This is a genomic window from Mycobacterium sp. UM_11 (genome assembly GCF_001414075.1).
Classification (GTDB): domain Bacteria; phylum Actinomycetota; class Actinomycetes; order Mycobacteriales; family Mycobacteriaceae; genus Mycobacterium.
In genome coordinates this window covers 1-92328 of record NZ_LATC01000006.1, presented here as the reverse complement: position 1 = coordinate 92328, position 92328 = coordinate 1, and the positions used below count along the sequence as shown (strand labels likewise).

76 protein-coding genes and 2 pseudogenes are annotated in these 92328 nt (G+C 68.8%); 52 read left to right on the top strand and 26 right to left on the bottom strand.

The features are described 5' to 3' along the window. Window positions 1–49: 49 nt before the first annotated feature. From dop to WU80_RS03175, 11 genes are all read left to right on the top strand, one after another. Entirely contained in the window at window positions 50–1558 is a 1509-nt protein-coding gene (gene dop / locus WU80_RS03225; RefSeq protein ID WP_055399388.1) for a pup deamidase/depupylase, read from the top strand. Between the two features lie 117 nt (window positions 1559–1675). Further along, a complete protein-coding gene (locus WU80_RS03220; RefSeq protein WP_007170369.1) occupies window positions 1676–1870 on the top strand; it encodes a ubiquitin-like protein Pup in 195 nt (64 codons plus the stop codon). Next, window positions 1867–2760 (top strand): proteasome subunit beta, encoded by an 894-nt coding sequence (prcB, locus tag WU80_RS03215; RefSeq protein WP_055399390.1) that lies wholly within the window; start codon window positions 1867–1869, stop codon window positions 2758–2760. The genes WU80_RS03220 and prcB overlap by 4 nt, the downstream gene beginning before the upstream one ends. Next, window positions 2757–3530, top strand: a complete 774-nt coding sequence (gene prcA / locus WU80_RS03210) for a proteasome subunit alpha (RefSeq protein WP_055399392.1) — start codon at window positions 2757–2759, stop codon at window positions 3528–3530. The genes prcB and prcA overlap by 4 nt, the downstream gene beginning before the upstream one ends. A 234-nt stretch (window positions 3531–3764) precedes the next feature. Next, window positions 3765–5123: a Pup--protein ligase gene (gene pafA / locus WU80_RS03205; RefSeq protein WP_156349405.1), complete on the top strand. Its 1359-nt coding sequence runs from the start codon at window positions 3765–3767 to the stop codon at window positions 5121–5123. An 85-nt stretch (window positions 5124–5208) separates the two neighbouring features. After that, on the top strand, window positions 5209–6198 hold the full coding sequence (locus WU80_RS03200) for a YafY family protein (protein ID WP_055399396.1): 990 nt from the start codon (window positions 5209–5211) through the stop codon (window positions 6196–6198). Window positions 6199–6304: 106 nt separating this feature from the next. Then, window positions 6305–7270: a YafY family protein gene (locus WU80_RS03195; protein WP_055399398.1), complete on the top strand. Its 966-nt coding sequence runs from the start codon at window positions 6305–6307 to the stop codon at window positions 7268–7270. Between the two features lie 72 nt (window positions 7271–7342). Beyond that, a complete protein-coding gene (gene tatA / locus WU80_RS03190; RefSeq protein ID WP_055399400.1) occupies window positions 7343–7597 on the top strand; it encodes a Sec-independent protein translocase subunit TatA in 255 nt (84 codons plus the stop codon). Between the two features lie 44 nt (window positions 7598–7641). Next, on the top strand, window positions 7642–8610 hold the full coding sequence (tatC, locus tag WU80_RS03185; protein WP_156349406.1) for a twin-arginine translocase subunit TatC: 969 nt from the start codon (window positions 7642–7644) through the stop codon (window positions 8608–8610). 19 nt (window positions 8611–8629) lie between these two features. Continuing rightward, window positions 8630–11404: an RNA helicase gene (locus tag WU80_RS03180; RefSeq protein WP_055399490.1), complete on the top strand. Its 2775-nt coding sequence runs from the start codon at window positions 8630–8632 to the stop codon at window positions 11402–11404. Window positions 11405–11484: 80 nt separating this feature from the next. Next, complete coding sequence (locus WU80_RS03175; RefSeq protein WP_055399403.1) at window positions 11485–12243, top strand: DUF4333 domain-containing protein; 759 nt, start codon at window positions 11485–11487, stop codon at window positions 12241–12243. 4 nt (window positions 12244–12247) lie between these two features. Here the strand turns inward: WU80_RS03175 and WU80_RS03170 are convergent, their stop codons facing one another. After that, entirely contained in the window at window positions 12248–13204 is a 957-nt protein-coding gene (locus tag WU80_RS03170) for a 5'-3' exonuclease (protein ID WP_055399492.1), read from the bottom strand. A gap of 102 nt (window positions 13205–13306) precedes the next feature. Here WU80_RS03170 and WU80_RS03165 point away from each other — a divergent pair, with 102 nt between their 5' ends. From WU80_RS03165 to WU80_RS25205, 4 genes are all read left to right on the top strand, one after another. Further along, window positions 13307–14434 carry a Xaa-Pro peptidase family protein gene (locus WU80_RS03165; RefSeq protein ID WP_055399405.1) on the top strand — a complete coding sequence of 376 codons (1128 nt, stop codon included), beginning with the start codon at window positions 13307–13309 and terminating at the stop codon, window positions 14432–14434. A gap of 35 nt (window positions 14435–14469) precedes the next feature. After that, entirely contained in the window at window positions 14470–16725 is a 2256-nt protein-coding gene (locus tag WU80_RS03160; RefSeq protein WP_055399407.1) for an alpha/beta hydrolase-fold protein, read from the top strand. 90 nt (window positions 16726–16815) lie between these two features. After that, window positions 16816–19623 (top strand): glycohydrolase toxin TNT-related protein, encoded by a 2808-nt coding sequence (locus WU80_RS25210; protein ID WP_082459701.1) that lies wholly within the window; start codon window positions 16816–16818, stop codon window positions 19621–19623. Further along, complete coding sequence (locus WU80_RS25205; RefSeq protein WP_082459702.1) at window positions 19620–20156, top strand: TNT antitoxin family protein; 537 nt, start codon at window positions 19620–19622, stop codon at window positions 20154–20156. The genes WU80_RS25210 and WU80_RS25205 overlap by 4 nt, the downstream gene beginning before the upstream one ends. Before the next feature lie 22 nt (window positions 20157–20178). On the opposite strand, the gene WU80_RS03140 is transcribed toward WU80_RS25205, so the two are convergent. Then, window positions 20179–20592 carry a F420-dependent biliverdin reductase gene (locus WU80_RS03140; protein WP_055399415.1) on the bottom strand — a complete coding sequence of 138 codons (414 nt, stop codon included), beginning with the start codon at window positions 20590–20592 and terminating at the stop codon, window positions 20179–20181. Window positions 20593–20627: 35 nt separating this feature from the next. On the opposite strand from WU80_RS03140, the gene WU80_RS03135 reads away from it, so the two are divergent. Genes WU80_RS03135 through WU80_RS03120 form a run of 4 tightly spaced genes read left to right on the top strand, consistent with a single transcriptional unit; the run spans window position 20628 to window position 24023 of the window. Next, window positions 20628–21377 (top strand): SDR family NAD(P)-dependent oxidoreductase, encoded by a 750-nt coding sequence (locus tag WU80_RS03135; protein ID WP_055399416.1) that lies wholly within the window; start codon window positions 20628–20630, stop codon window positions 21375–21377. Then, a complete protein-coding gene (locus WU80_RS03130; RefSeq protein ID WP_055399495.1) occupies window positions 21374–22546 on the top strand; it encodes a bifunctional cobalt-precorrin-7 (C(5))-methyltransferase/cobalt-precorrin-6B (C(15))-methyltransferase in 1173 nt (390 codons plus the stop codon). The genes WU80_RS03135 and WU80_RS03130 overlap by 4 nt, the downstream gene beginning before the upstream one ends. Beyond that, window positions 22543–23298, top strand: coding sequence for a precorrin-4 C(11)-methyltransferase (cobM, locus tag WU80_RS03125; protein WP_055399418.1), 756 nt, complete (start codon window positions 22543–22545; stop codon window positions 23296–23298). The genes WU80_RS03130 and cobM overlap by 4 nt, the downstream gene beginning before the upstream one ends. Further along, the gene (locus WU80_RS03120; protein ID WP_197281054.1) at window positions 23295–24023 is read left to right on the top strand and encodes a cobalt-precorrin-6A reductase; all 729 of its coding nucleotides are present in this window, start codon (window positions 23295–23297) and stop codon (window positions 24021–24023) included. The genes cobM and WU80_RS03120 overlap by 4 nt, the downstream gene beginning before the upstream one ends. On the opposite strand, the gene sigC is transcribed toward WU80_RS03120, so the two are convergent. Further along, complete coding sequence (gene sigC / locus WU80_RS26285) at window positions 24020–24577, bottom strand: RNA polymerase sigma factor SigC (protein WP_231633729.1); 558 nt, start codon at window positions 24575–24577, stop codon at window positions 24020–24022. The genes WU80_RS03120 and sigC overlap by 4 nt on opposite strands. Window positions 24578–24757: 180 nt before the next feature. After that, window positions 24758–25375 (bottom strand): annotated as a pseudogene (locus tag WU80_RS26280) (DUF2275 domain-containing protein); the annotation flags it as partial. A 154-nt stretch (window positions 25376–25529) separates the two neighbouring features. On the opposite strand from WU80_RS26280, the gene WU80_RS03110 reads away from it, so the two are divergent. Further along, on the top strand, window positions 25530–27107 hold the full coding sequence (locus tag WU80_RS03110; protein WP_055399422.1) for a PPE family protein: 1578 nt from the start codon (window positions 25530–25532) through the stop codon (window positions 27105–27107). A 3-nt stretch (window positions 27108–27110) separates the two neighbouring features. Here WU80_RS03110 and WU80_RS03105 read toward each other — a convergent pair whose 3' ends face one another. Genes WU80_RS03105 through WU80_RS25760 form a run of 4 tightly spaced genes read right to left on the bottom strand, consistent with a single transcriptional unit; the run spans window position 27111 to window position 31753 of the window. Further along, window positions 27111–28598 (bottom strand): precorrin-2 C(20)-methyltransferase, encoded by a 1488-nt coding sequence (locus tag WU80_RS03105; protein WP_055399424.1) that lies wholly within the window; start codon window positions 28596–28598, stop codon window positions 27111–27113. Then, window positions 28595–29221, bottom strand: a complete 627-nt coding sequence (locus tag WU80_RS03100; RefSeq protein ID WP_055399426.1) for a precorrin-8X methylmutase — start codon at window positions 29219–29221, stop codon at window positions 28595–28597. The genes WU80_RS03105 and WU80_RS03100 overlap by 4 nt, the downstream gene beginning before the upstream one ends. Before the next feature lie 4 nt (window positions 29222–29225). Further along, window positions 29226–30362: a precorrin-3B synthase gene (cobG, locus tag WU80_RS03095; protein ID WP_055399428.1), complete on the bottom strand. Its 1137-nt coding sequence runs from the start codon at window positions 30360–30362 to the stop codon at window positions 29226–29228. A 23-nt stretch (window positions 30363–30385) separates the two neighbouring features. Next, a complete protein-coding gene (locus tag WU80_RS25760) occupies window positions 30386–31753 on the bottom strand; it encodes an EspA/EspE family type VII secretion system effector (RefSeq protein ID WP_156349407.1) in 1368 nt (455 codons plus the stop codon). 131 nt (window positions 31754–31884) lie between these two features. Between WU80_RS25760 and WU80_RS03085 the strand changes: the two genes are divergently transcribed. Together WU80_RS03085 and cobN are read left to right on the top strand one after the other, a co-directional pair. Then, on the top strand, window positions 31885–32553 hold the full coding sequence (locus tag WU80_RS03085; RefSeq protein ID WP_055399432.1) for a S9 family peptidase: 669 nt from the start codon (window positions 31885–31887) through the stop codon (window positions 32551–32553). 3 nt (window positions 32554–32556) lie between these two features. Then, window positions 32557–36129, top strand: coding sequence for a cobaltochelatase subunit CobN (cobN, locus tag WU80_RS03080; RefSeq protein WP_055399435.1), 3573 nt, complete (start codon window positions 32557–32559; stop codon window positions 36127–36129). 75 nt (window positions 36130–36204) lie between these two features. Here the strand turns inward: cobN and WU80_RS03075 are convergent, their stop codons facing one another. Beyond that, the gene (locus WU80_RS03075; RefSeq protein ID WP_231633724.1) at window positions 36205–36711 is read right to left on the bottom strand and encodes a nitroreductase/quinone reductase family protein; all 507 of its coding nucleotides are present in this window, start codon (window positions 36709–36711) and stop codon (window positions 36205–36207) included. A 71-nt stretch (window positions 36712–36782) separates the two neighbouring features. Here WU80_RS03075 and WU80_RS03070 point away from each other — a divergent pair, with 71 nt between their 5' ends. From WU80_RS03070 to WU80_RS03060, 3 genes are read left to right on the top strand one after another with little or no spacing between them, the layout of a single operon-like run. After that, the gene (locus WU80_RS03070) at window positions 36783–37337 is read left to right on the top strand and encodes a TetR/AcrR family transcriptional regulator (protein WP_055399438.1); all 555 of its coding nucleotides are present in this window, start codon (window positions 36783–36785) and stop codon (window positions 37335–37337) included. A 4-nt stretch (window positions 37338–37341) separates the two neighbouring features. Further along, entirely contained in the window at window positions 37342–37728 is a 387-nt protein-coding gene (locus tag WU80_RS03065; protein ID WP_055399440.1) for a PPOX class F420-dependent oxidoreductase, read from the top strand. Between the two features lie 6 nt (window positions 37729–37734). Beyond that, entirely contained in the window at window positions 37735–38589 is an 855-nt protein-coding gene (locus WU80_RS03060) for a type 1 glutamine amidotransferase domain-containing protein (protein WP_055399442.1), read from the top strand. A gap of 5 nt (window positions 38590–38594) precedes the next feature. On the opposite strand, the gene WU80_RS03055 is transcribed toward WU80_RS03060, so the two are convergent. Next, entirely contained in the window at window positions 38595–39299 is a 705-nt protein-coding gene (locus WU80_RS03055; protein ID WP_055399444.1) for a dienelactone hydrolase family protein, read from the bottom strand. Window positions 39300–39372: 73 nt separating this feature from the next. Between WU80_RS03055 and WU80_RS03050 the strand changes: the two genes are divergently transcribed. The 3 genes and pseudogenes from WU80_RS03050 (at window position 39373) to lnt (ending at window position 44345) form a co-directional block, all read left to right on the top strand. Next, on the top strand, window positions 39373–39909 hold the full coding sequence (locus tag WU80_RS03050) for an FxsA family protein (protein ID WP_055399446.1): 537 nt from the start codon (window positions 39373–39375) through the stop codon (window positions 39907–39909). Between the two features lie 98 nt (window positions 39910–40007). Further along, complete coding sequence (locus WU80_RS03045) at window positions 40008–41540, top strand: amidohydrolase (RefSeq protein WP_055399502.1); 1533 nt, start codon at window positions 40008–40010, stop codon at window positions 41538–41540. A gap of 220 nt (window positions 41541–41760) precedes the next feature. Further along, window positions 41761–44345, top strand: a pseudogene (lnt, locus tag WU80_RS03040) (apolipoprotein N-acyltransferase). Window positions 44346–44355: 10 nt separating this feature from the next. Here the strand turns inward: lnt and rbpA are convergent. Further along, window positions 44356–44691 (bottom strand): RNA polymerase-binding protein RbpA, encoded by a 336-nt coding sequence (gene rbpA / locus WU80_RS03030; protein ID WP_055399451.1) that lies wholly within the window; start codon window positions 44689–44691, stop codon window positions 44356–44358. Between the two features lie 158 nt (window positions 44692–44849). Between rbpA and WU80_RS03025 the strand changes: the two genes are divergently transcribed. The 3 genes from WU80_RS03025 to WU80_RS03015 all read left to right on the top strand — a co-directional run bounded on the left by WU80_RS03025 (window position 44850) and on the right by WU80_RS03015 (window position 60658). Beyond that, the gene (locus WU80_RS03025) at window positions 44850–45209 is read left to right on the top strand and encodes a hypothetical protein (RefSeq protein ID WP_082459704.1); all 360 of its coding nucleotides are present in this window, start codon (window positions 44850–44852) and stop codon (window positions 45207–45209) included. A 313-nt stretch (window positions 45210–45522) separates the two neighbouring features. Beyond that, window positions 45523–58041: a type I polyketide synthase gene (locus tag WU80_RS03020; protein ID WP_055399453.1), complete on the top strand. Its 12519-nt coding sequence runs from the start codon at window positions 45523–45525 to the stop codon at window positions 58039–58041. 25 nt (window positions 58042–58066) lie between these two features. Further along, on the top strand, window positions 58067–60658 hold the full coding sequence (locus tag WU80_RS03015; RefSeq protein ID WP_055399456.1) for a sugar epimerase family protein: 2592 nt from the start codon (window positions 58067–58069) through the stop codon (window positions 60656–60658). A 9-nt stretch (window positions 60659–60667) separates the two neighbouring features. Here WU80_RS03015 and WU80_RS03010 read toward each other — a convergent pair whose 3' ends face one another. From WU80_RS03010 to WU80_RS02975, 9 genes are all read right to left on the bottom strand, one after another. Next, window positions 60668–61087, bottom strand: coding sequence for a hypothetical protein (locus WU80_RS03010; protein WP_055399459.1), 420 nt, complete (start codon window positions 61085–61087; stop codon window positions 60668–60670). Next, entirely contained in the window at window positions 61084–62361 is a 1278-nt protein-coding gene (locus WU80_RS03005) for a cytochrome P450 (RefSeq protein ID WP_055399461.1), read from the bottom strand. Before WU80_RS03005 ends, WU80_RS03010 begins: the two co-directional genes overlap by 4 nt. A gap of 15 nt (window positions 62362–62376) precedes the next feature. After that, window positions 62377–63429: a dihydrodipicolinate reductase gene (locus tag WU80_RS03000; protein ID WP_055399463.1), complete on the bottom strand. Its 1053-nt coding sequence runs from the start codon at window positions 63427–63429 to the stop codon at window positions 62377–62379. Continuing rightward, complete coding sequence (locus WU80_RS02995; protein ID WP_055399465.1) at window positions 63426–63848, bottom strand: hypothetical protein; 423 nt, start codon at window positions 63846–63848, stop codon at window positions 63426–63428. The genes WU80_RS03000 and WU80_RS02995 overlap by 4 nt, the downstream gene beginning before the upstream one ends. Before the next feature lie 17 nt (window positions 63849–63865). Continuing rightward, window positions 63866–64471, bottom strand: coding sequence for a hypothetical protein (locus WU80_RS02990; protein WP_231633728.1), 606 nt, complete (start codon window positions 64469–64471; stop codon window positions 63866–63868). 89 nt (window positions 64472–64560) lie between these two features. Continuing rightward, window positions 64561–64689, bottom strand: coding sequence for a hypothetical protein (locus WU80_RS26535; protein ID WP_255353594.1), 129 nt, complete (start codon window positions 64687–64689; stop codon window positions 64561–64563). A gap of 16 nt (window positions 64690–64705) precedes the next feature. Further along, window positions 64706–65512 carry a CbbQ/NirQ/NorQ/GpvN family protein gene (locus WU80_RS02985; protein ID WP_055399468.1) on the bottom strand — a complete coding sequence of 269 codons (807 nt, stop codon included), beginning with the start codon at window positions 65510–65512 and terminating at the stop codon, window positions 64706–64708. Further along, window positions 65509–67029: a nitric oxide reductase activation protein NorD gene (locus tag WU80_RS02980; RefSeq protein WP_055399508.1), complete on the bottom strand. Its 1521-nt coding sequence runs from the start codon at window positions 67027–67029 to the stop codon at window positions 65509–65511. The genes WU80_RS02985 and WU80_RS02980 overlap by 4 nt, the downstream gene beginning before the upstream one ends. 188 nt (window positions 67030–67217) lie before the next feature. Further along, window positions 67218–67946, bottom strand: coding sequence for a hypothetical protein (locus WU80_RS02975; RefSeq protein WP_369808483.1), 729 nt, complete (start codon window positions 67944–67946; stop codon window positions 67218–67220). Between the two features lie 238 nt (window positions 67947–68184). Here WU80_RS02975 and WU80_RS02970 point away from each other — a divergent pair, with 238 nt between their 5' ends. Next, window positions 68185–68475 carry a hypothetical protein gene (locus tag WU80_RS02970; protein ID WP_055399470.1) on the top strand — a complete coding sequence of 97 codons (291 nt, stop codon included), beginning with the start codon at window positions 68185–68187 and terminating at the stop codon, window positions 68473–68475. 19 nt (window positions 68476–68494) lie between these two features. On the opposite strand, the gene WU80_RS02965 is transcribed toward WU80_RS02970, so the two are convergent. Then, window positions 68495–69094, bottom strand: coding sequence for a TetR/AcrR family transcriptional regulator (locus tag WU80_RS02965; protein ID WP_055399472.1), 600 nt, complete (start codon window positions 69092–69094; stop codon window positions 68495–68497). Between the two features lie 211 nt (window positions 69095–69305). On the opposite strand from WU80_RS02965, the gene WU80_RS02960 reads away from it, so the two are divergent. Together WU80_RS02960 and WU80_RS02955 are read left to right on the top strand one after the other, a co-directional pair. After that, a complete protein-coding gene (locus WU80_RS02960; RefSeq protein ID WP_055399474.1) occupies window positions 69306–70094 on the top strand; it encodes an SDR family NAD(P)-dependent oxidoreductase in 789 nt (262 codons plus the stop codon). A gap of 59 nt (window positions 70095–70153) precedes the next feature. Continuing rightward, complete coding sequence (locus WU80_RS02955; protein ID WP_055399476.1) at window positions 70154–71236, top strand: dihydrodipicolinate reductase; 1083 nt, start codon at window positions 70154–70156, stop codon at window positions 71234–71236. Window positions 71237–71306: 70 nt separating this feature from the next. Here the strand turns inward: WU80_RS02955 and WU80_RS02950 are convergent, their stop codons facing one another. Next, the gene (locus tag WU80_RS02950; RefSeq protein ID WP_055399478.1) at window positions 71307–71936 is read right to left on the bottom strand and encodes a TetR/AcrR family transcriptional regulator; all 630 of its coding nucleotides are present in this window, start codon (window positions 71934–71936) and stop codon (window positions 71307–71309) included. A gap of 92 nt (window positions 71937–72028) precedes the next feature. On the opposite strand from WU80_RS02950, the gene WU80_RS26275 reads away from it, so the two are divergent. Beyond that, a complete protein-coding gene (locus WU80_RS26275; RefSeq protein ID WP_055399480.1) occupies window positions 72029–73243 on the top strand; it encodes a cytochrome P450 in 1215 nt (404 codons plus the stop codon). Then, on the top strand, window positions 73240–74199 hold the full coding sequence (locus WU80_RS02940; RefSeq protein WP_055399482.1) for an SDR family NAD(P)-dependent oxidoreductase: 960 nt from the start codon (window positions 73240–73242) through the stop codon (window positions 74197–74199). The genes WU80_RS26275 and WU80_RS02940 overlap by 4 nt, the downstream gene beginning before the upstream one ends. Here WU80_RS02940 and WU80_RS02935 read toward each other — a convergent pair. Further along, window positions 74186–74857 (bottom strand): hypothetical protein, encoded by a 672-nt coding sequence (locus tag WU80_RS02935; RefSeq protein ID WP_055399484.1) that lies wholly within the window; start codon window positions 74855–74857, stop codon window positions 74186–74188. The two genes, WU80_RS02940 and WU80_RS02935, sit on opposite strands and share 14 nt — an antisense overlap. A gap of 80 nt (window positions 74858–74937) precedes the next feature. On the opposite strand from WU80_RS02935, the gene WU80_RS02930 reads away from it, so the two are divergent. Genes WU80_RS02930 through WU80_RS02920 form a run of 3 tightly spaced genes read left to right on the top strand, consistent with a single transcriptional unit; the run spans window position 74938 to window position 78977 of the window. Further along, entirely contained in the window at window positions 74938–76443 is a 1506-nt protein-coding gene (locus WU80_RS02930; protein WP_055399486.1) for a carboxylesterase/lipase family protein, read from the top strand. A gap of 18 nt (window positions 76444–76461) precedes the next feature. Further along, the gene (locus WU80_RS02925) at window positions 76462–78474 is read left to right on the top strand and encodes a phosphotransferase (protein WP_055405725.1); all 2013 of its coding nucleotides are present in this window, start codon (window positions 76462–76464) and stop codon (window positions 78472–78474) included. Next, window positions 78441–78977, top strand: a complete 537-nt coding sequence (locus WU80_RS02920; protein WP_369808482.1) for a gluconokinase — start codon at window positions 78441–78443, stop codon at window positions 78975–78977. Before WU80_RS02925 ends, WU80_RS02920 begins: the two co-directional genes overlap by 34 nt. On the opposite strand, the gene WU80_RS02915 is transcribed toward WU80_RS02920, so the two are convergent. Next, the gene (locus WU80_RS02915) at window positions 78949–79905 is read right to left on the bottom strand and encodes a DoxX family protein (protein WP_055404999.1); all 957 of its coding nucleotides are present in this window, start codon (window positions 79903–79905) and stop codon (window positions 78949–78951) included. The two genes, WU80_RS02920 and WU80_RS02915, sit on opposite strands and share 29 nt — an antisense overlap. A gap of 95 nt (window positions 79906–80000) precedes the next feature. Here WU80_RS02915 and pncA point away from each other — a divergent pair, with 95 nt between their 5' ends. Both pncA and WU80_RS02905 read left to right on the top strand, forming a co-directional pair. Then, window positions 80001–80561, top strand: a complete 561-nt coding sequence (gene pncA / locus WU80_RS02910) for a pyrazinamidase PncA (RefSeq protein ID WP_082459967.1) — start codon at window positions 80001–80003, stop codon at window positions 80559–80561. Continuing rightward, window positions 80555–81355 carry a ketosteroid isomerase family protein gene (locus tag WU80_RS02905; RefSeq protein ID WP_055405014.1) on the top strand — a complete coding sequence of 267 codons (801 nt, stop codon included), beginning with the start codon at window positions 80555–80557 and terminating at the stop codon, window positions 81353–81355. The genes pncA and WU80_RS02905 overlap by 7 nt, the downstream gene beginning before the upstream one ends. Before the next feature lie 6 nt (window positions 81356–81361). Here WU80_RS02905 and WU80_RS02900 read toward each other — a convergent pair whose 3' ends face one another. Further along, window positions 81362–81712 carry a DoxX family protein gene (locus tag WU80_RS02900; RefSeq protein WP_055405001.1) on the bottom strand — a complete coding sequence of 117 codons (351 nt, stop codon included), beginning with the start codon at window positions 81710–81712 and terminating at the stop codon, window positions 81362–81364. 159 nt (window positions 81713–81871) lie between these two features. Between WU80_RS02900 and WU80_RS02895 the strand changes: the two genes are divergently transcribed. From WU80_RS02895 to WU80_RS02870, 6 genes are read left to right on the top strand one after another with little or no spacing between them, the layout of a single operon-like run. Then, the gene (locus WU80_RS02895; RefSeq protein ID WP_055405002.1) at window positions 81872–82867 is read left to right on the top strand and encodes a sigma-70 family RNA polymerase sigma factor; all 996 of its coding nucleotides are present in this window, start codon (window positions 81872–81874) and stop codon (window positions 82865–82867) included. Next, entirely contained in the window at window positions 82857–84179 is a 1323-nt protein-coding gene (locus tag WU80_RS02890; RefSeq protein ID WP_055405003.1) for a sugar ABC transporter substrate-binding protein, read from the top strand. Before WU80_RS02895 ends, WU80_RS02890 begins: the two co-directional genes overlap by 11 nt. Next, complete coding sequence (locus WU80_RS02885; RefSeq protein WP_055405004.1) at window positions 84176–85135, top strand: carbohydrate ABC transporter permease; 960 nt, start codon at window positions 84176–84178, stop codon at window positions 85133–85135. Before WU80_RS02890 ends, WU80_RS02885 begins: the two co-directional genes overlap by 4 nt. Before the next feature lie 22 nt (window positions 85136–85157). Further along, window positions 85158–85964: a carbohydrate ABC transporter permease gene (locus WU80_RS02880; RefSeq protein ID WP_055405005.1), complete on the top strand. Its 807-nt coding sequence runs from the start codon at window positions 85158–85160 to the stop codon at window positions 85962–85964. A 3-nt stretch (window positions 85965–85967) separates the two neighbouring features. Further along, complete coding sequence (locus WU80_RS02875; protein ID WP_055405006.1) at window positions 85968–87038, top strand: ABC transporter ATP-binding protein; 1071 nt, start codon at window positions 85968–85970, stop codon at window positions 87036–87038. 12 nt (window positions 87039–87050) lie between these two features. Continuing rightward, the gene (locus tag WU80_RS02870; protein WP_055405007.1) at window positions 87051–88016 is read left to right on the top strand and encodes a patatin-like phospholipase family protein; all 966 of its coding nucleotides are present in this window, start codon (window positions 87051–87053) and stop codon (window positions 88014–88016) included. A gap of 24 nt (window positions 88017–88040) precedes the next feature. Here the strand turns inward: WU80_RS02870 and WU80_RS02865 are convergent, their stop codons facing one another. Continuing rightward, a complete protein-coding gene (locus WU80_RS02865) occupies window positions 88041–88328 on the bottom strand; it encodes a DUF3349 domain-containing protein (protein ID WP_055405008.1) in 288 nt (95 codons plus the stop codon). A 219-nt stretch (window positions 88329–88547) separates the two neighbouring features. On the opposite strand from WU80_RS02865, the gene WU80_RS02860 reads away from it, so the two are divergent. From WU80_RS02860 to WU80_RS02840, 5 genes are all read left to right on the top strand, one after another. Beyond that, window positions 88548–89378 (top strand): DUF3097 domain-containing protein, encoded by an 831-nt coding sequence (locus WU80_RS02860; RefSeq protein ID WP_055405009.1) that lies wholly within the window; start codon window positions 88548–88550, stop codon window positions 89376–89378. A 365-nt stretch (window positions 89379–89743) separates the two neighbouring features. Continuing rightward, on the top strand, window positions 89744–90268 hold the full coding sequence (locus tag WU80_RS02855; RefSeq protein WP_055405010.1) for an OsmC family protein: 525 nt from the start codon (window positions 89744–89746) through the stop codon (window positions 90266–90268). Between the two features lie 50 nt (window positions 90269–90318). Continuing rightward, a complete protein-coding gene (locus WU80_RS02850) occupies window positions 90319–91386 on the top strand; it encodes an acyl-CoA dehydrogenase family protein (protein WP_055405011.1) in 1068 nt (355 codons plus the stop codon). A gap of 10 nt (window positions 91387–91396) precedes the next feature. Further along, the gene (locus WU80_RS02845; RefSeq protein ID WP_055405012.1) at window positions 91397–92017 is read left to right on the top strand and encodes an RNA polymerase sigma factor; all 621 of its coding nucleotides are present in this window, start codon (window positions 91397–91399) and stop codon (window positions 92015–92017) included. Then, a complete protein-coding gene (locus tag WU80_RS02840; RefSeq protein WP_055405013.1) occupies window positions 92014–92283 on the top strand; it encodes a hypothetical protein in 270 nt (89 codons plus the stop codon). Before WU80_RS02845 ends, WU80_RS02840 begins: the two co-directional genes overlap by 4 nt. Window positions 92284–92328: the final 45 nt, after the last annotated feature.

The window sequence follows — 92328 nt, the reverse complement described above, 5'->3', positions numbered from 1 at the left end:
CCTCGCCCCGCCGCGCGGGCCGCATCGTCGGCGGGCCTACGCTTAGGTCATGCAACGGATTATCGGGACGGAGGTCGAGTACGGCATTTCATCACCGTCGGACCCGACGGCCAACCCGATCCTCACCTCGACTCAGGCGGTCCTGGCCTACGCCGCCGCCGCCGGCATCCAGCGCGCGAAACGCACCCGCTGGGACTACGAGGTGGAGTCCCCGCTGCGGGACGCCCGCGGTTTCGATCTGAGCCGTTCGGCCGGGCCGCCGCCGGTGGTCGACGCGGACGAGGTCGGCGCCGCCAACATGATCTTGACCAACGGGGCCCGGCTCTACGTCGACCACGCCCACCCCGAATATTCGGCGCCCGAGTGCACCGACCCGCTGGACGCGGTGATCTGGGACAAGGCCGGCGAGCGCGTCATGGAGGCCGCCGCCAGGCATGTCGCCAGCGTGCCGGGGGCGGCCAAACTGCAGCTCTACAAGAACAACGTCGACGGCAAGGGCGCCTCCTACGGCGCGCACGAAAACTACCTGATGTCGCGGCAGACGCCGTTTTCGTCGATCATCGCGGGGTTGACCCCCTTTCTGGTGTCCCGGCAGGTGGTGACCGGCTCGGGCCGGGTCGGCATCGGCCCCTCCGGGGACGAGCCCGGCTTCCAGCTGTCCCAGCGCTCCGACTACATCGAGGTCGAGGTCGGGCTGGAGACCACCCTCAAGCGCGGCATCATCAACACCCGCGACGAACCGCACGCCGACGCCGACCGATACCGCCGGCTGCACGTCATCATCGGCGACGCCAACCTCGCCGAGACGTCGACCTACCTGAAACTGGGCACCACCGCGCTGGTGCTGGACCTGATCGAAGTCGGCCCCGAACACGGGATCGACCTGAGCGATCTGGTGCTGGCCCGGCCGGTGCACGCGGTCCACGCGATCAGCCGCGATCCGTCGTTGCGGACCGCCGTGGCCCTGGCCGATGGCCGGGAATTGACGGGCCTTGCGCTGCAACGGATTTACCTGGACCGGGTGGCGAAGCTGGTCGACAGCCGCGACCCCGACCCCCGCGCGGCCGACATCGTTCAGACGTGGGCGCACGTGCTCGACCAACTCGAGCGGGACCCGATGGAATGCGCCGAGGTGCTCGACTGGCCCGCCAAGCTGCGCCTGCTCGAGGGCTTCCGGCAGCGGGAGAACCTGAGCTGGTCGGCCCCCCGGCTGCACCTCGTCGACCTGCAGTATTCCGATGTCCGGCTGGACAAGGGCCTCTACAACCGGCTGGTCGCGCGCGGCTCGATGAAGCGCCTGGTCACCGAACATCAGGTGCTCGACGCGGTGGACAACCCGCCGACCGATACGCGGGCCTACTTCCGCGGTGAGTGCCTGCGCCGGTTCGGCGCCGACATCGCCGCGGCCAGCTGGGACTCCGTGATCTTCGACCTGGGCGGTGATTCGCTGGTCCGGATCCCGACGCTCGAGCCGCTGCGGGGCAGCAAGGCGCACGTCGGGGCCCTGCTGGACTCGGTGGACAGCGCCGCCGAACTGGTGGAACAACTCACCAGCTAGGCCCGTTAGACCGGGGAACGTCGGGGTTGACCGGTAGGGTAGGGAGATAACAGCGAGCAGCGTGGCTTACTAAGCAAGCAGCGGCTGAACAAGTTCAGATGAAGCAGGAGGCCGGCGATGGCTCAGGAGCAGACCAAGCGTGGCGGTGGTGGTGGCGACGACGACGACTTCGCCGACAGCACGGCCGCGGGCCAGGAGCGCCGCGAGAAGCTAGCCGAGGACACCGACGATCTGCTCGACGAGATCGATGACGTCCTCGAAGAGAACGCCGAAGACTTCGTCCGGGCATACGTCCAAAAGGGCGGACAGTGACCTGGCCCTTCTCCGATCGCCTGTCCACTAACTCAGCACTTCCGGGCTCGGCCCTTTCCCGAAATCCCACCGTCGACCTGTCGTCGTTTGCCGACTTCCTGCGCCGCCAGGCGCCGGAGCTGCTGCCGGTGAGCCTGGGCGGCGGCGCGCAATCCGCCGGGGCCGGCTCTCAACTGCCGCACGGCACCACGATCGTTGCCCTGAAATATCCCGGCGGCGTCGTCATCGCGGGGGACCGGCGCTCGACCCAGGGCAACATGATCGCCGGGCGCGACGTGAAGAAGGTGTACGTCACCGATGACTACACCGCCACGGGCATCGCCGGCACCGCCGCGATCGCCGTCGAGTTCGCCCGCCTCTACGCGGTGGAACTGGAGCACTACGAAAAGCTCGAGGGCGTGCCCCTCACCTTCGCCGGAAAGGTCAACCGGCTGGCGATCATGGTGCGCGGAAACCTCGCCGCCGCGATGCAGGGCTTGGTGGCCCTGCCGCTGCTGGCGGGTTACGACATCGACGCACCCGACCCCGAAGGCGCCGGCCGGATCGTCTCGTTCGACGCCGCCGGCGGCTGGAACATCGAAGAAGAGGGCTACCAGTCGGTGGGCTCGGGCTCGATCTTCGCCAAGTCGTCCATGAAGAAGCTCTACTCGCGGGTCGTCGATGCCGATTCCGCGGTGCGGGTGGCCGTCGAGGCGCTCTACGACGCCGCCGATGACGACTCGGCCACCGGCGGACCCGACTTGGTTCGCGGCATCTACCCGACGGCGGTCACCATCGGTGCCGAGGGGGCGGCCGAGGTGCCCGAAAGCCGGATCGCCGAACTGGCCCGCGAAGTCATCGAAAGTCGTTCCCGCGCGGACACATTCGGCCCCGACGGCGGTGAGAAGTGAGCTTTCCTTATTTCATCTCGCCCGAGCAGGCGATGCGCGAGCGCAGCGAGCTCGCCCGCAAGGGCATCGCGCGCGGCAAGAGCGTGGTGGCGCTGGTCTACGCCGGTGGTGTGCTCTTTGTCGCGGAGAACCCGTCGCGCTCCCTGCAGAAGATCAGCGAGCTCTACGATCGCGTGGGTTTCGCGGCCGCGGGCAAGTTCAACGAGTTCGACAACCTGCGCCGCGGCGGGATCCAGTTCGCCGACACCCGCGGTTACGCCTACGACCGCCGCGACGTCACGGGCCGTCAGCTGGCCAACGTCTACGCCCAGACCCTGGGCACCATCTTCACCGAGCAGGCCAAGCCCTACGAGGTGGAGCTGTGCGTCGCCGAGGTCGCGCACTACGGCGAGACGAAACCGCCTGAGCTCTATCGCATTACCTACGACGGCTCGATAGCCGACGAACCCCATTTCGTGGTGATGGGTGGTACCACCGAGCCGATCACCACCGCGCTCAAGGAGTCCTACGCCGAGAACGCCGACCTGCGCGACGCGACGCGGATCGCGGTGAAGGCGCTGCGGGCCGGCAGCGCCGAGGGTTCTGGCGGCGATCAGCCATCCCCTGACGTGGGCAGCCTGGAGGTCGCCATTCTGGACGTCAACCGGCCGCGGCGGGCGTTCCGCCGGATCAACCGGGCGACTCTGGAAAGCCTGTTGCAAGAGGGGGATTCGAAGCAGGCGGAATCCGACGGCGAAACGCCCGGTTCCAACGGCGACTCCGCGGGCTGAATCGGGCCCGCACCGCGCACCGGCCCGCGTTCGCTATCAGCTGAACGCCCAGGGCAGACCGGGTCGGCACGCGGCGATTCTGGGGCCGCTGGTGCCCACGATGCTGGTGAGCCGTTCGGGTGTCGCGCCGGATCCCTGCCCGCGCGGCCCGTCGGGCGGTCGCCCAAAACTCGTGCGGACCCGTAGGCGCGGCTTCCGCACCCTCGCGGTCAGACAACCAGTACCCTCGATTACGTGCAGCGGCGAATCATGGGCATCGAGACCGAGTTCGGTGTCACCTGCACGTTCCACGGCCATCGCCGCCTGTCTCCGGACGAGGTCGCTCGCTACCTGTTCCGTCGGGTGGTGTCGTGGGGCCGCAGCTCCAACGTTTTCCTGCGCAACGGCGCCCGCCTGTATCTCGACGTGGGCAGCCACCCCGAGTACGCGACGGCCGAGTGCGACAGCCTGGTGCAGCTGGTCACCCACGACCGGGCCGGCGAATGGGTACTCGAAGACCTGCTGATCGACGCGGAGCAGCGCCTCGCCGACGAGGGCATCGGCGGCGACATCTACCTGTTCAAGAACAACACCGACTCCGCCGGCAACTCGTACGGCTGCCACGAGAACTACCTGATCGTGCGCGCCGGCGAGTTCTCCCGGATCTCCGACGTGCTGCTGCCGTTCCTGGTCACCCGCCAGCTCATCTGCGGGGCGGGCAAGGTGCTGCAGACCCCCAAGGCGGCGACGTTTTGCCTGTCCCAACGGGCCGAGCACATCTGGGAGGGCGTCTCCTCGGCCACCACCCGGAGCCGGCCCATCATCAACACCCGCGACGAGCCACACGCCGACGCCGAGAAGTACCGGCGGCTGCACGTGATCGTGGGCGACTCCAACATGTGCGAGACCACCACGATGCTCAAGGTGGGCACCGCGGCGCTGGTGCTGGAGATGATCGAGGCGGGCGTTCCCTTCCGCGACTTCTCGCTGGACAACCCCATCCGCGCCATCCGGGAGGTCAGCCACGACATCACCGGCAGGCGGCCGGTGCGGTTGGCGGGCGGGCGTCAGGCCAGCGCCCTGGACATCCAGCGCGAGTACTACAGCCGCGCCGTCGAACACCTGCAGACGCGCGAGCCGAACGCCCAGATCGAGCAGGTCGTCGACCTGTGGGGCCGCCAGCTCGACGCCGTCGAGAGCCAGGACTTCGCCAAGGTGGACACCGAAATCGACTGGGTGATCAAGCGCAAGCTGTTCCAGCGCTACCAGGACCGCTACGACATGGAGCTGTCCGACCCGAAGATCGCCCAGCTGGACCTGGCCTACCACGACATCAAACGCGGGCGCGGCGTCTTCGACCTGCTGCAGCGCAAGGGCCTGGCGGCGCGCGTCACCACCGACGAGGAGATCGCGGAGGCGGTCGACCACCCGCCACAAACCACCCGCGCGCGGCTGCGTGGCGAATTCATCAGCGCCGCCCAGGCCGCGGGCCGCGACTTCACCGTCGACTGGGTGCACCTCAAGCTCAACGACCAGGCCCAGCGGACGGTGCTGTGCAAGGACCCATTCCGGGCGGTCGACGAGCGGGTCAAGCGGCTGATCGCCAGCATGTAGCCGCAACCGCGAACGTGATATCGCGTGCGCTCGACTCGCCGACCGGTGCAGGCGCGCGGCGCGTGGCGGTTATAACCTGGTGCGAATGGCGACCTCCAAAGTCGAGCGGTTGGTCAACCTCGTCATCGCCCTGCTCTCCACCCGCGGTTACATCAGCGCGGAGAAGATCCGGTCCAGCGTGGCGGGTTATTCGGATAGCCCCAGCGCCGAGGCGTTCTCGCGCATGTTCGAGCGTGACAAGAACGAGTTGCGCGATCTCGGCATCCCGCTCGAGGTGGGCAGGGCGTCGGCCATGGACCCCACCGAGGGGTATCGCATCAACCGGGACGCCTACTCGCTGCCCGCGGTCGAGCTCACTGCGGACGAGGCGGCCGCGGTCGCCGTCGCGACGCAACTGTGGGAATCGCCCGAACTGATCACCGCCACCCAGGGCGCGTTGCTCAAGCTGCGCGCCGCCGGGGTGGACGTCGACCCTGACGCGCCGGTGGCCATCGCCTCGCCGGCCGGCGTGCCGGGGCTGCGCGGTTCAGAGGAGGTGCTTGGAATCCTGTTGTCGGCCATCGATTCTCGCCAGGCGGTGCAGTTCCCGCACCGGCCGTCGCGCGCCGAGCCGTACAGCATGCGCACGGTGGAGCCGTGGGGCGTGGTCACCGAGAAGGGCCGCTGGTATCTGGTGGGCCACGACCGCGACCGCGGCGCCACCCGTACGTTCCGGCTGTCGCGGATCGGCGCCGAGGTCACGCCGATCGGCCAGCCCGGGGCCGTCGTCGTGCCCGAGGACGTGGACCTGCGCCAGATTGTGGCCCGGACGGTGGCCGAGACCCCGACCGGCGGACATGCGCGGGTGTGGGTCGCCGACGGGCGGGCCACCGCGCTGCGCCGGGCCGGGACGTCCGCCGGCGCGCGACAGTTGGGCGGCCGCGACGGCGAGGTGATCGACCTCGACATCAAATCGAGCGACGGGCTGGCGCGCGAGATCGCCGGCTACGGGGCTGACGCCGTCGTGCTCGAGCCACAGTCCCTGCGCGACGACGTGCTGACGCGGCTGCGTGCCCAGGCGGGGGTCTCGGCATGACTCGCGCCGGCGACGATGCAGTGGGGGCACCCCCAGCCGCGCAGCGGCGAGGGGGACGGAGCGATGAGGTGGGGGCACCTCCCGCTTGCGGGGGAGAGTGGCGCCCATGACCCCCGTGTCCACCCGCCTCATCCGGCTGCTCAACATGGTGCCGTACTTCCAGGCCAACCCGCGGGTCACCCGGTCCAAGGCGGCCGCCGACCTCGGGGTGTCGGCCAAGCAACTGGAGGAGGACCTCAACCAGCTGTGGATGTGCGGCCTGCCCGGCTACTACCCGGGCGACCTGATCGACTTCCAGTTCGCCGGCGACACCATCGAGGTGACCTTCTCCGCCGGCATCGACAGGCCCCTGAAGCTCACCTCGCCCGAGGCCACCGGGCTGCTGGTGGCGCTGCGGGCGCTGGCCGACATCCCCGGCGTCGTCGATCCCGAAGCGGCGCGCAGTGCGATCGCCAAGATCGAGGCGGCCGCCGGCGCCGTCGGGCAGGACATCGCGGCGACGGCCGTTGATGAGCCGGCGCCCGTCGAGAGCCACGCGGCGGCCGCGGTGCGCACGGCGGTGCAGCACAAACACGCGCTGTCCATCGACTACTACTCCGCTTCCCATGACACCCTGACCAGCCGGATCGTCGACCCCATCCGGGTGCTGCTGATCGGCGGCCACAGCTACCTGGAGGCCTGGTCACGCGACGCCGAAGGGGTGCGGCTGTTCCGCTTCGACCGGATCGTCGACGCCGCCGAGCTGGACGAGCCGGCGGCCCCGCCCGAACTGGCCGTGCACGCGCCGCCGGACACCTCGCTCTTCGACGGCGACCCGGCATTGCCGTCGGCCAAGCTGCGCGTCGCGCCGTCGGCGTCGTGGATGTTCGAGTACTACCCGATGCGCGAGGTCAACGAGTTGCCGGACGGTTCCTGCGAGGCCGTGATGACCTACGCCTCCGAGGACTGGATGACCCGCCTGGTGCTGGGCTTCGGGGCGGACGTGCGGGTGCTTGAACCGGAATCACTGGCAACACGTGTCCGGGATGCTGCGGCCGCGGCGTGCGAGTCCTATCAGGGGCTTACCCGCTGAGGCCACGGCGCGGGCGGCCCGGTGTATCGCCGGGCTGCGGTAGCATCGGGTAGACGTCTGGAGGTAATCAAAGTGGGCAGTCTTAGTCCGTGGCACTGGGCCATCCTCGCCGTGGTGGTGATCCTGCTTTTCGGTGCCAAGAAGCTCCCCGATGCAGCACGTTCGTTGGGCAAGTCGATGCGCATCTTCAAGTCCGAGCTGCGCGAAATGCAGACCGAGAACAAGTCCGAAGCGCCTTCCATCGAGACCCCTCAGCCCGTGCAGTCGCAGCGGGTGGAGCCGCCGACGGCCACCGAGCAGGGGCACACCGAAGCACGCCCGGCGTAGCCGCCGTCATCGTCGCGGTGCCCGAACGCCACTGAACGAGCGTCGTGAAAGTTTTCAAGTTTTCAGCGCGCACTGCCGGCGTCCTGAAGCGCCTAAACCCGCGTAATAGGCGCAGCCGAACCAATCCCGACGCGACGATGTCGCTCGTCGATCACCTGACCGAACTGCGCACCCGGTTGCTGCTCTCGCTGGCCGCCATCCTGGTCACCACGATCTTCGGGTTCTTCTGGTACTCGCATTCCCTCTTCGGCCTGGAGAGCCTGGGCGAGTGGCTGCGCCATCCGTACTGTTCGCTGCCGCAGTCGGCGCGCGCGAGCATCAGCGCCGACGGTCAATGCCGGCTGCTGGCGACGGCGCCGTTCGACCAGTTCATGTTGCGGCTCAAGGTCGGGTTGACCGCCGGGGTGGTGCTGGCCTGTCCGGTGTGGTTCTACGAGCTGTGGGCGTTCATCACGCCGGGGCTGTACCAGAAGGAGCGCCGCTTCGCGGTCGGGTTCGTGGTCCCCGCGGCGGTGCTGTTCGTCGCGGGCGCGGTGCTGGCGTACTTCGTGCTGTCCAAGGCGCTGGGTTTCCTGCTGACCGTGGGCAGCGACGTGCAGGTGACCGCGCTGTCGGGGGACCGGTACTTCGGCTTCTTGATCAACCTGTTGGTGGTGTTCGGAGTCAGCTTCGAATTCCCGCTGCTGATCGTCATGCTCAACATGACCGGCGTGCTCACCTATGAGCGGCTGAAGTCGTGGCGGCGCGGCCTGATCTTCGGGATGTTCGTGTTCGCCGCGGTTTTCACCCCGGGGTCCGACCCGTTTTCGATGACCGCCCTGGGCGTGGCGTTGTCGGTGCTCCTCGAATTCGCCATCCAGATCGCCCGCCTGCACGACCGGCGCAAGGCCAAGCGCGAAGCGCAAACCGCGATTCCCGATGACCAGGCATCGGCCATCGAGCCGCCCGCACCGATACAGGAGTCGGTCCCCGAGCCGTCGTTCACCGCCGGCCAGCACGACGATGTCACCTGAGCCCTCGGTGCCGCAGGACGTGGCGGAGCTCGCCGAGCTGACCCGGTTCACCGCCGAATTGCCCTTCGCGCTCGACGGCTTCCAGCGGCGGGCGTGCGCCGCGCTGGAACGCGGCCACGGCGTGCTGGTCTGCGCGCCGACCGGCGCCGGCAAGACGGTGGTGGGGGAATTCGCCGTGCACCTGGCGCTGGCCGCCGGCGGCAAGTGCTTCTACACCACGCCGCTCAAGGCGCTGAGCAACCAGAAGCACACCGACCTGACCGCGCGCTACGGCCGCGACCGGATCGGCCTGCTGACCGGTGACATGTCGGTGAACGCCGACGCTCCCGTGGTAGTGATGACCACCGAGGTGCTGCGCAACATGCTCTACGCCAATTCGCCTGCGCTGCAAGGACTTTCCTACGTCGTGATGGACGAGGTGCATTTCCTGGCCGACCGGATGCGGGGCCCGGTGTGGGAGGAAGTGATCCTGCACCTGCCCGACGAGGTGCGGGTGGTCAGCCTGTCGGCCACGGTGAGCAACGCCGAGGAGTTCGGCGGCTGGATCCAGACGGTGCGCGGCGATACCACCGTGGTGGTCGACGAGCACCGGCCGGTGCCGTTGTGGCAGCACGTATTGGTGGGCAAGCGGCTGTTCGACCTCTTCGACTACCGCAGCTCGGAGGCCGGCGGGCAGCCGGTCGCCGGCCAGGAGTCACGCGTCAGCCCGGACCTGGTGCGCCACATCGCGCACCGCCGGGAGGCGGACCGGATGTCGGACTGGCAGCCGCGGCGTGGGCGCGGCGGACGCGGTGCGCCAGGCCGGCCGCGGTTCTACCGGCCACCCGGGCGGGCGGACGTGATCGCGACGCTGGACTCCGAGGGGCTGCTGCCGGCGATCACGTTCGTGTTCTCCCGCGCCGGCTGCGACGCCGCCGTCCAGCAGTGCCTGCGCTCGCCGCTGCGGTTGACCACCGAGGAGGAGCGGGCGCAGATCGCCGAGGTGATCGAGCACCGGTGCGGCGATCTCGCCGACGCCGACCTGGCGGTGCTCGGTTACTACGAGTGGCGGGAGGGGCTGCTGCGCGGCCTGGCCGCCCACCACGCCGGGATGTTGCCGGTGTTCCGGCACACCGTCGAGGAGCTTTTCACCGCCGGCCTGGTCAAGGCGGTGTTCGCCACCGAGACCCTGGCGCTCGGCATCAACATGCCCGCCCGCACGGTGGTGCTCGAGCGGCTGGTCAAATTCAACGGCGAGCAGCACATGCCGCTGACGCCGGGGGAGTACACGCAGCTGACCGGCCGCGCCGGGCGGCGCGGCATCGACGTCGAGGGCCACGCGGTGGTGCTGTGGAATCCCGCCGACGAGAACACCGAGCCGGTAGCGGTGGCGGGCCTGGCCTCCACCCGCACTTTCCCGCTGCGCAGCTCGTTCGCCCCGTCGTACAACATGACGATCAACCTGGTGCAGCAGATGGGTCCCGAGCAGGCGCACCGGCTGCTGGAGCAGTCGTTCGCGCAGTACCAGGCCGACCGCTCCGTGGTCGGCCTGGTGCGCGGAATCGAACGCGGCAACGCGATGCTCGCCGAGATCGCCGGCGAGCTCGGCGGCCCGCAGGCGCCGATCCTCGACTACGCCCGGCTGCGGGCGCGCATCTCCGAGATGGAACGCGCGCAGTCCCGCGCCTCGCGGCTGCAGCGGCGCCAGGCGGCCAGCGACGCGCTGGCCGCGCTGCGGCGTGGCGACATCATCAACATCACCCACGGCAGGCGCGGCGGACTGGCGGTGGTGCTGGAATCGGCCCGCGACGGCGAGGACCCGCGCCCGCTGGTCCTTACCGAAAACCGCTGGGCGGGGCGGATTTCGACGGCCGACTATCCGGGAGCGTCGGCCCCGGTCGGTTCCATGCCGCTGCCCAAGCGGGTCGAGCACCGGCAGCCGCGGGTCCGGCGAGACCTGGCGTCGGCGCTGCGGTCGGCGGCAGCCGGGCTGGCCATTCCGGCCAGGCGCCGCGGCGGGCGCGGCGACCAGGACGACGCGTTTCACAACCCCGAACTGGCGTCGCTGCGCGACGAGCTGCGTCGGCACCCGTCGCACAACAGCCCCGGCGTCGAAGCCCAGGTGCGGCAGGCCGAGCGGTACCTGCGGATCGAACGCGACAACGCGCAGTTGGAGAAAAAGGTTGCCGCCGCGACCAATTCGCTGGCGCGGACCTTCGACCGGATTGTCGGGCTGCTCACCGAGCGCGGTTTCATCCAAGGCCCGGACACCGATCCCCGCGTCACCGACGACGGGCGCCTGCTCGCCCGCATCTACAGCGAAAGCGACCTCCTGGTCGCCGAATGCCTGCGCACGGGCGCCTGGGCGGACCTGAAGCCACCCGAGTTGGCGGCCGTGGTCTCGGCGGTGCTCTACGAGAGCAGGGGAGGTGAGGGCCCGCGGGCGGCGTTCGCCGCCGAGGCGCCCACCCAGCGCGTGCGGCAGGCGCTGCAGCAAACCGCTCGGCTGTCGTACGCGCTGCGCGGCGACGAGCAGACGCACCGGATCGCGCCCAGTCGGGAGCCCGACGACGGTTTCGTCAACGTCATCTACCGCTGGGCCAAATCCGGCGACCTGGCCGCGGCCCTGGCGGCCGTGGACCCGGCGGGCACCGGCTCGCCGCTGCTGGCGGGCGATTTCGTGCGTTGGTGTCGCCAGGTGCTCGACCTGTTGGACCAGGTCCGCAACGCCGCCCCGGACGCTGAGCTGAGGGCCACCGCCAAGCGCGCGATCAATGACGTTCGGCGCGGCGTCGTCGCTGTTGACGCCGGGTAGGCTGAGCCGAAGCTACCGTAGATCCAACAAATCACGACGCCGATAGTTCGTGCCGAGACATAAGGGGCTGAGGAGAGACGATGAGCGGACCGCAGGGACCGGACCAGCAGTGGCAACCGCCCGGCCAAGGTAGCGATCAGTCCTCCGAACCGACCCAGGTCGGTTCGCCGTGGCAGCAGCAGCCGGGCCAGGAGGCCACCTGGCAGGCTCCGGCGTACACGCCGCCCGCCGAGTACCCGCAGTACCAGCAGCCGGCCGAACAGGCCTACCCGCAGCAATACCCGCAGCAGCCCGGCTACGGCCAGCCTCAGCAGTACGCGCAGCCGGGGCAGTATGGCCAGCCGGGTCAGTACGGTCAGCCGGGTCAGTACGGTCAGCCCGGCCAGTACGCGCAGCCGGGCCAGTACGGGCAGCCGGGGCAGTATGGCCAGCCGGGTCAGTACGGCCAGCCGGGTCAGTACCCGCAGCAGTACTCGCCGTATGACCAACAACCGGCGAAAAAGCGCTCGGTCGGGCTGATCGCCGGTGTGGGCGGGGCGATCGCCTTCCTGCTCATCGCGGTCGTGCTGGTACTCGGCTTCTGGCAGCCCGGGTTCTTCGTCACCACCAAGCTGGACGTCAACAAGGCGCAGGCCGGTGTCCAGCAAGTCCTGTCCGACGAGACGAACGGCTACGGCGCCAAGAACGTCAAAGACGTCAAGTGCAACCACGGCCAGAACCCCACCGTCAAGAAGGGCGCCACTTTTGACTGCGACGTCAGCATCGACGGCGCCGCCAAGCACGTGACGGTGACCTTCCAGGACAACAAGGGCACTTACGAGGTCGGCCGGCCGCAGTAGCCGGTCACCCGGGCAGGGCGTCGAGCGCTCTCTGCAGCCGGGTTATCGAGGACCCGACGCCCAGTTCGGTCGCTAACTTGGCGGTGCGGCCCGGGTCGTCGGCCGCCAGCGGCAGCGCGTCGGTCGGGGTCGACAGGCTGACGGGAGCGTCGGTGGCGACCCGCACCACCTTCCCGGCGGCCTCGATGTAGTCGGTCGCCCCCAGCAGTTTCGAGCGCAGGCCCTTGGCCATCTTCGATTTCGGGTCGCGGGCGGCCGCCAGGATCTCTTCCAGCGACCCGTGCTGGGCCAGCAGGGTCGCCGCCGTCTTCTCCCCGACGCCCGGCACGCCCGGCAGGCCGTCGGACGGATCGCCCCGCATCAGGGCGAATTCGGCGTAGGCCGGTCCGGCCCGATGCTTCGGCACGCCGTAATGTTCGGCGACCTCCGCCGGTCCGAACAGGGTGGCCTTGGTCAGGCCGCGGCCCAGGTAGAGCACCCGGACCGGGACGGGGTCGTCGGCGACGACCTGCAGCAGGTCGCGGTCTCCGCTGACCACCACCACGGGGTCGCGGCGTTCGCGGGCGGCCAGCGTGCCGAGCACATCGTCGGCCTCGAACCCCTCGGCGCCCGCCGTCGGGATGCCGAAGGCATCCAGCAGTTCCATGATCATCTCGATTTGCGGGGTCAGGTCGTCGGGGACCTCTTCGACGTCGGGTTCGCCCTCGGGCTCTTCCTCCGCCACCCGATGGGCCTTGTACGACGGGACGAGGTCCACCCGGAATTGCGGCCGCCAGTCCAGGTCCAGGCAGACCACCAGCCGGCTGGGGCGTTGCTTGGCGATCACGACCGCCATCGAATCGATGAATCCGCGTACGGCGTTGACGGGCCGGCCATCGGGGGCGGTGATCGACGACGGCACCCCGAAGTAGGACCGGAACCACATGCTGGCCCCGTCGAGCAGCAGTAGCGGCGATCGCATGTCGGTCATCGTCTCACGTCGCCCAACGTCGACTTCTTGTCGTCCGCTCAGTCAATTCGGCGCGTCAAGTCGACGTTCGCCGGACCGGTTAGCCTGGCTGCCATGGAATCTCATCGGTTCGACGCGGGCGTGTACGCCCGACGGCTGGCGGCGGCGGCGGCCGCGACCGCCGAGGCGGGGCTGTCGGGGCTGGTGATCACCCCGGGGTACGACTTGCGCTACCTTGTCGGGTCGCGCGCCCAGACGCTCGAGCGGTTCACCGCGCTGGTGCTGCCCGCGTCCGGAGACCCGACGGTGGTGGTGCCGCGACTGGAGCTGGCCTCGCTCAAGGGGTCGGCCATCGCGGAATTGGGGCTGGTGGTGCGGGATTGGGTCGACGGCGACGACCCCTACCGGTTGGTGGGTGCGGTGTTCGGCCCCGGCCCGGCCACGACCGCCGTCACCGACTCGATGCCCGCATTGCACCTGCTGCCACTCGCGGATGCGCTGGGCGCGCTGCCGGTGCTGGCGACGGACGTGATGCGCGGGCTGCGGATGGCCAAGGAGGAATGCGAGATCGATGCGCTGCGCAAGGCCGGTGCGGCCATCGACCGCGTGCACGCCCGAGTGCCGGAGTTTCTGGCTCCCGGGCGGACCGAGGCCGACGTAGCCGCCGATATCGCGGAAGCGATTGTGGCCGAAGGGCATTCGGAGGTCGCCTTCATCATCGTCGGCTCCGGCCCGCACGGCGCTGACCCGCACCACGGCTACTCGGACCGCGAACTGCAAGTCGGTGACATCGTCGTCGTCGATATCGGCGGCGCCTACGAGCCCGGATATCACTCCGACTCGACGCGCACCTACAGCATTGGCGAGCCGAAACCCGAAGTAGCGCAGCAGTATTCGGTGTTACAGCGGGCGCAGCGGGCGGCCGTCGACGCCGTCCGTCCCGGAGTCACGGCCGAGCAGGTCGATGCCGCCGCACGCGGGGTGCTGGCCGAGGCGGGGCTTGCGGACGTTTTCGTACACCGCACCGGACACGGCATCGGACTCTCGGTGCACGAGGAGCCCTACATCGTCGCGGGCAACGACCTGCCGCTGGCCACCGGCATGGCCTTCTCCATCGAGCCAGGCATCTACTTCCCGGGCCAATGGGGCGCGCGTATCGAGGACATCGTCGTCGTGACCGAGGACGGCGCGCTGCCGGTCAACAACCAGCCGCACGACCTGATCGTGGTGCCCGTGCCGTAGCAGTCGAGGCCCACCGGCGCGTACGTTGGGGCTTGATGTCACTTCTGGATTTGACTCTCCTGCCGATCCGCATCGCACGCCACATCGCCGACACGTTGGTCCATCCGGCCGCGACGGCACCCGCACCACCGGCCGAGCTCGTCGTGGTCGACGGCATGCCCGAGGGGGCGCCAGCGGCGGCGCTGCGGCCAGAGCCGCGACTACCGGTGCCGTCGGGATGGCCATTCGGGGAAGACTTTCCGCGCACGTGCGGCGCCGGCCGCCTGGCCGGCGGTGCCCTGTTTTGGACCGACTTCCTGTACGACGACCACGGCGCGACCGGCCTGCCGATCGGTGACCTGAAAGTGCAGGCGCCGCCGCGCGGCACCTACATCTATCCCGATGGCCCGGCGGCCCGCAACGGCGCCGACATCTTCCGCGTCGCGGTCGGGCTAACCGCCGCCGACACCTGGTGGCGGGTCGACTGGAACACCCTGCTGGACGCGTCGGTCCCCATCGCGCTGTTCACCCTCGACACCGACCCCGCTCGCGCCGCGCCGGAGCAGTGGCCCGCCGGGGCCGGGGTGCGCTCGGCCGGCATCGACATGGCCCTGCTGGTTTCGGGCAATGGCGCCGCGCTGATCGACCTGACCACCCGGTCCACGACGCCAGTGCAGCACAGCGTCGACATGGAATCGCGAACGTTTCTGGCGCAAGTGCCCCGGACCCTGCTCGAGCCGCACGGCACGTGGACGGTGCGGCTCGCAGCAGGGCTCTCGAACGCGGCGGGCGACGGGTTCGCCGACGTGCCCGCCGAGCATGGCGCGCTGCCCGGGCAACCGAACGTGTACAACGTGGCGTTCCGCACCAACGAGCAAGAGCCGCCGCACCTGAACTTCTGGTCGGACGCCGCGCAGGCCGGCGCCTTGACCGCCGGCGACGTCTCGAAGTTCGCCGTGACGGTGCAGTGGGATCGGCTGGCGGCCGGCGAGACCGAGTCCGAGCCGGTGATCACCGGCCCGTCGACTCGGTGGTATGTGTCCTCGGTCGAGCTGGGCCAGGGTGTGGCCGCCGACGATATCTTGAGCACCAAGCCGCAATTCCTCGGTCGGGTGCAGCCGTATTCGGTGTGCCTGCCCTCGAGTTTCAAGCCGGGCCAACCCTTGCCGTTGACTCTGCTGTTGCACTCGCTCGCGTTGGGGCAGAGCCAGTTCGCCGCGATCGACCCGCACCTGCTGCACCAAGTGTGCGAGGGCCGGAACTCAGTCGTCGTCACGCCGCTGGCCCGGGGCCCGTCGACGTGGTACTTCGACACCGGAGAGCTCGACGTCTGGGAAGTGTGGGCGCGCGTCGCCGAGCAACTGGGCACCGACCCCAACCGCACCGTGATTTCGGGCTACTCGATGGGCGGATATGCGGCCTACAAGCTGGGATTGACCTACCCGCAAGTGTTTTCGCAAGCCCTCGTGCTCGCAGGTCCGCCGACGTGCGGGGTACGGCTGCTCCCCGACATCGACATCCCGGCCGACCTCGACCCGCAATCGCCCTGTGCCCGCGAGGGCGACACATGGAAGCTACTGGTGAACGCCCGCTGGCTGCCCTACGTCATCGCGCACGGAATGGTCGACGAGCTGGTGCCGTTCGCGTCGGCCGCCGAGCAGGTGCTCGAACTCGACCGGCTGGGCTACCGGCACCGTTTTACGGTGTATCCGTTCGAGGATCACCTCGCGTGGGTGTTGCAGGACAAGTTCGAAGACCCGATCGCGCACATGGAAACCGGCTTGCGGCAAGCCGATCCGGGACACATCACGTTCGCGTGGCATCCGCAACTGGTTCGTGACGACCTGGGCATCGGGCCGCATCAGGTGTGGTGGTTGTCGGGCCTGACCGCGGACCCTGCGGTGACGGGGCGGCGCGGGGCGATCGCGGAAGTCGATGCACGCTCGTACGCGCGCCCCGATCCGACGCACACCGTGCGACATCATCGCGGATTCCTCCTGAACTTCGACCCAACCCCAGGGGTGTACAGCGAATTGGACTGGCGGCCAGGCCCACCCGTGTCTCCGCTGCCGTACCTCACGCTGCGGCTCACCGGCGTCGCCGGAATCGCGGTGGATGTCGAGCGCGCCGGATTGGCCACGTTGCCGAAGTCGACGATCGCGGTGGCCACCGACACCGCAGTGCGGATCACGCTGAGTGGCCTGCCTAGCGGGGTCAGCGTGCAGCTTGACGGTCAATCGGCCGAACCGACCTTGGACGTGCCGGCGGGACGACACCAGATCACCTTGGCCGCACAGGCTGTTGATGAATGAGTTGTGGCTGCTCTGTGGCCACGGCTAGCTTGGCAAAAGCCAGCATTGGGTGAATAGCGCCTGCGCGCGGTCTCGGCAAGAATTTCGCGCGTGGCTCCGCTGTCCGTCGACCCCGAGGCGATGTACGCCGCGGGTAGCGCCGTGGCGGCAATAGGCGAGGGCTTGGCGGCAGCATTGGGACCGCTGACCGCAGGTTTCGGTATCAACAGTGGCCAGGATGCTGCCGGTTTGATGTTCGGTTTGGGCTACCAGGCCGCGGCCGAGGCGTTGCTGCACGCGGCGGCGGCAGGCATCTCGTCGTGCAGGTACGTCGGGGCCAAAGTGCAACTTTGCGCCTCCAACTACTCGCGGGCCGACGCGGCGTCCAACGTTGGCGGCGCCGGTCACGTGCTGCCCACGCCCGGCCAACCGCAGCAGTTCCCGACTCCATCTCGACCTGTGACAGTGGGCCCCGGGGTAGCACAGCCGCTGCTGTGGGCAGTGGTGGAGGCGTTGGTTGACGATGTGTGGCCCAACGGCAACGGTGGCGGAATGCGCGCGGCCGCCGAATGTTGGCGAGGCTTCCGTGACGCGCTCCGCGGGGTGGGGCACGGGCTTAACGCTCCGAAGTCGGTGATCGGTGGACAGCAGGTTCCCGAAGCCGAGTTGGTGCAGCATGCCTTATCAAAACTGGCCAGCGAGTTGAACAAGTTGGCGGCTGGGTGCCATGAGTTGGCCGAAGCTTTGGACGGATTCGCGCACGAGGTGGAGAACGCCCAGCACAAGATATGCGATTTGTTGGGTCGCCTTGGGGCTCTGACCAATCTTGCCCATGACATCGTGTTGATCTTCGAAGGCGATGCGGCCGACGAGCTCGAAAAGATCGTGCGGGACATCAACGCCGTGCTGGACAACATGAAGCGGGAAGCGCAGGCCCGCGAACATGTCATCAAGACCGGAATGCAGATCATCGACGGTTTGGTCGGCGAGATGAAGACCTACATGCGCGGTCAGTTCGTCGAATTCCTGGGTGAAACCGTCGGCAAATTCGTGGCCGACGACTTCGATTACACCGCCGATGCGGGAACAGGTTTCTTCAAGGGCGCTGTGGGGACGGTGGAGGTCGGAGATCAGCTCGATCCGAGCCGATTCGTCTTCGATCTGAACGGAGCCGTGGCCAGTTGGTCAGCACTTGACCAAAGCGCAATGAAGTCCATCCCGGCGTATGCCCTTCTCGATCCCGAGGGCGCACTGAAGAACGACCTGGGGCTCGTGACAAGCCTTACCCACTGGGACGATTTGACCTCCGGCAGGCCCGGTGTGGGTGTCGGTGAAGGCATTTTCGACGGCGTGACGCTGCTTGTCGGTGGTGGCGCCGTGAAGGCTGGGTCGAAAGCAGCCGAAGGTGCCGCCGGTGGCGTCGAAGCGAGCCAAGGAATTACCGACAGCGAGCGGGTGGCGCAAGGCGCCGCCGGCGCGGCCACCGAATTGGATGGTGCCGGCAGTGCACTGGCTGACGTCGCGGCCAACGGCGGCGACCTTTCTAAAGGCCTCCAGAAGCTCGGGGAAGACCTGCCCACGGGCGATCCGCTCCCCGGTGGCAGCGCGGTGGGACTGCCGCCAGGGAAGTTGCCGGAGGTGCCGGTGGAGTCGGCGCCGGGGCCGAGTGGTGCGACGGCGGGCGCGCCTCACGAACCGGCTGAAACGGGTGCGACGCCGCCGGAGCCACCCCGGGGGATCGGCGATCGTCCCGCGCCGGAACCAGCTGGTGGTCCGCACGAGTCGACGCCAGGCGGAGGTCCGCGCGAGCCGGCCTCGGCCCCGGTCGCCGCATCGCACGCTGCGGCTGGGGCAGCCGCAGCTGGCGAGCGCATGCCGTCGATGGCGAGGGCGGTTGAGCATTCGCCGCTTCCGGTTTCGCCCGCAAGAAGTCCCGTCGAATCGGCGCCTATGGCTTCACACTCGCCGCAATCAGCGCCGGCGGCGTCCCCGAGCGCGCCCCCGTCTGCCGCGCCCTCGCCTGCCGCGCCGTCGGCCGCCGCGCCGCATCTGGCGCCCCCGAACGGTCACCCAAGTGAGCTGCCCGCACCTGGCGGCGGCGTCGGTAGGCCCGGTGACGGCACCCATCCGGGCGGGCATCCTGATGGAAAGCCGCCGCACGACGGGCGACCCGACGGGCCTGACGACGGCCAACCTGGTGATGATCGGAATGGCAAGTCGCACGGGGACGATCAAGGTCCGGCTGGGCACGGCCATGATGGCTCCCCAAGTGGCCCGCGGCAGGATCCGATTCATTCTCACGAACCGTCAGGCGACGGATGGCATCGGTTAGGTGACGAAACGCTCGACCCGCATTACGGCGAACCGTTGGAAGAGCACTGGGATTTCCCGGATGATCCCGTTGATCCGGCCAAGATTGATCCGGATGTCGCCAAGCTAATTCGCGATCCCGATGCGCCGTTCGGCCGTGACCCACAAGGACATCCCTACACCGAGCAGGAATACGCCGAACGCTTCAACGAGATTGGCGATCAGGGCCAACCTTGGGCCAATTTCCCGCTTAATGGCGGCGCTGTCCCGCATACGCGGGTCGCGTACACAGATGCCGGATCCTACTTCCGAGATTACGGACAATTAGTTGATCGGATCGGCAGAACGGATGGTAAGTATTTGGCCGTTATGGAAGGTGGCGAACCGGCGTCATGGGAGGAACGAGCCCTCCACGTCAATTCTGTCCGCGAACCCTACAACGCCTATACTTTTGACCATCTCCCCGACGGATGGACTATCGAAGTATCCGAAGTCGCACCTGGGCTGGGTCAGCCCGGTGGCTCGATCCAAGTACGAGTATTGAACTCTGAAGGCAGGGTGATGACGGTTGACGAGCTCGCGGACCCTGACATTGGTGTGTTGAGATGACCGACACCATCAGGGTTTCAAAGCGCCTCGCGCAGTGGGCAGAACTAGCTGGGTACACGCTCACGCCGGGAGACTGTACGGATGACGGTCGGGCAATATTGTGGGCAGCCTCTGGCGAAATCCGCCTTTTTATAGGACAAAATGACGCCAGCTGGTTCATCGTTACCGATTCCGACCGTATGGGGCCTGAGCATTTCGTGTTGGCCGCTCCGTCCATGGACGCGATCGAGAAGTACCTCTACGGAAGGTTTTGCTTGCACATCCGTAGCGCGAGAGGTTTGCCCCGCGTAGGTGTGCCGGTCTCGGACAGCGGTTTCGTATCTACATACAGCATAGAAGCGCGGGATTTCGAAGGAACCCAACGCTTTGCCTTGGTTGCCTCCGATGGCTCAACGCTGGCCGTCAGCAGTTCTGACAAGGTGACTGCAACAGCGGAACTCAGAAAGCTCGCGCTGTACCTGACGGCGACAATTGATCAAATTGAAGAGTCAGCCATAGATCCCGACGGGAAACCGCTTTTTGAGCCGCGATAGCTACGAACTCGCCAGACTGAAGCTAGTCCTCGCCGCGGTCCAGCAAGCCCGACGAACCCAGCACCCGCTCGACCCGCACCTCGATGACCACCCGGCGCGGGTTCGGGCGTGGGGTGCGATAGCGCTGGGCGTACCGCAACTCCGCGTCGCGGACGGCATCCACGTCGGTGTTGACCTTCGATCGGCCCTCCAGCGACAACCACCGCGCGCCGTCGACCTGGCTGAGCACCGCCACCCCGCCCCGGTCGGCGTTCACCGCCTTCTGCGAGCCGCCGGTGGTGATGACCCGGGCGATGTGCGTCTTGGGGTCGAAGGTGAATCCCACCGCCACGACATGCGGTGAATTGTCGGCTCGCAGTGTGGTCAGCATGGCCAGATGCCGTTCGGACAGAAACGCCAGCGCATCGTCCGTGAGCCGCGTAGTGGTATTCGCCATCACCGCCCACGCTAGCGCAGGTCATAATCGCAGCCGTGGGCGACACGGGCGCGGGCCCAGTACTAATCCTGGGTGGCCGCAGCGAGATCGGCGTCGAGCTGGCGCGGCTGCTGGCGCCGGGGGCGACGGTGGTGCTCGCCGCGCGCAAGGCCGACCAACTCGACGAGGAGGTCGCCACCCTCCAAGCCGCCGGCGCGACGGCGGTACACACCAAGGAGTTCGACGCCGACGACCTGGAGTCGCACGCCCCGCTGATCGCCTCGGTCGTCGTGGAGCACGGGCCCATCGCCACGGCGGTGCTGGCCTTCGGAATCCTGGGCGACCAGGCCCGCGCCGAGACCGACGCCGCGCACGCGGTGTCCATCGTGCACACCGATTACGTCGCCCAGGTCAGCATGCTCACCCATCTCGTCGGCGCGATGCGCGAAGCCGGCAAAGGCCAACTGGTGGTGTTCTCCTCGATCGCCGGCGCGCGGGTGCGCCGCGCCAACTATGTCTACGGCTCGGCGAAGGCCGGTCTCGACGGGTTCGCCAGCGGCTTGGCCGACGCGCTGCACGGCACCGGGATCCGACTGCTGATCGCCCGGCCCGGCTTTGTGATCGGGCGCATGACGGAGGGCATGGAGGCGGCGCCGTTGTCCAGCACCCCGGCGCAGGTGGCCGCGGCGACCGCGCGGGCGCTGGCCAAAGGCCGCCGCTCCGTGTGGATCCCGTGGGCGTTGGGTCCCGCCTCGGCCGTAATGCGGGTGGTGCCGCAGTTTTTATGGCGCAGGATGCCGCGATGATAATCGTTGTCGGGATCGGCGCCGACGGCATGGCGGGGCTCGCGGAGTCGTCGCATCACGAATTGCGCAGGGCTACAACAATTTACGGATCGAAACGGCAACTCGACCTGCTCGACGACACCGTTGCGGCGTCCCGGCGGCAGTGGCCCTCGCCGATGCTGCCCGCGTTGCGGACGTTGCTCGACGACCATGCGGGGGACGTGCATGTGGTGGCCAGCGGCGATCCGCTACTGCACGGCATCGGGGGGACGCTGATCCGGCTGCACGGCCCCGAGCAGGTGCGGGTGCTGCCGCACGTGTCCTCGGTGACATTGGCGTGCGCGCGAATGGGCTGGAACGCCCACGACACGGAGGTGATCAGCCTGGTCACCGCGCCGACGCACACCGCGATACGCCGCGGCGGCCAGGCGATCGTGCTGTCGAAGAGCGGCGCCACACCCAACGAGGTCGCTGTGCTACTCGACGCGCATGGCCGCGGCGAATCGGTCCTGACCATCCTCGAAAACTTGGGCGGGCCAACCGAACATCGCCGGGACGGCACCGCGCGCGAATGGGCCGACGGCGCGCCATCGGACATCGACGACCTCAACGTCATCGCCATCCGCTACCTGCCCGACGAACGCCTGTCGCCGCTGCCCGACGACGCGTTCGCGCACGACGGGCAAATCACCAAACACGGGATCCGCGCGGTGACCCTGGCGGCGCTGGCACCGCGCCCCGGCGAGCGGCTCTGGGACGTCGGCGCGGGCTCTGGCAGCGTCAGCGTCGAGTGGTGCCTGAGCTGGCGCGGCTGCACCGCGGTCGCATTCGAGCGGGACGAAAGACGCCGCGACAACATCGAGTTCAACGCCGCCCATTTCGGCGCCGGCATCGATGTGCGTGCTGATGCCCCGGCGGCGTTCGACGGACTGGACCCACCGTCGGCGATCTTCATCGGTGGCGGCCTCACCCAGCCGGGACTGCTCGACGCCTGCCTCGACAACTTGCCGACGGGCGGCCGCCTGGTCGTCAACGCGGTCACCGCCGAATCCGAAGCGGCTCTCGCGCAGGCGTATTCGCGACTCGGGGGACACCTGCACCGCTTCCAACACTATCGGGGCGAGCCGCTCGGCGGCTTCACCGGTTGGCGTCCACAGATGCCCGTCACCCAGTGGGCGATGACCAAATGACGGTGTATTTCATCGGTGCCGGCCCGGGTGCGGCCGATCTCATCACCGTCCGCGGCCAGCGGCTCCTCGGGTCCTGCCCGGTGTGTTTGTACGCGGGCTCGATCATGCCCGACGACCTGTTGGCGGCGTGCCCGCCCGGGGCGAAAGTCGTTGACACCGGCCCGCTGACGCTGGACCAGATCGTTGCCGAGCTCGCCGACGCCGACGCCGCCGGCCACGACGTTGCACGGCTGCATTCCGGCGACCCGTCCATCTACAGCGCGCTGGCAGAGCAATGCCGACGGCTCGACGCGCTGGGGATCGCTTACGAAATCGTGCCCGGCGTAACGTCTTTCGCCGCGGCGGCGGCCGCGCTCAAGCGCGAGCTCACCGTTCCCGGCGTCGCGCAGACCGTGACCCTGACCCGGGTCGCCACCTTGTCGACGGCCATGCCGCCCGGTGAAGACCTCGCCACCCTCGCCCGATCCGGCGGCACACTGGTCTTGCATTTGGCCGCGGCCCAGATCGATGCCATCGTGCCACAGCTTCTCGACGGTGGCTACCGGCCCGAAACACCCTGTGCCGTCGTGGCATTCGCGAGCTGGCCGCAGCAGGTGGTGCTGCGCGGCGCGCTCGCCGACATCGCCGAACAGACGCATCGGGCCGGCATCAGCAAGACGGCGGTGATCATCATCGGCGGTGTGCTCGCCGCCGAGGGATTCACGGACAGCTACCTGTATTCGACCGGGCGCACGCGGGGGAGCAGGCACTGATGCGCGTGCTGCTGCTCGGCGGCACGGCCGAAGGTCGCGCACTGGCCAAGGCCCTGCACCCGCACATCGACATCGTCAGCTCGCTGGCCGGACGGGTGCCCGACCCCGCGCTGCCGGTCGGCCCGGTACGCATCGGTGGCTTCGGCGGCCCCGACGGACTGCGGCGCTGGCTCCTCGACGAACGCATCGACGCGGTGATCGATGCGACCCACCCGTTCGCGGCGACGATGACGGCGCACGCTGCCGCCGTCTGCGCTGAGCTGAAGATGCCGCACCTGGTGCTGGCTCGTCCGGCCTGGGACCCGGGCTCGGCGATCGTGGTCGAATCGGACAGCCAGGCCGCGGAAGCCGCCGCGCGACAAGCGTTTTCGCGGGTGTTTCTCACCACCGGACGCTCGGGAACCAAGGCCTTCGCGGACAGCGACGCGTGGTTTCTCATCCGCGCGGTGACCGAACCCGAGCCGTCGTCCCTGCCGCGCCGACACCAGCTGGTGCTGTCCCGCGGCCCGTATCGTTACGACGGCGAGCTGGCCCTGTTGCGAGAACACCGCATCGACGCGTTGGTCACCAAGAACAGCGGTGGGGACATGACCCGCGCGAAGCTGGACGCGGCTGCGGCACAGGGTATTCCGGTGGTCATGGTGGCGCGGCCGCCGCTACCGGCCGGCGTGACGGTGGTGGGCAGCGTCGAGCAGGCCACCGACTGGGTGACGGGTTTGGGCTAGCCGGTCAGGTCGTCGCGCTCGGCGTCGGCGGCCAGCAGCGCGTCGCGGGCGCGTGCGACGCGGGATCGGATGGTGCCCACCGGGCAACCGCAAACCGCCGCGGCGTCGGCGTAGGGCAGCCCCAACAACTGGGTGAGCAACAGGGCTTCCCGTTGCTCGGCGGTGAGACTGGCGATCATCGTCGTGACCTCGACCAGGTCCTCGAATCCGCGGGCGTGCCGGTCGCCGCGCAGCACGTGCTCCGGGTCGGCGCCCAGCGCGGCGCGGGGCCGTGACTGGACGTGGCGGATGTGGTCCGCGACGACGCGGCGCGCGATCGCGAGCAGCCAGGTCCGGGCGCTCGAACGCCCGGAGAACCGTTCGATGGCACCGATCGCCCGCAGGAAGGTCTCCTGTGTCAGGTCGTCGGCGCTGCCCGCATCCGACAGATACGTGACGAACCGCCACACGTCTTGCTGGGTGGCTTTGATGAATGCCTCGAGCGCACGGTCACTTCCACGCGCGGCGGCCAACGCGAGTTCGGTAACGGCCTCGTCATCGCTTGACGCGATCATGGCGAACCACCTTTGTTTCGCGGGCTCACTGAGTCTACGACGGTCCGTCGTAGCGGCTGCGGCGGGGTCGACCGCGGACCGGTTGATGGGCCACAGGTGGGCGCGTCGTCGGCCGGTGGGAGCCTCCGGTCGCCAACCGGCGTCGTCCGTCCCTTCGGAGGCGCCCGATCGGTCCGATCGCACCCGCTCCCGCGCCACCAGCAACGCGAACGCGAGGCCCAACAGCAAGGGCATGTGACTGGCGATGCGCGTCGCCGTCACCTCGCCCGCGAAGGCATCCACGATCACGTAGCCCAGCAGCGCAACCGAATAAACGCCCGTAATCGCCGCCACCCCAATCGCGGTGACGGGCCACACGCCGGCGGCGATCATCGCCAAACCCAAGGCCAGCAACCAGGCGGTGGACTCGTGCATCAGGTGCTCACCCGACATCGCGCCGTGCATGTGACCCGACACCATGCCGAAATCGATCCCGCTGATCTGCGCGGCGGCGATCGCCACCTGGAACAACCCGACAGCGATCAGGCCCCACCGCCGGTAGTGCGCACGCAGCCAACGCATCCGGCGCTGCCGTCCCGACGATTCCTCGCCGATGCTCGCCATGATCTTCGCCACCAGGTCCGGTCCGTCGCCGGGCTCGACCGAGGCCATCCGGCGGGTCTGCACCGCGGCGCCGATCAGCCACGAACGGCAACGGCGGCACGATTCGAGATGCGCGTCGACCTGCTGCGCGAGCGCTTGGGGACGTTCGCCGTCCAGTCGAGCCGAAAGCGCCTCACGCGCCGCGTCACACCGCATCACTGCATCGTTGCGCATGCCCGGTCCGCGTGCAAAGAGCACCCGAAATCAACCCGGGGGAACTAATCCGTCCGGCAAACCGACCACTGAAGGTACGCAGACCCAGCTCACCCACCGAAGAGGTATTCGTGTTCGTGCCCGCAGGCCACCGACGATGACCGCCCCGATCTGGATCGCCTTCCCGCCTGAAGTGCACTCGACCTTGCTGAGCAGCGGCCCCGGACCCGGGCCGCTGCTCGCCGCTGCGGCGACGTGGTCGTCGATGAGCAGCCAATACACCGATGCCGCAGACGAACTCGGCGCGCTCCTGGCCGCCGTGCAGGGCGGTGCCTGGGGCGGGCCCAGCGCCGAACAGTACGTGGCGGCCCACGCCCCGTACCTGGCCTGGCTGCTGGAGAGCTCGGCCAACAGCGCGGCCGCGGCCGCGCTGCACGAGACGGCAGCCGGCGCCTACACGGCGGCGCTGGCCACCATGCCGACGATGCCCGAGCTCGCCGCCAACCACGCGACCCACGCGGCGCTGGTGGCGACGAACTTTTTCGGCATCAATACGATTCCCATCGCGGTGAACGAGGCCGACTACGCGCGCATGTGGCTGCAGGCCGCCGAGACCATGACCACCTACCAGGTGGTGGCCGAGTCCGCCCTCGCGGCGGTCCCCGCGTCCACGCCCGCGCCGCCCATCGTCACCCCGGGCGCGGAGGCGAGCGTCGCCGCGGCGCAAGCCGCCGACACCCAACAGCAGGCCACCCAGACCTACCCGTCGTGGCAGGACCAGCTCACGGCGTGGCTGCAGCAGTACACCAAGAACTTCGCGTGGCCGGTGTCCAAGGACCTCAACCCGGGTGGCTGGCCGTTCCCACCGGTGCCGTTCGTCAACGGCCTCGCCTCGTTCTTCGGCCAATTGGGTTTCTCGCCGGCCCTCTCCAGCGCCCTCGGCTGGGCCATCTTCCACACCCTGATGATCTTCTGGCCCTTCATGCAAGCCGCCATCCAGATGGCGGTCGTGCTCGCACCGATGGCCGTTTCCCTACTGGCCGGCGCCGCGGCAGGGAGCGCGGCCGCGGCCGTCACCGCGGTCAGCGTCGCGGCCCCGCTCGCGGTCTCCGCACCGCTGCCGGCGGCCGCGCCCGCGCCGGCGCCGATGGCCTCCGCGCCGGCACCGACCCTCGGGACCGCCCCCGCCGGCATCAGCCATGTCCAGACGGTGTCCAGCGCGCCCGCCTCGACCGTGGCCACGCCTTCCGCCGGCGGACCGGGCGGCGGCGGGCCGGGGTCGGGGTTCAGCCCCACGGCCACCGACGGGATCGGCGCGGGGATGTCCGATGCCCTGTACGCCGTGGGACTTTCGGGCCTGGCGGCGCGCGGCACCGCCAGCGGCCGGGCGCGTCGCAAGACCGAGGAGCCGGTGCCCGACGACGTCGACGCGCCGGCCGCGGCCGCGGCGGCGGCAGATGCCAAAAAGAAGGCACGGGCCCGTCGGCGCCGCCCCGGTGCGGCCACGGACCGGGCCTACCGCTACGAATTCATGGACCTGGACCAGGAGGCTGTCGACGACGAAGATCCGGCCGCGGTGCGCGCTTCGGATCAGGGCGGCGGACCGCTCGGATTCGCCGGGGCCGCAGCGCGATCCGGTGTCGCCCGGCCAGCCGGGTTGGCGACGCTGACGCGCGACCGGTTAAGCGACGGCCCCAGCGTGCCGATGATGCCGAGCAGCTGGAGCGAAGACTAGGCCTTAACTCGGGTACCGCCGCGGGGTGAACACCCGATCACCGAAATCGCTTGCGTGCCATTGCGTTTGCGACGAGCCGACGATCAGCAGGCAGCGCATGTCCACCGTGGCGGGGTCGAGGTCGGCCAGCCGCACCACGCGGACGTCCTCGTCGGGTCCGGACACGTTGCGGCCGATCACCACCGGCGTCGCGGGTTCGCGGTGTTCCAAGAGCAGGTCGCGCATCGCGCCGACCTGCCAAGTGCGCGTCTTGGACGCCGGGTTGTATATCGCGAGCACGAGGTCTGCGGCGGCCGCGGCGGCCAGCCGCTCGGCGATGATGTCCCACGGCTTGAGCCGGTCGGACAGCGAGATCACCGCGTAGTCGTGACCCAGCGGCGCGCCGACCCGGCTCGCCACGGCCTGCGCGGCCGTCATCGCCGGAATGACGCGGACCCGCACGCCCGGCCATTCTTTGGCCTCTTCCAATACCGCGGTGGCCATCGCGAAGACCCCAGGATCGCCCGACGACACCACCGCTACGGCCCGGCCCTCTTCCGCCAGCGCACACGCCAGCCGGGCCCGCGCCGGTTCGTCGGTGTTGTCGCTGGGGTGGCGCCGTTGCCCGTCGCGCACCGGCACGCGGTCCAGATAGCCGCCATAGCCGATCAGGTCGGTCGCGCTCGCCAGCTCGCGCCGGCTCTGCGGGGTCATCCAATCGCTGCCGCCGGGGCCCAGACCCACGACCGCGACGGTGCCGGCCGCCGGCTGCCGCCCGCGTCGCCCGCCCGGCAACATCGCCAGCGAGAAGTACGGCACGCCCGTTTCGTCGACCTCGGCGGCGGGCAGGATGCGCTGTCCGGCCGTGCTGGCCCGTTCCACGTAATAGGCGTCGTCAAGCTGTCCGGATGCCGAAAGGGCTTCCCGCACAGCGTGATACGAGCGGCCCAGTTTGAGCACCACCGCGGCGTCGGCGTCGGCCAGGCGGCGGGTCAATTCGGCGATCGGGAGCGTGCCCGGCAGCACCGAGAGCACCTCGTCGCCGGCCACCAACGGCGTCGCGATGGCCGCCGAGGCGGCGCTCACCGACGTCACACCCGGCACGATGACGGCATCGAAGCGCTGCGTCAGCCGGGTGTGCAAATGCATGTAGGAGCTGTAGAAGAGCGGGTCGCCCTCGGCGAGCAGCGCCACGTTGCGGCCCGCGTCGAGGTGCGCGGCGATGCGCGCGGCGGCCTCGACGTAGAAGTCCTCGAGCGCCCCGGCGTAGCCGCCGGGATGATCGGTCACCTCCGTGGTCACCGGGTAGATCAGGTGCTCCTCGATCTGGCCGGGCCGCAGGTACGGTTCGGCGATGCCGCGCGCGATGCTGCGACCGTGCCGCGCGCTGTGGTAGGCCACCACGTCGGCCTCGCCGATCACCCGGGCGGCCTTGACGGTCACCAATTCCGGATCCCCGGGCCCGAGCCCGACCCCCCAGAGGGTGCCTCTGTGGTTTGCGAGGCCGGTCATTCGCGGTCGCTCGCGATCGCGTTGACGGCGGCGGCGGCCATCGCGCTGCCGCCGCGGCGGCCCCGCACCACCAGGTACGACATCCCGCGCGGGCGGTCGATGAGCTCCTGCTTGGACTGTGCCGACCCGACGAATCCAACCGGGCCGCCCAGCACCCCGGCCGGCGGGGCGACACCCTCGTCGATCAGCTCGAGCAGCCGGAAAAGTGCGGTCGGCGCGTTGCCGATCGCCAGCACGGCGCCGGGCAGCCGGTCGGCCCACAACTCCACCCCGGCCGCCGACCGGGTGGTCTGGCGCCGGGCGGCCAGCTCGGGAGCGCGCGGATCAGCGACCAGCGACACCACCTCGTTGCCGGCGGGCAGCCGCGCCGCGGTGATCCCGGCCGCCACCATCGACGAATCGCACAGCACCGGGGCGCCGTTGCGCAGCGCGGATCCGACGCGGGCGGCGACGTCGTCGGTGTAGGCGACGTGCTCGGCGACGTCGACCTGCCCGCAGGTGTGGATCAGGCGGACCACCACCCGGGCGATGTCGTCCGGGAACCGGGCCAGGTCGGCCTCGGCGCGAATCGCCGCGAACGACTGGCGATAGATCTCCGCCGCGTCGCGGATGTAGTCGAGCACCCGATTACCCTAAGGTTCTGGCGGCTTCGCCGCGCTGGGGGTCGCCGCGAAGCGGGCGGTATCCGTCGCCGGTCGCCAGCAGCACTTCGCCGGCCAGTGGGCTGCCGCAGGCGCGCTCGCAGCCGACGAAGTGACGGTGCACTCCCGAATCCGCGTCCAGCGCCCCGGCGGCGTCGGCCCGGACATCGGCACGCGAATGCGCGCACCCGGGGCTGCCGGTGCAGGCGCTGAGGTTCAGCCAGGGGGAGTTCTCGTCGAAAACCAAGCCCAACGGCGCCAGCACCCGCAGCGCTACGTCGGCGACGGCCTCGTCGAGATCGCAGACGAGCACCGATCGCCACGGCGTGATCACCAGCGGGGCCTCGATCACCGCCAGGTACTCCGCGACGCGTGCCGACAGCACACCCAACGGGACCGCGGCGCCGAGCGCCACTCGGCCGTCGTTCTGGTTGATCCAGCCCACTGGCGGCCTAGTGACCGGCGGAAAGTAATTGTCGCCGAGTTCGACACCCGGCAACAGGCCTTCTATGTCGTCTAATTCCTTGACGCGCCAAGCGGTTCCGCGTGTGGTCGCGAAACGGGTCGCGATGACGACGAGCGTCTCGACCACCTCGCCTCCCGCCAGCCGGACACCGGTGTCACGGCCCGCGAGCAGCAGCGCCCAGCCGTCGGGGAACGCGTGCACGCCGACGTCGGCGCGCTGGCCCGAGACGTCGCCGCGCCCGTCGTCGAGGCTGAACCAGAACCGGCCGCCCAGCTCGACGAGGCTCGGTTCGGCGCGGATCGCCGCGTCCAGCTCGGCGACCCACGGCCGCACGTCAGCGGTTCCACCGGCCCGGCCGGAGAGCGGGGACGCGACGATGTTGCGGACCCGTTCGTGCGTCTCCGACGGCAAGAGTCCGGCCTCGGCGACCGCCTCGGCCGCGGCCGCCACATCGCTGATCCCGCGCACCTGCACGTTGCCGCGCGCGGTGAGCTCCAGCGTCGACGAGCCGTATTGGCTCGCCACCCGCGACAGCGCCGCCAGTTGGGCGGCGGTCAGCGCGCCGCCGGGCAGCCGGATCCGCGCCAACGCGCCGTCGGCCGCCCGGTGCACCTGCAGCGCACCCGGGCAGGCGTCGGTGTCACGCGATCTGGCCATCCGTCCACGGTACGGCCACGCCGTCAGCGAAGTTGCGTGCCGAGGTTCGGTTGAGGCGTCCGCTTGGTATCGCCGGCGGCCTCGACGGGTGCGCGGTCGGTGGCATCCGAGCCCGCGCCCTGGGTTTGGCCGGTGTCCGCCGGGGTCGCTTCGGTCGTTGAATTCGCCTGGCGCCGTTGCCGACCGGGTGATTGCGCCGGGTTGTTCCCCTCTCGATTCGACAGTTGCATCAATGCCGCGAGGGTTGGCATTCCGGCGGATTGTGTGTCGTCGCGTTTGGCGTCCGGGGAACTCTCGAGCGTGCCTGTCTGCGTGCGTTCGGATTCCTGCCCAGTCACCTTTGGCCGGACGGATTGCCCGCCGCCGGGCGCGGCTAGCGTCGCGGACGGGCCGTCAAGACTTTGGAATTCGGAGACCCGCGACTCGGGTGCCGCCGTGACCACGCTCTGGGCGGTCGACTCAACCGCGATTTGGGCCGCGGCCGCACCCAGGCGCTCTATCTCGGAGGTCAGATGGTCCGCCTTGTTGCGGTTTTCCACCGATATGCCAGTCAAGGCGCCGAGCATGCCGAGGGCAGCAGCCATTGCAAGCGACGACGCCGCGATTGCCCAACCCACTGCCCACGCCGGTCCGCCCGGTACATACGCCAAAGCTATTCTCAGGACGACCTCAATGGCGATCGCCGCGGTAAGCAGGTTGAGCAATATCCCGAAGCCTAGGCGAAAGTGGGTGACCCATTCCGCTTGATTCGCGACGATCTCTGCCAGCTGGCCGTCCAGACCCGCCATCGTCTGCGCGATGTCTCGCAGCAACGCCACCTGGGCTGCGTAGGCGTCAGAAGCCTCTCCTTCCCAGCCCTCGCGAGGAATGGCTGATTTCAGCTGTTCGTGGAGTGCGCCCCACAGTTCCGCACCCGCTTTCAGATCGTTTCCCTCGTTAGGAGGGCCGAATCCCGTCAGCAGTTCCAAGTACCCGACAACGCTGGCCGTCCAGGGGAGGATATTTACCGCTGCGCCCGTACGGCCTTGCATAGGGTTTGCCACATTGAAACCCGGCTTGCCCCGCAAAGCGGTCTGCACCCTGTCGTTTGGGTTGTACAAATACTTGGTATGTTTCGCCCATCTCGCGTCACTGAAATTAGTTCTGACCCCTTTGTTGCGGTCGTATTGCGTGACGAAATCGGTCGCCTTATATACCCCGCCGAGAATTTGACGCGACGTAAATGAGCTTCCCAGACCGCCGGTCATGCCGGTCACGCTGGCTGCCAGGTATTCGCTGCCGCCGTCGGTGTCGGAGGTGGGCGGCGTGAGTTTGGCGTCCAGTCCGATGAACTGCGATCCGAAGTTTCCCAAGTTGGTGAGCATGCGGAGTGCATCGGCAACTATTGACATTCGGCCATCCTCGGGTCAGCTTGTCGTTCTTGACGTTCAAACAACGCTAACACCGGCTAAGGCACGCGAGCGTCACTAATTTTTTCCGGGTCGGGGATTGGATCGGTGCCGCGCCGGGCACACTCGTCCGCATGCAGACGGTCGAATACGCGCCAGGCCGGTTGGTCGATGTCTACGGCGATCCGGCGCAGCCCACGGTCCTGTTATGGCACGGCATGCAGACGGATGCGCGCGCGTCTTTCGGGCCCCTCGCCGGCATGCTCGCCGTGCGCGGCGCGGCGGTCGTGGCGCCGGACTGGAACTCCCACGCCGAGGACGGCGGCCGCGCGGACCTGTTGGGATCGCTCGACTTCGCGCGCAAGCACGCCGCCGAACCCGACGCCATCGTGCTCGTCGGGTGGTCGATGGGAGGCGTGGCGGCGGCGGCGCTGGCCGTCAGCGGCGATGTGCAGTTGGCGCATACCGTCTGTTTGGCAGGCGCGTTCATGGTCCCCGACCCGATTTTCGGTCGGCGCGTCAGCGACGAACTCTCCCCGGAGCGTGTCGGCGCGCCGTTCACGTTGCTGCACGGCCTGGGCGACGACGTCGTACCGGTGGCGGTCAGCACGGAGTTCGCCGCCAGCCTCCAACGGGTCGGGTGGCCGGTGGAGCTGGTGGAGCTGGCCGCCGACCACGGGTCCATCGCCGGCGCCGACTACGACGCCGCGGCGGATCGCTACGAGCCGGGCAAAAGCGAGGAGGCGCTGCGGGTCGCCGAGGAGGTCGCCGCCCGGATCGCGGGGACGTTCCGGTACGAATAGGGGGTGGCTGAGCCGACCATCCTGCTGCTCTCGACGTCCGACACGGACCTGATCAGCGCCCGCTCCAGCGGAAAAAATTATCGGTGGGCCAACCCATCCCGCCTGGATGAAGCCGATCTGCCCGACCTGCTGTCCGACGCCGCGATCGTCGTGGTCCGCATCCTCGGGGGCTACCGCGCCTGGCAGAGCGGCATCGATGCGGTGATCGCCAGCGGCGTGCCGACGGTGCTGGTCAGCGGCGAGCAGGCCGCCGATGCCGAGCTGACCGGCCTGTCCACGCTCGCGGCCGGCATCGCGGTGCAGGCGCACATCTACCTCGCGCACGGCGGTGTCGAAAACCTGCGCCAGCTGCATGCCTTCCTGTCCGACACCGTGCTGATGACCGGCTTCGGGTTCGGGCCGCCCGTCGTCACCCCCACGTGGGGCGAGCTGGAGCGGCCCGCCGCCGTCGGCGACGGCCCCGCGATCGCCGTCCTGTACTACCGCGCGCAACAGCTGGCCGGCAACACCGGCTACATCGAGGCGCTGTGCCGCGCCATCGAGGACGCCGGCGGGCGGCCGTTGCCGGTGTACTGCGCGTCGCTGCGCACCGCCGAACCCGAACTGCTGCAACGACTGGGCGACGCCGACGCCATGGTGGTCACCGTCCTGGCCGCCGGGGGACTGAAACCGGCCACGGCGTCCGCCGGCGGAGACGATGACAGCTGGAACGTCGAACACCTTGCCGCCCTGGATATTCCGATCCTGCAGGGATTGTGCCTGACGAGCTCTCGGGCCCAGTGGAGCGACAACGACGACGGGCTCAGCCCGCTCGACGTGGCCACCCAGGTGGCGGTGCCCGAGTTCGACGGCCGCATCATCACCGTCCCGTTCTCGTTCAAGGAGATCGACGACGACGGGCTGATCTCCTATGTCGCCGACCCGGAACGATGCGCGCGAGTCGCGGGTCTGGCGATTCGGCACGCGCGGCTGCGCCACATCGCCGCGGCCGACAAGCGAGTGGCCCTGGTGTTCTCGGCGTACCCCACCAAACACGCGCGGATCGGCAACGCCGTCGGCCTGGACACCCCGGCGAGCGCGGTCGCGTTCCTGCGGGCGATGCGCGAGCGCGGATACCGGGTGGGCGACGTGCCCGGGGTCGACGCCGACGACGGTGACGCGCTGATCCACGCATTGATCGAGCGCGGCGGGCAGGACCCCGACTGGCTCACCGAGGGTCAACTGGCCGGCAACCCAATTCGGGTGTCCGCCAAGGATTACCGGGACTGGTTCGCCACGCTGCCCGCGGAGCTGACCGACGCGGTGACAAAGCACTGGGGCCCGCCGCCCGGGGACCTGTTCGTGGACCGCACCAATGACCCCGACGGTGAAATCGTCATTGCCGCAATGCAAGCGGGCAACCTGGTGCTGATGGTCCAGCCGCCCCGCGGTTTCGGCGAGAACCCGGTGGCGATCTATCACGACCCCGACCTGCCGCCCAGCCACCACTACCTGGCCGCCTACCACTGGCTCGACGCCGGCTTCGGTGCGCACGCCGTCGTCCACCTGGGCAAGCACGGCAACCTGGAGTGGCTGCCCGGAAAGACCCTCGGGATGTCGGCGGCCTGCGGATCCGACGCCGCGCTGGGCAACCTGCCGATGATCTACCCCTTCCTGGTCAACGACCCCGGCGAGGGCACCCAGGCCAAGAGGCGGGCGCATGCGGTGCTCGTCGACCACCTCATCCCGCCGATGGCGCGCGCCGAAACCTACGGTGACATCGCCCGGTTGGAGCAATTGCTCGACGAGCACGCCAACGTCGCGGCGCTGGACCCCGGCAAGCTGCCCGCCATCCGCCAACAGATCTGGACGCTGATCCGGGCCGCCAAGATGGACCACGATCTCGGGCTCACCGAGCGGCCCCCGGAGGACTCGTTCGACGACATGCTGCTGCACGTCGACGGTTGGCTGTGCGAGATCAAGGATGTGCAAATCCGCGACGGCCTGCATGTACTGGGCCAAAAGCCTTCGGGAGAAACCGAACTCGACCTTGTGCTGGCGATCCTGCGCGCCCGCCAGCTGTTCGGGGGAGAGCAGGCCATCCCGGGATTGCGGCAGGCGCTGGGCCTTGCGGAGGACGGTACCGACGAACGCGCATCGGTCGACTCGGCCGAGGCAGCGGCCCGCGGACTCATCGCGGCGCTGCAGGCCAGCGGCTGGGAGCCCGACGCCGCCGACCGCATCACCGACAACCCCGAGGTGGCGGAAGTGCTGCGGTTCGCCGCCACCGAGGTGGTGCCCCGGCTGGCCGGCACCGCCGCCGAGATCGACCAGGTCCTCAATGCCTTGGACGGCCACTTCATCCCTGCCGGGCCGTCCGGATCGCCACTGCGCGGTCTGGTCAACGTGCTGCCCACCGGGCGCAACTTCTACTCCGTCGACCCCAAGGCGGTGCCGTCGTGGCTGGCCTGGGAAGCCGGTGTGGCCCTGGCCGATTCGCTGCTCACCCGCTACTGCGACGACCACGGGCGGTGGCCGCAATCGGTGGGGCTGTCGGTGTGGGGCACCTCGGCGATGCGCACCGCCGGCGACGACATCGCCGAAGTGCTTGCGCTGCTGGGTGTTCGGCCGGTCTGGGACGACGCGTCGCGGCGCGTCGTCGACCTCGACCCCATTCCGCTGGCCGAACTGGGCCGCCCGCGCATCGACGTGACCGTGCGGATCTCCGGGTTCTTCCGCGATGCCTTCCCACATGTGGTGACCATGCTCGACGACGCGGTGCGGCTGGTCGCCGAACTCGACGAGCCCGCGGACGACAACTACGTGCGTGCACACGCCCAGGCCGACCTCGCCCAGCACGGCGACCAGCGGCGCTCGACGACAAGGATTTTCGGCTCCAAGCCGGGCACCTACGGCGCCGGACTGCTGCAGCTGATCGACAGCCGCAACTGGCGCGACGACGCCGATCTGGCGCAGGTGTACACCGCGTGGGGTGGCTTCGCCTACGGCCGCGACCTGGACGGTCGCGAGGCCGTCGACGACATGAACCGTCAGTACCGGCGCATCGCGGTGGCCGCCAAGAACACCGACACCCGCGAACACGACATCGCCGACTCCGACGACTATTTCCAGTACCACGGCGGCATGGTCGCCACGGTGCGGGCGTTGACCGGCCAGGCGCCGGCCGCCTACATCGGCGACAACACCAGACCCGACGCCATCCGCACTCGCACGCTGTCCGAGGAGACCACGCGGGTCTTCCGTGCCCGCGTCGTCAACCCACGCTGGATGGCCGCCATGCGCCGGCACGGCTACAAGGGCGCATTCGAGATGGCGGCCACCGTGGATTACCTGTTCGGTTACGACGCGACCGCGGGCGTGATGGCGGACTGGATGTACGAACAGCTCACCGAGCGCTACGTGCTGGATCCCGAGAACCGCAAGTTCATGGCGGAGTCCAACCCCTGGGCGCTGCATGGGATGGCCGAACGGCTGCTGGAGGCCGCCGGCCGCGGCATGTGGGCACAGCCCGAACGGGAGACCCTGGACGGGCTGCGCCAGGCCCTGCTCGAGACCGAGGGCGACCTGGAGGGCTAAGTTTCCCTGCGCGAGCAGACGCAAAATCGCATAAATAAGACCATTCCCGTGCGATTTGGCGTCTGCTCGCGGGGGTCAGTCCGTGAAGTCGATTCGGACGCTGATCGGGTCGGACTGCAGGGCGCGGAAGGTTGCGGCGACGACCGGTGACCACAGCCGCGATGTCGCGAAGGTGCGGGCCCGCTTCGCAGGATCATCGTCGGGCGCGAACCGGGCGATGCCGGAACGCCACCGGTTCCGTTGCCGGATGCGCACTTTCGGGTCGGCCGCGACGTTGAGCGCCCAGCCGGAGCGTCGTCCGTGCTGGGAAATCACCCAGGCTCCTTGATCGTCGAAGTTAGCGGCAACCGGAACGCGGCGGCGGTTCCCGGATTTTCGCCCGGTCGTTTCGAGCTCGGTCGCGAACGTCGTCCGGACGCCGAGCCGGCTGAGTAACGCCACCACCGGGTTGGCGACGTAACGCCCGATGAGGCGTTCCCTTCGGAATTTTCGGACGGCCTGTCGGGTCGTGATCGTGTCGTCCGCGTTGCTCGACATCGGTAGCCTCCGGTCCTCGTCGTGGTAGATCGGTCGGTCTACCATTGGCGCTAATCTAGTAGAATGATCGGTCTACCGCAAGTGAGTGAGCCGAACTGCGAAGGTGAGGAAAGTCGATGTCTGCACGGGAGCGGTTGATTGCCAGCGCGATTGCGCTCGTTCGCACCGCCGGAGTCGCCGGCGCGAGCGTCTCGGCGCTACTCGACCACTCGGGCCTGGCGCGCAGAACGCTCTACCTGAACTTCCCCGGTGGCAAACCGGAACTCGTGGAGGCGGCAACCGAAACCGCTGCCGCCGAGCTCACCGGAACCATCCAGAACTGCATGAATGACGCCGATCCCGCGCGAGCGGTGGGCGCCTTCCTGCAGAAGTGGGAAGCGATGCTGGCCGACACCGACTACACGGCCGGCTGCCCGATCGTGGCGGCGACGCTGGGCCGCGCGGAGGCGCCCGCCGCCGCCGACACCGCGGCGGCGGCCTTCAGCACGTGGGAAGGCATGCTGGCCCAGTTACTCCGCGAAGCGGGCGTGGAACGGTCGGCGGCCGCCGATCTGGCCACCACCGCGGTTGCCGCCGTGGAGGGCGCGGTCATCATGTCTGTGGCGCAGCGGTCACCGAGCCCGCTGCGACGGGTAAGGCGTGTGCTCGCCGCCCAATTTGCCGTAGGTTGACAGCGTGACACCCACCTTCGCCGATCTCGCCAAGGCGCAATACATCCTGCTGACCACCTTCACCAAGGACGGCAAGCCCAAGCCGACGCCGATCTGGGCGGCCCCGGACAAGGACCGGCTCCTGGTCATCACTGGAGAAAAGTCGTGGAAGGTCAAGCGGATCCGCAACACGCCGCGGGTCACGTTGGCCACCTGCACGATGCAGGGCAAGCCGACCAGCGAGGCCGTCGAAGGCACCGCGGCCATCCTCGACAAGTCGCAGACGGCGGCGGTTTACGACGCGATCGGGCAGCGCTACGGCGTCGTGGGAAAGGTGTTCAACTTCGTCAGCAAGCTGCGCGGCGGCATGGAGAACAACGTCGGCCTCGAGTTGAAGGTGGCACAGACCTAGGGCCTCATGGGCACCGTCCTCATCCCCATCCCGGACCGCGACTTCGACCCCACCGAGGTCGCCGTCAGCTGGCGCGTCCTGACCCGCGACGGTCATCGGGTGGTGTTCGCCACCGAGAGCGGCACGCCGGGCTCGGCCGACGACATCATGGTGACCGGTCGTGGACTGGACGCCTGGTCCGCCCTGCCGGTGCTCGGTGCCATCCCGCTGATCGGGCTGATGCTCAGGGCCAACAGGGACGGGCGCGCCGCCTATCGAGACATGTTGGCGTCAAACGAGTTTCAGCATCCCATTGCCTGGTCCCAAGCCGGCCTCGACGGCATCGACGCGCTGTTGTTGCCCGGCGGCCATCGCGCCCGCGGAATGCGCAGCTACATCGACAGCGACATCCTGCACCGGCTCGTCGTGGACGCCTTCGCCCGCGGGCTGGTCGTGGGTGCCATCTGCCACGGTGTGCTGCTCGCCGCGCGCAGCGTCGACCCCGCGACGGGCCGCTCGGTGCTCTACGGCCGCAAGACCACGGCGTTGACGTGGGCGATGGAGGGCCTGGCGTGGCGACTGACGCGGGTCACCCGATTCTGGGACCGGGACTACTACCGCACCTACACCGAGCAACCCGGCCAGGCGAATGGCTACATGTCGGTGCAGGCGGAAGTGACTCGCGCGCTTGCAGATCCAGCGGATTTCCGCGACGTGGTGCGCGGTTCACCGGGCTGGCGGCGCAAGGCCTCGGGCATGGCGCGCGACACCGCGACCGATTCGCGGCCCGCATTCGTCGTCGACGACGGCAGCTACGTGTCGGCCCGTTGGCCCGGCGACACCCACACCTTTGCCGCCGCCTTGTCGCGAAAGCTCAACTGACGCAACTAGGTTGAAGCGCTCGCCAAATGTTCGCCGAAGAACGCGAAAACGCGGCGCCAGGCGTCCTCGGTGGCGGCCTCGTCATAGCCGAAACCGGTGATCCTAAGCAGTGATTGGGCGGGCAGATCGTTGGCGAAGCTGTGCCCGACGCCGGGATAGACCTTAACGTCGGCCGTGATGTTCTTTCTGGCGATGACCTCGTTCAGCTTCTCGGGCGCGCCTCGGCCCAGCGGGTCCTTCGCGCCGAAGCTGGCCACGATCGGGCACGCCCCGTCCAGCGTCTTGTCGAGGTTGCGGGGCAGGGGAGCGCCATAGAACGGTGCGGAGGCGCCGAACCCCTTGGGCGACATCACCAGTGCGAACTGGCCGCCCATGCAGAAACCCGCGATGCCGATTTGACCCGAACATTCCGGCATGGCCTTCAGGTGATCGCGGGCGGCCAGGATGTCGGAGAGGGCGCGGCCGCGCTGCGTCTGCAGCTCCTTCATCACCCGGGTGATGCAACGGATCCGGCCGCCCCGCGCGTACATGTTCGGGGTGATCGACACATAGCCGGCATCCGCGATGCGCTTGTTCGTCGACTCTTTGTCCCGGCCGTATCCGAACGCGTCGTGAACCACCACGACGCCGGGCCACGGGCCCGGGCCCGAGGGCAGGTCCAGCAGCGCGTCGATCGGTCCTTCGGGCGTGTCGATCTCAATCGTGGTCATAGCGTCATCTAACTGCAATCGCCCCGGACATCACCATGGGAACTTCGACGCGGTCGGCGGACGTTGGCCAGACATGCTGTCACGGCTGTTTGTCATCTACGCCGTCGTGGAGCTGGCGGCGAGCATCGCCCTGGCTTCGGCGATCGGATGGGGCTGGACTGTGCTGGCGTTGCTGGGCACCTTCGTGCTCGGCTGGGGCCTGATGGTGCCGATGATGGGATCGCACGTCCTGCGCCAGATCGCGCACCTGCGATCCGGCCTGGCCGCTCCCCGCACCGCGGCGAGCGACGGCGCGCTCTTCGCCCTGGCCGCACTCCTGGTGCTGGTGCCCGGGCTGGTCACCACGGCGTTGGGGCTGTTGCTGCTGGTCCGGCCCGTCCGGTCGGCCGTGGGCCCGGGACTGGCGGCGGTCGCGATGCGCGGGCTGCGGCGGCGGATGCCGTTGCTCGCGGACGCGACGCTGTTCGGCGCGGGCCCGCGCCAGGGCGGCGCCCCCGCGGGCGCCGACTACATCGACGGTGAGGTGGTGGACGTGCGGGATTTCAAACCGCCCGCCCTGCCGAACCAGCCGGTGCGCGGTGGATTCCCGGGACGGCCCGGCTGGGACTGAACATCGCCAGCCGCCCCACGTAGTTTTGCCCTGTGACTGCAACCACGCTGCTGGTCAACGGCCGGGTGCACAGCCCGACCCATCCCTACGCCACCGCCATGGCGGTGCGGGACGGCGTCGTGGCGTGGCTGGGCAGCGATGACATCGGCCGCAGCCTGTTCCCGACGGCGGACATCGAGGACCTGGACGGCGGTTTCGTGGCGCCTGGCTTCGTCGACAGCCACATCCACCTGACCGCCACCGGCCTGACGCTGAGCGGGCTGGACCTGCGCACGGCGGGTTCGCGCGCGCAGTGCATCCAGATGGTCGCCGACTACGCGGCCGCCCACCCCGGCCGGCCGGTGTGGGGACACGGCTGGGACGAATCGTCGTGGCCGGAGAACGCCGCGCCCGCGACCGCCGACCTGGACGCTGTCCTCGGGGACCGGCCCGCCTATTTGTCCAGGGTGGACGTCCACTCCGCGCTGGCCTCGACCGGACTGCGCCGGCTGGCCGCCGACCTGCCGGCGGCGCCGGGCTTCAGCCCCGACGGTCCGCTCAGCGGCGACGCCCACCACCTGGTCCGCGCCGTCGCGCGCGGCCTGATGACCCCCGAGCAACTCGCCGAGGCCCGTGGGGCCGCCCTGCGGGCGGCCGCGGCGGCCGGCATCGTCGCGGTGCACGAATGCGCCGGACCCGAGATCGGCGGGCTGGACGACTGGCTGCAGCTGCGGGCGCAGGAAAACGGCGTCGAGGTGACCGGCTATTGGGGCGAGGCGGTGACCACCCCCGCCCGGGCGCGCACGCTCATCGAGGAGACCGGCGCCCGCGGGCTGGCCGGCGACCTCTTCGTCGACGGCGCACTCGGGTCGCGCACCGCCTGGCTGCACGAGCCGTACGCCGACGCCGAGGACCGGCGCGGCACCTGCTACCTCGACCCCGACCTCATCGAGGCGCACGTGCGGGCGTGCACCGAGGCGCGGGTGACCGCGGGCTTTCATGTCATCGGCGACGCCGCCGTCACGGCGGTGGTCGCGGCCTTCGAACGGGTCGTCGCGCGGCTCGGGTCGGTGGCCGTCGCCCGGTGCGGGCACCGCCTCGAGCACCTCGAGATGGTGACCGCCGAGCAGGCCAACCGGCTGGGGCAGTGGGGCGTCATCGCGAGCGTGCAACCCAACTTCGACGCGCTGTGGGGCGGCGCCGACGGCATGTACGCGCGGCGTCTGGGCGCCGAGCGAGGCAGTCAGCTCAACCCGCTCGCGCTGTTAGCATCCCAAGGCGTGCCCCTCGCGCTAGGTACCGACGCACCGGTAACGGGCCTCGACCCGTGGGCGAGCGTGCGCGCGGCGGTCAACCATCACACCCCCGGCAGCGCGGTGTCCGCGCGGGCCGCCTTCGCCGCCGCGACCCGCGGCGGCTGGCGGGCCGCCGGGGTGCACGACGGCAAGACCGGGACCCTGGTGCCCGGCGCGCCGGCCTCCTACGCCGTCTGGGACGCCGGGGCCCTGGACGTCCACGCGCCCCGCGACGCCGTTCAGCGCTGGTCGACCGACCCGCGCGCCCGGGTGCCGGCCCTGCCCCGCCTGGGCCCGACCGACGCCTTGCCGCGGTGCCGGCGGACCGTGCATCGGGGCGCTGTCATCCATGGCTAGGGACGACGACCCCGTGGACGATCTCGGCGCAACTCGCGATAGCGACCCGATCAGCGACGAAGCGGAATCGGAACGCGACGACGAGCCCGCCGCCGTCGAGCCAGGGCCCGAAACCGACACTTCCGACGCCGGAGCCCGGCCGACCGCGGCCCGTCTGCAAGCCGTGCCGGGCCGGCTGGGCGCGGCGGTGCTCGCGCGGCTGCCCGCCGTCCGGGCCGCCATGCGGCCGCGGCTGGCCCGGCTGGGGTGCGCCACCGCGGGCGGTGTGCTGCTGTTCACCAGCTTCCCCTCCCTGAACTGGTGGTGGGCCGCGGTCGTCGCGTCCGCGCTGCTGGCCTGGGTGCTCAAACACCCCGCGACCACGCCGGCGGGCGGTCTGGGCTACGGGTTCTTGTTCGGGCTGGCCTTCTATCTGCCGCTGCTGCCCTGGATCAGCACCCTCGTCGGCGCCGTGCCCTGGGCGGTGTTGGCGATGACATGCGCGCTGTTCCCCGCCCTGTTCGGGCTGTGCGCCGTGCTGGTGCGCGGGTTGCCGGGCTGGCCCGTCTGGTTCGCCCTGGTGTGGACCGCCCAGGAGTGGCTGAAATCCACCCTGCCGTTTGGCGGCTTCCCCTGGGGCGTGGTGGCATTCGGCCAGGCGCAGGGCCCCTTCCTGCCGCTGGCGAAGCTCGGCGGCGCCGCGCTGCTCTCCCTGGCGATCGTGCTGATCGGCTTCAGCGCGACCGCCATCGCAATCGAGATCGTGGAGTGGTGGCACGCCGGCCGTCGGGCGCGAAGCGGCGACCAACCGCCGAACGCCGATGCGGCACCGCCGGCGGTGGTCCTGCCGGGCGTCTGCATATGCCTCGTGTTGTTCGCGTCGGTCATCGTCTGGCCGCAGGTGCGGCACGCCGGCACCGGGTCGGGCGGCGAGCCCTCGGTCACCGTCGCGGCGGTGCAGGGCAACGTGCCGCGGCTGGGCCTCGACTTCAACGCGCAACGCCGGGCGGTGCTCGACAACCACGTCCACGAGACGCTGCGGCTGGCGGAGGACGTGCGCTCCGGGCAGGCGCCGCAACCGCAATTCGTCATCTGGCCGGAAGACTCCTCGGACATCGATCCGCTGGCCAATGTCGACGCCGCGCTGGAGATATCGCAGGCCGCGACCGCGATCGGCGCCCCGATCCTCATCGGCACCGTGTCCGAACTGCCCGGCAGCCCGCCGGACAACCCGCAATACACCAACACGATGATCGTGTGGAACCCGTCAACCGGCCCCGCGGACCGGCACGACAAGGAGATCGTGCAACCGTTCGGCGAATACCTGCCGATGCCCTGGCTGTTTCGGCATCTCTCCGGCTATGCCAACCGCGCCGGGAACATGGTGCCCCGGCCGGGCAGCGACGTCGTGCACATCGCCGGGGTGCCGGTCGGGGTCGCCACCTGCTGGGAAGTGATCTTCGACCGGGTGCCGCGCAAGGCGGTGCTCAACGGTGCCCAGTTGCTGGCCGTGCCGAGCAACAACGCCACCTTCAACAAGACGATGAGCGAACAGCAGCTGGGATTCGCCAAGGTGCGCGCGGTCGAGCACGACCGATACGTGGTGGTCGCCGGCACCACGGGCATCAGCGCGGTGATCGCGCCGGACGGCGCCGAACTGGTGCGCACGGACTTCTTCCAGCCCGACTACCTGGACATCCAGGTGCGGCTGAAGACCAAACTGACGCCGGCGACGCGGTGGGGCCCGCTGCTGCAGTGGCTCCTGGTCGCGGCGGCCGGAGCGGCCATCCTGGCCGGGATACGGCACAATAGATGGTTCCCGCGTCCCATTCGTCAGAGGTCCGAGGCCCCGGACGAATCCCCGAACGGCGGTGCGCCCGCGGGCGACAGCCCGCCCGACGAGGCCGACTCAGCCAGTCCGCCCGAGGAGGGCGGGGACCAGACGCCGCCGGACACCGACGGTGACTACACTCCGCCCCACGAGGGCGGCCGACGACCGTCGCGCCATTCCGGCCGACACAGAGGAGCTACATGACCACCGGCCAGCCGGCGCCCCGGGTCCCGGGGAGCCGTCCCAGCGAACGCGTCCTGGTGATCATCCCCACCTACAACGAGCGGGAGAACCTGCCGGTGATCCACCGGCGGCTGAAGGACGCCTGCCCCCACGTGCACCTGCTCATCGTCGACGACAGCAGCCCGGACGGCACGGGCGAGCTCGCCGAGGAACTGGCGGCCGCCGATGCCGGTCGCACCCACGTGATGCACCGCACCGCCAAGGACGGGCTGGGTGCCGCCTACCTGGCGGGCTTCGCCTGGGGGCTGAGCCGCGACTACTCGGTGCTGGTCGAAATGGACGCCGACGGCAGCCACGCCCCCGAGCAGCTGCACCTGCTGCTGGACGCCGTCGACGCCGGAGCCGATCTGGCCATCGGTTCCCGCTACGTGGAGGGCGGGGCGGTGCGAAATTGGCCGTGGCGGCGCTGGGCGCTGTCGTGGACGGCCAACACCTATGCGCGGCTCGCGCTGGGTATCGGTGTGCATGACATCACCGCCGGTTACCGCGCCTACCGCCGCGAGGTCCTCGAGGCGATCGGGCTCGATGCGGTCGATTCCAAGGGCTACTGCTTCCAGATCGACCTGACCTGGCGCACCGTCTGCGGCGGGTTCGTCATCGCCGAGGTGCCCATCACCTTCACCGAACGCGAGCTCGGCGTCTCCAAGATGAGCGGATCCAACATCCGCGAGGCGCTGGTCAAGGTGACCCGCTGGGGCATCGAGGGCCGCAGGACCCGCGCCGGCAGCCAGCGCGCCGACAACCGCACCTAAGCGGCCGGGCTCAGCCCCGGCGGCGGGTGCGGATGATTTCGAGCCGCTCCTTGAGCAGCTCTTCGAGTTCTTCGACGCTGCGACGCTCGAGCAACATGTCCCAGTGCGTGCGCGGCGGCTTCACCTTCTTGGGCTCGGGCAGGTCGCCCTCGATCAGGGTGCCTTCCATGCCGTTGCGGCACAGCCAGGTGCCGGGGATCTCGGCGTCGTCGGCGAAGGGGACCTCGAACTCCTCGCCGTTGTCGGTGCGGTACCGCGCGATCTGGCGCGGCGCGAGGTCGTGGTTGCGGTCGGTCTCGTAGCTCACGGCTCCGAGGCGACTGCCCCTAAGAACGCGATCAGCCATGTTGCTACTCCTCTGGGTCCTCTGAGCTGTCGGGCAAGTATGTCCGTTCGGCAAACGTTGCGGCGCTCCGCGTAGTTCCCGCGATGGGCCGCCGGCGTACGCGACGCGGCCTTCAATGATACCGGGATCGCCGCGCAATCCCGATAAAGTCGGCAGGCGTGAGCCGTCGCACCCACCCGCAGCCGTGCCGCTGGTGCGGTCGAGACGTGTCCGACGCCGGGATGGGACGGCGCCGCCAGTACTGCCGGCAGTCGTGCCGGCAGCGGGCATACGAACAGCGCGCCTCGCTGACGCGGGGCGGCGGCGGGGCCGGCCTGGCGCTACCCGCCGACGCGATCGTGCTGTCGGCCGACGACGCGGCCGACCTGTCGGACCGGGTCTACCAGGTGCGGTGCGCCGCGGAAGACGTCGCCACCGCCCTGGAAGAGGGGGCCCCGGCGACCGAACTGCGAGAATTGTGCGACGTGCTGATCAGCGCCGCCCGGGCCGCCGACGGCTGGCGCCGGGCGGGTGTCTGACCGCTCTGACCACCAGCGATGCTCAGCCGGGTACAGTCGCGCCATGGACGGCGCGTCAGTTGTACCGCGGTGCACTCGGGTCCGGGCAGGCCACGAGACCCGCGGGCGCTGCGGCGCGTCGCGCGCGCCAAAGACGGTCCTCCTGTAGCAGCCGGGAGCATCGGACGTTTTGAAATCCCGTCGGAGTTGGCCATACTCACCAGCGACATTCTTGGGCCGGAGAGCAGCACGACTTCGCATCGTGCAGCAATTTCCGTGACTCGGCGAGAGTCGCATCGGGGCAGCTGACGGCCAAGTTAGGCGAGAGGTAGTGATGGTGGATCAACTCCAGCATGCGACCGAAGCGCTGCGCAAAGCGCTGGTCCAGGTCGAGCGCCTGAAACGCACCAACCGTGCGCTGCTGGAGCGGTCGAGCGAGCCGATCGCGATCGTCGGCATGTCCTGCCGGTTCCCCGGCGGAGTAGAGACCCCAGAAGACCTGTGGCAGATGGTCGCCGACGGCCGCGACGTCATCACCGAATTCCCCACCGATCGCGGCTGGGACCTGGCGAGCCTGTTCGACCCGGACCCCGACGCCCGCCATAAGACGTACGCACAGACCGGCGGTTTCGTGGACGGTGTCGCCGACTTCGATCCGGCGTTCTTCGGCATCGCGCCGAGCGAGGCGCTCGCCATGGATCCGCAGCACCGGATGCTGCTGGAGCTGTCCTGGGAGGCCCTGGAGCGGGCCGGGATCGATCCGAGCGGCCTGCGGGGCAGCGCCACCGGCGTGTTCGCCGGCCTCATCGTCCAGGGCTACGGCATGCTCGCCGAGGAGATCGAGGGCTACCGCCTGACCGGCATGACCTCCAGCGTCGCTTCGGGCCGGGTGTCGTACGTGCTGGGGCTGGAGGGCCCGGCGGTCTCGGTGGACACCGCTTGCTCGTCGTCGCTGGTGGCGTTGCACATGGCGGTGCAGTCGCTGCGCTCGGGCGAGTGCGATCTGGCGCTTGCCGGGGGCGCGACCGTCAACGCCACCCCGACCGTGTTCGTCGAGTTCAGTCGCCACCGCGGGCTGGCCCCGGACGGCCGCTGCAAGGCCTACGCCGGAGCGGCCGACGGCGTCGGTTGGTCGGAGGGCGGCGCGATGCTGGTCGTCGAACGACTCTCGGATGCGCGGCGGCTGGGCCATCCGGTGCTGGCGGTGGTGCGCGGCTCGGCGGTCAACCAGGACGGTGCGTCGAACGGGTTGACCGCGCCCAACGGTCCGTCGCAGCAGCGGGTGGTGCGCGCGGCGCTGGCCAACGCCGGCTTGTCGCCGGCCGACGTCGACGTCGTCGAGGGCCATGGCACGGGCACCACGCTGGGTGACCCCATCGAGGCCCAGGCGCTGTTGGCGACCTACGGCCAGGATCGCCCCGAGCCGCTGTGGCTGGGTTCGATCAAGTCGAACATGGGTCACACCCAGGCCGCTGCGGGCGTGGCCGGGGTGATCAAGATGGTCCAAGCCATGCGCCACGAGATGTTGCCTGCCACATTGCATGTCGACGCGCCCAGCCCGCACGTGGATTGGTCGGCGGGATCGGTGTCACTGCTGACCGAGGCGCAACCCTGGGCGGCCGAACGGCCGCGTAGGGCCGGCGTGTCGTCGTTCGGCATCAGCGGCACCAACGCGCACGTGATCGTCGAGGCGGCGCCAGCGCCCGAGCCGCCGGAGGACCGCCCGAAGCCGGCGGTGGTGCCGTGGGTGGTGTCGGCGAAGTCGTTGTCGGCGTTGAGGTCTCAGGCCGCCCGGCTGGCTGGACACGTTCGCGGCCACGAGGAGCTCGAGGTCGCCGACGTGGCTTGGACGCTGGCCGGCCGCGCGACCTTCGAGCATCGGGCCGTCGTCGTCGGTGGCGACCGGGACCGATTGCTGGCCGGGCTGGACGAATTGGCCGGCTCCGAAATGGCGGACCTAACCGGTTCGGTGATCCAGGGCTCCGCGGTGCCGGCGGGCAAGAACGTCTTCGTGTTCCCCGGCCAGGGTTCGCAGTGGCTGGGCATGGGCGTCGAATTGCTGAACGCCGCACCGATATTCGCCCAGCAGATCGATGCGTGCGCCGAAGCGTTCTCGGAATTCGTCGACTGGTCGCTGATCGACGTCCTGCGCGGCGCACCCGGGGCCCCGGGTATGGACCGCGTGGACGTGGTGCAGCCGGTGCTGTTCGCCGTGATGGTCTCGCTGGCCGAACTGTGGAAGTCGGTCGGGGTTAGCCCGGACGCGGTGATCGGCCATTCGCAGGGTGAGATCGCCGCGGCGTATGTCGCCGGCGCCCTGTCGCTGCGCGATGCGGCCCGGGTGGTCACGCTGCGCAGCCAACTGCTGCGATCGCTGGCCCACTCCGGGGGCATGCTGTCGATCGCGTGCAGCACCGATCGCGCGCGGGAACTGTTGGCGCCCTACGGCAATCGCGTCAGCATCGCCGCCGTCAACGGCCGCTCCGCGGTGGTGGTATCGGGTGACGTGGCGGCCCTCGACGAGCTCGTCGGGTTCTGCGCCGACCTGGAGCTGCGCACCCGACGGATCGACGTGGACTACGCGTCGCACTCGGTCGAGGTCGAGGCCATCCGTGACGAGCTGGCCGAGGCCCTGGCCGGTATCGAGCCGCGTTCCTCGCGCATCGCCTTCTTCTCCACAGTGACCGGAAATCGTTTGGACACGGCCGGTTTGGACGCCGCCTACTGGTATCGCAACATCCGGCAGACCGTGCAGTTCGACCAGGCGGTGCGCGCCGCATGCGAGCACGGCTACCGCACCTTCATCGAGTCCAGCCCGCATCCCGCGCTGATCGCCGGTGTCGAAGACACCGCCAACGACTGCCTGAAAAACGCCGCCGGTGACTCCGAGGCCATCGTGGTTCCCACCCTGGGCCGCGACGACGGCGGACTCGGGCGGTTCCTGACGTCGGCCGCCGTCGCGTTCGCCGCGGGCGTCAGCGTGAGTTGGCGCGGCGTGTTGACCGGCGCGAGCTTCGTGGAGCTGCCGACGTACGCCTTTGACCGGCGCAGGTTTTGGCTGTCCGGCGAGGGCATCGGGGCGGACGCCGCGGGCCTGGGGCTGGGGACCAGCGAGCACGCCTTGCTCAGCGCGGTCGTGGAGCTGCCGGCCTCGGACGGGGTGCTGCTGACGGGTCGGCTGTCGCCGAGCCTGCAGGGCTGGCTGGCCGATCACGCCGTCTCCGGTGCCGCGGTGTTCCCGGGCGCGGGCTTCGTCGAGCTGGCGATCCGGGCCGGCGACGAAGTCGGTTGTCCGGTGGTGGACGAGTTGACGCTGCAGGCGCCCCTGATGCTGTCCGCCTCGAGTTCGGTTGCCGTACAGGTGGTTGTCGGCGCCGGCGACGAATCGGGCCGGCGCGCCGTGTCGGTGTTTTCCCGCGCCGACGCCGGTTCGGGATGGGTATGCCACGCCGAAGGCATGCTGAGCTCCCGGTCGATCGAGGCCGCCGCCGACCTGTCGGTGTGGCCGCCCGAGGGTGCGGTCGCGGTGGACCTGGCCGACGGCTACGACCAGTTGGCGGCGCACGGATACGGTTACGGCCCGGCGTTTCGGGGGCTGACGGCGACGTGGATCCGCGGCCACGAAGTGTTCGCCGAAGTGCAGCTGCCGGACGCGGCGGGAGGCGTCAGCGGGTTCGGCGTCCACCCGGCATTGCTCGACGCGGCAATGCACGCCGTCATCATGGCCCAGCAGGCGGCGGGCCGGCCCGTCGATGTGATGTTGCCGTTCTCGTGGCAGGATGTCTCGCTGCATGCCGCGGGCGCGACCGCGGTCCGCGCGCGGATCGCGCCCACCGCCCGGCAGGGCGGCGGGGGCACCACCGCGATCTCGATCGAGCTCGCCGACGGGCTGGGCTTGCCGGTGTTGACGGTCGGTGCAATGGTTGCCCGTCCGGTCAGCGAGCGCCAGCTGCGCGCGGCGGTGTCGAGCTCGGGTCCCGAGCGACTCTTCGAGGTCGCCTGGTCGCCTTCGGCCGCCCCGGCCGCCACCGACCCGGCGCCCTCCTACGAGATCGTGGAATCCGTTGTCACCGACCAGGATCCCGTCACCGCGAGCTACCAGCGCACCCACGAGGCGCTCAGCGCGGTGCAAGCCTGGTTGGCCGAGCGCGACTCCGGGGTGTTGATCGTTGCGACCCGCGGCGCGGTGGGATTGGCGGGCGAGGACGTCAGCGACCTGGCCGGCTCGGCCGTATGGGGCCTGGTGCGCTCGGCGCAAACGGAACACCCGGGCCGCATCGTCCTGGTGGATTGCGATGTGCCGCTGGATGATCAGGTGGCGGCGTCGGTGCTCGCGGCCGGCGAGCCGCAGGTACTGTTGCGCGGCGGCCAGCTTTACACCCCACGCGTGCGGCCCAGCCGCGCAGCCGACGACCTTCTGGTGCCCCCGGCCGAGGGACCCTGGCGACTGGGCATCAGCAGCGCCGGCACCTTCGAAAACCTAAGGCTGGAGCCGGTTCCCAACGCCGCCGCGCCGTTGGAGCCGGGCCAGGTCCGCGTCGCGCTGCGCGCCATCGCCGCCAACTTCCGCGACATCATGATCACCCTGGGCATGTTCACCCACGACGCGCTGCTCGGCGGTGAGGGCGCCGGCGTGGTCACGGAAGTCGGCCCGGGCGTCACCGATTTCGCGGTCGGCGACTCGGTGTACGGGTTCTTCCCCGACGGCAGCGGCACGCTGGTCGCCGGCGATGTGCGCCTGCTGCAGCCGATGCCGGCTGATTGGTCGTACGCCGAAGCCGCCGCCATCTCGGCCGTCTTCACCACCGCGTACATGGCCTTCGTGCACCTGGCCCAGGTCAAGCCGGGGCAGCGGGTGCTGGTGCACGCCGCCGCCGGCGGTGTGGGCATGGCCGCCGTTCAGTTGGGCCGGCACCTCGGCCTCGAGATCTTCGCGACGGCCAGCCGGGGCAAGTGGGACACGTTGCGGGCCATGGGTTTCGACGACGACCACATCTCGGATTCCCGCAGCCTGGAATTCGAGGACAAATTCCGCGCGGTGACCGGTGGCCGCGGCATGGACGTGGTGCTGGATTCGCTGGCAGGCGATTTCGTGGATGCCTCGCTGCGGCTGGTGGCCCCCGACGGCATGTTCCTGGAGATGGGCAAGACCGACATCCGCGATCCCGGTGTGATCGCGCAGGAGTATCCGGGCGTGCGCTACCGCGCCTTCGACCTCTTCGAGCCCGGCCGGCCGCGGATGCACCAGTGGATGATCGAGCTGGCCGGTCTTTTCGACGCCGGCGTGCTGCGGCCACTGCCGGTGACCACCTTCGACATTCGGCGCGCTCGGGCGGCGTTGCGATACCTGAGCCAGGCCCGCCACATCGGCAAGGTCGTCATGACGCTTCCCGTCCCGTGGACCGCGGGCACCGTGCTGATCACCGGCGGGACCGGAATGGCGGGTTCGACGCTCGCCCGGCACCTGGTGACCGAACACGGGGTGCAGAACCTGGTGTTGCTGAGCCGCAGCGGCTCCGCCGCGGCCGGGTCGGCCGAGTTGGTCGCCGAGTTGGAGCGCGCCGGCGCCCGTGCGCGGGTGGTCGCGTGCGACGCCGCCGACCGCGAGGCGCTGGCCGCCGTGCTCGCCGAGATACCGGCGAGCCACCCGCTGACCGGGGTCATCCATGCCGCCGGCGTCCTCGACGACGCGGTCGTCACCTCGTTGACTCCGGAACGCGTGGATGCGGTGTTGCGCGCCAAGGTGAATGCCGCCTGGAACCTGCACGAGCTCACCCGCGGTCTCGACCTTTCGGTGTTCGTCATGTTCTCGTCGATGGCCGGCCTCGTCGGGTCGTCGGGGCAAGCCAACTATGCGGCGGCCAACTCCTTCCTCGACGGACTCGCCGCGCATCGGCGGGCCCACGGGCTGCCGGCCATCTCGCTGGGATGGGGGCTGTGGGATCAGGCCAGCGCGATGACCGGCGGGCTGGACGCCGCCGACCTCGCGCGGCTGGGTCGCGACGGCATCCTGGCGTTGTCGTCGGACGAGGCGATGGAATTGTTCGACACCGCGGTGATCCTCGACGAGCCGTTCCTGGCCCCCGCCCGCATCGACCTGAACGCGCTGCGCGCGCACGCCGCCGCGGTGCCACCCATGTTCGCCGACCTGGTCAACGCGCCCGCGCGGCGCCAGGTCGACGACTCGCTCGCGGCCGCCAAGTCGAAATCGGCTCTGGCCCACCGCCTGCACGGGCTGCCCGAGGCAGAACAGCAGGCCGTGCTGCTGGGCCTGGTGCGCTCGCACATTGCCACCGTCTTGGGCAACACCACGCCGGAGGCGATCGACCCGGACAAGGCGTTCCAGGACCTGGGCTTCGACTCGCTGACCGCGGTCGAAATGCGCAACCGGCTGAAAACCGCCACCGGGCTTGCGCTTTCACCCACCCTCATCTTCGACTACCCGACGCCCAACGGCCTGGCGGGCTACATCCGCGGCGAACTCGCCGGGGTGCCGCGGGAGATTGCGCCCGCCCCGGTCGCCCGCCAGGTCGGCGACGACCCGATCGTGATCGTCGGCATGTCCTGCCACTATCCGGGCGGGGTGAATTCCCCCGACGACCTGTGGCAGATGCTTGTCGATCGCCGCGACGTGCTCTCGGAGTTCCCCACCGACCGTGGCTGGGACCTGGCCGGCATCTACAGCCCGGATCCCGACGTCCCGGGCACCTGCTACACCCGCACCGGCGGCTTTGTGGACGGCGTCGCGGACTTCGACCCGGCGTTCTTCGGCATCGCGCCCAGCGAGGCGCTGGCGATGGACCCGCAGCAGCGGATGTTCCTGGAGCTGTCCTGGGAAGCGTTGGAGCGGGCCGGAATTGACCCCGCCGCGTTGCGGGGCAGCGCGACCGGAATGTTCGCCGGCGTGTACACCCAGGGCTACGGCATGGGGGCCGCCCCGGCCGCCGAGGGCTTCCGCCTGACCGGGCAGTCGTCGAGCGTGGCGTCGGGACGGGTGTCATACGTGCTGGGGCTGGAGGGCCCCGCGGTGTCGGTCGACACGGCGTGCTCGTCGTCCTTGGTGGCGCTGCACATGGCGGCGCAGTCGCTGCGCTCGGGCGAGTGCGACCTGGCGCTTGCGGGTGGCGTCACCGTCAACGCCACACCTGACATCTTCGTGGAGTTCAGCCGCATGCGGGGGTTGTCCGCCGATGGCCGGTGCAAGGCGTACGCGGGGGCAGCCGACGGCACCGGGTTCTCCGAGGGCGGCGGAATGCTTGTCCTGGAACGCCTGTCGGACGCGCAGCGGCTGGGCCACCCGGTGCTGGCGGTGGTGCGCGGTTCGGCGATCAACTCCGACGGCGCATCCAACGGCCTGACCGCCCCCAACGGCCCGTCCCAGCAACGTGTGGTCCGTGCGGCGCTGGCCAACGCCGGGTTGTCCGCGGCCGAGGTCGACGCGGTCGAGGGCCACGGCACGGGCACCACGTTGGGTGATCCCATCGAGGCCCAGGCGTTGCTGGCCACCTACGGGCAGGACCGCGCCGAGCCGCTGCTGTTGGGATCGATCAAGTCGAACATGGGTCACACCCAGGCCGCCGCAGGCGTGGCCGGTGTCATCAAGATGGTGCTGGCGATGCGCCACGACCTACTGCCGGCCACCCTGCACGTCGACGAGCCCAGCCCGCACGTCGACTGGTCGGCGGGATCGGTGTCGCTGCTGACCGAACACCGGGCCTGGCCGGCTATTCGCCCGCGCCTCGCCGGCGTGTCGTCGTTCGGAATCAGCGGCACCAATGCCCACGTCATCATCGAGGCCGCACCCGTCCAGGACGCACCCGCCGCCGACCGTGAGCGGCCGCCGGTGTTGCCGTGGGCGATCTCGGCAAAGTCGCTGCCCGCGTTGAGCTCTCAAGCCGATCGGCTGGCCGCGCACCTGCGCGGGCACGGCGAGCTCGACATCGCCGATGTGGCATGGTCGCTGGCGCGCCGCTCCCACTTCGAACATCGGGCCGTGGTCGTCGGTGGCGACCGCGGGCAGCTGATGGCGGGCCTGGACGAGGTGGCGACCGGTCAAGTCGTTTCGGTCGTTCAGGGGACGGCGACGCCCGGCGGCAAGACCGTCTTCGTCTTCCCCGGCCAGGGCGCCCAAATGCTCGGTATGGGAAGGGGTTTGCACGACGCGTACCCAGTGTTCGCCGAGGCGTTCGACAGCGTCGTGGCGGAGCTGGACCGGCATCTGTTGCGGCCCCTGCGCGACGTCATGTGGGGAGCCGACGAAAACGTCCTGAACACCACCGAATTCGCGCAGCCGGCGTTGTTCGCGGTGGAAGTCGCCCTGTTCCGGCTGCTCGAATCCTGGGGCATTCGCCCCGACTTCGTGCTCGGCCACTCGATCGGGGAGTTGGCCGCCGCGCACGTCGCCGGTGTCCTGTCGCTACAGAATGCGGCGGTGTTGGTCGCCGCCCGGGGCCGCTTCATGCAAGCCCTGCCCGAGGGCGGGGCGATGGTCGCCGTCCAGGCCACCGAGGAGGAAGTGCGCCCGCTGCTCGTGCCAGAGGTCGGCATCGCCGCGGTCAACGGGCCCGCGTCCGTGGTCATTTCGGGCGCCGAGGACGCAGTGAGCGCGATCGCGGACCAACTCCGCGCCGACGGCCGCCGCGTCCATCGGTTGGCGGTGTCGCACGCGTTCCACTCGCCGTTGATGGAACCGATGATCGACGAGTTCGGCACGGTCGCCGCCGGGCTCGCCGTCGGCAAACCGACGATACCGATCGTGTCGAACGTGACCGGGCAGCTGGCGGCCGACGATTTCGCCTCGCCCGCCTACTGGAAGCGGCACATTCGCGAAGCGGTGCGGTTCGCCGACAGCGTCCGCTACGTGCACGCGGCCGGTGGCAACCGCTTCTTCGAGGTCGGCCCCGGCGGTGGACTGACGGCTTCGATCGAGGAGACGCTTCCGGACGCGCCGGTGATCACCATGTCGGCGCTGCGCAAGGACCGCCCGGAACCGGTGACGCTGACCAACGCGGTCGCGCGGGGGTTCGTAGCCGGGATGGACGTAAATTGGCGCGCCGTGGTCGGCGACGCCCATTTCGTGGAGCTGCCCACCTATGCCTTCGAGCGCCGCAGGTTCTGGCTCTCCGGTGACGGCGCGACGGTTGACGCCGCGGGGCTGGGCCTGGCGCCCGGCGAGCACGCGCTGCTCGGCGCGGTGGTCGAGCTGCCGGCATCCGGTGGAGTGGTGCTGACCGGCCGGTTGTCGCCCGGCGCACAGGGCTGGTTGGCCGACCACGCCGTCGGCGGCGTGGTGCTGTTCCCCGGCGCGGGATTCGTCGAGCTGGCCATCCGCGCCGGCGACGAGGTGGGCTGCGGAATTGTCGACGAACTGAATCTGGCTGCGCCGCTGGTGCTTCCGGACTCGGGCTCGGTTGCGGTCCAGGTCGTGGTCGGCGGCGCCGATGACTCGGGTGCCCGCGCGGTGTCGGTGTTCTCGCGTGGCGATGCGGGTGCGGGTTGGTCGTTGCACGCCGAGGGTGTGCTGCGGCCCGGGTCGGTGCAGCCGAGCGCCGACCTGTCGGCGTGGCCGCCGTTGGGTGCCACCCCGGTGGACATCGGCGACGGCTATCAGCTGCTGGCCGAGCGCGGGTATGGGTACGGGCCCGCGTTCCGTGGCCTCACCTCCATGTGGCGCCGCGGCGACGAGGTGTTCGCGGAAGTGACCCTGCCCGCCGACGCGGGGGTGTCCGCCGCCGGATTCGGCGTCCACCCGGCGATGCTCGATGCCGCGCTGCACGCGGTGATCTTGGCGTCGGGCGGCGACGAGCTCCCCGAAGGTTCGATGCTGGTGCCGTTCTCCTGGCAGCAGGTCTCCCTGCACGCCGCGGGCGCGACGGCGGTGCGGGCGCGGATCGTGCCGGTGAGTGAGTCGGCCGTGTCGATCGAACTCGCCGACGGGCTGGGCCTGCCCGTGCTCTCGGTGGCGTCGATGGTGGCCCGACCCGTGACCGATCAGCAGCTGCTGGCGGCGGTGTCCAGCTCGGGCCCCGACCGCCTCTTCGAGGTCATCTGGTCGGCGCAACGGTCGACCTCGGTGCAGCCGGTCTCGGTCTCGCGCTGGGGCGCAACGGAATCGGACAACTTCGAAGCACAACCGTCGGCGGTCGTGTTCGAGTCGGTGCCGGTGGCGACCGACGTCGTCGCCGACGTCTACGCGGCCACGCGTGCGGTGCTGCCGGTGCTGCAGTCCTGGCTGGCCCGCGACGGGGCGGGCACCTTGGTGGTGGCGACCCGCGGCGCGATGGCGTTGCCGGGGGAGGACGTCACCGACCTGGCGGGCGCGGCGGTGTGGGGACTGGTGCGCTCGGCGCAGACCGAACACCCCGGCCGGATCGTGCTGGTGGACACCGACGGCGCCCTGGACGAGGAGTCGGTCGCCGCGGCTCTGTCGGTCGGCGAGCCGCAGGTATTGCTGCGCGGCGGGGCGGTATACACCGCCCGGGTGCATGGCAGTCGCGCCGTCGGCGGCCTGCTGGTGCCGCCGGGTGACGAGCCGTGGCGGCTCGGCATGAGCAGCCCCGGCACGTTCGAGAATCTACGGCTGGAGCGCATTCCCGACGCCGACGCCCCGCTGGCGCCGGGACAGGTCCGGGTCGCGGTCTCGGCCCTGGCCGCGAACTTCCGCGACGTGATGATCGCGCTCGGGTTGTATCCCGACCCCGACGCCGTCATGGGCATCGAGGCCTCCGGCGTCGTCATCGAAACCGCCTCGGAGGATGGACGTTTCGCGGTCGGTGACCGCGTCATGGGACTGTTCCCCGATGGCACGGGCACGATCGCCAGGACCGACCACCGGCTGCTGGCCAAGATGCCGGTCGGCTGGTCGCACACGGCCGCCGCGACGACCACGGTGGTTTTCGCCACCGCCTTCTATGCCCTGGTTGATCTGGCCGCGGCCAAGCGCGGCCAGCGGGTGCTGGTGCACGCCGCCGCCGGCGGCGTGGGGATGGCCGCGGTGCAGTTGGCCCGCCACCTCGGCCTGGAGGTCTTCGCCACCGCCAGCCGCGGCAAGTGGGACACCCTGCGGGCCATGGGCTTTGACGACGACCACATCTCGGACTCCCGCAGCCTGGAATTCGAGGACAAGTTCCGCGCCGTCACCGGCGGGCGTGGCGTGGACCTCGTGCTGGACTCGCTGTCCGGCGACTTCGTCGATGCCTCCCTGCGCCTCGTCGCCCCGGGCGGCGTGTTCCTGGAGATGGGCAAGACCGACATGCGCGCACCCGAGGCGGTCGCCGAGGCGCACCCGGGGGTGCGCTACCGCGCCTTCGATCTGTTCGAGGCCGGCCCGGACCGCATCGCCGAGATCCTCGACGAGCTGACCGCGTTGTTCGCCGATGACGTGCTGCGGCCGTTGCCGGTGACCAGGTTTGACGTACGACGGGCGGCGGCGGCGCTGCGGTATCTGAGCCAGGCCCGCCACGTGGGCAAGGTCGTGATGACTGTGCCAACGGCGCCAGGTGGTGCCCTGGGGGCCGGCACGGTGTTGATCACCGGGGCCACGGGAATGGCGGGTTCGGCGTTGGCCCGCCACGTGGTGAGCCACCACGACGCGCGCAACTTGGTGTTGGTGAGCCGGCGCGGCCTGGACGCGCCGGGCGCCGCGGAGTTGACGACCGAACTGACGGCCGCCGGTGCCGAGGTGCACGTGGTGGCCTGCGATGCCGCCGACGGCGAGGCGCTGGCGAAGGTGATCGCCGATATCCCAGTGCACCGGCCGCTTTCGGGGGTGATCCACGCGGCCGGTGTGCTCGACGACGCGGTGATTTCCTCGCTCACCCCCGAACGGGTGGAGGCGGTGTTGCGGGCCAAGGTCGACGCGGCGTGGAACCTGCACGAGCTGACCCGCGACCTGGATATCTCTGCGTTCGTGATGTTCTCGTCGATGGCGGGGCTGGCGGGAGCGTCGGGCCAGGCCAACTACGCGGCGGCAAACTCGTTCCTGGACGGGCTGGCCGTGCACCGGCGGATGCATGGCCTGCCGGCGATGTCGCTGGCCTGGGGCCTGTGGGATCAGGCCAGCGCCATGACCGGTGCGCTCGGGGCGGCCGATCGCGCCCGCTTCGGCCGCGACGGCATTGTCGCGATGTCCTCCGACGAGGCGCTGGAACTCATGGACACCGCGCTCATCGTCGACGAGCCGTTCCTGTTGCCCGCCCACATCGACCTCGCCGCCCTGCGGGTCAAGTTCGACAACGGGACGTTGCCGCCGATGTTCGTCGATCTGATCAACGCGCCGACCCGGCGCCAGGTCGACGATTCGCTCGCCGCGGCGAAATCGAAATCGGCTCTGCTGCAACGCCTCGAAGGACTGCCCGAGGACGAGCAGCAGGCGGTGCTGCTGGACCTGGTGCGGGCCAACATCGCCACCGTGCTCGGCAGCTCCAGCCCCGAGTCCATCGACCCGGACCGCGCGTTCCAGGAGCTGGGCTTCGATTCGCTCACCGCGGTCGAGATGCGCAACCGCCTCAAATCCGCCACCGGCCTGGCGCTGTCGCCCACGCTGATCTTCGACTACCCGAACTCCGCCGCGCTGGCCGGTTACATGCACTCCGAACTCGTCGGCACGGCCGAGCAACGGGGTCCGGCCGCCGCGCCGGGGGAGGCGGAGATTCAGCGCGCTGTGGGGTCCATTCCGGTCAAGCGCCTGCGACAGGCCGGGGTGCTGGAGCTGTTGCTCGCGTTGGCGAACGAAGCCGACGGCGGTCGTGTCGACGGACAGGCACCGGCCGACGCCGCGACCTCGGAGAAGGACATCGCGGACATGGACCTCGAGGATCTCCTCAACGCCGCGCTGATGGACGACGACGAATAGCCATGAGCCTGGGCAAGGGTAGCCAGTGAGGATCGCCGTCACCGGGGCCGGCGGCGTGCTCGGCCGGGGCCTCACGTCCCGCCTGCTCAGCGAGGGCCACGACGTCATCGGAATCGCCCGCCATCGGCCCGAAAGCTGGCCGAGCGCAGCCGGATTCGTCGCCGCCGACGTCCGGGACGCCGCGGCGGTCAACCGCGCGCTGGCCGGTGCGGAGGTCGTCGCCCACTTCGCTTGGGCGCATGACGATCGGGCCGGGCGGCAAGTCAACGTCGACGGCACCCGCAACGTCCTGGCGGCGGCGGCCGAGACCGGGGCCCGGAGAATCGTTTTCGCGTCGTCGCCGCGCGTTTATGGCGGCGGCGACGCGCCGAAGACCGAGCACGACCCGAAAGCGCCGGTCGGCGCCGACGGCGAAGACAAGGCGCGGGCCGAACGGATGCTCGAGGAATCGGGTCTGGAATGGGTCACGGTCCGTTCCGCGCTGATTCTCGGCCGGGGCGTCGACAACTGGGTGCGCCGGCTGCTGGCGCTGCCGGCCTTCCCCGATGGGGCGGTCGACCGACTCATGCAGGTCGTCCACCTCGACGACGCGCTTCGGTTATTCTGCCGGGCAATCGTGGACGGCGAAATCGGCAGCGGCGCGGTCAATCTCGCAGCTCCCGGTGAACTGACCTTCCGGCGCATCGCCGCGGCACTCGGACGCCCGATCGTGCCGTTGGGCGTTGAATCGGCCGGGCTGAAGCTGGTGCGCGGCGCCCCGTTCATGGATACCGCGCGGTTGCGCGAGCAGTGGGACTTTCGCCCGGCGTGGAACTCCGCCGAGTGCGTCGAGGATTTCGCGCTCGCGGTACGCGGTCGGATCACGCTGGGCAGGCGGGTGATATCGCTGCCGTGGCGCATGACCTTCATCGCGGACCTGCCCGCTGTCGACGCGCCGAGCGAAGACGGCGTGAAGCCCGAATGGGCCGGCCCACCGGGGGATAACGGGGAGTTCGACACCCCGATCGACCCGCGCTTTCCGACGTTTCTGGCGACCAATTTGTCGGAGGCACTGCCCGGCCCGTTCTCGCCGGCGTCGGCCTCGGTGACCGTGCGCGGTCTGCGCGCCGGCGGCGTGGCCATAGCCGAGCGGCTGCGCCCCGGCGGCATCATCCAGCGCGAGATCGCGATGCGCACTGTCGCGGTGTTCGCCAATCGACTCTACGGCGCAATCACCTCCGCGCACTTCATGGCCGAAACCGTGCCCTTTGCCAAACCCGCGACGATCGTCAGCAACAGCGGATTCTTCGGCCCCAGCATGGCGTCGTTGCCGATCTTCGGGGACGAACGTCCACGCTCCGAAACCAGCCGCATCCGACGACAACTGCGGACCGTTCGGAACATCGGGGTCTTCGGCGTCAACCTCATCGGGTTGTCCGCCGGCTCATCCAGGGACACCCACGAATTCGTGGCCGATGTCGATCGCCTGGAGCGCCTGGCCGACGACGTCACCCGGTTGGACGATCGCCGGCTGCTCAGCCTGATCTCGCTGGCGCGCGACGATGTGGTCCACGGCTGGGTGCTGGCCTCGGCGTCGTTCATGCTGTGTGCCGCGTTCAACGTCCTGCTGCGCGGTCTGTGCGGGCGTGACACCGCCGCGCCGGCGGGGCCGGAATTGGTCAGTGCCCGATCGGTCGAGGCCATGCAGCGATTGGTGGTCGCGGCGCGGCGCGACCCGAAAGTGACGGCGCTGCTTGCCGAACCGGGGGAGCGGCTGGGCAAGCTTGCGGTGGAGGCCCCGGAGTTTCACGCCGCCGTGCTGGCCGAGCTGGCGCTGATCGGGCATCGCGGCCCGGCCGAACTCGAGATGCTGTCCATCAGCTACGCCGACGATCCCGAGTTGCTCGTCCGGATGGTGACCAGGGCGATGAGCGCGCCTGAAACGCCTCAGCCGCAGCACGCCCGAATTCCGTTGCACGCCAGGCCCATTGCGCAGCTGGCGGCGCGCCAGCTCCGCGACCGCGAAGTCCGTCGCGACAAAGTGGTGCGGGCCAACTGGGTGCTGCGCAACCTGATGCGCGAGTACGGGCGCCGGTTGGTTCAGGCCCAAATGGTCGAAACCGCCGATGACGTGTTCTATCTCCTCGTCGACGAACTCGATGCGCTGCCGGCGGATGTCGGCGCGTTGGTGGCCCGGCGCCGTGCCGAGCAACGCCGGCTGGCCGGCGTGGTCCCGCCGACGGTGTTCAGCGGCAGCTGGCAACCGACCACAACCGCCACGGCGGTTCTCGCCAGCGGCGACACCCTGCGCGGGGTCGGGGTGTGCGGCGGCAAGGTTCGCGGCCGGGTGCGGATCGTGCGGCCCGAGACCATCGACGACCTGGAACCGGGCGAGATACTGGTCGCCGAGGTCACCGACGTCGGATACACCGCGGCGTTCTGCTACGCCGCGGCGGTGGTGACCGAACTCGGCGGCCCGATGTCGCATGCCGCTGTGGTGGCCCGCGAATTCGGGTTCCCTTGCGTGGTGGACGTGCAGGGAGCCACCAAGTCGCTGCCGCCCGGCGCACTCGTCGAGGTCGACGGCGCGTCGGGCGAGATCCGGGTGCTGGAAGTGGATCAACCGCTAACCGGCTGAGCCGGCGCCTCAGGGCAGGTTGGTCGACAGGAAGGTCAGCGGCAGGCCGCACACCGAAAGGTCGATTTCCTCCAGGTAATTGCCCTCGCCCTCGAAGCCTTGCCGAAAGCGGGTGATGGAGCCATAACGCTTGGCGACAGCGTCGGCTTGCGACGCCCCTTCGACCTGCAGCACCACCGTGTAGACGCCGTCGCCGTGGCTCGCCAGGAACTCGGCCACCGAGGCGGCCACCCCGGCGGTGGAGGCGGGGTGCGGGCTGATCAGCTCGATTCCCCGGTTCCAATCCAGGAGCACCCGGAGCCCCAGTTCGTCCAGGCTGATCTCGTCGAAGCTGAAGCCCAGCTCCGTGAACAGCTGACCCACGGCGTCATGTCGCTCGCGCGCGACGGCGAAGACGACGTGATGCAGGCGCGGCGACGAGTCATTCATCGGTGACCTCCAGCGGTGCTCGCGAGATGGTGATCGGCCCGGGAGAACTCCACGAGAAGGCTTGTCGGACCGCTCATGCCGAGCATCGGCTTCCACGGGGCCGGTCCGACGCGGTGGGCGTCCGGCAGCCGCTGCGCCAAAATCCGCAAACCTTCGGCCAGCTCCAGCCTCGCCAGGTTGGCGCCCAGGCAATAGTGGACGCCGCCGCCGAACGTGAGCACGGCCGGTGCCTCCGTGCGGGTGATGTCGAAGCGGTCCGGATCGGGATAGATGGCCGGATCACGATTGGCGGCAAAAGAATTCACCAGAATGTGGGTGCCGGCGGGAAACGTGTAGCCGCCCAATTCCACGTCCTCGTGCACCGTGCGGATCGTGTTGCACACCGCGGGGGAGTGGCGCATGCTCTCCTCGACCGCGGGCGCGGCGAGTTCGGGGTGCGCGCTCAACATCGCCCACTGCTCGGGGTGATCGAGGAGTACCTGCATCGAGGCGGCCAGCTGGTTGCGGGTGGTGTCCGTTCCGGCCAGCAACAGTCCGGCCACGGTCATCCGAAGTTCGTCCGCGGTGAGCCGGTCGCCTCGACGAGTCGGGTCCTCGGCGCGGATGAGATCGGAGAGTAGGTCGTCCGTCAGGCGGTGTCGTCGCTCGGCCACCATGGCATCGACATAGGCGTCGAGCTCGGCCCAGCCTTGCAGGACCACGGGCATTTCGTCGACGAGGTTCACCGAGAAGTTCACCATCTTGAAGATGGTTTCGGCCCAGTGGGAGAACTGTTCCCAGCTGCCGCGGGGAGCGCCCAGCAGTGCGCAGATGATGGGGATCGGGTACTGCCGGGCGATGTCGGTGACAACGTCACAGCGGCCGGCGCCGGCGACGCCATCGACGAGTTCGTTGACGACTGCGCCGATGGTGTTGTGCAACCGCGCGGTGGCCCGCGGTGTGAAGGCCCTCGACACCAGGCTTCGCAGGCGATGATGTTCGGCGCCCTCGGCGCAGATGATGCTGCCGACGACCCTGTCCCAGAGCGGACCTGAGGTCACGCCTTGCGCCGTCAGATGCAACCCGGGGGGAATCACGAACCGGGTGTCGCGCATGATGCTGCGGGCCAGCTCGTAGGACAGGACTTCGGGTCCGATCGGGCCGATGGCGATCGGGCCTTGCCGCTGCGCGGCCCGGATGCGAGGGTAGACCTCGTGCGGCGATTCGGTGAGGTCGTATTCGAGCGTTGGGAGACCGGCCTCGAAGACGCTGGGCGCACCGGTTGTCGCGGTCATTTCATTCACGTCCTCTCAGTTGCGTGCCAGCACTCCGCGCGGCAGGAGCAGCGGTAGGTCGTTGTAGGTGGCGATGCCGGGCGGGGCGGCGACGACGGCGGGTATCGCGGTGATCGCCGGCATGGCGGTGATGGTGAGACCCAGCATGATGTAGTCGTCCAACGTATCGCCCTGAAAGTCCGGCGGTGGAAGGAAACTCAGCGTTGTCTTGATGGTGGGTCGCCCGTGGACCTCGATGGTGTAGCCCATATCCAGCGGCCAATCGGGATCCAATGTTTGGCCCTTGCGCCAGCGCCCACGGATCTCGATGACCTCGCGGTCGCCGACGATCCCCTTCCACCGGACGTCCACGCCGGCGACGCACCCCTTTGCGATCGTCCAGTCGCCGGGAAGATGCAGGTCTTCGGTGGTCCGGGCGTATTCGACTTCGCAGCGCACGTCGTCGAGTTCGGCGCCCAGAGCTTCGGCGACCAGCAGCACGCCGTCCCGGAAGACACCCGACCCCTTCGCCGTGATGCCCGGAAGATCGGGCTGGTCGACGGGATACCCGAAGCCCATGGGTATTTCGGTGGCCGGAGAGTTGTAGACCGTCGTGTCAACGGATTCCAGCATGGAAACCTTGTCGACTCGATCCGAGAGCCCCGCCGACACGATCGCGAACAGTTGGACGAATCCCGGGTTGATGCCGCTGCCGAAGATGGTCGATCCGCCCCGCCGGCAGGCCTCGGCGATGCGATCGCGGCCCGCGCCGAGGAAGTGGCCGGTGACGAACCCGGCCGTGCCCACGACGTTGATGCCCGCAGCGAGGATGCGGACCAATTCGTCGACGTCGGCGAACATCGGGTTGTAGACCACGCAGTCGGGTTTCAGCGCGAGCAGCGCCTCGATGTCGTTGGTGGCCTTCACGTTGAGCGGTTCGATCCCGCACAGCTCGCCCACATCGCGGCCGGCCTTTTCGGGCGACCAGGCGTAACATCCGACGAGTTCCAGCGCGGGGTTGGCGGCGATCGCCCGGACCGAACTCTTGCCGACGTTGCCGGTCGTCCATTGCACCACCCGGTATGTCACGGGTGCGCCGAATGCCGTTGGGCCTCCTGGCGGGCGATCCGGTCGTTGTGGATCTTGACGAGTTCGCGGAACCCGAGCCGGTGATACTTCGGTATCGGCTGGATGCCCCAGACGTCCTGCGCGGTGGCCTTCCCCTCGGCGCCCTCCGGCGGCCCGAACGGCGGGTACGGATACTTGCATTCCAGGGTGTCGTTCGAGTAGCGAATCTTGAGCAGCTCGCTGCAGATCTGGGTGAGGCTGAGCGTGGGGTAACCGTAATAGACCGCCATGAACGGCAACGTGAAAGCGCCTTCGATGACCAGTGCCACCAGGCACACCAAGACGGCGCGCTTGATCCATTTGTGCATGCGCGCGTAGTACGGCGTGGTCCCCGGCTCGAGATCCGTAGCCGGCTGCTGTTCTTCGGATGTGGCGGTCATCGCAGGCGCTCCTTGAGCTAGTCGGTGAAGATCTCTCGGTTGACGGTGTGCAGATAGGGGATGGCGAGGAAGGGGGTGATGTAAAAGATGTCGTAGAGCCACCAGCCGACGACGGGGAATACGACGCCGGCGTAACGCACGTCGGCGAACATGGTCATGTTGAACACGTAGGCGCACCAGATCACCACGCCCATCCAGCAGGTGACCACCATCCACTGATGGCCCCACCGCTTCATCTGCAGGAACCCGATCGCAGCGGCCACCCGCATGGAGAACACCGTGAGGATCAACCCGGCCACATAGGCCTTCTCGCCCGGCCCCGCCGCACCGCCGACCCAGAGTTCGTTGTAATGCCAAAAGTAGCCGGCATCAAACATGTTGCCCCACCCGACCATCAGAACCCGATTGATCAGCGTGTGGTTGGCGACCAGGTCCAGGGCCCAGCCGAGGCTGTTGAGCATGCCGTCGATCAGGACCAGATAACCGATCAGGGTCACGATCATGGGCCGGACGGACAGGCCCGCGCGCAGCGCTTGCCGCTGCAGCCACACCCCGCGCATGAAGATGGGAAATCCGATCAGACCGGGGGCCCACATGCCCATCAACGCGGCGCCGACGATCATCCACTTGTCGGCGCGGCGCTGCGCCCGGTGGGACTCATCGTGGTGATCGTCCAGGCCGACCGAGCTAACTGGTTGCTCGACAACAGGTTTCACAAGTCCCACCACCCACGGGCGAACGACATGTACAGCTGAATGCCGAACATCACCAGCAAGTAGCCGTAGATGAAGATCTGGAAGACGATCAGCGCCCTCTTGCGCTTCTCCTCCTGTCGGTCCATGCCGTCAGCTCCTTTCCTAGGGCCGTGCACCCGGGGCGTCGGTGGTGGCCAGGCTGGCCGCCGCGACTTCGCGTAGACCGTCGGTGACCGCGCCGTCGGTGCTCAGCGGCGCGAGTATGCACGCTTCGGCCGCATCCAGTTCGGTTGCGCCGGCGGTGATCAGGTGACCCGCCGTGACCAACACCCTGGTCGACGGCGGCTCGAAGTGAAATGCTTCGTCGGCGGTGCGGATCGCGACCGCGCAGTCGACCAGGCGCCGAGCCGTGGCCGGCGGAACGCCGGCTTCGGCGACAATCACTTCGGCCTCGCGCTCGGGCGGCAGGTATGTCATCGCGAGCGTGACAAACCGTTGGCGGAACGACGGTTTGAGCTCCTTGAGCGAGCTGCGATATGCGGGGTTGTACGAACACACCAGCATGAACTCCCCGGGCGCCGTCACCACTTCGCCGGCCCGGTCGAGGAACAGCGATCGCCGGTGATCGGTGAGCGAGTGCAGGATGGCCAGCGAGTCGTGGCGGGCCTCGACGACTTCGTCCAGGTAGCAGATCGCGCCGGCCTTGACCGCCCGGGTCAGCGGGCCGTCGGTCCACACCACGTCACCGCCGGTCACCATGAAGCGGCCGACCAGGTCGGAACTGGTCAGGTCGTCGTGGCAACTGATGGTGACGACCGGTCGTTGCAACAGCAGCCCCATGTGCTCGACGAACCGCGTCTTGCCGCAACCGGTCGGTCCGGTGAGCATCACGGGCATGCGCTGGCGGAAGGCCTGTTCGAACAACTCGACCTCGTTGCCGTTCGCGAAATAACCATCGACGGCGCTCATGCGGCAACCAGTTCACGATGAACGTGAGCCAACACCCGCGGCAGCTCCTCGATGCGCCTGATCCGCTGAGAACGCCTGGGCCCGAACACCTCCGGCAGCGGATCGACCCGGGTTGGTCCGACGCCGACGTAATACACCGACACCCCGGCGTCGTTGGCCTCCTCGACGGCGTGCGCGGCATCCGCCCATGCGTAGCGGCCCTCGTAGCCCTCATCGGAAATCAGCCCGTCGCCGATGACGATCAGCAGGCGCCGCTCGGAGGCCTGTGCGAGGAGCCGGTTGGTCAAGTGGCGCAGCGGCGCGCCGAGCCTGGTGTATCCGCGGGTGGACAGCCCGAGCCCGCTCGGCACCACCAATCGGCGGTCCTCGAAGTCCTTCAGGCACTGGACTTCGACCCGGTGGCGGGTATTGCCGGTGAAGACGAACACACCGTGCCGTTCGTGCGCGAGCGTCATGGCGCGGGAAAGCGCGTCGGCGCATGCCAATTCCAGTTCGAAGACGCGCCCGCCGTGCACCCCCAGCGACGAACTGCCGTCGAGCAGCACGGCCGTGGTGACGTCGCGGCCGCTGGGCAGCAACTCACGGAAGATCTTCGGCTCCTTGGCCTCGCCGGTGGTCAGGTCGATGTAATGGTTGACGTATTGGTCGACATCGAGATCGGAGCCGTCTTCGCGGCGGTTTGTCATCGCGCGATGCGTGTGCTCTTCGAACCACTTGCGTACGTCAACGGCGATGGGCACCGGGCGGGCAGCGCGCCGGACGTCCGCACGCTCGAGCACCGCCACGTGATCGCGCATGAAGCGCCGGGTCCACATGTTCCATTCGGGGTAGGGGATCCCGGGCCGGTGTTCGGGGGTGACGTCGAAATCGTTGTCCTGCGGGCGGCTCGGTGGCGGCAGGTTCGGGTTGCGGACGCCCCCGTCGCCGCCGACGGGAACCGAGTACGGTCGCGGAAGGCGCTTTTGCGTTGTGGTCCATGGCATCCGGCCGAAGCTGCGCCGTAACCGGTCGGCTAGCCCCCGCGGCATCGTGTGGGCGAGCGGCAGATGGCCCAGCAGCGGATGAATCGTCAAGGCTCCCCCCGTGGCCGCCAACGCAATCGCGCGCTCCAGCATCTGTTCGGCGGGCGTATCGCCGGGTTCGGGATGCAGTTCGGGGAGCAGCCGTTGGAGGTCGGGTAGCAGGCCCGGCCACCTCTCGGCGGTCCAGCCGAGCGCGACTGCGGCCTCGACCAGAGTGAGCGCGCGCAATTCCCGGGCGGATAATTCGTTCAGGCGATATCCCAGGATGCGTTCCTTCGACGGCGAACATTGCAGGGCGACACCGCATGTCAGGTCCCGGCGGGTCCAGTCGGGGGCGGGATAGGGGAGATGAACGAACGTGAGCGCCGCGTTCAAACCGAAGCTTCGCCGTTCCCCGGTGACGAGGCGGGCGCCCTCGCGACGTCGCTCGCTGAGCGCGACCGCCGCCACCGAGCAGCTCCGCTCCAGCGCCATCGCGGGTGAATCGTCAGCCATGGGCCAGCTTTCGTTCGGTTCGGCGGTCCGGTCCACCGGTTAGAACGTGCCGATGTTGGAGAACAGCCAATACCAGAACCAGATGATCAGCCCGGTGCCGCCCCACGCGGCGACATAGCGCAGGATCTCCCACAGATAAGCCACGATCCGACCTCCTTTGTGACGTAATCGAATTCAGCCAGCGCATGTCAGTCGGAGAACAGTTCTCGGTTGACGGTGTGCAGGTACGGGATGGCGAGGAACGGGGTGATGTAGAAGATGTCGTAGAGCCACCAGCCCACGACCGGCAGCACGACGCCGGCGAAGCGCACGTCGGCGAACATGGTCATGTTGAACACGTAGCCGATCCAGATCACCACGCCCATCCAGCACGTGACCACCATCCACTGATGCCCCCAGCGCTTCATCTGCAGGAAGCCGATTGCCGCGGCGATGCGCATCGTGAACACGGTCAGGATGAGCCCGACTTCCCAGGCCTTTTCGCCCGGACCGGCCGCGCCGCCCACCCACAGTTCGTTGTAGTGCCAGAAATATCCGGCGTCGAACATGTTGCCCCAGCCGTTGAGCAACACGCGGGCCAGCAGGGTATGGTTCGCCACCAGGTCGAGCGCCCAACCGACGGTGTTGATGGCGGCGTCGATGATGACCAGGTAGCCGAGCAATGTGACCAGCATCGGTCGCACCGAGAGGCCATCCCGGTGGGCCCGGCGCAACAACCGGACCCCCCAGAGGAACAGGGGCAACCCGAAGATGCCCAGGGCCGCGGTGCCGATCAGCAGGCTGCCGGAGATCAACCACTTGTCGGCCTGACGCTGCGCGCGTTGTGAGCGCTCCAGGTGTTCATCGAGTGCCAGCCCCGGCGGTGTAGGGCCGGTTGGGCGGGGCGCCGTGCCAACGCCCGGATCGCGCTGGTGCAGCTTGGGCAGATTCACGAATCCTCCCCGTCATCGTTGGTCGGCTCGTGCACTATAACAGGCTGACTACAGTCAGCAATAGCGCCCGTTGCGCAGCTGCCCCTGTCTCGGCGGAGGTGGCGCCCCGGGCGCGAACGTCGACTGAAATATGGCGGTCTGGCGCCGAACCGCACCGACGGCGCCGGACGGCCGAGGCCAGCTACAGGCGTGAGGCTACTGACGAGAGTCAGGTTTCGGGTCGTTGACACACCGTTCGCGCGGCGCCTACGCTCAGCGAGCGCTCGGCGATGCCATTGAGCCGCAACCGGATTGGGGCGGACACTACCACTACCGCATCGTGATCGAGGGTGATGAGCCCACCGAACTGATCCTGCAGGCGCCCGGGGATCCGAGCGGCAATTACCCCAAGCCCGGCTACACCTGGACAGCGATGGGTCCGGCGAACACCGTTCCCGCGGTATGCGAGGCCGCCCCGGGCTTTTTGACCCACAAGGAGCTCGGCTTGGTGCCGCTGCTCGGTTTGGTGCGGTAGTGGCGAAAGGCCCTGCCGGTCAGGGCTTTAGGCTGCGCAATGACCGGGCGACATAGTCCTCGAGCAGCGCGTGCCCGGTCGGCCAGTGGTTGGTGGTGATCAACAGGGCATAGAGCCCCAGCAGGAAGAACACCGCGCTGTTCATCGGATCGACGAGCGGATCTGTTTCGCCGCGCTCCTGAGCCTGCGCGATCTCCTGGGCGACCAAGACGATCAACGGGTGATCCCGGCCATCCTCGGTTTGCGGTCGCGTCTGGGAGAAATGCAGCGCGAGAAAGTCATTGAACAGCCGATCGCCCAGCCGGCGCTCCAAGCCAACGACCAAGCGGACCGCCTCGTTCAGCGCAGAAGCGAGATCATGCTTGGACTTCAGGAATTGCGCGAACTGCTTGGCGATCCGCTCCTCTTCGCGGCGTTCCAGCTCGAGGAGCACATGCTCCTTTGTGGGGAAGTGAAAGAAGAAGGTTCCGTGGGCAACCCCCGCGGCGGCCACGATCGTGCTGACGTCGGCCTCGGCCATCCCAGCCCTGGCGAACTCCGCGATCGCGGCGCCCATCAGGCGCTCCCTGGTCTGCAGACGCTTCGCCTCGCGTGCCGACAGCCGATCGGTGACAGCCATTTCGTTCCTCACGGTTGACCTGACTCATACAGGAGTTTCGAGGCTAGTCAGCCCATTATGCCGCGTCCCGGCCAGAAAGGCTTGCACAACTTGGTCATTGTTGGGCCACCTCCGTCACCCGCGATCACAACAGCGGATTTTCATTGACTTTAGTCAGTATCATTCATAGATTGAACGACGCACAGCACACCCAGGATCGAAGGGGTCCGGCATGGCATTGGAGCAGTTCCGGCTGGACGGACAGGTCGCGATCGTCACGGGCGCCGGAAAGGGCGTCGGGGCGGGCATCGCCCGGGTATTGGCGGAGGCCGGGGTCACCGTAGTCGGTACCGCGCGCACCGAGGCGGACATCGTCGGCACGGTTGCGGGGATCGAGGCCGCCGGCGGCAAGGGACTGGCTCTGGTTGCCGACGCGATGAGCCGGCCGGATGGAGAACGGGTCGTCAACACGGCGATGGAGCGCTTCGGCCGCATCGACATTCTGGTCAACAACGTCGGTGGGTCGACGTACGCGCGGTTCCTGGATATCACCGACGAAGACTTCCGGCGCACCTTCGACTGGTGCGTGACGTCGGCCTTCATCATGAGCCAGCTCGTCGCCCCGCACATGCTCAGTGCCGGACACGGTTCCATCATCAACATCTCGTCGGGCTCTGCGCGCTTCGGGATCCGTGCGCTGACCGCCTATTGCGTCGCGAAGGGTGGCCTCGAGGCGCTAACCCGCGCGATGGCACAGGAACTCGCGCCGAAGATTCGCGTCAATGCCATCGCCCTGGGTTCATTCGCCACCGACGGGCTGAAGGGCAGCCTGGACCTGATGCCCGGGTCGCTGGAGAAGATGCAAGAGGCCACGCCCCTGCATCGGCTGGGCGACGTCGAGGATCTCGGTCGCTTGGCGGTGTATCTGTGCACACGCGATTGTTACGCGACGAACGCGACCTTCCACGTGGACGGCGGCATCGACTCGAACAATTCACCTTTGCCGATACCCGATTACTGACCTGCGTTGCGCGAACGCGTCATGATGGGGCGTCGGCACCGCTGGAAGGACGAAGTACCGTGCGCAGAGTCATTCAATTCTCCACCGGGAATGTGGGCCGGCACTCGTTGCGGGCCATCATCGGCCGGCCGGACCTCGAACTCGTCGGCGTGCACGCCGCGAGCCCCGAGAAGGTTGGCCAGGACGCGGCGCGGCTGTGCGGACTGGACGAACCGACCGGGATCATCGCCACCGACGACGTCGACGCCCTCGTGGCTCTCGGCGCCGACTGCGTGGTGTACACGTCTCAAGGCGAAACTCGGCCGATGGAGGCTATCGAACAGATGGCCAAATTCCTTGCGGCCGGCACCAACGTCGTCGGCACCTCAATGGTCTGGCTGGTCACGCCCCGCCATGCCGACGACTGGCTGCGCGAGCCGTTGGAGCGTGCCTGCGCGGCCGGCAACACCTCGCTCTACATCAACGGCATCGACCCCGGCTTCTCCGGCGACACCCTGGTCCATTCGGCGGTCAGCCTGACGACACGGGTCGAGTCAATCACCGTGCAGGAGATCTTCGACTACGGAAACTATGACGACGCCGAGTTCACCGGCGCCGCAATGGGATTCGGTACGACGCCAGACGACGACTCGCCGATGATGTTCCTCCCCGGGGTGATCGTGTCGATGTGGGGCGGTCAGGTCCGCAGCCTGGCGGACAATCTCGACATCAAGCTGGACGACGTGCGCCAGCGCGTCGAACCGTGGTACACGCCGGAACGAATCGAATGCACGATGATGACGGTGGAGCCGGGGCAGATGGCCGCGGTGCGCTTTGCCACCGAGGGCGTGATCGATGACAAGCCGGTGATCACCCTCGAGCACGTGACCAGACTTACCCAGACCGCGGCGCCCGACTGGGAGTTCCCGCCCGATGGGCACACCGGTGTGCACCGCGTCGTCGTGGAGGGCGAACCCAGAGTCGAGATCAACACACACGTCACGCATCCGGTGCTGGATTCCACTGACGCCGGCTGCATCTCGACGGCGGGCCGTGCCGTCAACGCGATCGACTGGGTGTGCCGCGCGCCCCGAGGACTGGTCGCGGTGGAGGACATCCCGCTGTCGTCGACGATGCGCGGCCTGATGTGGAACGAGCGGTAGCCGGGTGACCTCGAGCCATGGACGCGTTGCCGGTAAACGCTTTCTGATCACCGACGATCAACTAAACCGCTTACAGCGGCCAGCTATTCGAGTCGACCTCGTAACGCAGCGCCGCCGCCGGCGGCAACGGTAGCCGCTCGTTCACCGCTATTGCGTCAACCATCAGCGCGACATACCGCCGCCAGCCGTCACTGCCCGGATCCATTGTGGACAGCACACCGAAGAGCATCGCGACGAGGCGGGGCAGGTCGTCGGCGACGAGGTCCGCGCGGACCCGGCCCATCCGCTGGCCTTCGAGCATGAGGTCGCCCAGCGCCTCATTGAGCGACGCCGAGATGTCGGACGACAACGAACCGGCGCGGCGTGCGGCGGTCAGGAGGTTGTGCTCGCGCGCCCCCAGTGCGATCGCCGCTTCGATCAGTTGGGTGAGACCGCGCAACGGGTCGTCGGCGCGGCGGGCCTTGTCGATCGCCGGCGTGAGGTCCTCGGCGATGCTTTGGTCGAGCGCGGCCAAGACCAGGTCGACCTTGGTCGGAAACCTGCGGTAGAGGGTCCGCTCACCGACCCCCGCGCGGCGTGCGATCGCCTCCACCGGCGCGTCCGGCCCCAATTCCCCGTACACGTCTCGCGCCGCGCGCAGAATGCGCTCGACGTTGCGCGCCGCGTCCGCCCGTAACGGGCGGTCCTCAACCGCGGTCATGGTGACAGCCTAACTGACGGTTGACTGCCACCTGGGCGAGCTTTACCCTCTATAACTGGCAGGCATCTGACAGTTAATGGGAAACGCAGTTCATGTCAACAACTTCCGAGGCGCGCCCCGACGCCGATCTTCCGGTGCTGCCCATCGCCCGGCCCGCCCGCTGCCCGCTCGCGCCCCCGGACGAGTTCGTGCAGTGGCGGGAACAACCGGGGCTGAGAAGGGCGATGTTCCAGGGCAACCCGGTCTGGGTGGTCAGTCGTTACCGGGACATCCGGGCGGCGCTGGTCGACCCGCGCCTGTCCGCGAAGACCATTCCCGACGCGATCATGCCGAAGGACGATGACAACAAGGTCCCGGTGATGTTCGCGCGGACCGACGACCCCGAACATCACCGGTTGCGGCGGATGTTGACCAGCAACTTTACGTTCAGGCGTTGCGAGTCGATGCGGCCGCACATCCAGGACATGGTCGACCACTATCTCGGTCAGATGATCGCGAACGGTGCGCCGGCCGATTTGGTGCGCGAGTTCGCCTTGCCGGTGCCGTCGATGGTGATCGCGCTGTTGCTGGGCGTGCCGCCGGAAGACCTCGAACTTTTCCAACGCAACACCACGACCGGGCTGGACCAGAAGTCCACCGACGCGGAAAAGGGCCAGGCATTCGGGGCCATGTACGCCTACATCGAGGAGTTGGTCGAACGCAAAGAACGGGAACCCGGTGACGACCTGATCAGCCGTCTGGTCACCGAATACGTCGCGACCGGCCAACTCGACCATGCCACCACGGCCATGAACGCGGTGATCATGATGCAGGCCGGCCACGAGACCACCGCCAACATGATCTCCCTGGGAACGGTTGCGCTGCTGCAACATCCGGACATCTTCGCCCGGCTCGGAAAAACGGACGACCCTGCCGTTGTCGTGAACATCGTCGAAGAGCTCATGCGCTACCTCACCATCGTGCACAGTCAGGTCGACCGCGTGGCAACCGAAGACGTGGTGATCGGCGGTCAGCTGATCCGTGCGGGCGAGTTCGTCATGATGAGCCTGCTCGCCGGCAACTGGGACCCCGAATTCGTCGACGATCCCGAATCCTTCGACCCAGGCCGAAACAGCCGCGGGCACTTAGGCTTCGGGTACGGAGTGCACCAATGCATCGGGGCGAACCTGGCCCGCGTCGAGATGCAGGTCGCATTCACCACGTTGGCGCGCCGATTGCCCGGGCTCAAATTGGCGGTGCCGCCGGACGAACTGAAATTCAAGGCGGCCAACATCTACGGCATGAAGGAGCTTCCGGTCAGTTGGTGACGAACGAGCTGCGATTCGACGATCAGGTCGCCGTAATCACCGGTGCCGGTGGGGGGTTGGGTCGGCAACACGCGCTGCTACTGGCCTCCCGAGGTGCGCGCGTCGTCGTCAACGACATCGGCGGCTCCGTGACGGGGGAGGGCACCGACAGCCAGGCGGCCGCCGCCGTGGCCGAGGAGATCCGCCGGCTAGGCGGCGAGGCCGTCGCCGACAGCCACAGCGTGGCCAGTCCCGAAGGCGCACAGTCGATCATCGACACCGCCCTGAATTCCTGGGGTCGAGTCGACATCCTGATCAACAACGCGGGCATCGTCGGTGATGCGCCCTTCGAAGACATGACGCCCGACCGGTTCGAACCCCTCCTGGACGTGCACCTGAAGGGCGCCTTTCAGGTGACCCGGCCCGCGTGGCGGGCCATGCGCGAGCAGCGCTACGGCCGGATACTCAACACCTGCTCGGCGGCCGGAATCCTTGGGGCCGAACGCATGAGCAACTACGGCGCGGCCAAGACCGGGTTGATCGGCTTCACCCGGGTGTTGGCCGCCGAGGGGGCCGACCACGGCATCAAGGTCAACGCCATTGCGCCGATCGCCTTCACCCGGATGCTCACGCACTCGCTCGACGGAGCAGGCCCGCAAGATGACCCGGCGGCCCGGGAGGTACTCAATGACCTTGTCGGGCAATACCTTCAGAAGCTGGACCCGGCGCGGGTGGCCCCCGTGGCGGCCTTCCTGACGCACCGGGACTGCCCGGTTTCCGGCGAGATCTACACGGTGGGCGCCGGACATGTCGCGCGCTTCTTCATCGGCAGGACAAGGGGTTTCTTCGATCCGGAGCTTTCGGTCGAGGATGTGCGGGACCACCTCGACGAGATCCGCGACGAAGCCGGCTACACGGTCCCCGGTGGGCCCGCCGACGAGATGGCCGCGCTCTTTGCGACGATCATGAACAGCTGAACGCCGTGCCGATGCCGTCCGGCGCGGGGGCGGGCCGCAGGCAGCCGAACGGCTCGACGCCCGTGGGGCTCAATCGTGCCGCCGACTGGTGTGCGTAGTTCACGCAATACAGACCGGTTTGGTCGGCGCGGCAACGGTAGTCGCCGAAAGACAGCGAATCGCCGTTGGCCAGTTCCGGTCCGTTGCCGTTGAGGAACGGTCCGGGATCGGCGCGCGCGGCACCCACCTGCAGATTCTGTCCGTCGAAGGTCACCCACCCGCCCTGCCAAGCGCCGTAGGCGGTCGGGGGCGCGGGCGGCGGATCGGTCAGGCTCACCAGGCAGAGCAGTGCGCCGGCGGTGTGCTTGGAATCCGTCATGCAGGAGTCCTTGCCGGCCACCGCGCTGAAGGCGATGTCGGCGCCGAGTGGCGTGGTCACCCCCTCGCGGGTCGCGCTGTGATACCGACCCGGATCCGCGGGGTGACCAGCCTCGATCCAGGTGATGACGTCCGACATGGGCGCCTTGGTGCCCGGGGCGCCCGCGGATGGCGGGGCGGCGTTCGTGGGGGAGTATCCCGAAACCGGCGTCGTGTTGGGCGGCTGGCGAGGGCCGCCCACGACCGTGTGGGAGCACCCGGCGACCAGGACCGACGTGGCGAGCAGCGCGGCAATCCGCATCCCGTCAGGCTAACCGCCAGGTACGGAAAAATAAGGCGCTGCGCGCGCGTTACGGCCGGCACGTCGGCTAACGTCGGGTTATGCATCAGCGCACGGTCCGTGCACGCACCACCATCGGCACTGTGGAGGGATTCACCCGCGACGGCGTCCACCGCTGGCGCTCCATCCCGTACGCCCGGCCGCCGGTCGGGTCCCTGCGACTGCGGGCGCCCCAACCGGCACAGCCGTGGTCGGGTGTGCGGCACTGTCACGGCTTCGCCAACTGCGCGCCCCAACAGCGGCGATACACCATGCTCGGGGTGGGCCGCTATCAGCCGATGGGGGAGGACTGCCTCACCCTCAACGTCGTGACCCCCGACGCCCCCATCGAAGAGCCGCTGCCCGTGATGGTCTTCATTCACGGTGGCGGCTACATCCTGGGCAGCTCGGCGACGCCGCTGTACGACGGCGCGGCGTTGGCGCGCCGCGGCTGTGTGTACGTGTCGGTGAATTACCGGCTGGGCGCGTTGGGATGCCTGGACTTGTCGTCGCTTTCGACCCCGCACATCACCATCGACAGCAATTTGTTCCTGCGCGATCTGGTGCTGGCGTTGCGCTGGGTGAAAGACAACATCTCCGCGTTCGGCGGTGACCCGGGGAACGTGACCATCTTCGGTGAAAGCGCCGGCGCGCACATCACCGCCACCCTGTTGGCGGTGCCCGCCGCCGAAGGCCTGTTCGCCCGGGCCATTTCGGAAAGTCCGGCCTCCGGCATGGTTCGGTCGTCGGAGACGGCCGCGGAATTCGCGGTGCGGTTCGCCGAGCTGCTGGGCGCGCGCCCGGAGAACGCCGCCGAGGCGCTGATGCAGGCGTCCCCGGCGCAGTTGGTCGACGCCCAACACCGGCTGATCGACCAAGGGATGGAGGACAGGCTGGGTGCCTTCCCGATCGGACCGGTCGCCGGCGACGACGTCGTGCCCGTCGATCCCGTCGAGGCGATGCGCCGGGGCAACGCCCACCGGGTGCCGCTCATCGTCGGCACCAACGCCGAAGAGGGGCGCTTGTTCACCCGCTTCCTCAAAATGCTGCCGACCAATCAAACGATGATCGAGGAGCTGCTGGCCGACGCGGAACCGTCTGCGCGCGAACGCATTACCGCCGCCTACCCCGATTATCCCGCGCCGTCGGCGTGCATCCAGCTCGGCGGCGACTTCGCCTTCGGGTCGGCCGCCTGGCAGATCGCCGAGGCGCACAGCGCGCACGCGCCCACCTACCTGTACCGGTACGACTACGCGCCCCGCACGCTGCGCTGGTCGGGCCTGGGCGCCACGCATGCCACCGAGTTGCTGGCCGTCTTCGACGTCTATCGGACCCGCTTCGGTGCGCTGTTGACCGCGGCCGCCGATCGGCGGGCCGCTCTGCGGGTCAGTAACCAGGTGCAACGGCGCTGGCGGTCGTTCAGCCACAGCGGGGCGCCGGGCCACGACTGGCCCGCCTACACCACTGCCGACCGCGCCGTCATGGTCTTCGACCGCAAGAGCCGCGTCGAGTTCGACCCACATCCGCACCGCCGGATTGCCTGGGATGGCTTCTCCCTGACGCGGTGACCTGGCACGCTGACCCTCATGCATGCCGAGACCGAACAAATCATCGAACGACCCGGGGACCTCACCGCCGCATGGCTGTCGGCGGCGATCGGCGCCGGAGATATCGACGACTTCTCCGTGGAGCGCATCGGCACCGGACAGATGAGCGAGTGCTACCGCGTGCGGCTCAACTACGCCGGCGGCGCGGCAACCCCCGACCGGCCCGGGGCGGTGGTGCTCAAGGTGGCGGCCACCGACCCGGTGAGTCGCCAAACGGGGTTGGCTCTGGGCCTTTACGAGCGGGAGGTGCGCTTCTACGGCGACATAGCGCCCCGACTCGGTGGGCCCATAGCGCCCTGCTACCACGCCGCCGTCGACACCTCGACGGGTGCGTTCGATCTGCTGCTGGGCGATGCCGGGCCGGCGGTCGTCGGGGACGAAATCGCCGGTGCGACAACCGAACAGGCCCGCCTGGCCGTCGTGGAGTTGGGCCGGCTGCACGGCCCGTTGCTCGGCGACACCACGCTGGCCGAGGCACCGTGGTTGAACCGTGAATCGCCGCTCAATCAGGCGATGATCGCGCCGCTGTACGCCGGTTTCATCGACCGCTACGGCGACCAGATCGCGCCGGAGCACCGCATGGTGTGCGAACGCCTGGTGGCGTCTTTCGACGGCTATCTGGCCGCCGAATCGGCGCCGGACCGCGTCCAGGGCCTGATGCATGGCGACTACCGACTGGACAACCTGTTGTTCGGCACCGCCGGCGCCGACCGGCCGTTGACGGTCGTCGACTGGCAGACCGTTTCCTGGGGGCCGGCCCTGACCGACCTGTCCTATTTTCTCGGCTGTGCGCTGCCGACGCCGGATCGGCGGGAGCAGTACGAGGCGCTGCTGCGGGCGTATCACGAGGCGTTGGGGCCGCAAACACTCCTCACGCTCGGCGACGTCACCGAAGGTGTTCGCCGGCAGGGCTTTTTCGGCGTGATGATGGCGATCGTCTCCTCGATGCTGGTCGAGCGCACCGAGCGCGGCGACCGGATGTTCATGACGATGCTGCAACGGCATTGCGATCATGTGCTCGACACGGACGCGTTGGCGACGCTGCCTGCCGCCCAGACACCCGAACCCTTGCGGCCCTCGGAGGAGGACGAACTCGCGCACGCTCCGACCGCCGAACCGCTGTGGAGCGAGAGCTGGTACGCCGACTTCGCCGATGCGGCACAGGGATTGGGCGGGTGGTTCCGCCTCGGCCTGGTCGCCAACGAGCGGACGGCGTGGGTGCACGCGCTGCTGTGCGGGCCCGACCTGCCGACCGTCGCCCTCGATGCGCAGGTGCCGCTGCCGGCCGACCAGTGGGAATTGCGCACCGACTCCTTCGAACTCGGCCACTGTGCGCCCGCGCCGCTGCAGACCTATCGCGTCGACATCCGGGCGCGGGCGCACGCTTACCCCGACCCGTCGGCGTTGTTGCGCGGAGAGCCGGGCACCCCCGTCGAGATGACGATGAACCTGGTCTGGACCACCGACGGCGTGCCCTACAAGTACCGCTTGACGACGCGATATGAGATTCCGTGCACGGTGTCGGGCACGGTCACCGTCGACGACGCCGCCTATCGCTTCGAGTCCGTGCCCGGCCAGCGCGACCACTCCTGGGGCGTACGCGACTGGTGGAGCATGGACTGGATTTGGAGCGCGCTGCACCTCGACGACGGCGCCCACTTGCACGGCGTGAACATCCGAATCCCCGGCGCACCGGCCTTCAGCATCGGCTACTCCCAGGACGCCGATGGGTCGCTCACCGAGCTGCAGACGTTGGATTCGCGGGAATCCTTCGGCGCCAACGGGTTACCGCTGGGCACCACTTTGACTCTCAGCCCGGGCGGACTCACCGCGGAGGTCGAGGTGCGTGGTCACGCACCCGTGCTCCTGACGGCCACCGACGGGCGGGTGAGTCAGTTCCCGCGGGCCTGGGCCACCGTCAAGACGGCCGACGGCCGGTACGGGGTCGGCTGGGTGGAATGGAACCGCAACCTCGCCGGAAAGGCCGAGTGAACGCAGCGACACCGGTCGTGGTGATGGGCGTCTCGGGATCGGGCAAGTCGACGGTGGGTATGGCGCTCGCGCAGCGCCTGCGGGTTCCCTTCGTGGACGCCGACACGCTGCACCCGCGGGCCAACATCGGCAAGATGGCAGCCGGTGAACCCCTGAACGACGACGATCGACGCCCTTGGCTGGACAAGGTCGGCGAGTGGTTGGCGAGCCACCCCGAGGGCTCAGTGGCGAGTTGCTCGGCGCTCAAACGCAGCTATCGCGACCAGTTGCGCGCGCACTCCCCGCAGGTCGAATTCCTTCACCTCGCCGGCACACCGGAACTGATCGGCGCCCGGCTCGCAGCCAGGACCGGTCACTTCATGCCCGCGACGCTGCTGAGCTCACAGTTCGGCGCGCTGGAGCCGCTCGGCGCCGACGAGTCCGGCACCACCGTCGACGCCGCCCAGGACGTCGACGCGATCGTCGACGAGTACCTCAGGAAAGCTTGCGACGGCCGGCCTTGACCTGCTCGTTGAGCCGGTCGCGCGCGGTGTCCGCCAGGTAGCCGCCGCGTGCGCGGGCCGTGTCGGCGAGGTAGCCGCCCCGCGCCCGAGCGGTTTCGGCGAGGTCCTCGCCGCGATCCAAGGCCGTGCTGGCCAGATCCTCACCGCGCTTGCGCGCCTTTTTGGCCAGCTTCTCACTGCGCTTGCGGGCCTTCTTGGCTAACGGCGCGGCCCAGTCGGCGGCGTCGTCGGCGAGTTCTTCGCCGCGCTTGCGGGCCTTCTTGGCCAGCGGCTTGCTTCGCTCGGCGGCCGTGCTGGCGAATTCACGGCCCCGTTCGAGCGCCGCCTCGGCGTAGGGTGCGCCGCGTTCGGCGGCGGTGCTGGCCAGTTCGCGGCCGCGTTCGGCGCCGATCTGCAGGCCGTGCACGATCTTCTCGCCCAACTCCGAGAAGTCGGTGTCGTCGTCCGAGCCCGGCAGCGCCGACGACACGCGCTCGGAGAGCCGTTCGGCCGCCCGGCGGCCACGCCAGCCGAGCGACGGCTTGCCCGCGGTGTCGGCGGACGCGATCAGCAGCCCGCCCACCAGGCTGAGGTCGGTGAGGAACTGTTGACGTTTCTGGGCTTTCGCCTGCGGATCGCTCTCGTTCCAGAAGGAGTGCGCCCCGAGGTTGGCCGGCAGCACCGTGACCGCGAGCGCGGCCGACGCCACGCGCGGCAGTTTGCCGGTGGCAAGCAGCAGGCCGCCGCCGATCTGAACGGCCGCGTTGATTTGCGCGAACGTCTCGGGGTCGCTCGGGATGTTGCCGCTGACCGAATTCGGCAGCGCCTGCAAACCATCCACCGCGGGGGCGGCGGCGGCCGCGGCCGATTTGGGGTTGAGCAGGGAATTGACTCCCTGGCCGATGAAAGCCACTGAAAGCAACGGGCGCGCGATTCTCCGGATGACCATGGGCGGTGGATTACCCGACTGGTTGGCGGACAAACCGCTCGCCCCATAAGCCCAGCACAACCGCCATCGCGGGCGACACCGATAGGGTGGACCGGGTGAGGGCGTTGATCATCGTCGACGTGCAAAACGACTTCTGCGAGGGCGGCTCGCTGCCGGTGACCGGCGGCACCGCCGTGGCGCCCGCCATCAACGACTATCTGGCCCGCGAGCAGGGCTACCAGCATGTGGTAGCAACCCAGGACTTTCACATCCAGCCGGGCGAGCATTTCTCCGACCGGCCGGATTACTCGTCGTCGTGGCCCCCGCACTGCCTCGCCGGAAGCCCGGGCGCCGACTTCCGGCCCGACCTCGACACCAGCCGCATCGAGGCGGTCTTCCGCAAGGGGAACTATTCCGCGGCCTACAGCGGCTTCGAAGGCGTCGATCCCAGCGGCACCCCGCTGCTGGACTGGTTGCGGCAACGCGGGGTCGACCAGGTGGATGTGGTCGGCATCGCCACCGACCAGTGCGTCCGGCGGACGGCGGAGGACGCCGCGCGGGCGGGCCTGCACACCAGGGTGCTGGTGGACCTGACCGCGGCCGTCGGCGCGGATTCGGCCGCGGCGGCGTTGGCGGAGATGCGGTCCGCGGGCATCGAACTGGTCGGCGGATCGTGAGCGAGCTGACACGGGAACAACTCCTCGCCGCCGTCGAACGCTCACCGCGGGCCGCCGCCGCGCACGATCGCGCCGGATGGGTGGCGCTGTTCACCGATGACGGCCGCGTCGAGGATCCGGTCGGGTCGCGGCCGCACATCGGGCACGAGGCAATCGGCCGCTTCTATGACACCTTCATCGGCCCGCGTGACATCACGTTCCACCGCGACCTCGACATCGTCGTCGGCACCGTCGTCCTGCGCGACCTCGAGCTCGAGGTCGCCATGGGCTCCGCCGTCACGATGCGCATTCCGGCCGTGCTGCGATACGACCTGCGAAACATCAACGGCGAGTGGCGCATTGGCGAGCTGCGGGCCTATTGGGCGCTGCCCGCGATGATGCTGCAATTCCTGCGAGGCGGGGCACGCGCCGTCTCGCCCGGGCTGCAACTGTCGCGGGGCCTGCTGACCAATCAGCGGCTGCGCGGCACGGCCGGCTTCCTCGCCGGATTCCGGCGAGCGGGTGCGCGGCACCGCAGACGGGTGCAGACGTTCCTGGAGGCGGCCGCGCGAGGAAACCGGGCGGCCGCCGGGTGCGCGCTATCGCCAAGCGCCACAATAACTCTCGGTGACCAGGACGCGCTCGGCCTCGGTGGGCTGGTCGAGCGACTGGACGGCGCACGGGCCACCAAGGTAATCGGCGCGGGCCCCACGGTCACCGTCTCGGTCGACTCCGGCCATGCGCGCGGGATCCTGTTCGCCGACATGGTCTCGCGGGGCGAGGCCATCCGGCGGATCCGGTATTTCCCCGGCTGACCGCGATCAACGCAGCAGCGTCAGCGCCAGCGCCGCCACCGACATGCCCAGGTAGGCCCCCGGAAACGCGATGTTGTAAAGGACGCCGGCCCGCAGGTGCGTCACCACGGCGCCGACGAAGAACAGCACCAGGCCGGTGGCGGCCGCGACGCCCAACACGGGCGGGCCCACCAGGCCCACGACGAGCCCGGTCGCGCCGGCCAGTTTGACCATCCCCAGCGCCGGTAGCCACGACCGCGGCACCCCGACTTCGGCCGAGTTCGCCAGGACGAACTGCGCCGGGACGAGGTCGGCGACGGCGACGCCGGCGGTGCCGGCGGCGGTCAACAGCGTGACCAGAACGTATGCGGTGTCCATCTGCGTCAAGCCCTTGCCGGACAGCCGGTTTTGCGGTGGCGAGCCGGATGGTCGCCGCGGCGCACAATCGTTAAGGTCATGGTGCTGGCCTCCTTTGCAACAGAGAGCTCGATGGATGCGGTCAATCTCTTGACGGCTTCTGTGCGGAAAAGGTGACCCATGAGCGCCCCGAAGAACCTGACCGATCTCGCGCAGCGTTTCGACGCGGACCGGCGACACCTGAGGTCGGTCGCTTTCCAGCTGCTGGGCTCGGCGGCCGACGCGGACGACGCGGTTCAGTCGGCGTGGCTGAAGGCCAGCCGCGCCGACTTCGGCGCCGTCGACAACCTCACCGGCTGGTTCACGATGATCACCGCCCGCGAGGCCCTCGACCAGCTGCGGATTCGCAAGAGGCGCGCCGAACAGCCGTTGGCCGACGCCGACGAACTGGACCGACTGGCCGCGGCCCCGTTGGCAGCTGCGGACGAGGAAACGCTGTTGACGGAGTCGGTGAGTAACGCGCTGCTGGTGGTGCTCGACCGGCTCTCGCCGGCGCAGCGCGTCGCGTTCGTGCTGCATGACGTGTTCGCGGTGCCGTTCGAAAACATCGCCGGCCTGCTGGACCGGTCGCCGCAAGCCGCCAAGAAGCTGGCAAGCCGGGCGCGTGGGCGGCTGCAAGCCGATCCGCGCGACGAACCCGAGCGCGTGGCCAAGCACCTCGAGATCGTGGAGGCGTTTCTCGCGGCGTCGCGCGGTGGCGACATCGGTTGCCTGCTCGAGTTGCTGGCTCCGGACGTGTTGCGCACCGTCGACCGGGCGCTGGTTCCCGACGGCGTGCCGACCGAGTTGCGTGGGGCCAGGCAGGTCGCGGAGGAAACCCGCCGGTTCGCCCAGCGGGCCCGCGCCGGTGTGGTGATGCTCATCGACGGGGTGCCGGGCATCGTCCTGGCGCCGCACGGACGCGCTGAGGCGATGTTGCTGATCGCCGTCGGAACCGATGACCGCATCCACGCGATCGACATCACCGGGGATCCCGACCGCGTCGGACGGGCCGCGTTGACGCTGCCGAACTGGCCGGTCCAGCAACATCACAGCCGCATCGGGTACCAAGGACATCAGACACCGCCGGCCGTGCGGCCGGCGACGGGGCGAGAACGGGAGCGCCATGCTCGATAAGCCGTTCGCGCGGCGTGGCCTGCTGCGCGGTGCCGGCGCACTCGCCGCGGCATCGCTGGTGCCGTGGAGCGGCGGCTGCGCTCCCGAAGAGGACGCGTTGACGTTCTTCTTCGCGGCCAACCCCGACGAACGCGACGCCAGGATCCGCATCGTCGACGAGTTTGCCCGCCGTCACCCGGACATCAAGGTTCGCCCGGTGCTCTCGGCCCCGGGCGTGATGCAGCAACTGTCGACGTTCTGTGCCGGTGGCAAGTGCCCGGACGTGCTGATGGCGTGGGACCTCACCTACGCCGAGTTGGCCGCCCGGGGCGTGCTGCTGGACCTCAACACCATGCTGGCGCGAGATCCGGGGTTCGCGGCCGAACTGAAGGCGGACGGCATCGGGTCGCTGTATGACGCCTTCACCTTCGAGGGTGGCCAATACGCCTTCCCGGAGCAGTGGTCCGGAAATTACCTGTTCTACAACAAGCGGTTGTTCGCCGACGCCGGGGTGCCGCCCCCGCCCGGCACGTGGGAGCGGCCGTGGTCCTTCACGGACTTCCTGAACGCCGCCACCGCTTTGACCAAGCGGGATCGTTCCGGACGAGTTACCCAGTGGGGCTTCGTGAACATGTGGTTCTCGTACTATTCGGCGGGGCTGTTCGCCATGAACAACGGGGTGCCCTGGTCCACCCCGCTGAAGAACCCGACCCATTTCAACTTCGACAACGACGGTTTCATCGAGGCGGTGCAGTTCTACGCGGACCTGGCCCACAAACACAAGGTCGCGCCCAATGCGTCCGAGGTGCAGTCCATGTCCACTCCCGACCTGTTCGCGACCGGCAGGGCGGCGATGGCCATGGGCGGGCACTGGCGATACCAGACGTTCATCCGGGCCGACGGCCTGGATTTCGATGTCGCCTCGTTGCCGGTCGGGCCGCGCAGGCAGGGGCAACCCGCCCACTCCGACATCGGTTCCACCGGACTGGCCATCTCCGCGAGCAGCCAACGCAAAGATGAGGCATGGGAATTCGTGAAATTCGCGACCGGGCCCGTCGGCCAGGCACTGATCGGTGAGTCCAGCCTTTTCGTTCCGGTGCTGCATTCCGCGCTCGACTCGCCCGGGTTCGCCAAGGCCCACCGCAACATCGGCAACCTCGGCGTGCTCACGCAGGGACCCGCGTACTCCGAAGGGTTGCCGGTCACCCCGGCGTGGGAGAAGATCGTCGCCTTGATGGACCGCAGCTTCGGACCCGTGCTGCGCGGATCGCGGCCCGCGACGTCCCTGGCCGGTCTGTCGCCCGCCATCGACGAGGTGCTGCGCAACCCATGACATCGGTCGACACCGCCCCGGCGCCCGGGGCAGCCAGCCGCAACCCCGCCAAGGGAGCGGGCCCGTGGCGGCGGCGGGCCTGGGCCGGCCGCCTTTTCGTGGCTCCGAACCTGGCCGCCGTCGCGGTGTTCATGCTGTTCCCGCTGGGATTCTCGCTGTACATGAGCTTTCAGCGGTGGGACGTCTTCAGGCCGCCGAAGTTCGTGGGCGGAAAGAACTTCCAAGAGCTGTTCACCTCGGACCCGCTCTTCCTGATCGCCATCCGCAACACCGTCATCTTCACCCTCGGAACGGTCGTGCCGACCATCGTTGTCAGCCTGGTGGTTGCCGGCGTGCTGAACCGTAAGGTCAGGGGCATCGGCGTTTTCCGCACCATCGTCTTTCTGCCGCTGGCGATCTCGTCGGTGGTGATGGCGGTCGTATGGCAGTTCGTCTTCAACACCGACAACGGGCTGCTCAACATCATGCTGGGCTGGGTGGGAATCGGCCCGGTCCCGTGGCTGGTCGAACCCCATTGGGCGATGGCCTCGTTGTGCGTCGTCAGCGTCTGGCGCAGCGTGCCGTTCGCCACGGTCATCCTGCTGGCGGCGATGCAAGGGGTCCCCGAGACGGTTTACGAGGCCGCCCGGATAGACGGGGCGGGCGAGATGCGTCAGTTCGTGTCCATCACGGTCCCGCTGATCCGTGGATCGATATCCTTCGTGTGCGTCATCTCGATCATCCACGCGTTTCAGGCATTTGACATGGTTTACGTCCTCAACGGCGCGAACGGCGGACCCGAAAGCGCCACGTACGTCCTGGGCATCATGCTGTTCCAGCACGCCTTCTCGTTCCTGGAATTCGGGTACGCGTCGGCGCTGGCGTGGGTGATGTTCGCGATCTTGCTGGTGCTGACCGTGGTGCAGCTGCGGATCACTCGCCGACGGAGCTGGGAGACATCTCGTGGCCTCAGCTGAGCGGTTGTTCACGCGCAACGCAATGCGCGGTGTGCTGGTCTACAGCGCGCTGATCGCCATCGCCTGGTGTTGGCTGTTTCCCATCGCCTGGGCCGTGTCCGGCTCGCTGAAGCGGGAAGGTGAGATCACCGAGCCGAGGCTGTTGCCCGCGCACCCGCGCTGGTCCAATTACGCCGAGGTGTTCTCGTTGCTGCCGTTCGCGCGCATGTTCTTCAACACCGTGCTGTACGCCGGCTGCGTGACCGCCGGGCAGGTCTTCTTCTGCTCGTTGGCCGGATACGCGTTCGCGCGGTTGCAATTTCGCGGGCGCGACACGCTGTTCGTGCTATACCTGGGCACGCTGATGGTGCCGCTGACCGTGACCGTGATCCCGCAGTTCATCCTGATGCGGACCGTCGGGTGGGTAGACACCCCGTGGTCGATGATCGTGCCGGGCCTGTTCGGCAGCGCGTTCGGCACCTACCTGATGCGTCAGTTCTTTCGGACGCTTCCCACCGACCTGGAGGAGGCGGCGATACTCGACGGTTGTTCGCCGTGGCAGATCTATTGGCGAATCCTGTTGCCGCACGCCCGTCCCGCGGTGATGGTGCTGGCGGTGCTCACTTGGGTCAACGTCTGGAATGACTTCCTGTGGCCGCTGCTGATGCTCCAGCGCAACAGCCTGGCCACGCTGACCCTCGGGTTGGTTCGGCTGCGGGGCGAGTATGTCGCGCGCTGGCCGATAATCATGGCCGCGTCGATAGTGATCATGTTGCCGTTGGTCATCATCTATGCGGTCGCGCAGCGCTCCTTTGTCAGGGGCATCGCCGTCACGGGACTCAACGGTTAAGCCATGGCCTCGGTGACTTTCGAGCAAGCGACGCGCCGCTACCCCGGGACGGACCGTCCGGCCTTGGACAGCCTCGATCTGGAGGTCGGGGACGGCGAATTCGTTGTCCTGGTCGGCCCTTCCGGATGCGGGAAGACGACCTCGTTGCGGATGGTGGCCGGGCTGGAATCGCTGGACTCCGGGCGCATCCGGATCGGCGACCGCGACGTCACCACCGTCGATCCCAAGGACCGCGACGTCGCCATGGTCTTCCAGAACTATGCGCTCTACCCGCATATGACGGTCGCGCAGAACATGGGCTTCGCCTTGAAGATCGCCAAGACGCCGAAGGCGCAGATCCGCGACCGCGTCCTGGACGCGGCGAAACTGCTTGACCTGCAGCCGTATCTGGATCGCAAACCCAAGGACCTCTCGGGTGGGCAACGCCAGCGGGTGGCGATGGGACGTGCGATCGTGCGTCGCCCGCAGGTCTTCCTGATGGACGAGCCGTTGTCGAACCTGGACGCCAAACTGCGCGTGCAGACCCGCAACCAGATCGCGGCACTGCAACGGCGCCTGGGAACCACGACCGTCTACGTCACCCACGACCAGGTCGAGGCGATGACCATGGGCGACCGTGTCGCCGTCCTGCGCGACGGCGTGCTGCAACAGTTCGCAGCGCCGCGTGAGCTGTACCGCAACCCGGTCAACGTCTTCGTCGCGGGCTTCATCGGATCGCCGGCAATGAATTTGTTCACCCTGCCGATCATCGATTCCGCTGTGTCATTGGGGGATTGGCGCATCCCGTTGCCGCGGGACCTTGCCGGCAGCGCGAGCGAAGTCGTCGTCGGGGTCCGCCCCGAACACTTCGAGCTGGGCGGCCTGGGAGTCGAGATGGAGGTCGACGTGGTCGAGGAGCTCGGCGCGGACGCCTACGTGTATGGCCGAATCACCGGCTCCGGCAAGTTCATCGACCAACCCGTCGTCGCGCGCGCCGACGGCCGACGGCCCCCCGAAAAGGGCAGCCGGGTGCGGTTGCATCCAGAGCCGGGGCATTTGCACTTCTTCGGTGTGGATGGCCGGCGAATCGGTTGAGGGGGTAGGGCTATGGGCGTGAGCCGCGCCGATCTGGTGTGCGAAGGTGGCGGCGTCCGGGGCATCGGCCTGGTCGGCGCGGTCGACGCGCTGGCGGAGGCCGGTTACCGGTTTCCCCGGGTCGCGGGCAGCAGCGCCGGCGCGGTCGTGGCGTCGCTGGTCGCGGCGCTGCAGGTCGCGGGTGAACCGCTGACCCGGCTCGCGGAAGTGATGCGGTCCATCGACTACCGAAAGTTCCTGGACCGCAATTTGATCGGACACGTGCCGCTGATCGGTGGGGGACTGTCGCTGTTGGTGTCCGACGGGGTCTACCGCGGCGCCTACTTGGAACGGCTGCTCGCCGGTCTGCTCGCGGACCTGGGAGTCCGGACGTTCGGTGATCTGCGCACGGGCGAGGAACCCGACCAGTTCGCCTGGTCGCTCGTGGTGACGGCCAGCGACCTGTCCCGGCGCCGGCTGGTGCGCATCCCGTGGGACCTCGGTTCCTACGGCATCGACCCTGACGACTTTCCGGTGGCCCGTGCCGTGCACGCTTCATCGGCGATTCCCTTTGTGTTCGAACCCGTCCGGGTCGGCAGTGCCACCTGGGTCGACGGTGGCTTGTTGTCGGACTTTCCGGTGGAGCTTTTCGATCGCCCCGGCGCGCAGCCGCGATGGCCGACGTTCGGGATCCGGCTGTCGGCGCGGCCCGGCATCCCGCCGACCCACCCGGTTCATGGGCCGGTCTCGTTGGGCATCGCCGCGATCGAAACGCTGGTGAGCAATCAGGACAACGCCTACATCGACGACCCGTGCACCGTTCGGCGCACCATCTTCGTTCCCGCCGAGGACGTCAGCCCGATCGACTTCGACATCACCGCCGAGCAGCGCGACGGCCTCTACCAACGGGGACTGCAGGCGGGCCGGGATTTTCTGCGGACCTGGAGCTACCCGGATTACCTGACGGCGTGCGGTGGCCCGTCGAAAGGCGCGCCGTAGCGGAGTCAGAAGCCGTGGCGGCGCTTATCCACGCGCGCAGCGGATCTCATTGAGGCGATGTTCGATGCGCGCGACGTCGGCCGGCAACGGCAACTGGTTGGTGACCCGAGTGATTTCGACGCCGATATCAATGCGGCTGATCGGCCAGAATTGCCGCCTCATGAGTTTGCTTGCGATGGCAGTGATCTCGTCGTTACACAGGCGCCGCCGAGCCAGGGCCGCCAGGGGCGCATATCCGGTCGTGGGCATGCCGGCGGGGTAACCGGCCCGCACGAAAGCCACGATGCTCGACACCCAAAGGGCCAGGTCCATAGTCCCACCTCGCTCACCGCCGCGTTGTAAGAATTAGCGGCAGCCTTACCGGTAGCAACGTACCATCGCCAACGCCATCAGCTGAGTAACGCCACACAGTTAAAACGCATTTTTTACACGCGGATTGCCGGGCGCCGGCACGCGCGATCTTCGCCACGATGCCCCTAAGCCGGGCGCGCCGTAACGGCGTTTGGCCGCAAGGCTTTCTAGGATTGCCGCGTGATGGATCGCTATGGAACCGATGTCCTCGCCGCGGGCCGGCGCAAGCCCCGTTCGACCGAGCACCCGGCCGAACCGGGCCTGGTGGTCGAGGACGTGGAGAGCGGGTACGTCGGGGCGGTGGTGCGGGTCGAGTACGGCCGGGTCGACCTGGAAGACCGGCGCGGACACGTGCGTGGTTTCCCTTTGGGCCCTGGCTATTTGATCGATGGCCAGCCGGTGATACTTACCGCGCCGCGTCGTCAGGCGCCCACCGCCGCGGCGCGGACGGCGTCGGGCTCGGTCGCGGTGCCGGGCGCGCGCGCCCGCGTCGCCCGCGCCAGCCGGATTTACGTCGAGGGCCGCCACGACGCCGAGCTGATCGCGCAGGTGTGGGGTGAGGACCTGCGCGTCGAGGGGGTCGTCGTCGAGCACCTCGGCGGCGTCGACGACCTGGTGGAGATCGTCGCCGAGTTCGCGCCCGCTCCGGGGCGTCGGCTTGGTGTGCTCGTCGACCACCTGGTCGCGGGTTCGAAGGAGGCGCGGATCGCCGAGGCGGTCCGGCGCGGACCCGGCGGCGGCGACACCCTGGTGGTCGGCCATCCCTACGTCGACATCTGGCAGGCCGTAAAACCCCAGCGGCTGGGCCTGGCGGCCTGGCCGGACGTCCCGCGACACATCGAGTGGAAACACGGCGCGTGTCGGGCGCTCGGCCTGCCGCACGCCGGCCAGGCGGACATCGGCAGGGCCTGGCGGCATATTCGGTCCCGGGTTCGCGACTGGAACGACCTCGAGCCGGCGCTGATCAGCCGGGTCGAAGAACTCATCGACTTCGTGACGCAGCCGGGCTGAGCCGGCGAACCGACCAAGCACCACTTGGGCGGCCGCTCAACGCCGTTCGTCCAAAAAGATCCCCAAGATTTTATCCGCCCACGGGGCCGGCGTGGCGCGCGCGATGTTCTCCACGTATCCGTCACTACTCATGCTCAGCAATCGTCGTGGTGCCGTCACGTCCGCCAAAAGGCCACTACATCGGGCAAAGACGGTGCTTGTAAGCAAATCTCGCCAAGGGCTCTAGGCAGGCGGGCTGGCCTGAGTCCCGGCCGCGTGACGTTTCGTGTGCGCCCGGGCGAATCGGACCGGCCGCCGTCACATATCGGCCGCCGCCGGCACTAACTCCGTAAAGCCGAAAAAAATGAGCGAAGACGGAGGGACACATGACCGACGCGCTGGTCATCGACGCCGAAGGCCTGGACAGGTTGTCGTGTAACGCCAGGGCCAACCCGGAGACCGGCAAGAAAACGCTGAAAGCCAAGACGGTGTGCGAGACGGGCTTCCGCAACATGACCTACGTCCGCGACCTGGCGCCGATGCTGGTGGGCGAGCCGCCCGCGCTGCTGGGCGACGACTCGGCGCCCAACCCCTCCGAGACAGCCCTGGCGGCGCTCGGGTCGTGCGTGTCGGTGGGCTTGCTGGCCAATGCGACGCACCGCGGGGTGACGCTGACCAGGATCGAGGTGGAGATGGAAGGCGACATCGACATCTCTGCGGTGTGGGGCGTCGGCGACACCCCGCAGGGAAAACGCCTCGGTTTCAGCGCGGTCCGTTGCAAGGTGACCCTGGCCGGCGACGCCGACGACGCGACACTCAAAGAGATTCATGACAATGCCATCGCGTGGTCGCCCGTCGTCAACACGTTCCGCAGCCCGGTGAGCGTCGACTCGACCCTGCTCACCGCATAGGCACCGGAAGCAACGACATTGGCGAAGACCACAACGGCCCAGGAGGTTTCATGACGGCGACGGTGGATGCGGCGGCCGGCCACTTGGATGCCGAGCTGCTGGAGGACATCCGGGTTCACGCCGCGGTGCTGGATCGCGGCGACCAGCAGTCCCGCCGCAGCTTCGCCGCCATGGGTGCGGCCAACCTGCTCGGCATCGGCGCGCCCACCAATGCCGACGGCAGGCTCCCCGCCATGGCCGAGGTCATCCGGCTGATCGCCGGAGAATGCTTGAGCACCGGCTTCTCGCTGTGGGCCCACCGGATGGCAGTGGAGTACCTACTCACGGCGGCAACGCCTTTCGGCACGGATGCGGTCCAGCCACTCCTTACCGGGACCACACTGGGGGTGACCGGCATGGCGTCGGCGTTCAAGGAGGCGGCCGGTTGCGGAAGCCTGGAGTTGACCGCCACGCCGGTCGAAGGGGGCTACCGGGTTTCGGGGCCGATTCGGTGGGCGAGCAACCTCTACCCCGACTCGACCATGGTGACCGCGGTACGCACCGACGCCGGCGCCAGGCTGATCGTGGCCCTGCCGCTCAGCACGCCCGGCGTGGTGGTGGGCGATCACTTCGAACTTCTGGCGCTGGGCAGCACCGCCTCGTCGTACCTGAACCTGATCGAAGCCTACGTCCCCTCGGAGCAGGTGTTGTCGCACGACTTCGCGGGTTTCCTGCAGACGGTCCGTCCGACGTTCCTCGTCCTGCAATCGGCGATGTGCTTGGGCCTCACCACAACTGCGGTCGAGCAGGCCAAAAACGGTCTCAGCGGGGTCAACGCGGTGTTCGGCGCCGAGGTTGACCACCTCGCGCGAAGGCTTGCCGGTGCGGAAGCCGCATTGCGTGACCTCGCCGCGGCCGTGGGCGGGGACGAGCCGCCCGGCAAGAGGGACCTGCTGACTCTGCGACTAGCTGCGGCCGAATTAGCCAGCGCGAGCGCGGATCTCGAAATCCGCACCGCCGGCGGTAAGGGCTACGCGAGCAGAACACCGGCAAGTCGCCGCTACCGGGAGGCGGCGTTCATCCCCGTCCAGTCTCCGTCCGAAGGGCAGTTGCGCTGGGAACTGGCCGCATGCGCTTGAGTGCGGGCCCATGGTGACCCCCGTGGCGGTGCCACCGGGCGGCACCGAATCCGAACCCCGGGTCGGCGGCATTCCGCTGGCGAACCTGGTGCGTGACTTTCACCGCCCGATGGTCAATTTTGCCCGCACCATGGTGGATTCGGCGATGGTGGCCGAGGAGGCCGTTCAAGAGGCATGGGTGCAGGTGCTGCAGAACGCGGATTCATTCGAGGGACGTTCCGCTGTCGGCACGTGGTTGTTCGGCATCGTCAAGAACACCGCCGCACGGCACCGGCGCCAAGAATCTCGCATCCGCGACCACGAGGTGCTGTCGGCGGACGACGCCGACCCACTGGCGGGGCGCATGCATCCCGCCGGCCATCCGGATGCGGGGCATTGGAGCCTTCCGCCGTCGCGGCGTTTCCTGCCGGAAGATCACACCGTCGAAACCGAGCTCATTGACTACGTACGCGCGGCTGTGGCGGCGCTGCCCGAAAGGCAACGCCAGCTCGTCATCCTGCGTGACATCGTCGGTGCCTCGGCCGAAGAGGCGGCCGAACTCCTCGAACTGACCGCCGAAGGGCAACGCGCGCTGCTCTACCGCGGCCGGGGAAATCTTCGCAACGAATTGGAAAAGCGGTATCGCCGATGACCGTCTACGACAACACAGTCCCCGCGATCGATTGCGTCGATTTCGTCCGCCTCGTCGACGAACTCGTCGACTCCGATCCGCGACGGTGGGGTCCGATCGTCGCCAAGCACCTCGATGAGTGCCCCCCATGTCTGGTCTACCTGCAACAAATGCTGGACCTCAAGATTCTGCTCAGCCATGTCTTCGAAGGGCAACAGCTCAGCGAGGAGAACATCACCGGGGTGATCAACGCGATCAACGTTTTACGGAAAGGCGAACAACGATGACGATCAATGCCGAAGCGCCGCTGTTGCTGTCTCTTATACACATCT

Coding starts and splice junctions, on each gene's coding strand:
- WU80_RS02890 (WP_055405003.1), top strand. CDS start 82,857: ATGCTCGATAAGCCGTTCGCGCGGCGTGGCCTGCTGCGCGGTGCCGGC.
- WU80_RS03070 (WP_055399438.1), top strand. CDS start 36,783: ATGTCTGCACGGGAGCGGTTGATTGCCAGCGCGATTGCGCTCGTTCGC.
- WU80_RS02915 (WP_055404999.1), bottom strand. CDS start 79,905: ATGGTCATCCGGAGAATCGCGCGCCCGTTGCTTTCAGTGGCTTTCATC.
- WU80_RS26535 (WP_255353594.1), bottom strand. CDS start 64,689: ATGGACCGACAGGAGGAGAAGCGCAAGAGGGCGCTGATCGTCTTCCAG.
- WU80_RS02960 (WP_055399474.1), top strand. CDS start 69,306: ATGGCATTGGAGCAGTTCCGGCTGGACGGACAGGTCGCGATCGTCACG.
- WU80_RS03130 (WP_055399495.1), top strand. CDS start 21,374: ATGATAATCGTTGTCGGGATCGGCGCCGACGGCATGGCGGGGCTCGCG.
- WU80_RS02900 (WP_055405001.1), bottom strand. CDS start 81,712: ATGGACACCGCATACGTTCTGGTCACGCTGTTGACCGCCGCCGGCACC.
- WU80_RS02980 (WP_055399508.1), bottom strand. CDS start 67,029: ATGGCTGACGATTCACCCGCGATGGCGCTGGAGCGGAGCTGCTCGGTG.
- cobM (WP_055399418.1), top strand. CDS start 22,543: ATGACGGTGTATTTCATCGGTGCCGGCCCGGGTGCGGCCGATCTCATC.
- WU80_RS03045 (WP_055399502.1), top strand. CDS start 40,008: ATGGCGGTGCGGGACGGCGTCGTGGCGTGGCTGGGCAGCGATGACATC.
- WU80_RS25205 (WP_082459702.1), top strand. CDS start 19,620: ATGACCGACACCATCAGGGTTTCAAAGCGCCTCGCGCAGTGGGCAGAA.
- WU80_RS03055 (WP_055399444.1), bottom strand. CDS start 39,299: ATGACCACGATTGAGATCGACACGCCCGAAGGACCGATCGACGCGCTG.
- WU80_RS02935 (WP_055399484.1), bottom strand. CDS start 74,857: ATGCGGATTGCCGCGCTGCTCGCCACGTCGGTCCTGGTCGCCGGGTGC.
- WU80_RS03050 (WP_055399446.1), top strand. CDS start 39,373: ATGCTGTCACGGCTGTTTGTCATCTACGCCGTCGTGGAGCTGGCGGCG.
- WU80_RS02885 (WP_055405004.1), top strand. CDS start 84,176: ATGACATCGGTCGACACCGCCCCGGCGCCCGGGGCAGCCAGCCGCAAC.
- WU80_RS03105 (WP_055399424.1), bottom strand. CDS start 28,598: ATGACCGGCCTCGCAAACCACAGAGGCACCCTCTGGGGGGTCGGGCTC.
- WU80_RS02930 (WP_055399486.1), top strand. CDS start 74,938: ATGCATCAGCGCACGGTCCGTGCACGCACCACCATCGGCACTGTGGAG.
- WU80_RS03175 (WP_055399403.1), top strand. CDS start 11,485: ATGAGCGGACCGCAGGGACCGGACCAGCAGTGGCAACCGCCCGGCCAA.
- rbpA (WP_055399451.1), bottom strand. CDS start 44,691: ATGGCTGATCGCGTTCTTAGGGGCAGTCGCCTCGGAGCCGTGAGCTAC.
- WU80_RS02925 (WP_055405725.1), top strand. CDS start 76,462: ATGCATGCCGAGACCGAACAAATCATCGAACGACCCGGGGACCTCACC.
- WU80_RS02995 (WP_055399465.1), bottom strand. CDS start 63,848: ATGACCGCCACATCCGAAGAACAGCAGCCGGCTACGGATCTCGAGCCG.
- WU80_RS03160 (WP_055399407.1), top strand. CDS start 14,470: ATGTCACTTCTGGATTTGACTCTCCTGCCGATCCGCATCGCACGCCAC.
- sigC (WP_231633729.1), bottom strand. CDS start 24,577: ATGATCGCGTCAAGCGATGACGAGGCCGTTACCGAACTCGCGTTGGCC.
- WU80_RS26275 (WP_055399480.1), top strand. CDS start 72,029: ATGTCAACAACTTCCGAGGCGCGCCCCGACGCCGATCTTCCGGTGCTG.
- WU80_RS02850 (WP_055405011.1), top strand. CDS start 90,319: ATGACGGCGACGGTGGATGCGGCGGCCGGCCACTTGGATGCCGAGCTG.
- dop (WP_055399388.1), top strand. CDS start 50: ATGCAACGGATTATCGGGACGGAGGTCGAGTACGGCATTTCATCACCG.
- WU80_RS02880 (WP_055405005.1), top strand. CDS start 85,158: ATGCGCGGTGTGCTGGTCTACAGCGCGCTGATCGCCATCGCCTGGTGT.
- WU80_RS02855 (WP_055405010.1), top strand. CDS start 89,744: ATGACCGACGCGCTGGTCATCGACGCCGAAGGCCTGGACAGGTTGTCG.
- WU80_RS02920 (WP_369808482.1), top strand. CDS start 78,441: ATGGAACCGCAACCTCGCCGGAAAGGCCGAGTGAACGCAGCGACACCG.
- WU80_RS03110 (WP_055399422.1), top strand. CDS start 25,530: ATGACCGCCCCGATCTGGATCGCCTTCCCGCCTGAAGTGCACTCGACC.
- WU80_RS03010 (WP_055399459.1), bottom strand. CDS start 61,087: ATGAATGACTCGTCGCCGCGCCTGCATCACGTCGTCTTCGCCGTCGCG.
- WU80_RS02950 (WP_055399478.1), bottom strand. CDS start 71,936: ATGACCGCGGTTGAGGACCGCCCGTTACGGGCGGACGCGGCGCGCAAC.
- WU80_RS03060 (WP_055399442.1), top strand. CDS start 37,735: ATGGGCACCGTCCTCATCCCCATCCCGGACCGCGACTTCGACCCCACC.
- WU80_RS03020 (WP_055399453.1), top strand. CDS start 45,523: ATGGTGGATCAACTCCAGCATGCGACCGAAGCGCTGCGCAAAGCGCTG.
- WU80_RS03005 (WP_055399461.1), bottom strand. CDS start 62,361: ATGACCGCGACAACCGGTGCGCCCAGCGTCTTCGAGGCCGGTCTCCCA.
- WU80_RS03085 (WP_055399432.1), top strand. CDS start 31,885: ATGCAGACGGTCGAATACGCGCCAGGCCGGTTGGTCGATGTCTACGGC.
- WU80_RS03165 (WP_055399405.1), top strand. CDS start 13,307: ATGGAATCTCATCGGTTCGACGCGGGCGTGTACGCCCGACGGCTGGCG.
- WU80_RS03195 (WP_055399398.1), top strand. CDS start 6,305: ATGACCCCCGTGTCCACCCGCCTCATCCGGCTGCTCAACATGGTGCCG.
- WU80_RS02845 (WP_055405012.1), top strand. CDS start 91,397: ATGGTGACCCCCGTGGCGGTGCCACCGGGCGGCACCGAATCCGAACCC.
- WU80_RS02870 (WP_055405007.1), top strand. CDS start 87,051: ATGGGCGTGAGCCGCGCCGATCTGGTGTGCGAAGGTGGCGGCGTCCGG.
- WU80_RS03170 (WP_055399492.1), bottom strand. CDS start 13,204: ATGCGATCGCCGCTACTGCTGCTCGACGGGGCCAGCATGTGGTTCCGG.
- cobG (WP_055399428.1), bottom strand. CDS start 30,362: ATGGCCAGATCGCGTGACACCGACGCCTGCCCGGGTGCGCTGCAGGTG.
- WU80_RS03200 (WP_055399396.1), top strand. CDS start 5,209: ATGGCGACCTCCAAAGTCGAGCGGTTGGTCAACCTCGTCATCGCCCTG.
- WU80_RS03140 (WP_055399415.1), bottom strand. CDS start 20,592: ATGGCGAATACCACTACGCGGCTCACGGACGATGCGCTGGCGTTTCTG.
- WU80_RS02990 (WP_231633728.1), bottom strand. CDS start 64,471: ATGATCGTCGGCGCCGCGTTGATGGGCATGTGGGCCCCCGGTCTGATC.
- WU80_RS02965 (WP_055399472.1), bottom strand. CDS start 69,094: ATGGCTGTCACCGATCGGCTGTCGGCACGCGAGGCGAAGCGTCTGCAG.
- WU80_RS03220 (WP_007170369.1), top strand. CDS start 1,676: ATGGCTCAGGAGCAGACCAAGCGTGGCGGTGGTGGTGGCGACGACGAC.
- WU80_RS02875 (WP_055405006.1), top strand. CDS start 85,968: ATGGCCTCGGTGACTTTCGAGCAAGCGACGCGCCGCTACCCCGGGACG.
- WU80_RS03075 (WP_231633724.1), bottom strand. CDS start 36,711: ATGGTAGACCGACCGATCTACCACGACGAGGACCGGAGGCTACCGATG.
- WU80_RS02865 (WP_055405008.1), bottom strand. CDS start 88,328: ATGGACCTGGCCCTTTGGGTGTCGAGCATCGTGGCTTTCGTGCGGGCC.
- WU80_RS02895 (WP_055405002.1), top strand. CDS start 81,872: ATGAGCGCCCCGAAGAACCTGACCGATCTCGCGCAGCGTTTCGACGCG.
- WU80_RS02840 (WP_055405013.1), top strand. CDS start 92,014: ATGACCGTCTACGACAACACAGTCCCCGCGATCGATTGCGTCGATTTC.
- WU80_RS02985 (WP_055399468.1), bottom strand. CDS start 65,512: ATGAGCGCCGTCGATGGTTATTTCGCGAACGGCAACGAGGTCGAGTTG.
- WU80_RS25760 (WP_156349407.1), bottom strand. CDS start 31,753: ATGTCAATAGTTGCCGATGCACTCCGCATGCTCACCAACTTGGGAAAC.